This is a genomic window from Aerococcaceae bacterium zg-252, assembly GCA_016237705.1.
GTDB classification, from domain to species: Bacteria; Bacillota; Bacilli; order Lactobacillales; family Aerococcaceae; genus Globicatella; species Globicatella yangjingiae.
On sequence record CP066204.1, the window covers coordinates 745,344 to 860,686 of the forward strand.

Genomic DNA, 115,343 nt, shown 5'->3' on the forward strand with positions numbered 1-115,343 from the left:
ATTACGATAATACACCGGAAGATCCAAGTGATAATCCACCATTACCTGATATTGATGGTTATGTACCAGTAGATCCAGAAGATCCTTCAACACCGTTGAAACCAGTAGATCCAAACGATCCATCTAAAGGATATGTACCACCAAAACCAGTAGATCCTAAGAAAGATACACCAGTGCCTTACGTACCAGCAGGAACAGTAACGGTTCATTATGTGGATGAAGAAGGTAATGTGATTAAAGATCCGACTGAGGATACACCGAAATCACCAGTGGGTACAGAGTACAACACTAATGAAAATGGTGAGGAAGTTCCTAAGGAAATCACTGGTAAAGACGGTAAAGTCTATGAACTTGTAAAAGTTAAAGACGGTGATCAAGAACAAGGTAAGGTTGTTAAAGGTAATACTGATGTTACTTATATTTACAAATTGAAAGAAACACCAGAGACACCTGAAACACCTGAATTACCAGAAGTTCCAGAGACACCTGAAACACCTGAATTACCAGAAGTTCCAGAGACACCTGAGAAACCAGAAGCACCTGAAACGCCAGAAACTCCTGAAACATCAGAAACTCCTGAAAAACCAGGAACACCTGAAGCTCCAGTTTATCAAGAAGTTGGAAAATCAGCTGTTCTTCCAAATACAGGTGAATCTGACTCAGCTATGGCATGGAGTGCAGCAGCACTTTCAATCTTAGCAGGTCTAGGATTAGTAGCACCTCGTCGCAAAAAAGATGAAGAAGCTTAAAATTAATTCGTAGCAATACGATTTAATAAACTCTGAGCATATAATGGAAACAGCATTTGAGTATTCGCTCAAATGCTGTTTTTTTGGCTCTATGTCAAATGGTGTTGGTTCCCTAAAATTAAGCGACTTGATTGACAGATAGAAAGGATGATTCGTTTCTATCTGTTTTCTTATTTTTAAACAAACGATTAACCAGTAATATTTTATACAAAATTTTTGTATCAATATGCTTCGCTGATAATTCTAGCGTCATTTGATGACTAAATATTATGATTTATCGTAATTATTACAATTTTATATTTGACCTCAATGGAAACTTAAATAATATTTTAAATTCAGAAAATGTTAAATTTGTTGATATAAAAACATTGTTTGGATAAAATTTGGAAACTTAAAATGTGAATATTTAAAATTTTTAAGATAAACACTTGCAATAAAAAATTATAATTGATACAATTCCCTTGGAATCTTCCAGCAAATGGAAAATAGCCGTAAACTTTGCAAAAAGATACTTTTTACAAGGGAAGAATTATAAGAAAGAGGGGAATGCCTATGTTTTTTAAACGAAAACAACGGTTCTCAATTCGCAAGTATAAAATTGGAGTGTGCTCAGTTCTTTTAGGAACATCAATTGTTATGGGTACAAACCAAGCATCAGCTGAAGAACTAGTTTCAACAGAACCAGTGTTATCAACTGATAATCAAGTAGACGATTCATCGCTAGAAGATACAACGACTGTATCGGAAGAATCAGCAGATCTAGTGCAAGAATCAAATTCTGTTGAGGAAGGGACTAATGTCGTAGTAACACCTGTTATAGATGAAACAACTGAAAGCATTGCAACAGCATTGCACTTAGTAGTACACACAAAAGTGACAGTTGTAAATGCCACAAATCTTAATGCCGGTGAAAAAGCAGCAGTGGAAGCACTTGTTCGTGCAGATAATAACTTGGGTGAATCGTATCAAGTTATTGTCGCTAATGATGGTACTGTGAGGGTATTAGAAAATGGTGTGGAAGTAGCAAGTCTTCCTTGTGAAGAAATTATTGAAGTTGCTGTTTATACTGAAGAAGTGTCTCCAGAAGTAACTGAATTAGAAGAAGAAGCAATGCCAACAACTAATGTTGTAACGGCAGTGACACCAAATACTGTAGTGCCAACTGAAGATGTAGCGTCAACTACTGATTTAGAGGCTGTTAAAGCAGAGAAAATCAGATCAGTGAATACGTTTACATCATTAACACCAACTGTCCGTGGTGAATATGTGTCACGCTTACAACAGGCTGTTGATGTTGCTGCATTAAACATCATTGCTGAAGAGGCACGCCGTTTACAAAGACGTGCAGCTTTTCCAAATCAAGGTGAGCCGTTAACTACTGGTACGGGATTCCGTGTTGGAGAAACGCCTGCAACACCAACTGCAACTGAGGGTAGAAAAGTAACTCCTAAAGTAACAGTTGAGGGAACTAACTCAGCTCTTAACGTTGCACCAACCTTAGTTGCAAATCCATTCAAAGTAAATTTGAGTTTTGAGGGACAAGAGCTACATAAGGATGATTATTTCTATATCGAAGGACAAGATGCACCAGTCGAACTTCCAAGAAAAATAGTCATTACAAATCCTGATACTAAGGAAGAAGTTGTGATTGGTACGGTAGAGCGTGTTGGTTATGAAAGTGATTACTATCGTGCTCAAGATTCACAGGATCCTACACGTTTTGATTTGTCCGCATCTTCAGACTATATGACAAAGAAAATTAAATATAAAGTTACCTTCAATGAAAATGTAGAAGGACTTAAGGACGTAAAAGCGGAAATTAATCGTAATGCCAATATCCAAACTGTAGCTGTTTCAAAACCACATACAGCTAAATTCAAAGTTTTAGTGAATGATGATGTTGTCGTAGAGAAAGAATATACTCAAAATCCTTTTAATAATGGTGTGCAGACTAATGGTGGTACAAGTTATGCTCAAAAAGGACCTGGAGATAGCAAGCCTTATCTTCGCTTTAATACCATGCTGTATGATTTTCGACCACTTGGAGAGCCAGAAGACATCGCTTTTTCAAAAGAGGTTGAAAATGATGCGATTCTAACCTTTAATGGTGAAGTTGGTGGGCTACCAAATGGATTTGTAGCTAAAATCAAAGCTAAGGATACCAATCCAAATCCATATATTTGGGGTGATAATTTAATGCTAGGGACTCGCCTTCCAGTGTATTATGTGCCGTATGATAAGGATGGTAAACCACAAGCAAATTCAACGGATGAAAGTGTCTATGTAACTCCAAAAGACACGTATATGATCATCGAGAAGATCAGTGAGGACAAGAAAGAAGCAACGATTCGTTTCTTTGGAGATTATTCTAAACCTGGTTTTTTCATCAATGGTACTATGCATCCAGATAAAGAAGAAGCAGGGAAAACATCCAAGTTTGGTGTGAAATTGCTTAACAAGGAGTGGAGTACAGCAAATCCAGGGAATAGTGCAGACCTTCATCACAGAAAACAAATTGATGATCCTGACAATCCTGGTAAATCGATAACTGTGGATGATCCGGATAAACCAGGAGATGCACCAGGGTTCCATTTGTTGACGTTTTTTGATCATAATGGGAATCCAATAAATGCTCGTGCTAACCAAACAGGTGGGAACTATCGTTACGCAGATTCTGCTCGCTTTACAGCGTTACCAGTAACGGCAAGTAACCCTGAAATTATCAACAAAGGTACAGTTATCGTAAACTATGTTGATACAGACGGAAATAAAATTGAAGAACCAGTGACAGTTGTCGCAGATCGACCTGTTGAAACAAATGGTGTGAAAGCAATGTATGATACATTGGGTAACATTTCACCAGAAATCAAACATAACGGTGTAACCTACAAACCAGCTCCAGTTAATCCAGAAACACCTTATGCAGTGGGGACTTTAGGTGAAAAAGGGAACTTGGTTACAAGTAACAAAGAGGGTGTTATCGCTGCTAATGATCCAAAAGGTATTGCACCGTCTGGTGATTTGATGCAAGGTACCCACCATGTCACATATGTTTACAAAGCTGTAAAAGGTAATGTTGATGTTTACTTTGTAGATGAAAAAGGGAATACCCTTTCTCCAAAAGAAAATGATACGACTGATGGCAATATTGATGCTGCCTACGATACAGATGATAACCATCATAAACCAGAAATTACTGTTAATGGCAAAGTCTACGCCTTTAAAGAACTGTCTAAGACAAACATTGTTGATGGTAAGAAAATCGAAACAGATGAACTGAACCATATCGGTGGAACTACTGGAAATATAAAAGAAGGTACGACACACGTCATTAAAGTGTACGCATTGAAACCAGGTTCTGTCTTTGTAAACTATGAGGATAAGACAACAGGTCAACCAATTGCAAAAAAAGTTACCGATACTGATAATAAACCAGATGGAACAGAATATGACACTTACGACCGAAAACCTGAAAAATTAGAGGGTACAGACGGCTCAACTTACTATCTTGCACAAAGCAAGCCAAAAGACGGTTCAGCACCTGAAAGTGGCGAAGTAACGGCAGGTGTCAATAAAGAAGTAACTTATTTGTATGAAAAAGCTGGTAACGTCAAAGTCCATTACGTAAATACTCAAGGAGAAGAAATTCAAGCTCCAGTAGATGATGTTGTAAATGGCAAACCAGGTTCAGATTATGAAACAGCTGACCGTAAAGATCAAACGATCACAAAAGGTGATGTAACTTATGTCTTTAAGCAAATTCAAACAGGTCAACCAGGAAATGCATCTGAAAAAGGACAAATCAAGGCTGGTGAAACACTTCATGTAACCTATGTCTATGATGTTCCAGAAAAACCAGTTGAAAAAACAGGTTCTGTCTTTGTTAAATTCGAAGATAAAATGGGTAATCCTATCAAAGACAAAGATTTGCAACCAAATGATGAAAACTTCGTGATAGATACTGATAAAAAACCAGTTGGTGAACATTACGAAACATTTGATAACAAGCCTGAAAAGATCACCACAAAAGACGATAAAGTTTATTATCTTGCTCAAACAGAACCAAAAGAGAACTCAGCACCAGAAAAAGGTGAAGTGACTGAGAACGATCAAACTGTTACTTACGTCTATGAGCAAGCAGGTAGTGTTGTCGTTCGTTATGTAAATGAACAAGGACAACTTCTAAAAGATAAAGATGTTGAAGATGAAACCAATGTCAAACCAGGTACACAATACAATACTTCCGAACAAAAGGACCCAACGATTACAAAAGATAATGTTGAATATGTCTTTAAGGAAATTCAAACAGGTCAGCCTGGAAATGAACCTGAAAATGGGGTTGTACAAGCTGGTAAGACACTCGTTGTAACTTATGTGTATGCTGTGAAACCAGCACCAGAGGCTCCAAAAGATCCTCAACACGCAACGATCACTTACTACGATGTAACAGACAAGAAAGACCCAACTAAGATTAACGAAGACGATAAAGAGCAGTTAGGTGATGTTGATAAAACGAATGGTGTTGAGGGTGAGAACTCTCCTTACACAACAGTGAAACGACTTGAAGATTATCTCAATAAAGGATATGAGCTTGTAAATGACGGCGTACCAAGTCCAATCACATTCGATGGAAAAGCAGATACTTCTGAAGATGACCCAAGTCAAAAATTTGAAGTCACTTTAAAACATAAAACAACACCGATTACACCAGATACGCCACAACCAAAACCAGGAACACCGATTAATCCGAATAATCCAGATGGACCAAAATGGCCTGATTTAGCGAATGAACTTGAGCGTACAGCAACACGTACAATTCGCTACCGTTATGAAAATACACCTGATGATGACACGATGAAAGTCTTCCCAGATGTAGTACAAACGGTTAAATTCAGACGTACAGCAACTGTTGATCATGTGACTGGTAAAGTGACTTATTCTGATTGGAAAGCGATTGTTGATGAAGCACCAGCTGTTATCTCTGGCTCAAAAGAGGGACACACGCACTATAACCAAGCGGATGATACAAAAGTTCAAAAAGATGTATTAGCTCAAACAGCGATGATATCTAAAGATGGTGTGATTTCTGGTCTTGAAGATCAAAAAATCTTGTATGCTCCGGTTACACCAGAAGTGCCGGTACCAATCAAACAACACGCAACAATCACTTACAAAGATGTAACAGATCCAGCAAACCCAACTCAACTTGGTGATGTGGATAAGGAAAGTGGTGTCGCTGGAGATAAATCAGACTACACAACGAATCCAGAGAAAAAACAAAAGAGGGTTCAAGATTATCTTGATAAAGGCTATGAAGTAGTTGATGATAATGTTCCAACACCAATTATCTTTGACAATGAAGTAGATAATTCAGATGAGGATCCTACTCAGAAATACGAAGTAACCTTGAAACATGCGATTGAACCAGTTGATCCAGATAGTCCAAAAGATCCAAATCAACCAATCAATCCAAATAATCCAGAAGGACCAAAATGGCCAGTCATTGACAAGGCAAATGTAGAGAAAACAGCAACTCGTACAATTCGTTACCGTTATAAAGATAAGCCAGGTATAAATGAAGAAGCGGTCTTTGATGATATTGTTCAAACAGTGAAATTCAAACGCACTGCCAATGTCGATAAAGTAACTGGTGAAATCGTAGGCTACGGTGAATGGGTACCAGTTGATCCAACTGCACCAGCAGTGAAATCAAAAGATAAAGTGGGCTATACATTTGATAAAGATGCACCAGCAGAAACAGCAATGATTTCTACAGACGGTGTAATCTCAGGTATCAGCGATCAATTAGTTCTTTATGCACCAGTGACAGCACCTGAGGCAGATAAGCAATACGCAACGATTACTTACTACGATGTAACAGATCCAGAAAACCCAGTTCAAATTGAAGGTGTGGATAAGACAGAAGGCCAAGCAGGTGATACGTCTGATTATACAACTGAAACACGCATTAAGATGTATACTGATAAAGGTTGGGAATTAGTTTCTGACGGTGTACCAAAACCAATCGTGTTGGATAATAAACCAGATGCATCTCAAGAAAAACCGTCACAACAATTCATAGTAACGTTGAAACATAAAGTGACACCTGTAACGCCAGATACGCCGGATACACCGGAAAATCCGAGACCAAAACCAGGTGACCCTGTAAATCCAGAAGATCCACGTACACCGGTTTGGCCAAATGAAGTAGGTGATCTTGTTCGTGAGGCTACTCGTACAATCCGTTACCGTTATGAAGGTAAAGAAGGTAATGATGATGAGGCAGTCTTCAAAGATGATGTTCAAAAAGTTCGCTTTACTCGTACAGTGACAATGGATCATGTGACAGGTACATACACCGTTTCTCCTTGGAAAGCTGAAGTCGCAGAAGCTCCAGCTGTTGTATCACCAGAAAAAGCTGGATATTCACACTATTACAAGGCTAATCCGAATGAAAAAGATGCACCAAAAGAAACAGCAATGATTTCTGAAACAGGTGAGATTACAGGTCTTCACGATCAATTGATTGTATATGTACGAGGACAATATGTACCGTACATTCCACAAGATCCTGCAAATCCTACCGATCCAGAAGATCCACATAATCCAACAATTCCAGGAGAACCGGGAGAAGAACTTGAGAAAGTACCGTATGACGAAACACCAGAAGATCCAAAAGATGATCCACGTTTACCAGATGTACCGGGATACATTCCAGTAGATCCAATGGATCCTACAAATCCATTACCAAAAGATCCGGGAGGATATATTCCACCAACACCAACAAATCCGAAAGAAACACCAGTGCCATATCTTCCAGCAGGAACAGTTGTGGTACGCTATGAGGATACTGAGGGTAACACAATCAAGGATCAAATAACGGATACTGAGAAATCACTTGTTGGAACACCATATGATACAACTGATGATATGAATCCTAAAGGTGAATTAACAAAACCAACTGAAATCACATTCAATGGTGATAAGTATGTTCTTGTTCCGTCTAAGACACGTGGTGAAGAAACAGGTAAGGTTGTTAAAGGTGAAACAGTTGTTACTTACGTTTACCAAAAAGTAGGTAGCTGGATTCCATTAATTCCAGGTGTACCAGGTAAAGATCGTCCAGAAATTCCGTATCCATTCGATCCAGAACATCCAGATTCTCCGATCGATCCGAAGAAACCAAACGATCCAGATAAACCAAATACACCACCAGTGATTCCGTATGTACCAGGATTTGAACCGAAAGATCCAACGGATCCAAGTGGTAATACACCACTCATACCAGTTGATCCTGAAGATCCAAAACAAGGTTATGTACCACCAGTACCAAATGAACCAGGTGAAGATACATTTATTCCTTACGTTCCAGTAGGTGCAAAAGTTGGTTCAGTAATTGTCCACTATGTTAATACAAACGGTGAAACAATTGCCAAAGATCGTATTGATACACCAATTTCACCAGTGGGAACTGACTATGATACGACGGATTCTATGAACCCTGAAAATGAATCCACAAAACCAGAACGCATTGAGTTGGAAGACGGTACAGTTTATGTATTAGTTAAGACTATGGGTGCTGAAACAGGTAAAGTAGTTGAGGGTACAACAGAAGTTACTTATGTTTACCAAAAAGTAGGTAGCTGGATTCCAGAAATCCCAGGTGTACCAAGTAAAGATCGTCCGAAATTACCATATCCGTTTGATCCAGAGAATCCAGATTCTCCAGTTGATCCAACGAAACCGAACGATCCAAATCAACCGAATACACCACCGGTGATTCCGTATGTACCAGGATATATTCCAAATGATCCAGAGGGTAATCCATTGAAACCAGTGGATCCAGAAGATCCAAAACAAGGCTATGTGCCACCAGTGCCAAATAAACCAGGTGAAGACACACATATTCCTTACGTTCCGGAAAATCCAGCAACACCTGAGAAACCAGATCCGATGAAACCAGGAAATTATGTTCCGTATGTACCAAAAGATCCTGAGAATCCAAATCCGAAAGATCCAGATCCGAACTATGATTTACCAAAAGTACCATATGATGAAACACCGGAAAATCCAAAAGATAATCCACCGTTACCATATGTACCAGGTCATACACCAAAAGATCCAGACGGTAATCCATTGAAACCGAAAGATCCGAATGATCCAACGCAAGGATATATTCCACCAACGATCACGAATCCGGAAGATCCGTCTGAGGATACACCAGTACCTTATGTGCCAAACGGAAGTTATGTACCACATATTGAAGATCCAGATCCAAACAGACCAAAAGATCCAGATAAAGTACCGTATGATGAAACACCGGAAGATCCACAAGATAATCCGCCATTACCATATGTACCAGGATATACACCAAAAGATCCAGACGGCAATCCATTGAAACCGAAAGATCCGAATGATCCAACGCAAGGATATATTCCACCAACGATCACGAATCCGGAAGATCCGTCTGAGGATACACCAGTACCTTATGTGCCAAACGGAAGTTATGTACCACATATTGAAGATCCGGATCCAAACAGACCAAAAGATCCAAATAAAGTACCGTATGATGAAACACCGGAAGATCCACAAGATAATCCGCCATTACCATATGTACCAGGATATGAACCAAAAGATCCAAATGATCCAACTGGTAATACACCACTTAAACCAGTAGATCCAAATGATCCAACAAAAGGTTACATTCCACCAACAATTACTGAGCCAAATGATCCAACGAAAGATACACTAGTACCTTACAAACCGGTCGGAACAGTTATTGTTCGATACAAAGATACAGACGGTAATGAAATTGCTGAACCAGTAATTGATACACCGACATCTAATGTGGGAACACCGTATGACACAACTGACCATATCAAACCAGAAATTACACATGATGGTCACAAGTATGTTCTTGTACCAAGTAAGACTGAAGGTATGGAAAATGGTAAAGTTGTTAAAGGTGAAACAGTTGTTACTTATATTTACCAAAAAGTAGGTAACTGGATTCCAGAAATCCCAGGTGTACCAAATGAAGAACGACCAGTAGTGCCTTATCCATTCGATCCAGAGAATCCAGATTCTCCAGTTGATCCGAATAAACCAGGCGTACCGCCGATTCCATTTGTACCAGGATATATTCCAAACGATCCAGACGGTAATCCATTGAAACCAGTGGATCCGAATGATCCAACTAAAGGATATATTCCACCAGTACCAACAAATCCGGGTGAAGATTTACATATTCCTTATGTACCGACTACACCGGAAGTACCTGAACAACCGGAAAAACCAGAAGTACCGAGTGAACCAAGTAAACCGGCTACTCCTGAACAACCAGGTAAAGATGAAGTTAAAAAATCTTCTGTTCTTCCAAATACAGGTGAGACTGATTCAGTATTACCTTGGAGTGCGGCTGCATTATCAATCCTAGCAGGTTTAGGTTTGGTAGCTCGTGGACGCAAAGAAGAAGAATAACATCATTTCGTAGTAATACGAATGCTAATCACTATTAGCACATTTCGAAAACGACATTTGAGTACTCGTTGCTCAAATGTCGTTTTTTTGAATATACAAAAAGGGCTAGGTAAAAGTCATTGACTTTTTACCTAGCCTTTTGTTGTGACTTTAGTCGGTCACGCACCGTAAGGTGAGTGACAAATAAACCACCCGCTATGCGGGTGCGCAACGACGGTTATACCAAAAAACTCCAAACGCGATACAATAGTGGTGTTCAAGCCAACTGTAAAGTGAAAGGAGAAAACGCATGGCACATAGTTTATCGCACACAAAGTGGATGTGTAAATACCACATTGTGTTTACCCCAAAGTATAGACGAAAAATCATCTATAATCAATGTCGCAGTAGTTTAGGAGAAATATTTCGACGATTATGTAGTTATAAAGGAGTCGAAATTATAGAAGGACATCTGATGCCGGACCATGTACATATGTTGGTCAGTATTCCACCAAGAATAAGCGTATCGAGTTTTATGGGATATTTAAAAGGTAAGAGTGCGTTAATGATGTTTGATAAACACGCAAATTTGAAATATAAATTTGGGAATCGACATTTTTGGGCAGAAGGATATTATGTGAGTACGGTGGGATTAAATGAAGCCACGATAAAGAAATATATTCAAGAGCAAGAGAAACATGATATAGCCTTGGATAAATTGAGTGTGAAGGAATATGAAAATCCCTTTAGGGATAGTGGTAAGTAATACAAACGCCTCTTTGAGAGGCGAGTGACGGGTCAAGAGCAATAAGGCTTGAACAAAGTGAAAGCCAGCGTCTTTAGGCGCTGGCTGGCTTTTTGGGCTTATAGCCCCTGTTCAAACCACCCGTTAGACGGGTGGTTATGATTGTTAGTTACAATTGAATCTGTGTCCATTTACCTAATTTAAAGCGATGACGGAGTAACGTAAAGCGAGATAATTGGTCAGCAAGTATTCCAGTCCAAATTCCATTCAATCCAAGATTGAAGAAATTAACTAATAATAGAGTTGCAGCGGTACGGATAATGGTGACTGAGATAATTCCAGACATTAATGTATAACGGACATCGCCACCAGCACGCAAACATCCACCATAAACAAGTTGCGAAATTTGTAAAAGTACAATAATCATAATAAAGTGTGTTGCTTTGGTAGCTTCAGTAATGAGTGTAGGATTGTCAAAGTAAAGTCCCATAATTTGATGACCGAATACGAATAGGAAAATTGAAAGTAAAATGGACATCACTAAACCAATTCTTTGACAAATATGTCCAAAGTTAATGGCTTCTTCATGATCGCCTTTTCCAAGTGCACGTCCTGATAAGGCAACGGCTGCTACTTGCATACCGTCACCAAATGAAAATCCTAAACTAAGTAGATTCATTCCAGCATTATAAATCGCAAACGAGTGAGTACCGAGTTTGGCAGCTGTAATTGCAGTTGTCACAAAACCAATTCGCATTGCTAAATTTTCAATTACCATTGTTGAGCCAATTTTGAAAATAGTTTTGACGGTTTCGAAACGCATTTTAACCCGATGTTCGATGATATATGGTATTTGAATTAAACTTTGCTTTTTAAATAGCGAACGAATACTCATCAGCATTGCTACCATACTACCGATGACGGTTGCTAAAGCAGCTCCTTGTATGCCTAATGATGGAAAACCATATTTGCCACCAATCAGTAAATAGTTAAAAATAATGTTAATGATCGAAGAAGTCAAATTAGTGACAAAGGCAATTTTCGTATTACCACTACCACGTTGGGCTGCATTGATGACCATTGCAATCACATTAAAGATTAGTCCACCCATAATGATTTGGTAGTACTGGACTGATGCCAGATGTGTTTCACTGTTACTACCTGCTAGCGTCATAATTGGATGTGCAAAGTAAAGTGCAATCGTTGTGATGATGACGCAAGCAATGAGTGCGAGTATCATGGCTGTAAAAAATACTTCATTAGCACCACGTTTATCTTCTTGACCACGACGTCTAGCGACAATCGTTGAAACGGAAATTGTAATTCCAAAAAAGAGCGTTAGCCCAATTAATTTCGGTTGAGTGGTTAGACCGACGGATGCTATTGCATAACTACCAAGTGAGCCAACCATCATTGTATCAATCATTCCTGCTAATGAAATAAAAAAACTTTCAAGTACAGAAGGCCAAGCCATTTGTAATGCCGTTTTATAATAATGTTTATCTTTCATAATTACCTACATTCCTTTTTATCTACCTATATGATAATACTATACAATGCAGAAAGCTAGTGATAAGACGAAATAATTAACATAATTAAGTAAATAGTGTGAGATATAGAAAGGTCTTTATAGGTGTCTGTCTACTGAACGTCTATATGCAACAAATTTAGGTAGATAAATGGCTTGACAATATATAGTTTCTTACTTAGTATGTAGGTAGGTGCAAAAGCCTTATTCGTTAAGGCAGCACTTGTATGAGATTAGAGCCTTATTCGTTAAGGAGCTTTGAGGCACATCTACGGGTGTGCCTAATTTAATTTTTGAGGGAAAATGTATGGATATAGAAAAAATGGGAATTTACTTGGTAGATTTCAAGGAGAATGTCGGTGCTGAATTTTCAGGAAAGCACTATGCAATTGTCATTACACCACAAAAAGATAACACTTTAGTTGTTGTTCCAATTACAAGCAAAAAGAGTGGGAAACGTTATCGCTATGGTTTGACATTGGATAATAGCAAATATTTAAAGAGTCCTAAATATCCAAAGGCATTTGCATTAGTCCGAAAAATTAGAGAAATTGATCGCAAACGAATTATTGGGTCAATGCGTTATAAATTAGATAGTGAAGATTCTGAGAAATTAATAAGTAAGATAGAAGAAATTTTATTAGATAAATAATGTAGGGAAGCACTCGTTAACACAAGTCTCTTAATAAATAGTTGGTTGGGTATCTGAGACACCTAACCAACTATTTATTTTACAAAGACAGGAGTTCATAGGGAATTGGTCAAGCGAAAGTGCTAGATGATGATTCCGTCATCTAGTTACAGACACTGGATCAAATTTTATATTGTTTCTAATTAGGTATTCTGTTATAAAAATGATATGATAGTTATAAGAGATTTATGTGCAATTTTCTCAAGTATTAATAAATTAAGGGGGATATTTTAATGGGGATTTTTGATTTGTTTAAACGAAAAAAGAATGTGAAAGTAGAACATGAGAATACACAACCTACACAGGTGACAGAAGATTTCGTAGGATTGAAGTTGTCAACCAATACATTGAATGTGATTGAGCCAACAAATGAGCAAATAAATCAAGCAGCTGAAGTGGCGATTAATGCGTTTGATGAGTTTGTATTATTAGAATGGCGTTCACAAGGGGGACAATTTGCATTTATACAAGGGATTGGTTTTGGGACAAGTTATCGCTTGGAATATGCACCAATCGGTTCTCAAGCAGGTTATGCCTATGTTGTTGAAGGTGTTTCGCTAGAAGACGCACAAAGCTATTTTTTTGAATTTGCTGAACAGCATAAGGTAAATTTTGATGCAAGCTGGCAATGGCAAGCAATCGTTTAGAACTTGAAAGGAGAAAGAGATGATAAAACAATTAGATAGACCACAAAATAGTCAAACGATAAGTACCCAGCAAAAGATAATTTGGACGGTATTATCTATTGGTATTGCTATTTTATGTTGGTGGTTTGCAAATTCTCAATTATTGTTGAATTTGACAACGTATATTGCACAAGAATTAGATAGTATGAAAGAAAATGTCGTCAAGCTAACAGCTATTTCAGCTGCGAGTTCGACTGCTTTGACACTTATTCCAGGTGATGTAGCGACACCATTAGCTGAAAATTTAGCTGATATTTCAGACTACTTAATTATTGTATTTATCGGACTATGGTTTCAAAAATATTTATTCTCGTCTATGGGATTATTAGTATTGAAGTTGATTATTCCAGTAGGATTAGCAGTTAATATTTACGGTTTATGGGTGCCGCAATCAGCTCCAGTATATATTATGGTACAACGTATTAGCCGAAAAATTATTTTATTCGGTGTAGCACTTTTCTGTGTCGTGCCGACGACTATTTTTATTACCAATCAAATTGAATCAACGTATAAAAATACAATTAATCGAACGATTGATGAGGCACAAGTGATTCAGAGTGAGGTCAACAAACAAGAAGAAACAAGTCAAAATGCGACGCAACAAGAAGAGCAGAGTACCGATATTGTAGGGCAACTATCGCACGCATTGAGTGGAGTGGTGGATTTTACGACAGGTTCTATTAGCAATGTCGCAACGGCTGTTACTGATTTGCCAAATAAAATGATTAAGACATTGAATAATTTAATTGATTCATTGGCTATCTTAATTGTGGTTAACTGCATTGCTCCAATTGCTATTTTTGTAATTTTAATGTGGTTAATGAATTTGATATTTGGCATAAATATTAAACCGACTGCTCATTCGATTGGCATTATGGGCAATTACACTCGTCAACGTCTGCAACAAAATGGTGCGTATGATGAGATAGACTAAAATAAAACAGGTAAAATGTCATTCGTATCGGAATGCTCATTTTACCTGTTTTTTTAATTAAATAATGGTAGTGCTTGTTCGATAAAAGTTTTTAAGCCGATACTGTACGCTGCGATTGATAATGGTTTTCCTAGCCAGATGATAAGCGAAAAAGTTTTCCAATTCATCTGAGTGGTTCCGGCTAAATAACATAAGAAATCGTCTGGTGCAATGGGAAAGAATATCGCTAAGGCAAAATACCAAGTGAAACGACTATCCTTACTGACCCAAGCATCGTATTTTTGAATCGTTTGTTGTGAAAAAAGCTGATGCAACGTAGGGCGACCATAATATTTTGCAATAGCAAATGCAATCATTGAGCCTAAACAAATACCGATATAATTCCACCAAAAGCCATCAAAAGCCCCAAATATGACGACACCAGCCACTGTAGAAATGCCACCTGGAATAATGGGAATGACTACTTGAATAATTTGTATAAAGATAAAAAGGAGTATACCAGCAAAGCCATATTGTTGGACGGTTTGATGTAACAATTCCACCGAAGTTAGCATACCTGATTGATAGAGCCAAATAGCAAGAATACCACAGACAAGCAGTCCAAATATGGAAATAATATGAAATACGGGCATTTTTACACTTTTTGAAGTCATCTGTCAAATCTCCCTTTTTGAAAAATTAAATCGTAACAGCAGTTCCGCTGCCAATTATCATCAGCATGCCATTATTCGCACCTAATACTTCATAATCAATACGCATGCCGACAATGGCATTAGCACCGATTTGTAAGGCTCTCTGTTCAAGTTCTTGTAAGGCATCAGCTTGTGCTTGACGTAATTCTTCTTCATACGCTGTCGAGCGTCCCCCAAAGATATTTCGTAAACTCGCACTCATATCTTTCATTGCATTAATCCCTAAGACGACTTCACTGAAAACGACTCCGTTATATTCTTTAATGAGTTGACCGTCAATGTTAGGTGTTGTTGTAATAATCATTTTTAAAACCCCCGAATAATTTACTTGTTGTTATGAGTATACGGGAGTGAAGAAGTAACGTCATCATACTCAAGTTGTATTTGAGTAAATATTGAAATATAATAAATAATAATAACGTTTTATTTATGGTTAGTGATTAGGGGGGACAGAATATGTTGAATCAACAATTTTATCAATTTATGTATGAACGCATGCCACAGTTTCAATTGGATACAGACACTCAACTAGCATTTGCTGCTAAAAAGATGCAGCAAATATTAGAGTTGCTGCCTAAAAAAGTTGATAAGGCACTGGAACTAGGGTCAGGTGTCGGTTATGATGCGATAGCACTCAATCAATTAGGTGTTAAGGTGACGGCAATTGAATTTGAGCAAGGTGCGATTGATATTGCCAATACATTGCAAAAGCAGTTGGATACACAGGTTGAATTTGTGCAAGCTGATTTTTACCAGTACCAACCAGAAAAATTATTTGATTTTATTTATTATATTGACGGTTTTGGAGCATTCAGTGATTCTCAGCAACAAGAATTATTGAATCGCATTGCGTCTTGGCTTAAACCAAATGGTTATGCCTATATTGATGTTTATAATGCAGATTATTGGCGTACGACACATAATGTGACGATGCAATTCACCGATACTTTGTCACGTGTGTATCAGTACGATGAGTCCGAACATCAATTTATTGATAGTTGGTATGATGCACAGACAGATGAACGGCAAGTGCAAGTTTTAAAATGTTATACTTTAGAAGATATTAAGCAGATGATAGAGCAAGCTGGTTTAACTGTGCATTCTGTTACTCCGTCTGGAAAAATGGATTATGAAAAAATGGTATGGATAGACCAAGCGACCTTAACTGACTGTATGTATTTTCAAGTATGTGTGGTAAAATAGAGTTATCAATATATAGGTGAGTGAGAGTGTTCTGCCTTGAATCACTGGAAGAAATCACCGGCGTGCGAATGAACGCACAGAGGAGATTTCTGAAGTGGACGTCAAGGCAACTCGAACGAACCAGAAAACATAGTGTGAGTGAGAGTGTTTTGCCTTGAATCACTGGAGGAAATCACCGGCGTGCGAATGAACGCACAGAGGAGATTTCTGAAGTGGACGTCAAGGCAACTCGAACGAACCAGAATAGGAGTTAATCAATTGAAAAAATTAGAATCAAGTAAAGCACCAGCAGCCGTAGGCCCATACTCTCAAGGTATTCAAACAGGTAATTTATTTTACTTATCTGGGCAATTAGGTTTAAACCCAGAAACAGGAAAATTAGTTGAGGGTGGAGTTCAAGCACAAGCAAAACAAGCATTTGAAAATATTAAACAAGTCCTAGCGTCTGAGGGTTTAACATTGGATAATGTTGTTAAAGTATTAGTATTATTGGCTGATATTCAAGATTTTGCAGCTGTCAATGAAGTCTATGCTACTCAATTTAATGAGCCATATCCTGCTCGTAGTGCCTTTGCAGTAGCAGCTTTACCATTGGGTGGTTTAATTGAAATTGAAGTAATTGCTGAGCGTGAAGCGTAAATAGGTAATGGGATACGATAAGGATTTTTTAGAGTCTTTATCGTGTTTTTGAAATGCTGTATCGGATAAAGAGTTATTATAATTATGAATGAGTAGTCGGCTCATGGTCAATCTGATATTAATCTTGGACATATGGGTCAAGTGGGTGGCAAGCACCAAAATTAAACTTGATATTAATCTTGAACGTAAGGGTCAAGCGGGTGGCAGACACCAAAATTAAACCGACTAGAAAGCGGCTCACGTTGTTGAGTCGTTTTTATTTTGGAGGGAAATATGGTACAAACATCATTATTTAGAAATGCTAATCCAAAAGAGCGTAATCAATTGTTACAACATACACAATTACTCTATAATGCAGTCGATTATTTCAAAGATTATTTTGTGGGAAAAGAAGTTGTTTACTGTACAAAAGATTCCCATATTTCTTTACGCTTTTCAAAGACTAATTTTATGTACTTATGTGGTTTGTATTATCCAAAAGGGTAGCTAGTTGCTACTCCTTTATATTTTTATCCGCATATAAGTATAAAAACGTCTGTATATGTTTATAACTATATTAAACTATATGAATATAGTTTAAAGTGGTATAATATCATTAAGGAGGTGCTACTATGCACGTTTTCGAAAAAAATACGCAAGTTAACTTTAAAACCAATAGTGAATTACTAGAAAAAGCTGAAGCCATTATCGCAGCCCAAAATCTTGATATGACAGCTAGCTTTAATTTATTTTTAGAAAACATTGTAAAAAATAATGCATTACCTTTTGAGACTGATACCGATAAAGAGCGGGCTGAACTACTTGCAGGATTACGGTCTGAAATCGCTAAAAGTTTTAATGATTTAGAGCAAGGGCGGGTATATAACGCTAGTGAAGTGAGGGCTAACCTTGGTATCTGATAATAAAACTTATAGCCTTATTATCCCCGAAACCGTACAGGAACAATTACGGGAGATAAAAAGCTATATTGAAACTACTTACTTTTCAGAGCAGGCAGGGACTAACACCGTTAATAATATTCTTTACGGGTTAGAACGTCTTGAACTTTTTCCAGAAGCAGGATTTAATGCAGACGCAAGAGTAGGGGAAACCATTTATCCGCCTTATAATACCCGTTGCATTGTTTTAGGGAATTACCTAGCATTTTATCATATTTTAGAAGATAAAAAAGTCGTGTTTGTATCTGATATTATCCATAGCAAACAAGACTATATTAGACTGTTTAAGAAAAAATAATCGCTATCTAAAACAATTAGGGGTGTACTAGATGATAACATATGATGTTGTTATTTGGTGCGTCTTTTTGTTGTTCAATAGTCTATAAGTCTTCTGTTCGTGTGAGTGTTAGGTTAGGTAGTGTGGTGTTGAAATTGGTAAGATTTAGATAAGGAGCATACCGTCATTAATGAGAAAAAAATAAATCCTAGCATGGTTGTTTACCCTTTGAAGTGCTTTATAAGTATGAATAGAATTGAACAGCTTTATAGATAAAGGATGTAGAAATATATTCAAAGTAATGAAACTGTTAAATAATATGGTTATTGATAATAGCATCGATGTTCTGTATAATATAAGTAAAAAGAGCCGAGTTGCTGCTCGACTCTTGTGTAGAACCGTTTCAGACGGTGGCTACCGACTTGATATTAATTATAAGCCGTTTAACTCGCCAAAGTCAAGGACGGCTTATTTTTTATGCTTGTCTGTAAATATTTGATAGCACAAAGCAATCAAGTTGATAATAACACTGCTAAACAACAAGATTGTTTGTACCGTTTCAAATGCAGCCAAACTGCTACTCCTTTCTTTAAGATTTCAGTACTTACAATCATAAGCACCAACTCCTTTCGAATGGGGTAGCCACCGTCTTCACTTTTCTACATTTTTAGTATATCAAAAACATGCAGAATTTCAATGTAATCGTTTTACTTTAGGGCAATTTTTAGCCGTATTGCCATTTTAGAACTCACTTATAAACATCATAATCAAATATTCAAAATTATCTTAAAATCACATTGTTAAATAAAGCGGTTTTATGTTATACTAAATAAGGAAAAATTTTATGATAACTTAGTATCAGCGAGAGTGTTCTGCCTTGAATCATTGGAGTAAAGGTCGTAGAAGTACGTCAGTACTTCAAGAGCTATGCGAAGTGGACGTCAAGGCAACTCGAACGAACCAGAATAGGAGAGTATAGAGATGAATTTAACACGTGTCGTAGCAAGTACATTGGTCGCTTTGGTATTATCTTCAACAATAGCAAGTGCACATGAATCACATTTTGCACATCGGATTCAAACGAATTATCAGCAATATGCACAGATTGATGAGTCGGGTTTTGCATATAGTATCTTTAATGACCCAGATGTTTCGAGTGAAATTCAACCACTTAATGCTCAATCAAGCCCAGATGTTTTATTATTTACATTCGATGATACTCCACGTGGAGAAAATTCTAATGCCTTGCAAATTGCACAAACTTTACATGAAAAAGATGCGAATGCTATTTTCTTAGTTAATGGTATGTATTTGCAAACTGAGCAAAGTCGCCAAATTGTCAAACAAATTTATGATTTAGGTTTTGAGATTGGAAATCATACGTCTAATCATCCGAATTTGCGTGAGTTAACGTATGAAGAACAATATAAAGAAATTGCGACAACAAGTCAAATCGTTGAAGAAATTACAGGCGAGAAACCACGTTGGTTTAGACCACCATTTGGTAAATTTAATATGGATACAATCTTAATTTGTAATGAATTAGGTATGCAGTTGATGACTTGGTCATTTGGTTATGATTGGATGGAAGAGTACCAAGACGGAAAAGCATTAGCAGATGTATCATTAGATAATAAATATTTACGTAGTGGTGCTAATATTTTGATGCATGACTTACCTTGGACGGCTCAAGCAGTTGGCACAATGGTGGACGGCTATCGTGCAAAAGGATATCATATTGTCAATCCATATATTATTCAACGTCAAGTTAATAGTACAGCACCTTTACAACAATAATGATACTAAGCAACAGAGAAGATGACTTCTTTGTTGCTTTTCTTTATTAGACATTCCAGTTTGTTTTCTCCTTTTATTAAAAAAAAATTAAAAAACAATTGACAATCTTTCATAATTCGGCTAATATGTTCTTATCAAAAAGATAAAGCTATCGACATGGAGGAAATAATATGAAATTAAGAAAATTAAGTGCAACTTTATTAGCGAGTTTGACATTAGCGAGTGCCGTAGCAACTTCATTACCAGTCTCGGCTCAAGAATCTGTTGTTATCGGTGGGAACTTTGAGTTGACAGGTGGTGCAGCTTCTTACGGAAGTGTGATGGCAAATGCGTTAGAATTAGCAGTAGAATTACGTAATGCTAAAGGTGAAATTTTAGACGGCTTAACCTTAGCAACAGAAATTTTAGATAATAAATCAGATTTAACAGAATCAAGTTCAGTGGCAACACGTTTAGTATCTAATGATAAAATTGTAGGGATTGTTGGACCAGCGACAACTGGTGATTCACAAGCACAAATTCCTGTTATTACTGAAGCAAAAGTACCTGCAATTTTACCTGCAGCAACAGGAGATACTTTAACATTGGCTGAAGATGAGTCGGTATTAGAATATTTATTCCGTGTATGTTTTGCCGATTCTTATCAAGGAACAGCAGGTGCATCTTATGTTTATAATGCTTTAGGAGCTAAAAAGGTTGCAATTTTAACTGACCAAGCAACTGACTACTCACAAGGTTTAGTAGATGCCTTTACGAAAAAATATACTGAGTTAGGTGGCGAAATTGTTGCACAAGAAAGCTACCAATCAGGTGATACAGACTTCTCGGCAACTTTAACAACATTATTAGCACAAGAATTTGATGTATTATATGTACCAGGTTACTATACAGAAGTAGGTTTAATTATTAAACAAGCTCGTGAATTTGGTATTACTGCACCAATCGTTGGTGGTGACGGTTTATCAAGTAATACATTAGTTGAGTTAGCAGGTGCAGCTAATGCTTCTGATGTATATTATACTTCACATTTTTCACCTAAATCTGATAATGAAAATGTACAAGCATTTTTGAAAGCTTATAAAGACAAATTTGGTACTGACGCTGATACATTTGCTGCATTAGGTTTTGATGCTGCTAACTTATTGATTGATGCGATTGAACGTGCAGGTTCAACAGATCGTGAAGCAATTAAACAAGCAATTGCTGAAACAAAAGACTTTGTTGGGGTAACAGGAACATTCTCAATTGATGAGAAACATAACCCGGTTAAATCTGTAACAATGATTAAATTAAATGCTGGTGAAATTGAATCAGCAGAACTTTACTCAGCAGAGTAATTTTAAATAGTAGACACTGTCTAGGGCTAGCTCTGGGCAGTGTTTCTTTGTGCTTAGAGAGATATTTTAATAAAAGATAAAATTGTTATCACAACTGCTAGAACTTATGTTATAATTGGGGGGAGATTGATAAGAAAATGAGGGGAAATAGATGAGTGCATTAGGAAGTAAATTACGAGATGCTCGTATCGAAAAGGGATATACATTAAATACATTGCAACAAATGACAAAAATTCAAAAGAAATATTTGGTTGCGATTGAAGAGGGAAATTTAAAAGAACTACCAGGTAGCTTCTATATTCGTGCATTTGTGAAACAATACGCTGATGTGGTTGGCTTGAATGGGGATAATCTTTTAGAAGAGTATGCAAGTGAGTTAGACGCATTTTCTGATGCTGATGAAACACCGATTATTAATAATATTGAAAGCGAAGAATTGGGTAGTCGAGTAAAAGCAAGACAAGATAATTTTGAAAAAAATAATGTAGAAGTTATCTTATCCTACTTGCCACTATTCTTTTTAATTGCGATTATTTTAATGATTATTATTACATTGATTGTGGCGATTTCTCGTATGAATAATACAAGTAAACCAATTGAGCAAGTGCCGACAACTTCGATTGTATCAACGGTTGCACCGGAGGCTGCGGTAACAGAAGTAACGACACAATCTACGACTACTGAAGTGAAGGAATTAGCTGATAATCAAATCCGTGTAGGGAATAAAATTTTAACGAAAATTTCAGGTGAAGGTGAAGAAACTGTCTATGAAGTTGAAGGCGGTAATTTTGAAGGCTATACTTTTGGTGTTAATGGTTTAGGCTATGTTTGGGTTGGTATGTTAGAAGACGATCTCATGGTAGTAGACACGACTATTACAGATGGCGAGAAATTTGAGTACACAGTTCAAAATAATGTCAAAACTTTCAGAATGCGTGTCGGTTATCCAGACGGTGGTAAGTTTATCGTTAACGGAAAAGAATTAGAGTTGAACAATCCATATTTTGCTGATACGGTTGTGTTTGTTGTAAAAGAGGGTTCAAGTGATGTTGCTACTTCCGAATCAGAAGTGACAACAGAGCAAGCAGCTGAAGAAATGACGGAAGTTGAGTCAGAATCTAGTTCAGAAGAAGAATATGAGGGGCCAGCAGTATATCGTAATCGTAACACTGGAAGTGATAACTAATGAATATCGCCAATAAATTAACATTGGCACGTGTCATCATGATTCCGATTTTTATTGGCTTAATGTTATGGCAAGGTGTTCATCTGATTTCAATTGGTAATGAAGTCATTCCAGTGACGCAATTGATTGCCGGAATCATTTTTATCGTTGCAAGTGTTACCGATTATTTAGACGGTTACTTGGCACGCAAATTAAATTTGGTGACTTCATTCGGTGCTTTCTTTGACCCAATGGCTGATAAATTACTTGTAATCGCTGCTCTGTTGCTTTTTGTAGAAAAAGGTTGGGTGCCAGCGTGGGCAGTCTTTATCATTATTGCTCGTGAGTTAATGGTGACGGGTCTACGTGTTCTATTAGCACAAACAAATGGAAAAGTAATGGCAGCTGCCTTACCAGGTAAAATCAAAACGATGACTCAAATGTTAGCCATTATCTGTTTCTTGTTCCAAAATTTTGGAACAACATTACCGATAGCACAAGGATTGTTTTATATCTGTTTGTTCTTTACGATTTATTCAGGTGCAGATTACTTTTGGAATGCTAGATTTTTATTTAAAGAATTGTAATAACATAATGTGACAGTGGTTCATTTTAGCTCACTGGAGCCGGAATACCATAGTGTTTCAGTGATGAAATAGAATTGAATATACAAAGAAGGTCAGTGATGAGTGGTGAGATGTAGGCACTTGTTACTGACTTTCTTTATACAGAATAGTTAAGTATGTTTTATCAAAAAAACTGCATTTTATCATTTATTTTGATAAAATGCAATTTTTTCGATAATTTGAACCATATAAAGACAAGCTTTACTAAAATTAGTCAAAAAAGGTCAAGGTAATTCTTGACCAATTTTTACTAATGGTTTATAATAAGATTAAGCTCAGTAAAGAGCTAATTTTTAACGAAAATTTTAATTGACTATTTTTGACTAAATGAAAATATGTGAGGTGGAGTTTATGATTGAAAAAATGACCACTGCGATGCAGGAAACGCTAGGAGCAGCACAACAGATTGCGATAACGCGTCAACATCAAGAAATTGATATACCACATGTATGGCGTATTTTTGTGCAGCCAGACCATTTTGCGTATCAATTATATCAAGAACTTGGTGTAGATATGACACAGTTTTTAGCTGTTATCGAACAAGAGATTGATAAAATAAGTCAAGTGACAGGAAGTAACATTCAATATGGGCAACAAATTAGTCAACGCTTGAACCAATTATTCCAACGTGCCAATCAATTAGCAGCAGAAAAGCAAGATGAATACTTGTCAACGGAATTGGTATTAGCAGCTTTATTTGACCAGCAAAATCAGCCATTAACACAATTTTTAACTAAGCAAGGCATTACATTTTCAAAAATAATGGAACGTATTGATACTTTGAGAGGAGGAGAACGTGTGACATCACAAAATCAAGAACAAACGTATGAATCGTTAGCAAAATATGCAACGAATTTAAATGAGGCAGTGAAACAAAACAAATTAGACCCAGTTATCGGTCGTGACGAAGAAATTCGTGATGTTATCCGAATTTTATCGAGAAAAACAAAAAATAATCCTGTCTTAATCGGAGAACCAGGGGTAGGGAAAACAGCGATTATTGAAGGGTTAGCACATCGAATAGTACGTAAAGATGTACCAGAAAACTTGCGTGATAAGGAAGTCTATTCCTTAGATATGGGTTCTTTAATCGCTGGTGCGAAATATCGTGGTGAATTTGAAGAACGTTTAAAAGCAGTATTGAAAGAAGTGGTGAAGTCAGAGGGACGAATTTTACTTTTTATTGATGAAATTCACACAATTGTAGGTGCAGGTAAATCAGAGGGAGCTATGGATGCTGGTAATTTATTAAAACCGATGTTAGCACGTGGTGAATTACATTGTATTGGGGCAACGACATTAGATGAATACCGGGAAAATATTGAAAAAGATAAAGCATTAGAGCGTCGTTTCCAACGTGTATTTGTTCAAGAACCTACGGTGGAAGATACAATTAGTATTTTACGTGGATTGAAAGAACGTTTTGAAATTCATCATGGGGTGAATATTCATGATAATGCTTTAGTAGCTGCCGCAACTTTATCAAATCGCTATATTACTGACCGTTTTTTACCAGATAAAGCGATTGACTTAGTCGATGAAGCGTGTGCGACTATTCGTGTGGAAATCAATTCGATGCCGACTGAAATGGATGTGGTGACACGTCGTTTGATGCAATTGGAAATCGAAGAGGCAGCTTTGAAAAAAGAATCCGATGATGCAAGTAAAAAACGTTTAGAGGCATTGCAAGAGGAATTAGCTGATTTACGTGAGTCAGCGAATCAATTGAAAATGCGTTGGGAAATCGAAAAAGAGGCAATGAATCAGTTGCGTGATAAACGACAAGCGATTGACGACTTGCGTCGTGAGTTAGAAGACGCTGAATCGAACTATGATTTAACACGAGCAGCAGAATTGCGTCATGGTACTATTCCGACATTAGAACGTGAATTAAAACAACTCGAACAAGAGCAAGCTGAACATGCAGAAAATCGCTTGACTCAAGAGAGTGTTACTGATGAAGAAATCGCAAAAGTTGTCGGACGTTTGACGGGTATTCCAGTAACACGTTTAGTTGAGGGTGAACGTGAAAAATTATTGAAACTTGACGAAACGCTACATCAACGTGTCATCGGACAAAATGAGGCAGTTAATAAAGTAGCTGAGGCAGTTTTGCGGTCACGAGCTGGTTTACAAAATCCGAATCGTCCGATAGGTTCATTCCTATTTTTAGGTCCAACAGGTGTCGGTAAAACAGAATTGGCAAAAGCCTTAGCAGAAGTACTATTTGATGATGAACACCATATCGTCCGTATTGATATGTCTGAATATATGGAAAAACATACGGTTTCTCGTTTAGTAGGTGCTCCTCCAGGATATGTTGGTTATGAAGAGGGTGGACAATTGACAGAGGCAGTACGCCGTAGTCCATACTCGATTGTATTATTGGACGAAATCGAAAAAGCACACCCCGATGTATTCAATATTTTATTACAAGTATTAGATGACGGACGTCTAACGGATTCAAAAGGTCGTACGGTTGATTTTAAAAATACTGTATTAATTATGACAAGTAATATCGGAGCACCATTATTATTAGAGGGTATTGATGATGACGGTAATATCGCACCGGAAACGGAACAACAAGTGAAGCAACAATTACGTGCACATTTTAAACCAGAGTTTTTAAATCGTATTGATGATACGGTTCTATTTACGCCATTGTCATTGAATCATATGGGAGCTATTGTCGATAAAATGTTAGGGCAATTACGCAATCGTTTGGCACAACAAGAGATTGCATTGAATATGGAGCCGGAAGCATTGAATTGGTTAGCACAACATGGTTATGACCCAATATATGGTGCAAGACCATTGATGCGTTTAATTACTCGAGAAATTGAAACACCACTCGCTCGATTGATTATTAAAGGTGACATTATGCCACAACAAGTCGTGAATGTTTCGTTAGAAAATGGACAATTAGTGTTTAATGCGAAAGCGTTGAGTGAATAAAAATAACCCCAGCAACTAACACAAATTGCTGGGGCTTTGTGCTATTCTTTTACAACTTTTCAACAACTAATAACATCGGTGGATTGTTACGTTGATTGATAAAGCCGTATTGTAATACTTGGAATTCTTCTTGTGGCCACTGACTAAGTGCGTCAAATAATTTTTCTTTTTCGATTTTGCCTTGTGGGTGACCGGAATAGATGACAAGAATTAGTTGTCCTTGTGGTACTAATCGCTCTTGAATCGCATGGATTGCTTGTAAAGTAGATTCGAATTGTGTTGTAATCGAATGGTCGCCACCAGGCAAATAACCGAGATTGAAAATAGCCCCATGAATCGCTTGGTCGCCAACGTGGTTAGATAGGTGTGCATGGCTATCTAAAAGTAAGTGTGCATGATGAGCCAGTGGGTGTTCTTTGATTTTTTCCATAGACTGTTCAATGGCTGCTTGTTGGATATCAAATCCAAATACTTCTCCGGTAAAATCAGTGTGATTTAAAATTCTTAAGGTATCATTTCCTTTCCCCAATGTACCGTCAATGAAAAGTCCGCCTGGAAATTTTGTAACTAATTCATTAAGTAAGTGATGACTATAATGTAAGGCACGTAACATGATATGCTCCTTTTTCTGAAAGTATTAATTACTGCTTATGTAACAATTATATTACATATTTTAAGCTTTGGCGATAATTTCTCGATTTACTGTATTTCGAGTAGATAATTCGCTACAATGTAAAGTGTATAGTTAGTGACAAAAGACATTTATATATTTTTTGAACAATTTTAGGAGGAGAATAACGTGCCAATACTATCGAGAAAAGTTGCAGTTCAAATGCAAAAAAGAAGACAGAAACTAGATAGAATGAAACGAGTTTACAAAACAGTAAATGCTGGGGTCGTTTTATTTTCAGCAGCAAGCGTTTTGCAGTCGGTGACGACACCAACGACGGTTAAGGCACAAGATGCGATTACTAATACACGCCTATCTAAATCACAATTTTTAGGTTTTATTTCTGAACAAGCACGTAAAATTGCTGCATCGAATGATTTATATGCGTCGGTAATGATTGCACAAGCAGCACTAGAGTCTGGTTGGGGAAATTCAACTTTAGCACGTGCACCTCATTATAATTTATTTGGTATTAAAGGAAAGTACAATAATAATAGTGTAACATTACAAACGTTAGAGGATGACGGTTCTGGCAATTATTATAGTTCAAATGAAGAATTTAGAAGTTATGATGGCTATGCAAGTTCATTATCAGACTATGCCTCATTATTAACAGGGGATAATGACCCAACAAACTGGCGTTATAATTTTTACAAAGGGGCACGTGTGAGTCAAACTTCTAGTTATCAAGATGCGACGGCACATTTAACAGGTAAGTATGCCACAGATACACGTTATGGCTCAAAATTAAATGCTATTATTGAAGAAAATAATTTAACGGCTTATGATACATTACGCCAAAGTACAGCGATTGTGAATCCGACTGAAACGTCAACACCGGTATTGCGTACTGCTGTTAATAATACTGCAGCTACGGTTACTACTCAGCCTTCAACATCAAGCTCAACTTATACAGTTGCGTCAGGTGATACTTATTGGGCATTATCAAAACGCTTTGGTGTATCAGTAGCAGATTTGCAAGCAATGAATGCAGCATCTGGATCAAGTTTATATGTTGGTCAAACAATTAAGGTGCCAGGGCAAGCAACAAGTTCATCAAATACGACGAGTGCGACAACAACCACAACTACACCAACTGTTTCAGCAACAACTAATCGCACTGAAACAGCGAAACCAGCGACTACAACTGGGCAATACACAGTAAATGCTGGAGACACTTATTGGGCATTGTCAAAACGCTTTGGTATATCAGTAGCAGATTTGCAAGCGATGAATGCAGCATCTGGTTCGAGTTTATATGTTGGTCAAACAATTAAAGTGCCTGGTCAAACGGTTAATACGACAGTATCAAATACTGCTACAGTTTCAGCACCAACACCACCAACACCAACTCGTGTGACCAATACAACACCAATGACTTCAGCAGGTAGCTATACTGTTGTAGCAGGCGACACTTATTGGGGTATCGCTCGTCGCTACGGTGTGTCAGTGAATGAATTAATTGCAGCTAATGGTAATAATAGTAATTATTTACCAATAGGACATAAATTGGTAATCCCTGGTGCGTCTTCAGTGACTGCAACTTCAGTTGCATCGGCAGTATCAGCGAGCACATCATCAGTGACAGAAACACAACCGACGACTGTATCCGCACCGGTTTCTTCTAATACTACTGGTAATTATACTGTTGTAGCAGGTGATTCCTTATATGGAATTGCTGCTCGTCATGGTATTTCGATTACTCAGTTGATGCAAGCAAATGGTTTATCGCAATCAAGTATTATTTATCCAGGACAACAATTAGTTGTAAATGGTACGGCTGCGGTAGCAAGTACACCAGTGACAACGTCAGTTGCACCAACATCAACTCCAGTAATAGCGACACCAGCACCAGTGGTAGCACCGGCAGCAGTTGCACCAGCTCCAACAAGTGTTACACCAACTGGTGGTAGCTATACAGTTGTAGCAGGAGATACTTTATATAGTTTAGCAAACCGATTTGGTGTATCAGTTGATACATTAGTGGCGAATAATGGTGGTTCAACTAATATTCGTATCGGTCAAGTAATTAATTATTAGTTTAAGAATAGAATGAAAGTGAGACTAGACAGAACATGACTGTCTAGTCTTTTTATGTGTAAATATTGGATAAATTTTTTAAATAGCTTGACACAAAGTGAATATCATGATAAATTATAAGAGTAATTATTACACTTATTCAAAAATGACCAGTAAGCTACTATCATTTCAAAAGTAAACCATTATATTATGGCAAGTGTAATGAGCAATGTTATAGGAGAAAAGGGGCATTAACGTGGCAGTACCAAAACGAAAAACATCAAAAGCAAGAAAACGTTCAAGAAGAACACATAAAGGATTAAGCGTTCCAAATATTTCATTTGATCGTACGACAGGACAATGGAAAGTTCCACACCGTATCGCAGAAGACGGTACTTACAATGGTAGAACGGTTATTTCAGACGAAGAATAATTTTGTTGATAGATAGAATGCGAGCAAGGATAAATTGATTTGCACTATTGCAAAGGTAGTCCGAGCTTGTTAGGATAGGAGTGTTATAATGGCGATTATTTATCCACCTTTAGTAGAAGAGGGGTATCAACATTGTTTATCAATGGGAATGAATCTTTCTAAAGAAGAAGTATTTCAGCATTTGTATGAAAAAGGGATTATTAATGCCTTTGGTTATCCGACTGAAATGGCACTCTCAAATGGATTTGTTGCAGAATTTACAGAATGGGAAAATTGGTCATTTGATGAATTTTTAACATTGTATCCTGTATTTAAGCAATTTGATGATTATTTCTTTACGTTAGTGGACGGTTTTTGGCAAATAAAATCCGAATTGTTGCCGCAGTTCTTTTTAACATTGGAAGAAAAAGAACTAGACGAACAAAGTTGGATGCAGCTAGAAGCGTTTTTTGAACAACGTGAGATGATTGTTGAATAAGATATAGTTAAGCATTAAGCCGCCTTACTTAATGAACTATTAAAAAATAGTGAAGTCAGTGTGAATAATACTGAACTTCGCTATTTTTTTGCTCAAAATAAAACATCATTTGTTTGCTATTGAAGTTTGAATGCACTAAAATGAATGGAGATTGATTAGCGAATCGAGGTGAAATGTATGATGACATGGAAAGAATTGCTCGCACCTTTTTGGACATCTGAACAAGGCATTGCATTAAATAATGCTATTGAGAATGCGTATCAAACGCAAACAGTTTTTCCACACCGAGAAGATGTCTTTCGTGCGTTTGAATTAACACCTTATGATGACGTGAGAGTGGTTATTTTTGGACAAGACCCCTACCATAATGTAGGGCAAGCACATGGATTAGCATTTTCAGTGCCGAGCAATCTCTCTCTGCCACCGTCTTTGAAAAATATTTATAAAGAATTGGCAGATGATTTATCAATTGAGATGCCGACACAAGGGGATTTATCATCGTGGGCACGACAAGGTGTTTTGCTATTGAACACAACTTTAACGGTTCAAGCACATCAGCCAAATTCGCATCAGCATTTGGGGTGGCAATATTTTACTGACTATGTAATCAATGTGTTAAACCAACATGATGAGTCGCTGATTTTTGTGTTGTGGGGTAAGCCAGCTCAATCGAAAAGGACTAAAATTGATACAGCTAGGCATTTCATTATTCAAGCACCACACCCAAGTCCTTTATCAGCTTATCGTGGCTTTTTTGGTAGTCAACCATTTTCACAAATTAATAAAAGATTAGCTAAACCAATACAATGGGATTCAGTTCTTGAAATGCCCAAATAATAGTAAAGAAAGTAGGAAAATGTATGACATTTGAAGAAATTTTACCACAATTAAAACAAGGTGCTAAAATCATTCGTAAAGGATGGGGTGGTGCTGAAGAGTATGTTGAATTAGTGCCAGAAACGCAGTTGAATGGACAAACAATGACACCCTATTTTGCAATTATGGTGACAGGTGAGGGATTCAGTATGTTTCAACCGACAGTGTGTGATATTTTAGCGACTGATTGGACGATTGTAAATGATTAATGTTTCGGTCAAGCAAGAACATTTTTTACCTGAACGATTAAATGTTATTGTAACTGGTGCGAGTTCGGGTATTGGCTTAGCACAAGTACAAGCCTTTTTAAATAAGGGACATCAAGTAGTAGGGGTGGATTGTCAACCTTTTCCGGCTAGTGTCGAAGTGGATATGCAGTCATTTAACTTTATTCAAGCAGATATTAGCCAATTAGAAGATGCCCAGCTAGTGCTTGAATTTGTTAATTCAGTATGGGACAGTGTACATGTTTTGTGTAATACAGCTGGACAACTCGACCAATTCAAGCGGATTGATACGATTTCATTGGAAGATTGGGAGCATTTCTTAAATGTCAATGTGACAAGTCAATTTTTAATGTGTCAAGCGTTCATTCCTAAATTATTAGAACAATCGGCAAGTCGCATTATTAATATGGCGTCAATTGCTGGCTTAACGGCAGGTGGTGGTGGTGTTGCCTATTCAGCTGCTAAACATGCCGTAGTGGGCTTAACCAAACAATTAGCTTATGATTATGCGAGTACAGGATTGCGAGTTAATGCAATTGCTCCAGGTGCTATCCAAACAGCAATGACACAAGCTGACTTTGACAATGGTGGCGAAATGGCACAATGGGTGGCTGAACAAACGCCAATGAAACGTTGGGCACAACCAGAAGAAGTAGCAAATGTCACTTTATTTTTAGCTAGTGATGCAGCAGATTATATGCAAGGAACAGTTTTGCAGCTTGACGGTGGTTGGTTAATTCGTTAAAATGGGCATTGAGTTTAAAAAGGGACTACTCAATGATTGACCAAAATAGGCAATGATGCATGCTATAAGTTGTAGGATTTTGCGATAGATTGATGTAGAATTTCTTTTTATCGAACTCACGATAACACTTTTGCTCTTTTGAAAGGGAGCTTCCTTTGGTTATCGTTATTACTAGGCGTTGATGAACGGCCTACAAAGGAGAATGAAAAATGAATCATCAAACTTATCGTATGGAAAATCGTACTTTAGACTTAGTAAAGTCTGCCATTGTTATAGCGTTATATATGACGTTAACATTTCTTGTTGCCCCTGTTGCTTTTGGCCCTGTTCAATTTCGAATTTCAGAAATGCTGAACTATATGGGACTGTATAATCGTCGCTATATTTATGCTGTGACATTAGGTGTGTTTCTAGCTAATTTTTATCAATATGGTATAACGGATATGGTTGTCGGCAGCTTGACGACTTTGGTTTCTTTTTATATTAGTATTTGGATTGGTAACCGTTTGGTTGCATTGAATCAACGTGTTAAATTCTTTAAGTATGATGAAATGCTATTAAAATACATTGTAACAGCAGTTGTTTTTGCAGCAGGCTGTATCGTGATTGCGTTAATGCTATACTTAATTGGAGCAGAGGCTGCATTTTGGCCAACTTACCTTTCACTATTCATTAGTGAGTTATTGGTAATGTTATTAGGAATGCCGATTATGTATTTGATTAGTGAACGAATTGATTTTAATGAATAATAATGCAAGCTGGTAAGGAAATTACTCCTTACTGGCTTCTTGTTTTAGAAATAATTTAATTGCAGAAATGATTGCAAAACAGTTAGCCTTAGTATAGAATAAAATTAGAATGAGTGGTCGGCTCATGGTCAATCTGATATTAATCTTGGACACAAGGGCCAAGCGGTGGCGGACACCAGAACTAACTCCGATATTAATCTTGGACGCAAGGGCCAAGCGGTGGCAGACACCAGAATTAAACCGACTTTAGTAGGCGACTCGTGCTGCGAGTCGTCTATTTTTAATATGGGGGAAAATGATGAAGAGAGAATCTCATTACAAGCGAATTAGCAGTAACGAACAAAATAATATAAGGCGTTATTTTAATACATTGCATATAGCAGCTAAATTTTTTGAAAAATATTTTATAAATAAAGTTGTGACTTATTGTACCGTAGATAGCAAAATAGATATTTATTTCTCGTCTTCTAATTTTATGCATTTGTGTGGTATTCGGTATAAAAAAGGGAGTAGCAGTTTTTTTGAAGACTGTTTGAATCAACACATTGTATTAGATGATATTGAAATAAAAAATGATGGAACTACGATTCAAAAACTACAAATATTATCTTCTATAGCGGAATTAATTGGTGAAAATGTTTATTTAACAGGAGCTGGTAAGTTTTTATATCTTGATTTTGATTATGCCCTAAAAACAAGAAAACAAATTCTTGCCTTAACACTAAAAGATACAAAACACCGAACAGTGCCGCAATCATTATTAGATTTAAAGAAACAGAAAACATTTCCGAAAGGAAAGCCTGTGGTAGAAATATTTAGTCGAAATTTAAAAATAGAAGATGAAACAGTTGATTATCTATACAAACGGGAATGCACTTATCATAAATAGTTCTTTACTTGTAAGGATAAAAATATAATTTACGAAATATAATTCCATCTAGTTACCGGTAGTTTTTAATAATGATTTTTGATATAATAGGACGAGTTAAGTTATTATTTAATTTATCAAGTTGATGAGCATATTATTGAGAACGGAGGCATAACATGGCATTGTTTGGAAAAGAACGTATTGGAATTGATTTAGGCACTGCTAACACCTTAATTTATATTGAAAATAAAGGGATTGCCTTGCGTGAACCGTCGATAGTAGCACGAAAAAAGGGAACGAAAGAAGTTGTTGCTTTTGGTCGTGAGGCAGAACAATTAGTCGGAAGAACTTCAGAAAATTTTGAAATTATCCGACCATTGCGTGACGGAGTTATCGCTGATTTTGCTCTAACAAAATTAATGCTAGCTTATTTTATAAAAAAAGCGATTCATCGTACGGTATCGAAACCAGATGTCGTTATTTGTGTTCCAAGTAATATTTCAAAGGTGGAACGGCGAGCCGTTATTGATGCGATTAAAGATTTAGGTATTCGCAAAGCAATGATTGTCGATGAACCTTATGCAGCCGCTATCGGTGTTGGGTTAAATATTTATGAGCCACGTGGTAAAATGATTGTGGACATAGGTAGTGGCACAACTGATATTGCTGTTATCTCTTATGGTGAGATTGTTAAAGGAAAAGCGATTGTCTATGCTGGGCATAAAATGAATGAATTGATTATGGATACCGTTAGGGAAGACTATCAATTAGCGATTGGGTATCAAGTAGCAGATGAAATCAAATGTAAAATTGGTAATGCACTTTATACGACTCATGATGAGCAAGATAAGATGTTGGTAAAAGGTCGTAATATTGTTACGGGTATGCCAGATGAAACAGTGATACGAGCTCAACGGATTTCGCAAGTACTAGATGAAGTGATCTGTCCAATTATTACGGCTATTAAGCAAGTGTTTGAAGAAACTCCACCTGAATTAGCCGTTGATATTCTTGATTTTGGTATTATTTTAACAGGAGGCGGTTCATTATTGAAACGCTTGGACGAACGTCTGTACAAAGAATTGAGCATACCAGTAAATCTTGTGGATAAGCCACTTGATTCGGTTGTAAGCGGAGCTGGAAAATTATTAAAAGAAATGGAACGCCAATCTCAACAAGTGGAACGTCAAGCACGTTAATGTTCCAGTTAGAAAGAGGAATATAATGAATAATAAGAAAATGATTGGTATATTATTAGCGACCATTGCTACTGTATCATTAATTAGTTTTACGATGTTAAATGGGGCTAATAATTTATTAACCAGTGCAATCAATGATACAGCATCTTGGACAGGACGTTTTTTCTCAGAGCCAGTTAATATGGTGGTGCGTTTTGTTAATTCGGTTGATAATGTCATTAATACCTTTGAAGAAAATCAACAATTAAAATCAAAAATTGACCAAGTGTATGAACTTCAAGTGCGTGTGGCTGATTTAGAGGCAGAAAATGAGGGTATGCGTAAAGAATTAAATCTTGTGCAAACATTAAGCAAATATTCGGTTATCAATTCAACGGTTATTGCACGCAATCCGGATCAATGGATGGAAACATTAACGATTGATGTTGGTTCAAATAAAGGTGTTGAAGTCAATATGGCAGTCATGGCAGGTAACGGATTAATTGGACGTGTAGTAGAAGTCAATCCAACTAGTTCAAAAGTTTTATTATTGACATCAGAAAAATCAAATGCTGGAATGGTTTCGGCTAGTATTCAAACTCAATCAGGTTCAGCAAATGGTATTTTATCGTCCTATGATCGCAAATCTAAGCATTACATTATGACACAAGTTGATCCAGCAGCTAAAATTAAAGCTGGCGACATGGTAATTACTTCTGGTTTAGGTGGAATTATTCCAAGTACTTTATTGATTGGTGAAGTAGAATCGGTTAAAATGGACGATTATGGTTTATTCCAAATTGTTGAAATTAAACCAGCTGGAGAGATGACGGATATTCGCTTTGTAACGGTTATTTTGCGAGAAGGGCAGAGTGACGCCAATGAAAATTAACCGTGACCGTCGAGTAAAATGGTTTTTACCATTCTTACTATTTATTAGTATTATCGTGGATTCTGCACTTCCTGCTATTTTTCCAGTAGCTTTTTTAGGCAATGGGCAAACCATTGTGTCACAATTAGCTTTGTATTTTTTAACATTGTTTGCTTTTTATTTTCGAGATGAGACCATTATGTTAAATGCGTTGATTTTTGGACTATTAACGGACTCTTATAATACGACAATTTTGGGAATATATGGTGCATTATACTTAATCATTGCTTATGTCATTATTAAAGTGAAAAAATATTTCCCGAAAAATGCAGCGGTGCATATCATGTTACTGTTAGTTGCGATTACAGTTTGCCAATTTATTGTATTTGTCTTTTATCGTGAATTTGGATATACAACGGTGACATTGACTGAATTTTTAGCGACACAATTATGGCCTACTATTATCTTTAATGTTGTGTTGTCATTCTTGATGTATTTCCCGGCTAAGGGTTTATTAGGCTGGTTAGGCTATGAAAATTATATTATTCTCTAATAGATGACTGAAACTGGGCAGAAGTCCAGTTTTTTATTTGTAATAGCTAATTAAAGTATTAGTACATCAATTTAAAAAATGCTATAATAAACGTAGCTTATTGTAGGTATCAAATTTTGATACGTTTACTTATATATAATTGATACGAAGGAGAAGAGAGCAATGAATCATCATGCAAATGAACATTTTGAACGAGAATTTGGAAGGCACAGTGAAGATACGCAACAAACGGTTGACCATATTATTTCAGAACTAAAGAAAAAGCGAATTCGCATAACAGAACCAAGAAAGGCTATCATTACTTATATGGTGAATAGTCACTCGCACCCTACTGCTGAAGAAATTTATGAGGACTTACTGCCAGATAATCCAGGTATGAGTTTTGCAACGATTTATAATAATTTGGATATTTTAATTGAACATGGTTATGTACACGAAATGAAATTTTCAGGGGTGACGAGTCGCTATGACTTTTTAGGGCATCAACATTTCCATATTATGTGTGAGAAATGTGGGAAAGTAACGGATTTTCCAGCTCGAGATCTTGAACTTCTTAAAGAAGATGCGAAGACACATACAGGGTATGTAGTGCGTGCTGCGAGTGTCGAAATGTTTGGAATTTGCCCAAGTTGTCAAAAGGAAGATAAAGGAGTTTAATCGAATGATAAGTATTGTAACAGCTGCTATTCAATTGGTGCGAATATATCAGCTATTATTAGCAGTATATGCTTTAATGACATGGTTTCCACAAGCACGTCAAACGGCTGTATGGAATGTTATTGTGCGTCTGGTACGTCCGTACTTAGATATATTTGATCAAATTATTCCGTCAGTAGGTGGTATTAGTTTTAATGTATTGATTGCTTATTTTGTACTGGATTTAGTAAAAATGGGTATCATACAAGTAGCAAGCTTTTTTTAATTTAGATATGAGGTATTTGTATGAACCAAGATATATACCAGCATTATGGTAAAGAGGAAAAGAGTTTTATTGATCAAGTGTTTGGTTGGATGCAACAAGTAGAAAATCGCTATGTTCCTTATTTATCTGGTTTTTTAACACCTAGAGAGGCGATGATTACGGAACAGTTGGTTGCGACAAATGATGATTTATCGGTTTCTTTTAACGGAGGTTACGAGAATGCTGAACGTAAGCGTGCTTTGATTGTACCGTCTTATTATGAACCGTCATTTGCAGACTATAATTTGTGCTTATTAGAAGTGAAATTTCCAGTGAAATTTGCAGAAATTACTCATGGTCGCATACTGGGAACGGTATTATCAACTGGTATAGATAGACAGCGAATTGGCGATATTATGACAGACGGCACATATTGGCAATTGATTTTAGATGATACGATTAGCGAATTTATTAAAACGAATGTTACTAAAATCGGTAATGTTGGTGTCCATTTAGAAAACATTGAGATTGATTCCTTGTTAACTTCAAATGAACAATGGGAGATTACAACGATTATTTCTAGTTCAATGCGTTTAGATGCCTTATTGTCTAAAGTCTACAATATCTCGAGACAACGAGCAAAAGAGGCGGTGGCAGCAGGATATGTTAAAATGAATTTTGCTGAAATGAGTCGTGGCGATATTGAAGTGAAGTTGAATGATATAGTTTCGTTGCGAAAATATGGACGCTTTTGGGTAAAATCAGTTGACGGTGTGACCAAAAAAGATAATTATCGACTTACTGTCCATGTCTTGTCTAAATAATTAGTATTTTTTTAACATTGGCTATATGATTTTTTTTGAATTTAGTGTAGAATGAATATGATGAAATGAGAATAGTGAAAGGAAGTGTGAAAGTGGCTTTAACACCATCAGAGATTTTACATAAAGAATTTAGCTCAAAATTTAGAGGCTATGATCCAGATGAGGTAAATGACTTTCTAGATACTATCGTAGCAGAATTTGAAAAATTAACCCTTTCAAATAAGGAATTAACGAGTCAAATGTCCGCTATGCAAGATAAATTAAATTATTTCCAACAATTACAAGATTCATTGAATAATTCAATTGTTATTGCTCAAGAAGCAGCAGACCGTTTAAAACAAAATGCACGCAAAGAAGCTGAATTAATTTTATTCGAGGCAGAGCGTGAAGCAGACCGTTTAATTATGGAAGCGACACATCGTTCTGAATCAATTATTAGTGAAACTGAACAATTACAATCTTACGGAAAAGAATTTCGTGAAAAATTAACGAATATGGTTGAAGCACAATTGGCGTTAATCAATAATACAGAATATCAACCATTATTTGAAGCAGCACCTGTTTTAAATTCACTGAATACAGTTAAGGCAACAGGTTCGATTAATGAGCGAGTGGATGTGTTAGAACAAGAATTGGCTGAAGAGTTTCAATCAACACCGGTTCTTGAAGAAATGACATTTCCAACTGTTGAGAGTCAACCAGCACAAGAAGAAATGTTTTTCCCAACAGTGGATAGTTTCGATGATTTTGGCACTCCTGATGATTTGGAAGTAGATGAGTCATTTGATATCGAAGCCTTAATGGCGAAAAATGAAGGGCCAACTATTCCAAAAAGTGTTGTTGGAAGAACGATTCGCATTGATTTACCAGAATAATTAAAAAGTATAGGACAACAATTTTATTATATATTTAAGCGAGTCAAGAAATGGTGTGAGCTTGGCAATCCCTGTAATAAAATTTATCCCCTATAAATCTTGTTTTAGTGAACAATTAGTTTAGTAGCTAAAACCGCTTGAATAGCGTTAACATGCAAGAGATAATGAGTAAAGTATTTTACTGATTAAATTTGGGTGGTACCACGTTAAGAACGTCCCTTTGTTGAGGGGCGTTTTTCTATTGGTTTTGACTAATAAATAATAAAGAATGGAGATTACAATGAAATTAAAAGAAACATTAAATCTAGGCAAAACAAATTTCGCAATGCGTGCGAATTTACCGTTAAAAGAAGTTGAATTACAAGCAGAATGGGAACAAGCAGAAATCTATAAAAAAATTCAAGAAAAAAATGCTAATCGTCCGGCATATATTTTACATGATGGCCCGCCCTATGCGAATGGTAAGCTACATATGGGACATGCGTTAAATAAAATCTCAAAAGATTTTATCGTACGTTATAAATCAATGTCTGGTTTCCGTGCTCCGTATATTCCAGGTTGGGATACACATGGGCTACCTATCGAGGCAGCATTGACAAATTCTGAAGGTATTGACCGCAAGAAATTTTCGGTAGCTGATTTTAGACGTTTATGTGAAGAATATGCTTTGAAACAAGTCGATGAACAACGTAAAGACTTCAAACGTTTAGGAGTAACGGGTGATTGGGATAATCCTTATTTAACTTTACAACCAAAATATGAAGCAGAACAATTACGTATTTTTGGGAAAATGGCTGAAAAAGGCTATATTTATAAGGGCTTAAAACCAATTTATTGGTCACCGTCAAGTGAATCTTCTTTAGCTGAGGCTGAAATTGAATATAAAGATGTGACTTCACCGTCAATTTATGTGGCATTTAAAGTGTTGGAGCATCAAGGGGTTGTACCTGAAAATGCTGAATTTGTTATTTGGACGACGACACCATGGACATTACCAGCTAACTTAGGGATTTCAGTATCACCAGATGCTACTTATGTGGCTGTTCAAGTCGAAGAGCGTCTATTCATTGTAGCGAAAGAATTGTTAGAAACAGTCGCTAAAGCAGTGGCTTGGTCAGAATATGAAATTGTAGCCGAATATCAAGGGGCACAATTTGATCGATTAACGGCTCAACATCCATTTTATGACCGTGCTTCACTTGTAATGGTAGGTGACCATGTTACATTAGATGCCGGAACTGGTTTAGTGCATACAGCACCTGGACACGGGGAAGACGACTATCAAGTAGGATTACGTTATAATTTAGATATTTTATCACCACTCGATAATCGTGGTCATTTTACAGCAGAAGCACCTGGTTTTGAGGGAATCTTCTACATTAAGGCAAATCAATTAGTGATTGATACATTAATTGAAAAAAATCGTTTATTGGCTCAAGGTGAGTTACTGCATAGCTATCCACATGACTGGCGTACGAAAAAACCGGTTATTTATCGTGCAACACCACAATGGTTTGCGTCTATTGATAAATTCCGTCAACAATTATTAACATCGGTTGAGCAAGATGTGACATGGCATCATCCGTCAGGGCAAGTGCGTATTTATAATATGTTGCGTGACCGTGGTGATTGGGTAATTTCACGTCAACGTGTTTGGGGTGTGCCATTACCAATTTTCTATGCAGAAAATGGCGAAGAAATTTTAGATAGTGCGGTCATCGAGCATGTAGCTCAATTGGTTGAAGAGCATGGTTCGAATATTTGGTTTGAACGTGACGCCAAAGAGTTGTTGCCAGCAGGCTTTACACACCCAGGTAGTCCAAATGGTGAGTTTACTAAAGAAATGGACATTATGGACGTTTGGTTTGATTCTGGTACAAGTTATGCGAGCGTCTTAAAACGTGAGGGGCAACAATTCCCAGCAGACTTATACTTAGAAGGGTCTGACCAATATCGTGGTTGGTTTAACTCAAGTTTTACAACTTCTGTTGCAGCGAATAATCAGCCACCATACAAAGCAGTGTTATCACAAGGGTTTGTTATGGACGGTAAAGGTCAAAAAATGAGTAAGTCACTCGGTAATGTTATTGTGCCAGAAGAAGTGATGAAAGAGCTTGGGGCAGATATTATTCGTTTATGGGTAGCTAGCGTGGACTACGAAAATGATGTTCGTATTTCAAATGATATTTTAAAACAAGTATCCGAAACTTATCGTAAAATCCGTAATACAATTCGTTTCATGTTATCTAATATCGGGGACTTTAATCCTGAAACGGATAAAGTGGATACATTAAGACCAGTTGACCAATATTTAATGGCTAAATTTGATGTGTTAGTGAATGATGTGTTAACAGCTTACGATGAATTCCAATATTCAACGATTTATAAAAAAGTAATCAATTTTATTACAGTTGATTTGTCAGCATTTTACTTAGATTTTGCTAAAGATGTGTTATATATCGAATCAACGAATGCTTATCCACGTCGTGCAATGCAAACAGTGATTTATCATGTATTACGTAATTTAATTCCATTGTTAACACCAATTTTACTTCATACAATGGAAGAAGCGTGGAAAGAGTTGCCAGGTGCAGAGGGATTTGTGCAGTTGCAAGATATGCCAGAAAAACGTGATGTAACGGCTGCTAAAGCATTAATTGAACAATGGACACCATTCTTTGAAGTACAATCTGCAGTAAATAAAGCATTGGAAGTTGCTAAAAATGATGAAGTATCGCCAATTAAGAAATCATTTGAGGCAGCAGTTACTGTCTTTGCTCCAGAAGAAGTATTGGAACAAGTATCGGTATTGAGCGATGATTTAGCACAATTATTGATTGTGTCACAATTAAGTTTACAACCATTATCTCAAGCTGATGATTCAGTAGAAGATTATGATGGATTTAAAGTCTTAGTGCAACCAGCACAAGGTCATGTCTGTGAACGTTGTCGTGCTGTTCGCCCAGAAGTTGGAACAGTTGACGGTGCACCAGAATTATGTCATCGTTGCCATGCCATTGTAAAAGAGCACTTCTCAGAGTATTTTGAATAACATAGTGTGACAACGAGCGTTCTGAAATGAACCACTGGAGAAAGTCGCTGGAGTGTGTGAAACACACAGAGGCGACTTTTGTAGTGGACGTCATTTCAGCGAGTTGGAGCCATATTAACATAGTGTGACAACGAGCGTTTTAATTGAATAACATACTATAACAGCAGTTGGAAGTTTTGAATGAAAACATTTGGGACTTTCAACTGCTTTATTTGTTTTTTTGTATATTTTTGTTACAAGATCTTTTATAATAGTACTAGAATGAGAATTACGATATTTGAGTGATTATATAACTGAATGTTTTAGGAGACGAATTAGTATGTTTAAAAAATTAGGTATAATTAGTATAGGTATCTATATCATTATTTTATTCTTTTTGAGAACGTACCATATTATAAACAATCATCAAACAGTCTTGTTAACGGTTATATGTTTAATGATATTAATTTTTTTAAGACAGTTATTCTCAAAAAAGAAAATATAAAGGAGAATCAAATAGATGACAAGACCTATTTTATATTTTAGTGATACGTGCCCGGATACAGCACCTTTTGTAACAGTGTTACAGGAGTTAGGAGTAACGTATGATGAAGTGAATATTACATCTTCTATTCCAAATTTAAAGCGTTTTTTAAGTCTTCGAGATACACGAGAAGAATTTGATGCAAAGAAAGCCTTAAATCAAGTAGGAATTCCAGTGTTGGTGACGGAAGAAGCACAATTAATTTTTGATGAAAACACGCTGCGTGAACGTTATGATGAAGTATAGTGTGCGTATTGGAGTTTTGACTTTTTAGTTTACCCAAGCTAGCCTAAAAAGGAGTAATGATAAAATGAATAAAGAACAATTAATGGAATGTGCAAGAAAAGTAATGGCTCACTCATATAGTCCGTATTCAAAATTTCCTGTTGGTTGTGCGATGTTGATGAAAGACGGAGAAGTCATTGAAGGTGTCAATGTCGAGAATGTTTCGTTTGGTGCGACCAATTGTGCTGAACGTACAGCGATTTTTACGGCTGTTACAAAGGGCTATGCACCAAAGTCCATTGCTGCGATTGCAGTTAGTGGTGATACAGAAGCATTTTTACCGCCTTGCAGTATTTGTCGTCAAGTATTAGTTGAATTTTGTGATGCTGAGACACCCGTTTATTTAACACGTCACGACGGTGCTATTTTAGAAACATCTGTCAAAGAATTAGTCCCTTATGCGTTTGAAACACTTGATATGTAAACAGCATTAACATTGTTAAACAATACGAAATTTGATATAGTAAATAAAAAGAGTATAGAGGTGGAGAAGTATGTCACAAACATTATTACACGCATGTTATCGTGTACACAATTTAGAAGCGTCTTTAAAGTTTTACACTGAAATTTTTGATTTTACGATTAGTCGTGAACGTAAGTTTCCAGAACATAAATTTGATTTAGTGTATTTAGTTGTACCAGGTTCAGATTTTGAGTTGGAATTAACGTATAATTACGATGCAGACCCATATGTAATTGGTAATGGATTTAGTCATTTGGCTTTAGGTGTTGATGATTTAGAAGCGATTCATGCTAAATGTAAAGAGTCTGGCTATGAAACAACTGATATGAAAGGTTTACCAGGCAATCCACCGTCTTATTTCTTCGTAACTGACCCAGACGGTTATCGTTTAGAAGTAATGCGTAATAAAAAATAGTACGACTACGGACGAATTGAATTAGACGGGCACACGCCCGTCTTTTTATGCTAGCACCACTTATTTCATTTTTTGAGCAGAAAGTTTGACGATAATGAGTAATACGCACCCAATAATCACTGTAGCTCCATTGAGTGTCACACCTAGAACATAGATATTACTATAAAAATTCGGTACTAATAAAAAGATGACACCAAATAAGGAAAAGAAACTACTGATAATAGAATAGATTCCAGCTAGTTCGGTAGGTGGATAGGAAGCGTAAATCATTTTTTCAAAAATATTGCCTGAAATTCCAATAATAATGAAAGCTAACATGTAAAAGAATAATTTAGCCCAAATATTATCAACAATAAATATTAAAGTTAAAAGTGCCCCAGATATAATATAGTCAATGCAGAAGAATTTTGTTGGATTTATTTTAATAGTTGGTGCAATCAGTGCTCCTAATAAATCAGCTAAACGTCTTGCAGCGTAAACTAAGCCTATATGTGCTAAGTCTACCTTAATTTGTAATAAATACAATGGGGTTAAGGTTAATAATAAATCTGTTGCACCACTCAAAAATGATTCGACCAATACGATAAAGCATGTTAATTTATTGGATAGAAATACATTAAATGATGAGAAAAATTGTTTGTTTTCTTCTACGGTATTCTCATGATGTTTCGTATTAATTAAATGTAATTTATTAATAAAGTAAATTCCTAAAAAGATGACAAGGATTCCTGCAATCATGAGATGAGAATAAGAGATAACGAGCAGTAATAATGAGCCAATAAAATTACTCATAATATCCAATGAATTTGTCGTAAAATACTGAACATCTACCGATTTTTCGATTAAGTCCGCTTCATAATTTAAAGATTGTGGGACAATACCAGAACTCATAGCATTGGATAGCGTATTGATAATATAAAATAATGTGTTCAATATGAAAAGGTAATGAATAGGGGCTTTAAAATAAAATACAAATACAACTAAAGTGATAATGACAATCTGTATTATTTGCAATAGTATTAGAGATTGTTTTTTGTTATGGATTCTATTTAGATAAGAGCCAAATGTAAAAGAAAAAATTAAAGGCAATCGGCTCAATAAGGTGAGTGTAGCTAATTCACTTGCACTGATGTGATAAATTTGTACGATAGCATATGAAAATGCGATAAGATAAAAGCTATCACCAATATTTAAAGTGCTTCTTCCAATAATCATATTGATAAAATTATTTGGAAACTTCTGCTTCAATTGGTTAATCATGGTTACTCACCCCTAAGTTGTTTAGTAATTATTATTATTTTACTATATTCAAATTGGAGTAACAACAATTGGTGTGATACAACTTCATAAAAAAATCCGTATCACATATAAACAGATGATACGGATTCTATTATTTTAAACTCGATTTTGATGATATAACCAGTAACCAATAAAACAGATGCATAAGCAAAAACATTGGAATAGTAGCACGTACATTGGAGCAGTTGTCAGACTACCAATTAAAATGGATAAACTACCGAGAATTGCGAATATCGGTGAAATTAGACCAGTAAAGCGTTGCGTAATCGTTTGGCGGCGATATAATTGAATCACTTTGAAATAGAGTACAGCAAAGGCTAAATTATTAAATACAATCGCTATTTCGCTCACATCACGACCGTATAACAAGTCAAATTTTTGAACGATGTAATGAATTGCTAACCACCCTAAAGCTACGATAAGAATCAATAATGTAGAGGCTGTTGATACTTGATATTTTGGATGAACAGTTGCTAGTCGCTTAGAATTTAACCATTTACGTTGTGCAAAGGCTTGAGGTAAACGAATCAATGCTAAAAGCATACCATTGACAACACCTAGTACGGAAATAATGATAATCAATAAAATAAAGTTACCAATTTTTGAACCGAAAAGCATTCGTAACGCATAATGAATGGCATCATCACCGACACTCATAATAAAGCTAGCACCTAATATTTTATTTAAGCCAAAAAAGAATAGTAAGTAGGTCAATAAAATAAATAAGGGACCCATAATGAGTGCTTTCGCTAAGTTGCGTTTAGGGTCACGTATTTCAGGGGCAATTGAAATTACCGCCGTCCAACCGTCATAAGAAAAGGCGAGTGGTACGAGTGCTGCTAGCCAACCAAAGCCGACATTTTTAGGTTGAATGACCGTTATACCAGTGGGTATTTCAGGTAAGTCCTTGTTCCAAAAAATCCCGATAATTGCAATAATCAGTAAAGGAATCACCTTAATAATAGTAGATAATGATTGGTAATAGCCACCGAAACGACGTGAGTAATAGTTTAGTGCGATAAATAAGATAATATAAATAGCTGCTAAAATGATTTGCATTTCGAGCGTAGACGTTATTCCCATGTACATCCATGTGTAAATAGCAGCGACCCATGCGACTACGACGATAACAGTCGGTAAATATACAAAGGCTTGGAAAAATCCAATGGCAGCTGCAATTCCAGGAGAAATAAATTCTTCATAATAGCTAGAAATCCCACCGCTAGATGTTGTACGTTGAGCTAATTCTGACAGGGATAAACTTCCAAAAATAATGCAACTAGCACCAAGTGCTAAAGCTAGCATTCCTAATCCGACATTCCCGCCAGCATATACTAAGACATTATCTGCTCTAAAATAAATGCCGGAGCCAATTACGATACCGACAATCATTGTAATCGCAGTGATTAAACCATAGGTTTTGTTTTCTTGTTTCATTTCATTCCTCATTTGTTTGATAAATTAATGGCAAATTGAGCAATGGAACCCGAATTTTTGCCATTCCTAATTATAGCATGATAGATGCATTAGTAAAGATAAGATTGGTAAAATTTCAACTACTAGGAAAAAGAGAACGCTTAGTATATAATAGAAAGCGAGAATAATAGAAAATATCGGTGTTAGGGGAAGTTTAGGCGAAGTAGTCACGCAATGACTGCTCGTGTGATAAGTCAGTGTGCTAGTGAATTTGACTGATTTTTTAGCTCTTAACGAACAAAGAAAGCAGGATGCAAATAATGAAAGAATTACCAATTGGGATTATTGACTCTGGTTTTGGGGGACTAACGGTAGTCAAACAAAGTTTGAAGCAATTACCCAATGAATCGATTATTTATTTAGGAGATAGTGCACGTTGTCCGTATGGACCACGTCCTTTGTCGCAAGTAAAAGAGTTTATTTGGCAAATGACTCATTTTTTATTGGAAAAAGGCATAAAAATGCTGGTAATTGCGTGCAACACAGGGACAGCAGCTGCTTTAGAAGAAATTAGGTCAAGTTTGTCAATTCCGGTTATCGGTGTGATACACCCTGGTAGTCGTGCAGCAATAAAGGAAACACAAAATCAACGCATCGGTGTCATTGGTACACAAGGGACGATTAATAGTCGTTTATATGAACAAGTTATTTTAGAAAAAGCAAATCATTTAGCTGTTACCAGTGTAGCAGCACCTGAATTTGTTTCGATTGTGGAAGAAAATCGCATGGATGATGCGAAAACACCAGCTATTGTTCAAGCTCAATTACAGTCATTAATTGATGAGCAAGTAGACACGCTAGTTCTTGGCTGTACGCATTATCCGATTATTCGTGATGTGATACAAGAGGCAATGGGAGAATCAGTGAGTTTGATAGACTCAGGTGTTGAAACGATTAATGAAGTGAGTACCTTGCTCGATTACTTTAATTTGAGTCGCAGTGCCCAAGAAGCAATTGAAAGTCCAGCCACAATGGAAATTTTTACGACTGGTGAAGCAGAACACTTTGAAACGGTTGCTAAAGCGTGGCTAAAAAATGAAGAGTTGGAAGTTAAAACATGTCGAATTGAGGGGGATCACATTGTCGAAAATATTAATCGCAACTCATAATCCAGGGAAAGTAAAAGAGTTTCAAACTTTATTTACACCACTAGGGATTGAAGTAGAATCATTGTTGGATTTTCCTGATTTAGAAGAGGTTGAAGAAACAGGGTCAACATTTGAAGAAAATGCACGTCTAAAAGCAGAGACGATTGCACAAATTACTAAAGGAATTGTACTAGCCGATGACTCAGGGCTATGTGTAGATGCCTTAAACGGAGCACCGGGAATTTATAGTGCACGTTATGCAGGGCAACCAACGGATAATTTGAAAAATAATCAAAAACTTTTAGCCGCCTTAGACGGTGAAACGAATCGTCAAGCACATTTTATTTGTTGCTTAGTGTTGGCTCACCCTAATATGGAGTCGCTAGTAGTTGAGGGGCGAGTAGACGGCGAAATCGCAACAGCAATGCAAGGTGAAAAAGGGTTTGGTTATGATCCAGTCTTTTATATTTCGTCTGAGCAAAAAACATTTGCACAAATGCCGGAACGTAAAAGTGAAATTGGACATCGTGCGTTAGCGTTGAAAGCATTACTTGAGAAAATGCCGAATTGGATAGAGGAGTTGAATAAAAAATGAAATGGTTAGTAATCAGTGACAATCATGGAAATTGGGCACAATTAAATCAACTAATTGAGCAATATCGCTCACAAGTGGATATTATTGTTCATTGTGGCGATTCAGAGTTTCCGGCTGATGATCCAATTTGGGAGCAAGTCGATGTCGTTGTATCTGGAAATATGGATTTTGATCCACAGTATTTTGCAGTTCGTACAAAAGATACAGAAGTAGGTAAAATTTTGGTAGTCCATGGACATCGTCATGGCGTCAATACGAATAATCAAGAATTATTAGAAATGGCACTGGGAACGAATGCGAAATTTGTTTTTCATGGGCACACACATCGCCTTTATGCAGAGCAAAAAGAAGGTGTTATTTTCGTTAATCCGGGTAGCTTGAATCATTCGCGTGGGCCAATTCCGTATAAAACGTATGCAGTCATTGACATTGATGAGCAAAAAATTATCGTTAAGTTCTATACTGATACGCATGAATGTTTAGTGGATTTGACACAAGAATTTTTACGGTAAGTACAATATGATAAATAAAATTATTGAAAAAACGATTGTTAATTCGTTGTCTGAATTGATGATACCGGCTGATAATGTGGCACATGTGTTAACTAGCAATACCTTGAGTCATGGATTGTTAATTCTATCGACAGTTAATTATTCACTTATTCCAGTTTTATCGCCACAGTCGAAGTTAATGGGTTTAATTAATACATCATTGATTATTCAAGCGATTACAACGATTGATGCGATTGAAGTGGATAAATTAGATGAAATTAAAATTGAGTCGGTCATGATAGAACCACCGATTATCTTGGACGAACAAGTTAGTTTTGAAAAGATTTTACATCATTTGGTCGATTATAACTTTTTATGTGTCGTAGATGACCAACAAAATTTTAAAGGGATTATTACACGTCGTGCAGTGTTAAAACGTTTGAACAAATTTGTTCATCATTTATCGAGTTCTGACGCAATCGGACAGTTGATGATTCAAATGGCACAAAGTGAAAATCAGGAAGATAATTGAGTATCTTCAAACTTTCTTCAAATTCTTTTCTCATTGTGTCCATGTATTGTGTTGTTTGAGTGTGGTATACTATGAGTAAAGTTAGACTGGGGAATGATATGTTCAATCTCTGCTAGATTTAAAAACTGGAAATAAGTGGGGGAGCGAGATGATGAATAGACAATTGAAACGTAGTGGGAAAATAGTTGAAATAATAAAAAAAGTTTCATTATTAGTCGCTATGTTATTGTGTGTTTTTTCAAATTTGAGCATGACAGTTTCGGCTCAAGAAGAAGTGTCCGATGGTGGCACAATTTCGGGAACTTTTTCGGATTATATTCCTTATAAGAAATTCAATAATTATCAGTACATTGGTTTTGGGACAGGATTTGAAAATCAATACACTATTTTAGAATATTCACCTGACCAAAATGGTGTGTTTCAAATTGTAATGTTAGTAAATGGAGTCGCTAAAGCTTATGTGTATCAACAACGTAGCAATGGGCTTTATGAATTAGCTTGTGTTGATAGTTATGGAGATGTCGAAGATTTGCGTTATTCGACTCAAGTTGCGGGCAATGGAGAATCGTTAATTCTACCAAATAATTTGTCAATTGGGTATCAATACTATTCCGGTTATAATAATGAATATGTAAGAACGATTCGCGATATTTTACCGACTTATGAAAAGAATAATAAATCGTATCAAGAAGTCGTGATGATTGAAGAAACAGGCTATGCTGACGGCTCACACATGAATTATTATTTAGCACCAACATACGGTATTATTTGTATTGAACGTGTCGATGCGGATGGTAATTTGGTAGCTGAATCGTCACTGTCAGAAGTTTACAATACTGTTTATGAATAAGATAGATTGCCCTAGTCCACTAAGAACGGTGGGCTAGGGTTTTAATGATTTTACTTGCATCTTTTGATAAAAATCGTTATTATATAGTAGCTATGTCGCCGTAGTGTAATGGATATCACACAAGATTCCGGTTCTTGTGATGGGGGTTCGATTCCCTCCGGCGATGTTTTTTATATTCTTTGTAGTGAGGTGACAGAATGAAACGAGGACGATATCAACTATTAGTGTATTTAGCGATGCTGGCAGCACAAGGGGTAGTGATTAGTTTATTAGAACGTTTTATTCCGTCGCCTTTTGCTTTTGCACCAGGTGCCAAATTAGGCTTAGCGAATTTAGTGACGATTATTGCTATTTTTACTTTGCCAAAAAAATATAGTTTGCAAGTAGTAGCATTAAGATTAGTGCTAGCGACTTTATTAGGTGGCACTTTATCTACTTTCTTATATAGTGTAGCAGGTGGGCTATTAAGTTACCTTGTGATGATTTTATTACAGTATCTTGGGCCTAAGCGAGTGAGTATTGTTGGGATTTCGGTTATGGGTGGAATGGCACACAATTTAGGGCAGTTATCTATGGCTGCTTTGCTAGCAAAATCATGGGCAGTGCTAAATTATTTACCCGTTTTATCAGTAAGTGGAATTTTAGCCGGTTTTGCTGTTGGATTTGTAGGTAATCTCTTATTACATAAAATATCGGTATTACGTGTGTATCACGATGAATTAATTAAATCACGAGCACAAGAATCGTGGTTGTCACTAATGTAACGCCAAAACATCAACAGCTTTTGAGTAGCTGTTGGTGTTTTTGTGTTTTATGCTTACACTATTACTATCACTAACAAGTTTGTATATCTTCTCACAAATGGTATAAAGATAAAATTTTAAATAATCATTGATTTAACACTATTTTCAAAAAATAAATACGTTTGCAATCATTTGAAAAGCCGCATTTGTTATTGCACGCACAAATGGGCTGTGTTATACTTCAAGTTGGTATTATTTTTATTTATGAAAAAGGAAGTGGAAAAATGACAAAGGAAATCGTAATTGTCGGTGCTGGTTATGCTGGTATTGCAGCTGCACGTCAATTAGGTAAAACTTTTAAAAAAGATGAGTCAGTTAATATCACATTGATTGATAAACACTCATATCATACTTATATGACAGAATTGCATGAGGTAGCAGGTGGTCGTGTTGAACCGGAAGCTATCAAATATGATTTACGCCGTATTTTCAAAAAATATAAAAAAGTTGATTTAGTAACGGACAAAGTAACATCAATTAATTATGATTCAAAAGAAGTGATTGCTGAACATCATACTTATAAGTATGATTACTTATTGTTAGCAATGGGTGGTGAAGCGAATACTTTTGGTATTGAAGGCGTAAAAGAAAATGGTTTTACGTTATGGTCAATGGAAGCAGCTGAACGTGTACGTGCACATATCATTAATACATGCTATTTAGCATCTCGTGAACATGATGAAGCAAAACGTCGTGCAATGCTTTCTTTCTTAGTATGTGGTGCTGGGTTTACCGGTGTTGAAATGGTTGGAGAATTGGTGGAATGGGTTCCACGTTTAGCGCATGAGTATAAATTAAATGAAGATGAATTTTCAATTCATTTAGTTGAAGCTGCTCCAAAAATTTTAGCAATGGTTACTGAAAAAGAACAAACCAAAGCAATGAAATACATGGAAAAAGTTGGTATTCAAATTAGCTTAGGTGACGGTATCGTAAAAGTTGCTAAAGACCATATTGAATTAGCGTCAGGAAAAACAATTCCAACTTATACAACAATCTGGACAGCAGGGGTACAAGCTAATACTGAAACAGCTGAATTTGGTATCGAAAAAGCACGTGCTGGACGTTTAGTTGCGAATGAGTACATGGAAGCAAAAGGGCGTGAAAATGTTTATATTGCTGGGGACTTAGTTTATTATGAAGAACCAGATAAAAACAATGCACCTGCTCCACAAATTGTACAAGCTGCTGAACAAACAGGGCACACAGCTGCTCAAAATATTATCGCAGCGATTAAAGGTTCTGAAAAACATGCTTTTAAAGGTAAGTATGATGGATTCATGGTATCAATCGGTTCACGTTATGGTGTAGCTTTATTGTTTGACAAATATCATTTATCAGGATTTTTCGCAATGTTAATGAAACATATCGTTAACTTGAAATACTTCTTCGATATTCGCAGTTTATTCTATATGGTAGCTTATACACAACACGAGTTCTTTGATATTAAAGATAAACGTAATATTTTTGGTGGTTTCTTAGCTACTAAAGGTAATAACCTATGGACATTGCCATTACGTATTTTCTACGGTGCAATGTGGTTATCTGAAGGATTGAAGAAAACATTTGGTTGGTTTGGTGGTTCAACATGGTTTAAAGATTCAGTAGTCTTTCCATTTGAATGGTTACAGGCTGCCGATGTGACATCAGCAGCTTCTGGTGCAGAAGAAACAGTATCAGCAGCTTCTGGAGCAGCAGATGCCGTAGCTGGAGCAGCACATAGTGTATTCAGTTTGAATTATGTGTATGGCGAAGAACCAATGTTAGTATTGGATAAAATGCCAAATTGGTTTGGTTCAATTATGAAATTTATGATGCCAAATGTAGAAGTAGCATTATTTATGCAACGCTTTATGTCAATTGTAGAAATTTTAATTGGATTAGCATTAATTGCTGGTGTCTTCACTTGGTTAGTAAGTGCAGCAACTGTAGCATTAGTTGTAATGTTCAGTTTATCTGGTATGTTTGTATGGGTAAACGTTTGGTTTGTGCCTGTTGCAATTGCCTTGATGAATGGTTCAGGTCGTGTATTTGGTTTAGATTATTGGATTATGCCATGGCTAGGTAAATTATTTGACCACTGGCTGTATGGTAAGCCAAAGCACATATATAGTGATAATATTAAATAATTATGTTAAAGTTGAGAAGTTGAGAGAAATCTCGCTTTTCAACTTTTTTTAGAAATGGAGATTGTATCGTGGTTCATGAAATTTGGCAACCTTATCCGACTTTAGCGATTCAATTAAAGCGTGTTAAACAGAAAATGCTGACATCTGTGAAAGTACCGATGAAAGAAATCGAACAAAAAATTCATGCATATATCAATGCACCTGGAAAATATTTACGTTCCGGATTGACCCTTATGGTAGCAAATGAATTAAATCAAGAACTAGATGAACGTTTTATTAACGCAGGGGCTAGTTTAGAGTTGCTGCACTTAGCTACCTTGATTCACGATGATGTAATTGATAATGCTGATGTTCGTCGGGGCATTGATGCGATGCATCATCAATATAATAATCGCATTGCTATTTACGCCGGTGATTATTTATTATCTTTATCAGGACGATTGATGTCACAATCAAAATTAGATTTAAAGCGAAATATGTTTGAGGATAAATTGATTGAACATATTTTGATTGGGGAGTTACGGCAGTTAATGAATCAATACCGTAAAACAATGACATTAATGGACTATTTGCGTCAAATAAAAGGGAAAACAGCTATACTATTTGGTATGGCAACTTTAACTGGAGGTTTGAGTGCTGACTTAACGAGAAGGCAGTTGAAACGATTGTTTTATGCTGGGCAAATGATTGGCATGGCTTTTCAGTTGAATGATGACTTAATTGACTATCGTAAAAAAGTAGAAGAAAGTGGCAAACCGTTTTTACAAGATATTCAAAACGGTATCTATACGGCACCGTATTTACTATTGCAACAAGAATATTCGCAACCTTTACCGGAAGATTCGAATGAATTATTGCAGTTAATGGAGCAATATAAAATTTTTGAGCAAGTACAAATGATGATTAATCACTATTTAGAAAAAAGTTATCGATATTTTGAAGAAGTAGGTGTCGATACGACAATTCTGAAAACGCTGCTTTTATTGTTGCAAAATTAGATAGTTTTATTATATAATTAAGTTAATGCATGATTACATTTGTTTTTTTATGAAATGTTAAGTGCAAAAGTAAAGGAAAGAAGGATTTTTATTCATGGAACTAAAAAATTTAGTTAACAAAGGGACATTATTATTAGGTTCAATGTTTGTTTTAGCAGCTTGTGGTGCTAACAATGCAGCTTCTGATAAAAAAGAAGAAGCTAGAATGGAAGAAACTACAGCGATGATGAAAGAAACTACAGAAGCTAAAATGGAAGAAACCACAGCGATGATGGAAGAAACTACAGAAGCTAAAATGGATGAAACAACTGCTATGATGGACGAAACAACTGCCATGATGAGCGAAATGGAAGCATTAAAAGACGGCGAATATAAATTAGAGTCTAATGCTGACGAACGTGGTTGGGCTCATTCATTTACAATTGTTGTAAAAGACGGTAAAATTACTGAGTCTAAATATGATATGGTTGACAAAGACGGTAAATTAAAATCAGAAAACGAAGAATACAACAAAATGATGGAAGAAAAATCAGGTGCATCATTTGCTAAAGCTGTTGAAGCATATAACAAAGGTTTAGTTGAAAAACAAAACGTTGCTGATGTTGAATCAGTTTCAGGTGCTACAAGCACATACGATTCATTTGCTGAATATGCTAAATTATTATTAGAAGCAGCAGCAAAAGGTAATACTGAAACAATTAAAGTTGAAGTAAAATAATCTAGTTTAACATTAATAAAAAGTGTTGGTGGAAATGCCAACACTTTTTTTGTTACTCAATTGTATGATTAATGATTTCTTCAATGCTCCGACCTGAATAGAAAATGCGTAAAATGGAAACAATGGTTGTTTCTTCTTCAATAAGATAAAAAATGATGTAATTATCAACTATTGCTTTGTGTACTCCCATTGAAGACCATGGCTCCCATTCGACAAGGGGATTTCTTGTTGACATAGTGTTGAGTGAACGAATAGCCTTTCGGATACGAAATAATAGTTTATCTGCTGCTATATGTGCATGTAAACTGAATCGAATATATTCATATATCGGTTAAATCTTGTACATCTTCAGGAGAATAAATAATATTAAAGAGCATACTCATATTCCATATTCCTTAGAAAAAAAGTCCTCCACTTCATCAGCACTATAAGTTTTGCCACTTGCTAAAGAATCGATAGCTTTTTGTAGTTCAATATTTAGCTCTTCTTGAGATAATTTTGAAATAGATGTTGGTTTACGTTCTGGTAAACGTAATTCAAAAGGCATACCGTTGTGAAGAATTATTTGGTGATAGAGCATTTGAATTGCACTGGACGGTGAAATACCTAGTTGTCGTAAGATAGTTTCAGCATTTTGTTTTAGATTAGAATCAATTCGAGCATAAACTGCATTTGTATTTGCCATAAAGTTCCTCACCTTTTATATAGAGATTAATAGTTTTTCGCACGCAATAGCAAGCGAATTGGTGGATGTCGAGAATTTTTAAACTACAATATATGTATTTATATAATTCAGATTCCTATCTCAAAACGCACAATGTTTTCAGTTGCAATTCAGTGACAGCAGCACCGAATTTTAGTAAAATGAGAACAATGATTTAAAAATGGAAGTGAGTTCGAAAGAATGAATAAAACAATGAAAAGATTATTAATAAGTACGAGTGTACTGGCACTTGTTACGACTTCTACTATTATGCCAGTGTTTGCCGAAGATGTAACGTCTGGGGCATCTGTGAAATTAAGTGATACTCCTTTAAAAGTGGTGAAAGACCCATTAGTTCGTTCAGAATCGCTATTGCATACGGCTATCCAAATTCAAATTTATCATGAAAATCAAGAAGCCGTCATGGATAAGGCGATTGATTATATTAAACGCATGGAAAAATTAATGACGACTAACTTAGAGGGTTCAGATGTTTATCGTATTAATCAAGCAGCTGGAAAAGAAGCTGTTAAAGTAGCACCTGAAACATTTGAAGTCATTAAAAAAGCACTTGAAATGTCGGAATTAAGCGGTGGTAAATTTGATATAACAATCGGTGCTGTATCAAATTTATGGCGTATCGGTTCAGAAGATGCACGTGTACCTGAGCAAAGTGAAATTGATGCGGGTTTGAAGAAAATTGATTATAAAAAAGTGACGCTCGATGAGAAAAATCAAACGGTGAAATTAGAAGAAGAGGGCATGACCATTGAACTAGGTGGTATTTCTAAAGGTTATATCGGCAGTGGCATTGTGAAATATTTTGCTGAAGCAGGAATTACAACAGCGATTGTCAATTTAGGTGGAAATGTGGTTGTAATGGGAACGTCACCGGCAAATGATGAGGGCTGGAATGTTGGGGTTCAAGACCCTGATGAAGTACGAGGAGCTGTAGTGGGGTCAAGACGGATTAAAGATTATGCGATTATAACTTCAGGTATTTATGAGCGTTTTCTTGAAAAAGACGGTGTGAAATATCATCATATTTTAGACCCGAAAACAGGGTATCCATTGGAAAACGATATTTCAGGTGTGACCGTCTTTGCACCAACATCAGTTGACGGTGATGCTTTATCAACGACACTCTTTTTATTTGGAATTAAAGAGGGGATAGAGTTCGTCGAAAAATTAGACGGTGTTGAAGCGGTGTTTATTGATAAAAATCACGGGGTTCATATTACATCTGGATTGAAAGATAGTTTTGTAATGAAAAATAAGGAGTATCACCTTGTCAATGAGTAAGAAAATCGCAATTTTTTTAGATTTTGTTGAACTGAGAACTAAAATAGCTAGTGTGATTCCGATGACTGCTGGGATTCTATGGAGTATTTATCGTTATGGGCAGTTTAATTTGCTGACGACCGTCATTTTCGTGTTGGCAGTCATCAGCTTTGATATGTGTACGACGGCAATCAATAATACAATGGATTATATTAAAGCTAAAAATGAACACTATAAGGAAAATGAAAATGTAATAGGTGTTCATCAATTGACTTTGAAAAAAATGATTTATGTAGTATTAGGTTTATTGCTATTTGCGATTGTATTATCATTAGTTCTTGTTGCCTTAACCGATATTGTGTTATTGGCTATGGGAATGATATGTTTTGCGATTGGTATTTTATATACTTTTGGGCCTGTACCAATTTCGAGAACACCGTATGGTGAAGTATTTTCCGGTGTGACAATGGGTTTTGGTATTTACTTTATCGCTGTATTTATTCAAGCACCACAAGCATTATTAGCGACAGAGTGGTTATCCCAAACAGTTCAAGTGACATGGCATTGGCAGACAACATTGGAAATTTTATTGATGTCCTTACCATTTATTTGTTTAATCGCCAATATTATGTTAGCTAATAACACTTGTGATTTGGAAACAGATATTACGAATGAACGTCATACGTTAGTTTACTATATTGGAAAACAAAGAGCAGTTACTCTGTATCGTGTGTTGAGTTTATTGCCATGGGTCTTTTGGGGACTTTATATTGTATTCAATTTAGTACCGATTTGGGCAGTGCTTGGTTTTGTTGGAATGTATCCACATTATTTAAGTGTTCAACGTTTTTCAAAAAAACAGGTCAAGCGTGAAACGTTTGTAGAAGCGATAAAGAGTTTTAAACTATTTTCAAGCATCTACTTACTAGTATTAGTTTTGTCAATTGTTGTCACTTGGTTTTCATAGGGGCTACTGTCATGAAAAAATGGATAGCATGGTCATCTCTTTGGTTGCTGACAGTTATGGTGATTTTTATCTTTTCAAATCAACCAGGTGAGCTTTCTTCTCAATCAAGTGGTTGGGTAATGAAACAAATCGTAGGCATACTGCAATTCTTTTTCCCTACGCTTGAGGGCAGTGCACAATTGGAAAGTAATATTCGTGTGCTAGCACATGCTAGTATTTATACGGTGCTAGGTGCAATCAGTGTAATGGTTGTATATAGCTTTTGTCAGTGGCGAGAAAAGGCTTTGTCAGTTATGACATTGGGTAGTATAAGCTGGGGAATGACGTTAATGATTTCGTTAGCAGATGAATATAATCAATTATCGGTTGCTGGTCGTGACGGTAGTTGGGGTGATGTCATCGTAGATATGTTAGGTACAACATTAGCAGTGCTGGTTGTTTGTAAAATCGTCATCAAACGAAAGACACCTTACTGAGTGAAATTGTCAGTAAGGTGTCTTTGTGATGTATGCTTACGCTTTATCAACTGATGTTGGTTGTTTGCGTGTAATGATTGGTTTAATGATGAATACCGTAATAGCAACCACAATTCCTAAAATTGTCGCATCACGAAAATTATATTGTGCACTGGTTAATTGACTACCTAAATAAAAGGCAACATGACCTAAAATAAAGCCCCAAAAAAGTGTTGCGATATATTTCATTACAAATCCCTTCTTTCAAGAATATTGTACCATAATTTAAAAAGAAGAGATAGCAGGGCTAACAAAAAAGATAGGTATTTATTAAGGCTGTAGTGTATAATATAAAAAAAGAGAAAGGGTGATGACGTTGTTATTGAATGTTCATACGGCTTATTCGTTATTAAAAAGTACGTTAACTATTGATGCTTATGTTCAACGTGCAAAAGAATATGGATATCGAGCTATTGGGATTGCTGATATTAATGTGCTGCATGGTGCTGTGGAATTTTATCAAAAATGCCAACAACAGAATGTACAACCACTCTTAGGAATGACATTACAAGTCAACGGCTTTATCCGACAAGATAAACAGTATTCACTCTTATTGTTTGCCAAAAATTATTCAGGTTTCCAGCAACTAATGTATTTGTCGAGCGAACTAACAAAGGAACAGCGTAGTGATGCAACCTTGTGGGATTATATCGAGCAGGAACCAAATGATTTAGTGGTGATTTCTGCTGGCAAAGAATCGGAATTGGAACAGGCTCTCTTTCATTCCCAGTATGATATTGCCGAGCAAATTCTTAAACGCTGGCAGCAATATTTTGGAACAGAGAATGTTTATTTAGGTGTCCAAGCATTTCCATATCAGCCAAAAGAAATTGAACTTATCCAACAATTTGCCTTAAAGCACCAAGTGCCATTGGTTATGAATCAACTTGTGAATACACTGGAACGTCATGATGCGTTTACGTTGAAAGTATTGGGTGCGATTGAACGAAATGATACATTAGAATTATCGCTTAGACAAATGGAGGGGACAACTTATCTCTATCCTTATCAAGAACTCGTGTCGATGTATGAATTAACTAATATTCCAAATTTGATTGCGAATACAGATAATTTAATTCAATCCTTGCAATTTGAATTGCCACTTTCTCAGGCATTTTTACCTAAATTTCATGTACCAAATGGTTTGAGTTCAGTAGAATATCTATTCCAGTTGGTCAATCAATCGATGGTTGAAAAAGGTCTGGTAGATAAAGACGAGTATCAGCAACGATTGAAATACGAGTTAGATATTATTAATCAAATGGGATTCAATGATTACTTTTTAATTGTCTGGGAAATGATGCGTTTTTGTCACGAAACAGGTATTCGTACTGGCCCAGGGCGAGGGTCGGCAGCCGGCTCTTTGGTGAGTTATTTACTAGATATTACTTTAGTAGACCCGATACAGTATCAGCTATTATTTGAACGTTTTTTAAATCCGGAACGCTATTCAATGCCCGATATTGATGTGGATATACCCGATAATAAGCGTGAGTTAGTCTTAAAACATATGGAGCAATATTATTCGCATGAACAAGTGGCACAAATTGGTACTTTTGGAACATTTGGTGCTAAGCAAGCATTGCGAGATACTTTACGTGTGTTGAATTATTCGACTGATGAAATGAGCCAATGGTCTAAGGCAGTGCCACGTGAGTTGAACATTAATTTAAAACGTGCTTATGAAATGTCACAGACTTTACGTACGATTGTGAATCGTAATGAACGTAATAGTCATGTATTTCAAATTGCACAAACGATTGAGGGTTTACCAAGACATATGTCGACACATGCTGCTGGTATTGTGATTCATGATAAGCCTTTGACATCAGTTATCCCAGTCATCGAACGAGAGAATCAATTATTGTTAACGCAATATACTATGTACGATGTTGAAAAAGTCGGCTTATTAAAACTAGATATTTTAGGTTTACGCAATTTATCTATTTTAGATGACATTTTGAATAATATTAAGAAATTAACAGGCGAAACACTAGATATTTATCAAATACCGATGAATGACCAAGAAACGCTTGGACTATTTCGTTCTGGAGATACATCAGGTGTGTTTCAATTTGAGTCAGAAGGGATCCGCAATGTATTAAGGAAATTACAGCCGTCGAACTTCGAAGAAATTGTTGCAGTCAATGCTTTGTATCGACCAGGTCCAATGAAACAGATTGATGAATTTATTAAGCGTAAAAATAAACAGGTGACCGTTGCTTATTTGCACCCCTTATTAGAACCGATTTTAAAACATACCTATGGTATTATTGTCTATCAAGAACAGGTTATGCAAATTTGTCAGCAATTAGCTGGTTACACTTTGGGACAGGCAGATTTATTGCGTCGTGCTATGGCGAAAAAGCAAGCTGATGTGATGAAACAGGAGCGTGACCATTTTATTCAGGGGGCATTTGTAAATGGTATCGAAGTAGAGATTGCGAGTAAGGTATATGATTACATTGATGCCTTTGCGAGTTATGGATTTAATCGTTCTCATGCAGTTGTTTATTCAACATTGGCGTATCAATTAGCCTACTTAAAAGTTCATTATCCACTCGCTTTTTATCAAGCTATTTTAAATCAAGGACAGTCAAACACGACATCGCATGCGAGCTATGTCGAAGAGGCACGTCGACGGCTAGGTAAAGTAGTTGGCGTCAATATTAATCGTAGTCAAGCTACCTTATCGGTTGATGATGCATTTTTGCGGCTTGGATTGGATAGTGTGAAAGGGATACGGAAAGAGTTTATCGCACACGTATTAAATGACAGGCAATTATTAGGAGAGTATCAAACTTTTATTAATTTTCTCGGACGCTTACCGAAAAAATTTCTCAAGCAAGACCTTATCGAATCTTTAATCAAAGTAGGAGCTTTTGATGATATGGGGTATAATCGTGCGACTTTGAGTTATAATTTACCGAAATTTATCAAGAGCATTGAATTTAGTGGGTTGAATGTTAATTTATTTGAAGAAGTAGAGCCAAAGGTGGAATGGCAAAAAGAATGGAATGTACATCAAATGGCGATTCATGAGCAAGAAGTACTGGGATTTTCTTTATTACCACACCCACTTGAGCAGTACGGAGAACAACTAAAACAAATGGATTCATTAGCTGACATTGCGATGATGCGAGTGAAACAACGGATAAAAACGATTATTTACATTGATTCTATTCGCTTTGTACAAACGAAAAAAGATGAAACAATGGCATTTGTGACAGCTGATACAAGTCAATCGAAAGTAACATTAGTCGTGTTTCCAAATGTGTTAATTAAAAGCCAACGTTGGTTACAACCACATCAAATCGTTCAAATTGACGGGGTAATCGACCGTAATCAGCGGGGAGAGTTACAAGTCATTGTCAATCATTTTTCAGATGTGAATCAGCAAAGTTCAAATTCAGCAGCAAAGGCGAACTTTACAAAATGTTTTATTAAGTTGACGGCACAAGTTAATCCAAAACTTGCTTTGCAATTTATTGAAGAATTAGCGAGCCAATCACCAGGCCCTTGTCATGTAATTTTAGTCAATGACCAAAAAGAAACGTGGCAATTGAGTAATCAATATCAGTTGGGTTATGGGTATCAAACCCAGCATGCGTTAAAAGATTATTTCGGTGAAAAAAATGTTGTCTATCGTTGAGATAAAAAGAAAGCATTTACTTACATTTTTTTCAAAAAAAAGGGGCTATTTTAAGACAAAAGCATGACTTATAAATTAAAAAATGTTACAATACCCATGAAGAGTCGATGTGTGATTCGAGACAACTAAAATTTGAGGTGAATAAAGACATGAAGCGTATTGCGGTATTAACCAGTGGTGGAGATGCACCTGGAATGAACGCAGCGATTCGTGCCGTAGTGGAGCAAGGTGCACACCATGGTATAGAAGTCGTAGGTGTAAATTACGGATTCAAAGGATTAGTAGAAGGTGATTTTCGTGTTTTATCAGTAGCAGATTGCCAAGATAAGATTCGTCGTGGTGGAACTTTCTTATATTCTGCACGTTTCCCTGAATTCAAAGAAAAAGAAGTGCAACTTAAAGCCATTGAACAAATGAAGCAGCATGGCATTGAAGCATTAGTTGCTATCGGTGGTGACGGTACATTTACTGGAGCACTACAATTGCAAAAACATGGGTATCCAGTTGTAGGAATTCCTGGAACGATTGATAATGATATTCCAGGAACAGAGTATACTATTGGATTTGATACAGCAGTGAATGTTGCCTTAGAAGAAATTGATAAAATTTCAGATACAGCGTCTTCACATAATCGTACATTCGTTGTCGAAGTAATGGGACGTCACGCTGGGGATATCGCAGTATGGGCAGGAGTAGCAGCTGGTGCTGATGCGATTGTGATTCCTGAGTCAGGCTTTGATATGAAAGACGTGGTACGTCGTGTTCATGCAGGACGTGCACATGGAAAAGATCATTCAATGATTATCTTAGCTGAGGGTGTAATGGATGTTGAAACATTTGTCAAACAATTCCGTGAAACAGAGCCGGAAATGGATATTCGTGGTGTAGCACTTGCCCATGTTCAACGTGGTGGTAATCCAACCGCTCGTGACCGTGTGTTCGCAACCTTAATGGGTGCACGTGCAGTCGATTGCTTATTGAATAATGAAGTTGGAATCTTTATGGGTGTTCGTGGTGAGCAATTAGCAACATTTGACATTATCGAAACATTAGAACAAAAATCTCATGCTGTACGTCAAGATTTATATGAATTAAATCAAGATATTACAGACAAACCAATGTAGTCACTGATTATAATTTACGTTAAAAAAGAAAGGAAAATGCGTTAATGAAAAAAACAAAAATTATTTGTACATTAGGACCAGCAACAAATACAAAAGAGAAAATGGTGGAGTTAATCAATGCGGGAATGAACGTAGCACGTTTCAACTTCTCACATGGTAGCCACGAAGAACACCGTGAACGTTTTAATAACTTAAAAGCTGCTCGTGAAGAAACAGGTCGTTTAAATACAGCGATTTTATTAGATACAAAAGGACCTGAAATTCGTACAAATGACATGGAAAATAACTATGTTGAATTAGTACGTGGTAATACTGTTCGTATCTCAATGACAGAAGTATTAGGTAATGCAGACAAATTCTCTGTTACATACTCTGAATTAATTAACGATGTTGTGCCTGGAAATCACATTTTATTAGATGACGGTTTAGTTGATTTATTAGTAACTGAAATTGATAAAGCAAATGGTGAAATCGTAACAGAAATTCAAAATACTGGTGTATTAAAATCTAAAAAAGGTGTTAACGTACCAAATGTATCAGTAAACTTACCAGGTATCACTGCAAAAGATGAAGCAGATATTCGTTTTGGTGTACAAGAAGGAATCGATTTCATCGCAGCATCATTTGTTCGTCGTGCAAGTGACGTTATGGAAATCCGTGCGATTTTAGAACAAGAAGGCGATCCAAAAGTTAAAATCATCTCTAAAATCGAAAACCAAGAAGGTGTCGATAATATCGACGAAATTTTAGCAGTATCTGACGGTATCATGGTTGCTCGTGGTGACTTAGGGGTTGAAATTCCAACTCATGAAGTGCCAATCGTACAAAAATATATTATTAAAAAATGTAACGAAGCAGGTAAACCAGTTGTAACAGCAACTCAAATGTTAGACTCTATGCAACGCAACCCACGTCCAACTCGTGCAGAAGCAGGGGACGTTGCTAACGCTATCTTCGACGGTACAGATGCTGTAATGTTATCAGGTGAAACAGCAGCCGGAGATTTCCCAATTGAAGCTGTTAAAACAATGGCAGCTATCTGTGTTCGTACAGAAGCAGCTTTAGTAGGTCAAGACGCATTTGCTTTAAAACGTTATGACCAAGGTGATATGACAGAAGCAATTGGTCAAGCAGTTGGTCATACAGCTCGTAACTTAGGTATTGAAACAATCGTTGCAGCGACTTCATCAGGTCATACTGCTTTAATGATTTCTAAGTACCGTCCAAACGCATCAATCGTGGCTGCAACATTTGATGCTGCAACAGCACGTCGTTTATCTGTATCTTGGGGTGTTGAAGCATTTGTTATCAATCGTCCTGGTTCAACTGACCACATGATTGATTTAGCAACTGATTTAGTTCAAGAAAAAGGTTATGTTACAGAAGGTGATTTAATTATCATCACTGCAGGTGTACCTGTTGGTGAAGCTGGAACAACTAACTTAATGAAAATTCAAGTGATTGGTACACAATTAGCTAAAGGTGAAGGTGTCGGACAAGATCACTTTATCGGTAAAGCAATCATCGCTGAAGATGCTGCAACTGCGAATGAGGCAGCTACTATCGGTTCTGTATTAGTTACTCGCTTAACAGATAAAGATTTTGCTCCAGCATTAGAAAAAGTAGGCGCAATCGTAACTGAAGAGGGTGGCATTACATCTCACGCAGCAGTTATCGGCTTAGAGCGTGGTATTCCAGTAATCGTTTCAGCAAAAGGTGCATTATCAGCAATTGAAAATGGTGAATTAATTACTGTTGATGCTCGTCGTGGTTTAGTATACCGTGGTGCAACAATTAGCATTTAATTTGTAAGAATTTACATTAATTTAAATAACAGAAATAGTTGATTAAGTTCAATTATTTCTGTTTTTTGTTTTAGAATTGTTGTAGAAGTAGGGATGATATGATGATTTGTGTAGCAGATAGAATTTATCGTTGAATTGAACGCTGATATTATTAATTGATTGTTATAAAATATTTGCGCTTTCTATTTATAACTGTTATAATAATGTGTGTGCATTTTTTATACATGGTAAAAGGATAAATTTATCTTCATGATATTTAATTCAAACATGTATAAAAAGGATAGGAGGTAATAAATATGGAAACAATTAACCAACTTAATGAGATTCGTGACCAATTCACAGAACTGATTAATCAAAAACGAACGAAAGCAGCGTATGAGTTGATAAAGAATCTGAATGAAGTGGATATTGCCCATTTAATCGATGAATTAGATCCGACAATAGGTGTAATTTTATATCGGTTATTACCAAAAGCGATTGCAACGCTGGTATTTGCAAATTTTGATACGGAACAACAAACAGCGATTATTAATGCCTCAACAGATCAAGAAATTGAACATATTTTAAATGAACTATACTTTGATGATATGGTTGATTTAATTGAAGAGATGCCGTCAAATGTTGTTAATGATATTTTGAAACATACTTCTGCAGCTGAACGCCAATTAATCAATCAGTTTTTAATGTATCCAGATTCTTCGGCTGGCTCTATGATGACGATTGAATATGTTTCATTGAAAAAAGAATTTACGGTCAGAGAAGCACTTGATAAAATTAAGCGAGAAGGTATTGATAAAGAAACGATTTATACACTTTATGTTACCGATGAAAAGCGTGTGCTAGAGGGTATCTTGAGTTTGAGAGAATTAATTGTTGCAGATTTAGACACGAAAATCAAATCGTTAATGAGTGAAGATGTAATTTATGCCCATACATTAGATGACCGAGAAGATGTTGCGAAACAATTTTCTAAATATGATTTAACGGCATTACCGATTGTCGACAATGAAAAACGGATTGTTGGGATTATTACGGTCGATGACGTACTCGATGTTTTAGAAGAAGAAACAACGGAAGATTTTCAAATTATGGCTGCTACTACCCCGAATGAGAAACCATACATGAGTACAAGTGTGCTTGAACTGGCAAAAGACCGGATTTTTTGGTTATTAATTTTGATGATTTCAGCGACAGTTACGCAAAAAATTATTAATAATTATGAATCAATATTAAGTAGTACTGCCTTTTTATCTGGTTTTATCCCAATGTTAATGGATACTGGTGGGAACTCAGGTTCGCAAAGTTCTACTTTAATCATTCGAAGTTTAGCGATTAATGATGTTACGACAGGTGATTGGTTGAGCGTGTTGTGGAAAGAGTTTCGTGTTGCTTTGTTATGTGGTGTGGTCTTAGCATTCGTCAATTATTTTAAAATTATTTACATTGACCGAATTCCTGCTAATATTGCGTTAACGGTTAGTATTACATTAATATTTTCTGTTATGAGTGCGAAAATAGCAGGTGGAGCGTTACCACTGTTAGCACATAAATTAAAACTAGACCCTGCGATTATGGCGTCACCCTTAATCACGACGATTGCTGATGCGATTAGTTTAGTTGTTTATTTTATGCTAGCACGCACAATTATTGGATTTTAATGATGAGTGAGAAAAGAAGTCTTTATGGTGCACGGCACTGTAAGGACTTTTTTGGTGGGGGAAGTCAAAGTACTCATGCTTATATAATATGAAAAAATTGTGAAACTAGCAGCTGAAAACAAAATAATACACGATGCTGAAATTGAAAGAAAATACAATAAATGTTACCATTAATATAAGAATTTAGGTTATCCAAAGATTGTAGCTAAAAATAAAGTTTTGACTGATATCTATGATTTGGGGGTATTTGTTTATGAAGAAATCGAGTGAAAATAAGCAAATGTATTTAGTTCAAGATGACACTGATAATATGGATCTCGCAAAACTTTGCCGTAAAGGTATTTATACAGTAAAAATGATGCAAGATTGGGGTTTTACACAATCCGAGATTGATTATTATTTTGGAACAGAAGTGAATGAACAAACGGAGAATTTCACACAAGTTTAAGTATGTAACTTTAAGAGTTAGGTGCTTTTGGACGTTCAACTGGGTAATTATAACGCATTAGCATGGCTTTAAACTGAAAATGGTATATGCTACGATTTTAGATGATAAAGAATTTTTACATTTTGTTATAGGATTGATTTTAAAGGGTGAGAAATAAAAGATATGGATTTAAAGTTTATGAAAGCAATTACCGAATATCACGAAGTAGAAAAGATATATCTAAAAAAATTTGGAGAGCATTCACTTGACTATGTCCATTTGTTTGACCCGGTGAATATTCATAATTATCCCGAAGAAGTGTTAAGAGCAACTGATAAATTGGAAGAAGCTATTTCAAAAGGAGTTCCGTTTGATAATACAAAACCTGAAGTTGATGTTATATATTAAATCATTAGGAAGAAATAGAGGAAACTACAGTTAATTTGAAGTACTGAAAAAGGAGTTGAAGAAGTGTGAAAATTGAAAGAATAACTCAAGCTCCATTTGAAACTATCATTAGTTTAGACAAAAAGGAAGGGGTACGAGATTCGATTGGGAATTTTTTTACTGTAGATGGTGTCACATTACATCAAATTAAAGGTACTTCAACTGAATTTTGGACAGAGTTTCTTATTGAGAAGACAGACAAACTTGAAGTAGGTCAAGAAATTAAATTTATGAAAATTACCTAAGTTTACTCCAAAGTGGAAGGTGCTTTTTGTGTACGCAAAATTAGGAGGTTCCCTGTATCTCGCTTAGCCCATGCGTTAATGGGCTACTTAGTTTGTCCTGCCACATGACGTTAAACTGGGTTAAAATATAACGCACTAGCGTGGCTTTAAACTGAAAATGGAATAAATGCCCCACTTACTTAAGCTCACGAAGACGCAGATGTTCGTTTCCTTGGGCTTATTTGACGTGTGGAAAGATTGTTTGAAGTCGAAAAAGAAAAGCAATTCAAGAAGCATTAGCTAAAGAAAAAGATGACGCAAAGTTAAGCGAAGAAGACTATGAAAAAGTCAATTTGAAGATCAGCGTACGCAGTTTGAAAAAGAACGGGCTTAATTTATGCAAAAACAGAGTGTGATTGAACTGGAAAAGAATTTGATGACGAAAAAACTGCCGAAGAGATGTTGAACTTGAGTAAGATGTTTATATTTTTTTGATTTATGATTAGATTCTTTGTTTTTCACAATTTTTTCTAGGCTAATATTCATTTTATTACCAAGTTAAATTCTATTAAAAAACACTTCCCAAAGTAAGTTCCATATTGTCTATCCACTTTGGAACTTACTTTAGGAATTTACTTATTCTTCAACATTCTTATTTAACATAAAAAGTTTGTATGATATAGTAATATTGTGGAATATATCAATGTTTTGATTGAACCATTTACATTGATTGGGGCGAAGCGATAGAAAAAAAGATTCAGTTTTCGTGTCGATACTTTTATTAGTACTAGAGGGGAATAAAAATGAAGAATAATGTTTTATTTAAACTATTAAGGAAGTATCCGATTCAGTTGGTAGGGATTATTTCATTAAGAATTTGTTGTGCGGGGTTACAGGTCTATGCATCACTACTACTTGCTAAAGTCTTGAATCATTTAGTCGATAGACAATTCATTCCATTTTTCAGTGCTGTAGCATGGAATTTATGTGCTTGGTTATTATTGCATGTATTTTATTTGATTTCAGCTGTTTGTGAAGAAAAATATATAGGAGATATTAATAATGATTTGAGAATGATTGTGTCAGATATTATTAGTGAGAAAGCCTATCAACAGCAAGAAGAAAATCAAAAAACATATTTTGCTTGGATGACACAAGATATAGAGTTAGTTAATACAAAGGGGATAGAAATAGTATTTGATTTTGTTACTTTTTCAAGTGCTCTATTTTTCACGGTTTTATCATTAATTAAGTTTCACTATATTATTTTGGTAGTAGCATTTATTCTATGGATATTGATGAATTTATATGCAAAAGTATTTAAAAAGAAAAGTGTTGAAATTGGTAAAAAATTTTCGGATGCCAATGCATTATTTACGAATCAAGTTCTCGATAAATTAGCAGGTTTGAATATTTATTTTAATATGAATTTGATGAGTCAATTTAAGGGGGATATTTGGAAAGCATCTGATTCATTGAAAAAGAGTAAAATTTATTATAGAACTTCAAGTGTTGCGATACAAAGAGTGAATAGCGCTATTAGTTCTTTCAGTCAAAATATGATTTTGCTTCTAACGGGATATTTAATCTTTCAGGGACAAGTTGAAGTTGGAGCGTTTTTGGCAGTAGGAAATATAGCAGGGATATTTTTCACTTGTATTTCACAAATCAATGATTCTATTTTGAAGATTTATTCTACTCAAGAAATTGTTGGAAAATTTGATGTATCGATAAAAGTGAAGCGTCCTAATACAAATAGTTTTGTTTTTAATAATAGAATTAAACTTGAAAATGTGAGTTATGCATTGAATGATAAATTAATCATTGAAGATTTTTCAATCGTAATTAATAAAAATGAAAAAGTTGCGATTATTGGAGATAGTGGGCGAGGTAAATCCACATTGTTGAATTTGATAAGTGCAAGGAATGCATGTTCTGCTGGAAAAATAAGCATTGACCAAATGGAATATAGTTATCTCGATCAATATGAATTAAAAAATAATATTACGTACATTGACCAAAACGCTTATCTATTCAATATGAGTGTTAGGGATAATATCACAATGGGGCGAGATTACTCAGATGATAAGATTATTGAAATGATGAAACAGCTACAACTGAATCATGTATTAGAGAAAATAGATTATAATTTAGATTTTCTAATAGAAGAAAATGGTAAAAATTTTTCAGGTGGTGAAAAGCAACGTTTGAATTTAGCTCGACAATTGATAGATCCTAAATCTATTATACTATTAGACGAAGTTACTTCAGCGTTAGATGCTACAACTAGGGAGAAAATTGAAAACTATATTTTATCTTTAAAAGAACATACAATTATTATGGTTACTCATCATTTATCTGATTCAACTAAAGAAAATTTAGATAAAGTGATTCGATTATAATAAGTGTCAAAGAGTGCATCAAGTAGAAGATTTAGCTGCTCTCTCCGGTGATTTAATTGACCGGAGGGAGCAGCTTCCTTGAATTACTGTTGGAAATGTAGATTTTTAAAGATGTTTAGTTGCTTTAGATTGCGATTGTTTAGTTTTAATTTGGCAATTACTTCAGCTTGATTGATATATTCTTTGGACTCTTCTACACTCCCTAATTTAATAGAAGCGTTCGCAAGTACTAACAGAATATCTTCTAAGTACATCAATGTATGGTTTGATATGGTTATTTCAAGTGTCTCAAGTCCAAATTGATAAGATTCTTCGTAACAATTGAGTTGATAGTAGATCCGAGATAATCCATATAATATTTTGTGTTGTATGTTCCAGGCGACAATAGGTAGTCTTGAAAATGAATATGCTTTTAAAAGAAATTCTTTGGTTTGATTAATATCTTTCAGTTCTTCATAAATATTTGCAATTAATAAGTAAAGATTTATTTTTAATTCAATATTAAATTTGTTATTGTTTGTACTAATTAAAGTAATTAAATGATTGGCTTTTTCGATTACAGAGTCAGTTTCTCCATAACAAGCCGTTTGAATAACTAATTTAATCCATTCAATGAAATGAGCTTGATTAGATGAAAGAGATGATATATCTAAAGTGGAGAGATATTTTTCTAAATGAACGTAATCTCTTTTCTCTAATAAAGAATCAATATAATCCGTATTAAGTGTTATAGTTTTGTAATCTTCATCTAGTAAAGTTGCCAATGAAGTATTCAATCGTTCACATATTTGTTGTAATAAATCAATATCCGGGCTGATTAATCCTTTTTCGATTTTTGAAATAACACTCTGGCTTGTTATACCCTTAGCTAAGTCGTTTTGTGTCATATTAAGTTGAAGTCGTAAATCTTTGATTTTTTTATTGTATGTTATCATGGGAATTCACTTCCTAATTTTAGTTTCCTACTCATATTGTAGCTAAAAAATTTCCTAATGCAAAATATTTGTATATTAATAAAAAATTTTTTAAAACTATTAAATTATAATATGAATATATATTGTTTTATGACTTGAAACAAGTTAGAATATAGAAAAGGGTGAAAATAATGAAGAAAAAGATATTTTTTATATTAATATTATTATCCATGGTAGTCGGTTCAAAAATACGTCAAACAGATAATTCAGATGGAACTTTACCACCATCGACATTTGAGAGAATATAAACATTTTTTATCAAAATTTATACTAGACATAGATAAAATCTCGTAGCTATGTAGTGATAGGAACTACATAGCTTTTTTCTATTTTGGTGTGCTAGTCTGTATAATTTAAGTTGCTGGACAACCGGTTGCCCTCTAATGCTTTTTCTAATGGTTTGAGTCATAATATTTATGCTTATGCACCATGAAAAAATTGTGAAACCCATGCGTAAAACAACATAAATGACTATCTATTATCACAAAAATTTGTTAATATAAATCTGTATGTAAAAAGCTAGTCTACACAAGGATATTATCCTAAATAATATAAACGAGCACTAGCAAGAAGGAAGTGAATAACGCATGTCTACATTAGATGAAATGAAACAACGACAACAAAAAATACGTAATTTTTCGATTATTGCACATATTGATCACGGTAAGTCTACTTTAGCAGACCGTATTTTACAACAAACAGAAACGGTATCAGAACGTGAGATGCAAGACCAATTATTGGATTCCATGGACTTGGAACGTGAACGTGGTATCACCATTAAATTAAATGCAGTTGAATTAGCTTATAAAGCCAATGACGGTGAAGAATATATCTTCCATTTAATTGATACACCGGGGCACGTCGATTTTACATATGAAGTGTCACGTTCATTAGCTGCTTGTGAGGGAGCATTACTTGTCGTCGATGCAGCACAAGGGATTGAGGCACAAACTTTAGCAAATGTGTACTTAGCACTTGATAATGATTTAGAAATTTTACCGGTCATCAATAAAATTGATTTACCGGCAGCAGACCCAGAGCGTGTTCAAGGTGAGATTGAAGATGTGATTGGAATTGATGCTAGTGAAGCAGTTTTTGCGTCAGCTAAATCAGGTATCGGAATTGCTGAAATTTTAGAGCAGATTGTTGAAAAAGTACCAGCACCAACAGGGGATTTAGAAGCCCCACTTCAAGCATTAATCTTTGACTCTGCTTACGATAGTTATCGTGGTGTTGTATTAAATATCCGTATTGTGAACGGAACAGTTAAACCAGGTGATAAAATTCGTTTGATGAGTAATGGTAAAGACTTTGAAGTCGTAGAAGTCGGTGTCTTTTCTCCTAAACCAATTAAACGTGATTATTTAATGGTAGGTGACGTTGGTTATATTACAGCAAGTATTAAGACGATTCAAGATACACGTGTTGGGGATACGATAACGTCTGCGAATAATCCAGCTAGTGAACCTTTAGACGGTTATCGTAAAATGAATCCAATGGTATACGCTGGTCTATATCCAGTAGAGTCAAATGAATACAATGATTTACGTGATGCCTTAGAAAAATTACAACTAAATGATGCTGCCTTACAATTTGAAGCTGAAACATCACAAGCCTTAGGTTTTGGTTTCCGTACAGGATTTTTAGGCTTGCTCCATATGGACGTGATTCAAGAGCGTTTAGAGCGTGAGTTTGATATTGATTTGATTACAACGGCTCCGTCGGTAATTTATCGTGTAATTAAGACGAATGGGGAAGAAGTAATTGTGGACAATCCGTCTGCCATGCCACTAGCAACGGAAGTGGACCAGATTTTAGAGCCATATGTTAAGGCGAGCATTATGGTACCGAATGAATATGTTGGGGCTGTAATGGATATCGGACAACGCAAACGTGGTAATTTTATCACTATGGATTATTTAGATGACTATCGTGTTAATGTCGTCTATGAATTGCCAATGGCAGAAATTATCTATGATTTCTTTGATAAGTTAAAATCGAATACAAAAGGATACGCTTCATTAGATTATGAGATTATCGGATATAAAGCGTCTAACTTAGTAAAACTCGATATTTTATTAAATGGTGACTTGATTGATGCCTTTAGTATGATTGTCCATAAGGATTTTGCGTATAATCGTGGACGTGAGTTGGTTGAAAAACTACGTGGTATTATTCCACGCCAATTATTTGAGGTTCCGATTCAAGCAGCAGTCGGACAGAAGATTTTAGCTCGTACTAATATTAAAGCGTTGCGTAAAGATGTTACAGCGAAATTATATGGTGGGGACGTTTCTCGTCGTAAGAAATTATTAGAGAAGCAAAAAGAAGGGAAAAAACGGATGAAACAAGTTGGGTCTGTTGAAGTACCACAAGAAGCCTTTATGGCAATTTTACAAATGGATGAAGAGTAAAAGGGGTATTTTATCTACATAAAAATAGAAATACGCTGTGCTTTATTAAGTTAAAGTACAGCGATTTTCTTATATGGCGGCTCTACCACGAATAACTTTTGTGTGCAATCTAATTTGATAGCACTTACTTTTTTCTGAAAATTAGTATATAATTATTTTACAACAAAGTAAGAGCATGGGAGTATTGACTTGAATCACTGGAGCAAAAAGTGCTGGAGAGCGTCAGCATTCCAAGCACTTTGTGAAGTGGATGTCAAGTCAACCCAAGCGAACCAGAATAGGAGTGGTTGAAATGCGTCGATTAAAATTAGGTGTGGTGGGCTTAGGTCAGCGTGGTTTTAGTTTGCTAAAATATGAATTATTGGATATGGCTGAATATGAAATAGTAGCCGTATGTGATGATTATGAAGATAGAATTGAAGCTGCACAACAATTATGTAATGAAAAAGGACATTTTCCAACAGGCTTTTCGAATCCGTATGATTTGATGCACCCAGAAATTATAGATTGTGTCTTCATCGCTACTCCATGGTTAACTCATATCGAACTATCGATAGAAGCCTTAAAACGTCATATTCCAGTTGCAATGGAGGTAGGGGGAGCTTATGACATTCATGAACTGTGGAAATTAGTGGAAGTTCAACAAGAAACGCAGACACCATTTATGTTTATGGAAAATTGTTGTTATGGTCGTTTGGAATTACTTGCTTTAAATATGGTGGAGCAAGGTGTGCTTGGTGAATTGGTGCATTTAAGTGGTGGTTATTTACATGATTTGCGTGATGAAATTTCAGAAGGTTATCATCGTCGACACTATCGTATTGATGAGTATCAAAAGCGCAATGCAGAAAATTATCCAACGCATGAAATTGGTCCAATTGCTAAAATATTAGGGATTAATCGTGGCAATCGTTTTGTCACCATTTCTTCTCAAGCGTCAAAATCGGTGGGCCTACATGATTATATTGTAAGACATGGTACAGACGAAAAAATTAAAGATGCACGCTCATTATCGTTTAATCAAGCAGATGTCGTGGTAACTACATTGAAATGTGCGAATGGCGAATTAGTCACGATAAAATTAGATACCACATTACCACGATATTATTCGAGAGGTTTATATGTTCAAGGAACAAAAGGGTTAATCAATGAGGAAAATCAGTCAGTCTTTCTCGAAGAAGATACAACGTTACGTGACCATTTCACTTGGAAAGAACAGTTTAATAATTTAGAGCGATATTATGAGCGTTATGAGCACCCAATTTGGAAAAACTATTTGACGCAAGGGGTTCGTAAGGGGCATGACGGTATGGATTATTTAGTATTTAAGGCATTTGCTGATGCATTGATTAATGATGAACCGATGCCGATTGATGTGTATGATGCGGCAACATGGATGGCGATTACAACTTTATCCGAACAGTCAATCAGTTTAGGGGGACAAGTATTGCCATTTCCTGATTTCACATTAGGTAAATGGACGAAACGTTAAAGATAAATAAAAAGACATAAAGTTTAGGAATGATATTGCCTAAACTTTATGTCTTTTTTAATTGTAGAATTTTTTATTTTTATTAGTTGGATTAAAGAAGGTAAATCCTTGTCCAATCACTTGTTGCACATCTGAAATTGTAACGAATGCGAGTGGGTCAATTTCAGAGATAATCCGTTGAATTTGGACAACTTGGTGGCGACTGACAATGACATAAAGTACATCTTTTTCACGATGTGTGTAGTAGCCATAACCTTTTAAAATCGTCAAACCACGACCTAATTTGTTAATAATTTCAGTTGCTACTTCTTCTTGTTTTTCAGAAATAATCATTAAAGATTTACGGCGATTAAACCCTTCGGTAAATAGGTCAATCATGTAGCTAGAAATGAATTTCATAATTAAGGTTACAATGGCATTTTCTAGTCCAATAATACTTGTACCGGAGAAAACAATAATCAAATTAATTAAAAAGACACTGATTGAGAAGTTGATGCCGAAATATTTTTTTAACATCACTGCGATTAAATCTGTTCCGGCAGTCGTTCCATTTCCACGAACGACTATTCCGAGTGAACTTCCGATGACAACTCCTGCTGCAATAGCAGTAACTAAAATATTGCTGGAAACGAAAGCTGGTGGATGAATAATATTTAAAAACCAACTCATCATTACAAGAGCATAAACTGTAAAGATTAAAGTGCGTTTTTCAATAAATTTCCAACCGATTATCATTAAAACAGCATTTACAATTAAGTTGGTCGTCCCAGTCGGAATACTAAAGACATAGAAAATTAGAATTGCAATCCCAGCAACCCCACCATTTCCAAAACGATTAGGAATAATAAAACTATTGACCCCTACTGCGTAAAGCAAGCAGCCAATGGTAATAAGACAGAGTGAAAATATAATTGCGGGTGTTTCCATGTTTAAATATTGGTTAATCTTTTTCATGATACGCTCCATTTATAAAATAATTATATATTTGATATTATACTCGTAAACAGAGAAAGAGTAAACGGTCGATTATTGATTGAAATGATAAAATAATTCGTTAATTAATTGATAGAAAAACAAAAAAAGTACTTAAAAAGAGTGAACAAAACGCTTTCTACATGTTATAATGCTAATAGATGAATTTTTTAGAAAAGAGGAAACAATACAATGTCAATCACAATGGCTGTTAATGCAGGAAGTTCAAGTCTTAAATTTCAATTATTTGAAATGCCACAAGAAACGGTAATTGCTAAAGGATTGGTAGAGCGTATCGGTTTAAACGATTCAATTTTCCAATTAGAATTTGGTAATGACCAAGAAGTGAAATTAGTAGAAGATATTCCAACACATGACCGTGCTGTCGAAATTTTATTCCACCATTTAGAAGAATACAAAGTAGTAGAGCACTTTGATGAGATTACAGGTGTGGGACATCGTGTGGTTGCTGGTGGAGAAATTTACAAAGAATCAGCGTTAGTTACAGATGAAGTAATTGCGAAAGTTGATGAGTTAGGTGAATTCGCACCATTACATAACCCAGCTGAAGCGGCTGTTATGCGTGCATTCAAAGAACGTTTACCAAAAGCTACAATGGCAGCAATTTTTGATACATCATTCCATACAACATTACCAGCAGTAAACTATTTATATAGCTTACCGTATGAGTACTATGAAGATTTCAAAGCTCGTAAATATGGTGCACATGGAACAAGTCATAGCTATGTAAGCCGTCGTGCTGCTGAAATCCTTGGTCGTGATTACAACTCAATGAAAATCATTACTTGCCACTTAGGTAATGGTGCGTCAATTACTGCAGTTGAAAATGGTAAATCAGTGGATACATCAATGGGATTCACGCCATTAGCTGGGGTAACAATGGGTACACGTACAGGTGACATTGATGTATCATTAATTCCATTTTTAATGAATAAATTAGGCTTAACAGATGTGAATGAAATGATTAATATTTTAAACAAACAATCTGGTTTAGCTGGTATTTCAGGTGTATCAAGCGATATGCGTGATATTATTGCTGCTCGTGATGCTGGTAATGAACGTGCTAAACTAGCGTATGAAATCTTCATTAGCCGTATTCAAAAATACATCGGTCAATACATTGCTGTGATGAACGGTGTTGATGCAATTGTCTTTACAGCTGGTATCGGTGAAAACTCAAGTATTGTGCGTGCAGACGTTATCAATGGTATCTCTGCTTTCGGTGCAACAATTGATGCAGAATTAAACAATACACGTAAAGAAGCAATTATCTCTACTGAAGGTTCTCGTTATGTAGTCTTAAATGTACCAACAAACGAAGAAGTAGAAATCGCACGTGAAGTAGAACGATTAAAATAATAGAATCGTGTGAGTGAGGGTGTTGTTCTGGCTGGAATCACTGGAAGAAGTCTCTGGAGTGCGAGTAACGCACAGAAGGGACTTCTGAAGTGGACGTCAAGCCAACTCGTGCGAACCGGAATACTGGTGTGGCAGTGAGTGTGTGCAGCGAGCCCCTTACGCACTAAAGTTTAAATCAAATTTTTAAGTCATTGAACCTATTGGTTTAATGGCTTTTTTGCTATCCACTCATAAATAGTTGTGGTGGATTATGATATGAGCAAATAATTTGATTATTTTTGACTATCAATGTGATAATAGTGTCAATAATAACAAATTGTGAATTGAAAATATCATAACGTAGCATGATTTAACTAATAAAGGGAGATTAACAATGCAGATATCAATATTAAATTTAGCACCACTAAGACAGGGAGAATCTTTTCGTGATGCAATGAATAGTTTAGTACGTTTAGCACAAGTAGCAGAAAAATTAGGATATGAACGTTATTGGATTGCTGAACATCATAATACATCAACAGTGGCAAGCTCTGCGACACAATTGTTGATTCAGCATACGCTAGCCAATACGCAAACGATTCGTGTCGGTTCAGGTGGTGTCATGCTGCCGAATCATAGTCCGTATTTAGTAGCAGAACAATATGGGACGATTGAAACTTTGTATCCGAATCGTTTAGATTTGGGATTGGGACGTGCACCAGGTACAGACTTGGAAACGGCACGTGCGATTCGACGTACTAATAATTTACATACTAATTTTCCAGACGAAATTGCTGAATTACAAGGCTATTTTGACGATACGAATCCGGTGCATGCGTATCCTGCTGCTGGATTATCGATTCCATTTTATATTTTAGGATCAAGTTTGGAGAGTGCTAGGCTAGCGGCTCGTTTAGGATTGCCATATTCATTTGCAGCTCATTTTGCACCAGCAATGATGGAAGAAGCAGTTGCTTTGTATCGTAAATTGTTCAAGCCGTCCGATAAATTAAGTGAGCCTTATGTTATATTGGGGGCAAATGCAGTGGTAGCTGATACGGACGAAGAGGCAGAGCGTCTTGCTACGACACAAACTCAATCTTTTCTAGGATTAATTACAGGCGAAAGTAAAGGATTGCAGCCACCTTTAGAAAATAATGATGCCGTATGGCGTGACTATGTAAAAGTTAATGTTGTACCACATTTTGGGCCGATGGCATTTAAACGAGATGATTTAATTAATCGTGAACGGTCAGTGATTGAAAATATGACGAAAATATCGTTTGTTGGTAGTCCAGAATCTGTTTCTAGACAAATTGATGCACTAAAAGAGCGTGTGCATTTTGATGAATTGATGATTAATAGTTATATTTATGATGAAAAGGCACAACATTATTCATATCAATTATTAGCTGAGATAGTGAAAAATAAATAAAGTATTTGGCTGCCTAGTGGTGTAATTATCACTAGGAGGTATTTTTATGTGGAAACGAATCATAGTGTGTAGTTTAGTAAGTTTAGTTATCGCAGCCCCAATGGTACAGGCAGTTCCAGTGGTAGAACCGTATATTTTAACGACTACCATAAATATGCAACCAGTGGAGAAACATGATTGTTTAATTTTATTACAAAATCAAGTGAGTGAAGTGGAAAAAGAAGAAATTATTCCACAAGCTACGCAATTAAAAGAGCGTTTAACAGAATTAGAAGCCAATTATCAAGCGTTAAATCAACAAATTCATGAGATTCAGTCCGAGGGTGATGAGTCGATTGATGCGACAACAAATGAAATTGAAAAAGTCATTGAGCAATTATATCAACAATATCTCACGTCTGATGAACAATTTAATCAATTAGATGAAACGCAACAGCTAGCATTGATTGAGCAAGACGAGGTATATGTTGAGTGGCAAAAGTATTTGAAACAATTGACAGACAAACAAAATGAATTGATTGCCAACAGAGAGCAAATTGAAACGGAGTATCAACAAATTGTTTATCAATTGGAAGAAGAAACAACTCAAAGTGAACAAGTTCATGCTAATAGTGAGCAACTCAATCAATGTTTAATGTATCCTTATTCTGTACCACAGTTTGCAATGGAGTCCTTATTTTTAAATGCAGAAGAACCGTCTTTAAATGCCTATTTAGCACAGTTAGATTTATATTTACAAAAATTAGTACCTTATGCCTATCGCAAATTAGAGTTTGAACGGATTCATCAGGCGTTTCAACGGCGCTTATCGGCTGACGAATTGGAGCAGGCTTTATATGGCAAACAGCATATTGTTATTGACCCATTGGTATTACAACAGTACAGTTATGCTAAAGAATTGAGTTCCTTTGATGTTGATATTGTGGCGAATTTAGCACAACGAAGCTATTTGAATGATAAAGACAGTGTCAAATATTTGGAAAGCTATCATGAATTATTAAACTTAAAGGAAATGCAGTTTCAATATTTTTATGCGATAAATGAAGCGGTTTGGGAGCAAGTGAAGCAGCAATTGGTGGATTACTTAAATGCAGGACATCATACAAGTGAGGAAGCTATCAGTGCAGTCAAACAACTTCATCAGCGTTACCAAATAAAATTGGGACTTTATGATGAGAATCAAGGAGTATGGGTGGTATCTAATCCAGCTGAGTCAGGGTATATTGAAGAATTTTTTGGGAAAGAGCTAACAGAAGTTGAACCAGTAATTGAAGAAACCACACAGGAAGAAATAACAACTAGTCAAGCAGTCGATACAACGACGTCTGGAGATAAGTTAGTATATTTGAAAGAAAAATTAGCACAACAAACTAAACAACCAAACAGTAAAAGTTTACCGAAACCAAGTGGTAAAGTAGGGAATAAAAAAGAGAATGCGAGTATTAATCTACCGTCAAAAAATGTAAAATTGCCAACAACAGGCGAACAACAACAAGCAATGAGTTTTGCCTTAATTATTTTAGTCATTGGGGCAGTTTTGCTATTAATTAATCGGATAAAAAAACGTAAAGTTAAAGAAGATATTGAAAAAATTGAGCTTGATTGATTTGAATCACTAAATGAATATGATACAATGACCTTATTCTAATGAATGGCGATGTAAATAATGTGCTAATTTGAGTGCGTAAATTACCGTCATTTCAGAAAAATAGAAAGGGGTAGGATTATGTCAGAAATTAATGAATATATCGAACAAGCATCTATTTTTACAGAAGTATCACCAGAAGAAGCAGGTGCTTTATTACAAGCAAAAGAGGGTGGCATTTTATTTATTGGTCGTGAAACTTGTCCATATTGCCGTCGCTTTGTTGCGAAACTTAGTGAAGTAGCAAAGGCATATCAATTAAAGGTTCACTATCTACATTCACAAAGTCCAAAATATGATGCGAATGCTATTCAAGCTCTGCGTGACCAATATGGTGTCAAAACAGTACCAGGATTTTTATATGCTGGAATTGACGGTGTGCAAGTGAAATGTGATAGTTCGATGTCACCGGAAGAGATTTTAGCGTTCGCAACTGGAAAGTAATATGCGACGCATCAGTGTATTATTGATTGTTTGTAGTGTTTGTACTGGATGTCAGATGATGAATCATCGTTCTAGTTTATCGAATGAGATTTCTGAACATACCACACAAACAATGGCAGAAACGACAGTGATGCAGGAATTGGAACGTTATACTGCATTGGAAATACGTGAGTGGTCTACTGGATTATCTGAAAAGCAAAAAATGTTAAAAGATATTTTATCTAAAATTAAGACAATTGATTCGGTAGAGTATATTTTTGAAGTGGAAACACTGAGTGCAGAACGTTACCAAGTAATACGGGTTTTTGAAAATTATCGTGACGGTCTTGTAATGATGAAGCAATATCGCTACGATGCAGCGACCCAAAAAATAAATGAAATTGAAATAGAGAAAGAGGTTAAATAATAAATGTCATTACCAAATTGCCCACAATGTGCAGCTGAATATACTTATGAAGATGGAAATTTATTAATTTGTCCAATGTGTGCCCATGAATGGACACAAGCAGATATGGATGCTGCAGCAGAAGCTGCTATTATTCGTGATAGTAATGGAAATCCTTTATCAGAGGGAGATTCTGTTACAATTATTAAAGATTTAAAATTATCTGCTACAAGTACTATTAAACAAGGAACAAAAGCTAAAAATATTCATCTAATTTTAGATCCGGTTGACGGACATGATATTGAAGCGAAATTAGACGGTTTTGGTAAAGTGTACTTAAAATCATCAGTGGTGAAGAAATAAGATATTATGAAGTTAAGGGCTGGGCAAAAAGTCAGAAATTTTAACAAATCGAAAGATAAGAATGTTATTAAATTAGCATTATTAATTCCATGTCTTAACATTTTTGTATTTTCTTCCCAGTTCTGTTTTTTTATAGTCTGAAATTCACATCTCAATCTATTGCACAAGCCACGGGATTGTGATAAGATACAAGAAAATAAAATAAGTCTTCAGGGCAGGGTGTAATTCCCGACCGGTGGTAAAGTCCACGAACTGATTCGCAAGATGAGGTTGAACTGGTGTAATTCCAGTACCGACAGTAAAGTCTGGATGGGAGAAGATAGATACGATAAATAGATGTTATTTAACATGTCGTGTATTGGCTGAAGATTTTTTGTTCACCATACAGGGCTTTTTTAATTTTTATGAATCGTATATCTATACTCAATCGCTTTAATAAGGCTTGAATGAAATGGAGTATAAGAGAATGAAAAGAAGAACTTTATCGACAACGGTGTTATTGGCAATTTTGGGTGCATGGGCAATTGTATTGCGTCTATTTGATTTTCCAATTTTGCCGGCAGCCCCTTTTTTAAAAGTCGATTTTAGTGACTTAATGGTATTAGTTGGCTTATTAGTTAATGGGCCGATAGGAGCTATTACAGTAGCACTGATTCGTGATGTTGCCAATTATATTATGAAAGGTGGCGAAAGTGGGCTACCGATTGGTGTCATCATGAGTTTTACAGCGAGTATGGCGATGTTTTTACCAAGTCATTTCTTGTTAAAATACGCAACTAATATGAAACCGATGATGCGTAAAATTTGGATGAGTCTGATTTTGATATTAGGACTTGTTATTTCAATGGCATTGTTAAATTATTACGTTACATTACCGATTTATATTACGGTTATGAATTTCCCAATTGATAATATTGCGGCATATTTATTAAGTATTATCATACCATTTAATGTCATTAAAGGAATTTTGTTAGCAGCAGGTCAATTTATTGTCGTTGAAAAACTATGGCCAATTATGCAACAACATCATATTGATTTTCCGGCTTATCAAGTGACTAATCAGGCGAATCGTCCGACCATTTAATAGCTTTTGTAGGACACCCATAGATAGCACGCTCACTTTCTGCTTGTTGAGAAGGTGTGCTTTTTTCAATGACAAAGGCGACACCGTCATCTGAGCAATCAAACACATCTGGAAAGTTTAAGTAACATTTCCCACATGCAATACATTTTTCTGGTAAAATTTGTAATTTTTTCATAAAAAACTCCTTATTCATTGATAAAAATAGGGGAAAAGCGACGAAAAACGTTTATTTTTTGTTAAAATACTATTACATTTCAGTATCAAGTAGGTGTAATATGCAACTAAATGTGGTATAGTAGAGGTATCGTAGTGTTATTTGATTAAAAGAAAAATTGCATATTACTTATGTTTACAATTCATTGTAACATAATTAGGAGGAATTGTAATGACAATGGACAATGAAAAATTTGGTCAAGAAGAAGTGTCAGAACGTCGTGAAAGAGGCAATGCACCTTGGAATGCGAAATTTGGTTCTGATGAAAATTTAAAGCAAAGACAATATTCTCGTTCTTCACGAAATCAACCAAATAAAGAAGCATCTAGCTTATCAAAAGTATTATTGGGTGTCCTAATTGTAACAGTGATAACACCTTTTGTTTTATATTGGTTTGTTAAGTCGCAGACACAATCAACACCGACAACCCCACAAACAGCATCTAGTATTGTGTTATCTCGTTCGACAGAAACAACAACTGTTACATCAGCAGATTCTACAACAAGTGGTTCGTTTGTTCAAAGTAATGGTAATGATAATGTCAATCCGGTTGATGTGAACGCATCGTCGGCAACGACAACTGTTCAGCCAGTTGTTGAAACTGAGGCCCCTGCACCTGTGACAGAAGCACCAGCAGCATCACGTTCACATACTGTTGCTGCAGGAGAAACTTGGTATGGTATTGCACGTACTTATGGTATTGATGTGAATGCATTAGCTGCAGCTAATGGAACAACAATCGATTCGCCGCTTTATCCTGGAAATGTTTTAGTTATTCCATAAATAGAATAGAAATAATATTGATACCGTAATTAATGAGTTTGATTACGGTATTTTTTCATGGAATGTTCAAAGTTTCTTCAAATAAAAATAATGCAATCATAGTGTAATTTTGTTATAATGTTGTCACGAAGTTGAAATAAAGGTAGGGATAAGGATGAGAGAAAAATCCGGTAAGCACATAAAAATTTCAGGTCTAGATGGATTGAGAGGAATTGCAATTATATTAGTTCTTCTATATCATTTTTTCCCTAATGCTGTTAAAGGTGGATATATTGGTGTACCACTTTTTTTCATTTTATCTGGGTATTTAATGGCACGACTTTCAAAGCAACGATGGGAAGTAGGTAAATTTAATGTTAGGCAATTTTATTCCGCTAGATTTTGGCGAATTTATCCGTCATTATTAGTCGTTGTCGGTTTAGTTTCGTATGTGTCATTTTTCATCATGCCACGATTGCTGAATGGTATGACAAGTGAATTGTTAAGTATATTTGGTTCTTACAATAACCAATGGCAAATTAGTCAAAATTCCAATTATTTTGACCGCATTTCAAATGCGTCGCCATTTACTCATATGTGGTCACTAGCAATTGAAGTACAATTTTATGTTTTGTGGCCAATTTTATTTATCGGTTATAAGAAAATAAAGCCTTATATGAGTTCTGCTCACTGGTTCTTTTTATTTTTAACAGTTTGTTCGATGAATTTAATGACGATTCAATACTTAATGGGAACGGATATATCAGTATTATATTATAGTACTTTAACACGTTTTTCAGGTGTCTTATTGGGAGTATGGATTGGATTACAATCACCACGTGTTTGGCAAAATATTGCGAACAGACTGAACAGTGGAACAGTGTATGGATTATTTATTGTGAGTTGGGTAATTGTCCTATTCTTTAGTTTCGTCGCTGAGGGTCAATCACCATGGCTGTATCTTACAAATTTTTCGTTGATGACCTTTTTACTTGGTGTACTTTTAATTTTATCAACCTTATCTAATTATCCATTTGGAAAATGGTTAGATTTTCCAATCTTCCGTTGGTTTGGAACACGAAGTTATGAGTTATATTTATGGCATTATTCTTTAATCTTTATGGTTAAATCGTTAAAATTCTCTTGGAATACGACCACAATCATCATTACAGTTTTGCTGACTTTCTTACTATCTGAATTACTTCATTTTTTTGTTTTCAAAAAAATGGGTAGCATGGCAAATATTCGCAATGAAGTCCGAATGAAATCTGGTTTGGCGGGTGCTATCATCGGACTGGCTATTGTGAGTAGTTTAGGGATTGTATTAGCATTTGTTGGGGATATTAATACCGTGGATTCTAAAGATAATTTAAAAGAGACACTTGAAGCGAATGCTGCTTTATTACAAAATCAATCGGTTGTGGAACAAACGACAACGGTAATGGAAGTTGAAACGGTATCGACTGTTGAAGGAGAAACAACCAGTGTTACGGAATCGACCACCACGGTATTAGATGTGTCACAATTACCGATGACATTAGTTGGTGATTCGGTTATGTTGGGTGCAAGTCAATCAATTAAGGAATTATTGCCTAATAGCTATATTAATGCTGTTGAGTCACGTCAAGCCTATGCAATGGCTGGAGAATTACAACAAATGATTTATAATGGACAAGTAGCCGATACAGTTGTGATTGCACTTGGTACGAATGGCTATTTTGCAAAAGAATACGGACAAGAATTAATTGATATTTTAGGTTCCAATCGTACGATTTTTTGGGTGAATGTTTATGGTGAATTTTTACAATGGGAAACAGATACCAATGCGGTTATTAATCAACTAGTGGCTGAAAATGAAAATGTACATCTGATTGATTGGGAATTAGCAGTAAGTCAACATCCGGAATGGCTGATTTCGGATGGAATTCATCCAAATGTTGAGGGAATGGACGCTTACGCCCAAGTATTATTTAATACAATTCAATCAGTGCTTGAGTAAATAATATTTATCGTCTGATTTTAGATTGAGGATTTATCAATCTTAATCAGGCGTTTTTTGTAGAGGGATTGAATTATTTTAATAGAATTATTAAAAAATAATAAAAAATGTTGACACTTTATCATGCTGATGTTATGATAAGGCTATCAAATTTGGAAAGGAGCCACCTAGTATGTTTTCAATCATTTCAACAAAATCAAATCGCTGGCAAGCTTGGCATAGATAGGTTGTAGACTTGGAGAACATACTCCACGGATACAGCCCAGTTTATACTGTCGTTGTATCTATGTGGCGAGTTTCATCAGTTTACCACGTAGATGTACTGCAAAAGACATACTACGTGGTTTTTGTATTACTCAGCAATGGGTCCATGTAGTATGGATGTATGGCTGAGTTTTTTTGCTTAGAAAAATTAAGAAAAGAGGAATATAAAATGAAAAAAGTATCAAAATTAATGGCATTATTCGTAATGGTAGTTGCATTGATGACACAAAGTATTGGACAAGTTGTTGTAAAAGCGCAAGAAACATTAAAAGTGGCGATTGTGCAATTAGTTAGTCATCCGTCATTAGATGAAATTGTAGAAGGTGTGAAAAATGGATTAGCAGATGCAGGTTATAAAGAGGGCGATAATTTAGAAGTTGAGTTTCACAACGCTGAAGGTGATATGAATTTACTTGGCTCAATTGCTGAAACAGTAGTTAATAATAAGCCAGACTTAATTTTCGCAGTGACAACTCCAGTCGCACAATTCTTTGCGGATGCTACAAAGGATATTCCAATTATTTTAACAGGAATCACTGACCCAGTTGGAGCAGGCTTAGTGGAATCACTAGAAAAACCAGGTGGTAATATTACAGGTGTGAGTGATGCAGTAACATTTGAACAACAATTCGATTTATTAAAAGAAATTAAACCAGATGTTAAAACATTAGGTATGTTATATACGACAAATGAAGATAGCTCTTTAGCTGAGTTAAAAGAAGCAGAAGAAGTTGCTAAAAAATATGGGATTGAATCAAAAATAGAAGGTATCGATGCAACCTTAGATATGCAATTAGTGGCAGAAAACTTAGCTGGAAAAGTAGATGCAATTTTTGTTGGGTCTGATAATACGATTGCGAGTGCTTTTGAAACATTATTAGATGCGACTGATGCAGCAGGTATTCCAATTTTCACAACGATTGATGTATTTGTTAAACAAGGTGCTTTATCAGCTGTTGCGATTAAACAAGGTGATATTGGTGTTCAAGCAGCTGCAATGGGTGTTGAAGTATTAAATGGTAAAAAGCCTGCTGAAATGCCTATTCAATTCGTTGAAAAGTTACAGTCAGTTGTTAACTTAAAAACTGCAGAACATTTAAATATTGAACTATCTGATGCATTAAAAGAAAAATTAACAGATTTAAGTGGGGAATAATCGATGATGATCTATCTCAATGCGATGTCCCAAGGTGTCCTTTGGGGTATCATGGGGATTGGGCTTTATATTACGTTTAGAATTTTACGATTTGCTGATTTAACCAGTGAGGCGTCCTTTACAATGGGCGTCTCAGTGGCAGTTAGTTTATTGACTCAAGGTGTTAGTCCTTTATTGGCGACTGTTGCGGCAGTTTTTGGTGGTATGCTTTCAGGTTATGTTACCGGCATATTGATGACTGTCTTTGATATTCCATCTTTATTAGCAGGGATTATTACATTGACTGGATTTTACTCTATTAATTTGCGAATTATGGGTAAACCCAATGTGAGTTTGCGTAAATTTCCGACAATTTATGATGAGGGCATTTCCACAGTGTTTAATACGACATTAGGTCAACGGACTGTGATTGGTCTATTGATTGTCATTATTGTAGTCGTTATATTGTCAGTGTTTTTCCGTACGGATTTAGGGCAAGCAATGATTGCGACTGGTGACAATGAAATTATGGCGAAGTCACTCGGTATCAAAACGGCAAGCATGAAACGCTTTGCACTCGTATTAGCCAATGGGATTATTGGTTTAGCAGGTGCATTAGTAGCTCAAGATAATAGTTTTGGTGATATTTCAATGGGAAATGGTACAGTGGTGGTGGCACTGTCATCAATTGTTATTGGTGAAGTGTTATTCAAACAATTAACAATGCAACTACGTTTATTAGCCATTGTGTTAGGTTCAGTGATTTATCGAGTTATCTTAGTGTTTGTTTTACAATTAGGATTTAATGCAAATGATTTTCGTTTAATCTCGGCAATGGTGCTTGCGATTTTCTTAGCATTTCCGGCGATGTCTGATAAAATGAAAAATATACTTCCAATGAAAGGTGGCGAATAAAATGGCTCAACCGTCAATTGAATTAAAAAATGTGACGAAACAATTTAAACGCCAAACAGGTGAGAAAGTAGTCGGATTAAATCATATCAATTTAGCGATTCAACCGGGCGAAGTCATTGGTGTCATTGGAACGAATGGGGCGGGAAAATCAACATTGATGAACTGTTTGACAGGGTATTTACCGATTGATAGTGGTGAAATTTTGTTAGGTGGCACATCAATAAAAAAATTAAAAACAAAAGAAATTGCGAAACGTATTGGACGAGTCTTTCAAGACCCACGAATGGGAACAGCACCTCGAATGACAGTGTTTGAAAATTTAATGTTAGCTCAAAAAAGGGGGCAGTCACGAGGGTTTAACTTCTCGTTAAATCGTGAAAATTATCAAGCGATGATGCAAAAACTCGCTCCTTTTAAATTAGATTTAGAAAATCGTTTAGATGTTCCAATGGAGAATTTATCCGGAGGGCAACGACAAGCAATTGCATTAATTATGGCGACATTGCAGCAACCGCAATTATTATTATTAGATGAGCATACAGCTGCACTCGATCCAAGAACTGCCAAACAAGTAATGGCGATGACTCAATATATGATTGAAACTTATCAATTAACGACTTTGATGATTACACATCACTTGCAAGATGCGATTACTTATTGTGACCGTGTGGTTGTGATGCATAAAGGAACGATTCATATGGTGTATCAAAAAGAAGAACTCAAGCAGTTGACACCGGTTGATTTATATCGCACACTTGAAAATCTTGTTATTGAAGAAATGGATAGTGAAGTTGAATAAGTCCTTATAGTAGAAAAATAGCTAGGCACAAGTCTAAATATTGCTAACAAAGAAAATGCTGATTCTCTTTGTTGATAATATAGAACTTGTGCCTAGTTTATTATAGAAATTTGATTAATTTTGGGTTAACGGTTCATTTTCTATTTTAGTTTTAGCTTTATGCTCTTTGAACGCATAGTAAATAAATATTATTGAAAGGATAATGGAAATTCTAATTAAAGGTACAATAACTTCTAAAGGGACTAGCGGCATTGCATCATGAGTTAACCCCTCTACGGAAGGAAAATAGGCATCGTGAGGAGTATATTGCCAATAGACAATTATATCTCTGAACCGAAATCCAAGTAGAGCTGCAATTGCCATTAATATAAATGAAGTGCTGGTAAAAATAGCTGCGATAATTTTCATAAGAAATCCCTCCAAACTTTTTAAAATATGATTACGCTTTCGTTAATTATACTGTATTACATTGGTGATTAAAAGTCAAATGTAAATCATAGTTATGTATAATTTAAATATTCGGGAAATATTTGAATAATATTTTTTGTACTTATTTTCTGAATTGTATTTCAACAAAATATTGACGTAATCGTTTACTTTTGAAACAGGTATTACTATCATCACAACAGTATGTTATACTATTAAAGTGCGAAAATTAATTTAACATTAAGAAGTGGAGTGACGAAGTTGGAAGTACAAAATCGTGGTTTAATAGGGAGTATTACCCACAGTATTCATAAGAAAGCAGATTTGAATGATTGTAGCCCTATGCGATATATTGTCAGAGCTATGTTGGCTTGCTTGTTCTTAACAATGGGTGTATCAATCGCCTCATTTATTGCTGAAAAGTCGAATCATATGGTTGACGGACTGGGCAAATTCACATATGCCTTTATGTTTAGTTGGTCATTGATTATGATTATCTATATGAATGCTGAGTTAGGAACATCGAATATGATGTATATGACAATGGCGATTCATCGCAAAATCTTACCAGCACCTAAGGCAATTCGTATTTTAATTACTTGTATTTTATTTAATGCAGTAGGAGCAGTGATTGCAAGTTTCTTTATCGCTAAAACAGCTGCTTATACGAATTTACCAGCGAATCACTTTTTATTTGAGGCAGTTACAGCAAAATTAGCGAAAACACCTGTACAACAATTTTGCGAAGGTATTTTTGCGAATGTAATTGTTAATACGGCAGTATTTTGTAGTATTCGTATGAAAGATGATGCAGGAAAAGTGTTCTCAATGATTTTCATTATCTTCATCTTTGCATTTTTAGGCTTTGAGCACGTTATTGCGAACTTTTCAACTTTTGCATTAGCATTTTTTGCCAATGGTGGTCCAGTAGAAGGAATGACTTTCTTCTCTGTTATTTCAAACTTCTTTTTTGCGACATTAGGTAATTATGTCGGTGGTGGACTTGTCATTGGATTATTATACAGTTGGTTAAATAATAAATCTGAATTATACTTTGATTAATGCATTGAATTGACGAATGGGGTGACTCATTCGTTTTTTTAATGAGAGAAATTTAATGATACTCTTATATACCCAATATATGAAAATAACAGATTTAAAATGAAAAAAATTAAGAAGTATATAAATAAAAGTTGATAAATCAATGATTTTTTGTAATCATTACTGAAAAAACAATCTATTTTTGTGAGCATTATACTTGAGTTACATTTGTAAACGTGATATGATTGTCACATTAAGATTGAATTATTAATCTTATATTAAAAAATAGGAGAGATGCTCATGTTTAAAAAAATAGCAAAGAGTTTTTTAGCAGCTAGTGCGGTTCTATCTGTAGCAGTTGGAACAGTCACAGCAGGTGCTCAATCGGTTGAAATTGATCCGTCGGTTGAACAAAAATTAAAAATAATGACAATTGGTGAATTAGCAACCTTGGATTCAGCCGTTTATAACGATACACCAAGTTCTGATATGATTGGACAAGTATTTGAAGGTTTATACCGTGTTTCTTCAGGGACAGAAGTTGAATTAGGGCAAGCTGAAAGTGTTGATATTTCAGAAGACGGTTTAGTCTATACTTTTAAATTACGTGAGGGACTAAAATGGAGTAATGGTGAACCCGTTACGGCAGAAGATTTTGTTTATTCTTATCAACGTTTAGTTGACCCAAATGGTTCAAGCTCTTCTAAATCAGTTGAAATTTTCAAAAATGCAGCTGCAATTCGTAATGGTGAAAAAGAATTATCAGAATTAGGTGTTAAAGCCCTAGATGATTTAACTGTTGAAATTACATTGGAGTATCCAGCTCCATATTTACCAAAATTGTTAACTGGTAGTCGTTTCATGCCAGTATCAAAAGCATTTGTTGAAGAAAAAGGCGAAGCATATGGTACTTCTGCTGATAATATTGTGACAAATGGACCATTCACACTTTCAAATTGGTCTGGTACTGAATTAGAGTGGAATTTAACGAAAAATGAACAATATTGGGACGCTGAAAATGTGTATTTAAACGAAGTATTAGTTTCTGTTGTGAAAGAAACAGGGACAGCTGCTGACTTATATGATGCAGGGGAATTAGATTATGCGATTCTTTCTGACCAATTTGTGTCACAATATCAAGAATCAGAAGACTTTAATACAATTCCACGTGCGACTTTAGGTTATATTATGTTTAACGATACGCGTGAAACAACAAGTAATGCTGCATTACGTCGTGCGATTTCTCAAGCATTCGATAAAGAATTATATGCAACTTCAGTAATTCAAGACGGTTCAAAAGCAGCGAATGGTTTCGTTCCAACTGGATTTGATGTGAATGAAGAAGGTGTAGATTACCGTGAGGCAGCGGGACAAATCTTACCTTACAATGTTGAAAAAGCACAAGCTGATTGGGAACAAGCGAAAAAAGAATTAGGTGTGGAAGAATTATCACTTGAATTATTAGTTTCAGATGTGGATTTATCTGGTCGTACAGCTGAGTATTTACAAGCTCAAATTCAAGAAAACTTACCAGGTTTAACTTTAACAATTCGTAGTGTGCCATTGCAAAACCGTTTAGAATTCCAACGTAATCGTGAATATGATTTCTATTATGGTACATGGGCACCGGACTACCAAGATGCAATGAACTTTATTGAGCAATTGCAAACTGGTGGTGGTATTAACTTTGCTGAATATTCAAATGAAAAAGTTGACCAATTAATTAGTCAAGCACGTAATGAATTTGCTAATGACCCAGCAAAACGTCGTGAAGCATTAATCGCTGCTGAAAAAATCATGGTAGAAGAAGATGCGGTTGTATCTGCTTTATATCAAGTTTCAACATCATTCTTATTAAGTCCTGATGTGAAAAACTTTGAGATTCTGCCATTCGGACGTACAATTAATCTACGTACGACATATCGTACAGGACAATAATATAAATAAGTGAGAGTTGTGTAAGAGAACGTCGTTACAGCTCTGTATTTAATCTAGCACTAGTAGGTAAAACTGCTAGTGTTTTTTGCACACTAAAATAGAAAACTAGAATTTGGGATGTAATAAAAAAATTGGTAGATGTGAGCAAATTGTTCGCATGAATATATGGCTTATGATATGATTTTGTTATCAAGTATTTTGAAAGGAAGATATACATGGCAAAAGTATTAACGGACGCACAATTTGAACAAGAAACAGCACAAGGTTTAACAGTTGTTGATTTTTGGGCACCATGGTGTGGACCTTGTCGTATGCAATCACCAGTTGTTGATGAATTAAGTGAAGAGTTAGACGGACAAGTTGAGTTTTATAAAATGAACGTAGACGAAGAACAAAAAGTTGCTCAACAATTTGGCATTATGTCAATTCCTACTTTATTAGTTAAAAAAGACGGTGAAGTAGTTGAGAAATTGATTGGTTTCCACGATAAAAAACGATTAAGCGATATTTTAGCACGTCATATGTAAGAACTGTTAGGCACCTCATTTGTAGGTGCTTTTTCTGTATTTACTCTGTAAAAATTGAAATATTTTAGCACAAAATCATACTTTAGTATGAGAATATTTACTGAAAACGATTGAAAAAAGGTGTATACTAATAGTAGTGAAAGACAGCGAATTTGAATGTCTTGTTAAACACTACTAAAAAATAAAGGAGAGAGTAAATATGAAAGATGTTACAAATTCTTCTCGTACTGAACGGATGAAAGAAACTGCCGAAAAAATTCGTAACATACGAATTAAGCGTCTAGAAAAATGGAAATTTAAAGCAAACTATTTGTATGTATTATTGATTGTATTAGCTGCAATTTATTATTATGTTACTTTGCCAGCCATTCATTATGCGGCGATTGAATTTTGGGTATTTTTGACACTTATATTGTGTGGAATTGCATTCATTGAAGCGATAAAAGACGGTAGTACGTGGTTGTCTTCAACAAGGGAAACTAAATCATTTTCGCTAAAAAAAGTGGGAGGTAAATACAAATTATTACTTGGTTTAATACCACTCGTAGCACTGGTATGGGGTGTGAGTAGTTTAATCTTTTCACCATTTTTCATGGCGAAATCATATAGTGAAATGTTGACGATTGAAAAAGCTGACTTTGAGCAAGAATTTCCAGAAATTGACGTTAATCAAATTCCATTGGTAGATTTAGATACAGCTGTACGATTGGGGAATCGACGTCTAGGTGCTTTGACAGATTTAGTATCGCAATTTGTTCCGAGTGATGAGTATATTCAAATTAATATCAAAAATAAACCTTATCGTGTGACACCATTACAATATGCTGGTTTCTTTAAGTGGCTAAATAATTTTAATGAAGGGATACCACATTATTTAAAAGTTGATAATGTGAGTGGTGAAGTAACGGTTGAAACGCCAAGTTCGCCAATACGTTATAGTTACTCTGATAAATTCAATCGATATATTATTCGTCATTTACGTTTTAACTATCCGTTTGCTTTATTTGGAAAACCCAATTTTGAAGTCGATGATGACGGAGTTCCATATTATATTGCGACAACGTATAGTCGTAACTTCTTCTTATTCGAGCCTGAAGTGAGTGGCTTGATTACAGTGAATGCGATGACTGGGGAAACAACTCGTTATGCATTAAATGAAATTCCATCATGGGTTGATCGGGTGTACAGTTCTGAGTTACTGTTGCATCAATTACAAATGAATGGTAAGTACAAAAATGGTTTCTGGAATACGGTCTTTTCAAATGAAGGAGTCACTCAACCAACGGACGGTTATACTTATTTACCAATGAATGATGATTTGTATATTTATACAGGGATTACATCAATTGTATCCGACGAATCAAATATTGGGTTTGTCTTAATTAATATGCGAACTAAGGAAGCTAAAATGTATCCATTAACGGCGGCAGAAGAATTTTCTGCAATGAGTTCGGCAGAAGGTAGTGTTCAAGAAAAAGGATATAAAGCAACATTCCCATTGTTAATTAATTTAAGTGGAAAACCGATGTATATTTTATCATTGAAAGATTCATCTGGTTTAATTAAAGCTTATGCGTTAGTTGATGTTCAAAACTATCAACGGGTTTATGTTGAAAGTAGTGTTGAAAAATTATTATTAAGTTACGCAAGCGAAAATCCAGTGAACATTGATAATTTAGAAACAGAAGATATTTTAACGGATATAAAAGGAACTATCAGTCAAATTCAAGCAGTGGTAAAAGACGGCAATACAGTTTATTACTTTATGCTTGACGGAAAAGTATATCAAGCACCGATTCAATTAAATGAACAATTGCCATTCCTTGAAGCTGGGCAAGCAGTAGAGTTGGGTGTCAATGAACAAGGTGCAGTGAAAACAATTGATTGGTAAAACTTACTATACTAATAGGCCTTAGTTTTAATTATAAATTGAAATAAATATATAGAAGCATTTATGCGATAATACGAGAAAAGGAGGTGCAACATGATTTTTTGGCTACTTTGTGGTGTTGCGATATTAACGATTTCACTTTTTTCGATTATTCGATACAAGTGGATAAATTTAATAATAGCTACAACCTTGTTTGCGATTTATTTTAATGTCTTTTCAATGCCGTCATTAGCGTTTTTCATTTTTATGATTGGTATTATCTTACTGGTCATTGAATTATATATTCCAAATTTTGGAGCTGCTGGACTGATAGGGGCTATCTCAACCATAGCGGCATTACATCTATTGCTCAATGATGTGACAGTATTGCTGACGACAATTATTTATTGTGTATTGGTCATGATACTTGTTTTATTGATAGGCTTTAAATTGGGCTTTACAATGTCATTAAGCCCCCAATTTATTTTGACAACGTCACTCAATCATCAATCGAGTGCTAAGCCACAAAAGGATTATCAAGACTTACTTGGTCAAGTAGGTGTGGTGATTGAAGACTTAAGACCAGTTGGTAAAATTCTTTTAAATGATTCCGAAGAAATCATCGAAGCATTGAGTCAAATCGGTATGATGAAAAGTGGAACACATGTTGTAGTGAATAAAGTAGTAGGTTCTAAAATTTATGTTAAACAATTTGAAAGGGTAGGTGAATAAATATGAACGAATCAATTATTACTGTTGCGATTATTGTCTTACTGGTACTATTTTTAATCGGAATATTCTTTAGATTTGTACCAGTGGGTTTATGGATTACGGCATACTTTTCCGGTGTTAAAGTTGGAATTGGTGATTTAGTTGGTATGCGATTACGTCGTGTTATTCCAGCAATGATTGTGAATCCATTGATAAAAGCGACAAAAGCAGGATTGGTGTTAGAAACGAATCAATTAGAGGCACATTATTTAGCAGGTGGTAATGTCAACTTAGTAGTTGATGCCTTAATCGCTGCTCAGCGTGCCAATATTGATTTGGAATTTGAACAAGCAGCAGCCATTGATTTAGCTGGACGTAATGTGTTTGAGGCTGTTCAAGTATCGGTTAATCCGAAAGTAATTGAAACACCAGTTATTGCTGGGGTTGCGATGGACGGAATTGAAGTAAAAGCGAAAGCGAAAGTAACCGTACGTGCTAATATTGAACGTTTAGTCGGTGGTGCTGGTGAAGAAACGATTATCGCTCGTGTCGGTGAGGGGATTGTTACAACCGTTGGTAGTGCACCAAAACATTCAGTTGTATTGGAAAATCCTGATTCGATTTCTCAAACGATTTTAAGAAAAGGATTGGATTCTGGTACTGCCTTTGAAATTCTATCGATTGATATTGCGGACGTTGATGTCGGCCGTAACATCGGTGCGAAGTTACAAGCAGATCAAGCGGTTGCTGATAAGAAAATCGCACAAGCTAAAGCTGAAGAACGTCGTGCATTTGCCGTTGCTCAAGAGCAAGAAATGTTAGCAGAAGTTCAACGTATGCGCGCTAAAGTAGTTGAGGCAGAATCTGAAGTACCTTTAGCAATTGCAGAGGCATTTAGAAAAGGGAATTTAGGGGTAATGGATTATTATCAATTACAAAATATTCAATCAGATACAGCGATGCGTGAATCCATTGCGAATCCTAAAGAATCAACACCAACTGAGTAAATTCGTATATTGTAGTTGATGAAAGAGGGTGAAGATGATGAAGCCGATTTCTGTTGTTATATTTATTATTTGGATAATTTCCGGAGTGATTGAGCAAGTGCGTAAAGCTTCTAAGAAAGATGATGATGCTTTGGAAGTTGATTATGATGAGATAGAAAGCTTGAATAATCAAAGTGTATTTTTAGGGAAGATGAGTTCAGAACTTCCTTTAGAAGATATGGAAGAATCGGATTTATCACCTAGAGAAGAATCATCAATGACGGAAGCACAGTCATTTTCACAAGATGATATGGATGATGATACATTAAATGACTATTATGATGCACAAGAATTAGCATCGATAGAGTATTATAATACTTTAGAATTTAATGATTCAGATTTTGATAATGATTTAGAAGATACTCTTGAAGTAAAGGGCAGAGAAAGTAAAAACTTACGTTGCTCTCGCTACTCCTTAAATGCGAAAAATATTCGTGACGCAATTACAGTCAATGAAATATTATCCAAACCGAAAAGTATAGGTTTGATGAAATCTAAAAGAAGTAAGCAATAATCAAAAAGGCTGAGTAACATTTGTTACTCAGCCTTTTTGTGTACATTATGCTTGATTCATTTCATGTAACATACGTAAATCTTGAACTGTTGATTGAATTTCATCGAAGTTTTCAGCTATATTCAAAGCATGGTCTCCGATACGTTCAAAGTCAATAAGAATTTTTGAATATTGAATACTATTTTCAATAGTACATGATTTTTCTTTTAGACGTAACATTTGAGCTTTGCTGAAACGGTCATGTGCATCATCAATCTCATTTTCTAATTCATCAACTTTTACTAATAAATCTTTAAATCCAGCAAAATCTTGAATGTGTAAAGTTTCTAAGATTTGTTGTGTATATTGATTCATTTCCTTGATTTCTGCTAACGCTTCTTTTGAGAAAGAATTGTTTGAATCATGAATTGCTTGAGCATGTTCTGCAATGTTGATTGAATGATCTCCGATACGCTCAAGGTCAGATGCAACTTTTAAGAATAAACCAATCGCTTGTGTTCCACTAGCTGGCATTTCAAACGATAGGGTCATCGTTGTAAAACGAATAATTTCTTTGTTTAAAAAGTCAATGTAGTTTTCATTTTGCTCGATTTCCGCTAGCTTATCTTCATCAAATTTTTTCAATAAATCAAAAGTGTTACCAACATTTTGTTGTACGACTTCCAACATATTTTGGATTTCTCTAAATAATTGTGTGTTGGCAATTGCACTTGAACCTAGACGATATTCGTTGTTGAAAATATTGAAATCTAAATGTTTAAGCTCTAAGCCATTGCTTTTTTCTGGTAGAACAGGTAAGACAAAATATGCTAGTTTTGCCATGTAATGTCCGAATGGTATTAAAATAATTGTTGTTACTAAATTGAATACTGTATGTGTATTGGCAATTTGAGCAGGAACATTATCTGGTGTTAATGCCATCATCCATTGTTCAAATGGTGTTGTTAAAGTTATGATAACAAAGATGATTGTTCCGATAATATTAAAAGCCAAATGAATAATTGTTGTTCTTTTAGCATTTCGTTCAACCCCAATGGCAGCTAAAATCGCAGTGATACAGGTTCCAATATTTTGTCCGAATAATACGAAGATAGCAGAGGGTAATGTTACCACACCACCAGCAGCTAACGCTTGTAAAATACCAATTGAAGCAGAAGAACTTTGAATGATAGCTGTAAAGATAGTACCAACTAAAATACCAATAAGCGGATTTTGAAATTTGGTAATCAAATTTACAAATTCAGGCATTGTTCTAAGAGGCTCCATTGCACTTGACATCATTGACATTCCCATAAAGAGAATCCCTAATCCTGCAAGAATACTTCCGTAAGCATCGAGTTTTTGACTCTTAAAGAAAGCAATCATTGACACACCAGCAAATGCTAGTAATGGGGCAAAACGTGAAATATCTAAGGCGATTAATTGCCCTGTAATTGTTGTACCGATATTGGCACCCATAATTAACCAAACAGCATTTTCTAATTGTAAGAGACCTGCATTAACAAAACCAACTACCATTACTGTCATCGCTGAAGATGATTGAATAAGGGCAGTGATTAATGCACCGACTCCGATACCGACAAAACGATTTGTCGTCAGTTTTTCTAAGATCGATTTCAATCGGTTTCCTGCAGCAATTTCTAAACCATTTGACATCATGGTCATTCCGTAAAGAAATAATGACAGTCCACCTAATAGACTAATGATATTATTAAAATCCATCGATTTCTCCTTTTTTTATGGTTAGTTTACTAACCTATGATAGGACAATGAAATACTTCACTCTCCATTTGTCATTATAGCCTATCTAAAAATGTTTTTGTATAACTTTTTCTCGGATTTTGAAATATTTTTTTAATAAGTAAAATTACGAATTACATTATAAGATTTTGATGAACAATAAATGAATAAAATTAAGATTGAATGACAAAAAACAAGAATATGAATATACATTAGATAGAATACTTGCTATAATGTGACATGGCAGTATAGTCGAGGAGTGAAAGTATGACTAATTATGAATTATTATTAATGGATTGGATACGTCAGCATTTGCAATCGGAGTTCGTGCAAACAGTCTTAGTGTTTTTTACACGCATTGGCGACTTTGGTATTGTATGGATTGCATTGACCGTCTTACTGATTTTATTTCAACGAACAAGACGTCTAGGGGTGACATTGTGCATTACTTTAGCATTGATGTTGATTATTAATAATGGTTTGTTAAAAAATATGATTGAACGAGCAAGACCTTGTCAAATACAAGAACAGGTGAAACTCTTAATTGAGTGTCCAAAGTCTTTTTCGTTTCCATCAGGACATGCGTCATCAAGTTTCGCTGTATTTGGAGTTTTTTTATTTACTCCTAACATAAAATCATATTGGAAATGGGTGGTATTTATTTTAGCGAGTGTCATCGCATTTAGTCGGATTTATTTATTTGTCCATTTTCCAAGTGATATCTTGGTAGGTAGTATAGTCGGCATGTTGTTAGCATGGATAACGATTCACTGGATTATGCCAAAGGTGAAAGTGTGAGTATTCGATGACACTATTTGAGCGAACTTTGAAAATGGTATCGGCGACTGTCATTGCGATTGTTGTGGCGACATTGCTTAATTTATCCAATGTGTATGCTGCTGGTATCATTGCGATTTTAAGTTTATTGGATACACGGACAGATACAATAAAAATTGCACAGTCACGTTTAACGGCAACGGTTCTTTCAATTATACTGGCATGGGTTATTTTTTCAGTATTCGGATTTTCCATTCTTTCGTTTACTGTCTTTTTAACCATTTTCATTCCTATCAGTTATCGGCTAGGAATTCAAGCTGGGATTGCTCCTTGTTCGGTCTTAGTGACGCATTTTATTGCAGCGAACAGTGTCGCTTTACCGATGATGACCAATGCCTTATTGCTGATGTTTATCGGCACTTCATCTGCCTTATTATTGAACACTTGGATGTCTTCACAAACTAATCAATTACTGCAATTAAAAAGCGAAATAGATGAAGAGATTAAGTTGGTGCTGTGTTTAATGGCTGAAACATTAAGTAAAGGTAGCCATGATATCAATGGTATTCAACAACATATTCGTAAGCTAAAACAAGCGATTAATGTTGCACATCGTTTGGCTCTAAGAGAATATGATAATGCTGTCTTTCAAAAAGATGATTATTTATTGGAATATTTGTACATGCGTGAAAACCAAGTGTCGAATTTGGTTAACATGCTAGAGATTATGCGTAATATTCCTTTAGCAGTGCAACAAAGTCAGCAATTAGCTACACTTTTATATGAAACGGTCAATCAATTCGATGAACATAATACAGGGATTGAATTATTAGAGGGGATTGCGACATTGTTTCGCTATGTTCGCCAGTCCACTTTACCACAATCACGTATTGAATTTGAAGCGAGAGCTTTACTGTATACATTTCTAATGGAATTTAATCGCATGATTGAAATTAAACATGATTTTTATTTAATACGAAAAAACAAATAAAAGAAAAGAGGAGATAAAATGAAACGATTGATTCAATCGATAATGCTAGTGATTTCGCTGCTCGTTATTACGGGTTGTGGGCAATCAGCTAGTCAAACACAATCTAACCAACCACCATTATTGGTAGGAATGGAAGCAGGGTATCCACCATACAATTGGACTCAACCAAATGATGCCAATGGAGCTGTACCAATTCAAGACTCGAGTGAATTTGCGAATGGGTATGATGTTCAAATTGCTAAAAAAATTGGTGAAGCTTTAGGGCGTGAAGTTGTAGTGGTCAAAACGGAATGGGAAGGTTTATTGCCTGCCATTCAGTCCGAAAAAATTGATTTAATTATTGCTGGTATGTCACCGACTGCTGAACGAAAAGAAGTGATTGATTTTTCAGATTCATATTACGATGTTCAATTTGCGTTAGTGATGATGAAAAATTCACCTTATGCTACGGCAACTGGTATAGAGGATTTAAAAGGAGCGACCGTAACAGGTCAGTTAGCTACATTACATTATGATTTACTCACTCAAATTCCGAATGCGAATGTGGAACAAGCGATGAAAAGTTTTGCTGCGATGCGTGTAGCATTACAATCAGGTAAGATTGATGCCTATATTTCTGAGATTCCAGAAGCTATTTCGGCAACTAATGCTTTACCAGAATTAACATATATTGTACCAAATCCTGGATTTGAAGCTCCTGAAGAAAATGCTCAAATTGGTATCGGTGTGAAAAAAGGTCGTACTGATTTATTGGGACAAGTCAATACAGCTTTAGCAAAAATTTCTAAGGACGAACGTTCTGAAATAATGAATGCTGCTATTTTGAATCAGCCGTCAGAAAATGGCGAAGCAGCGTCTGGATTTATTCAAAATGCATTTAATATTTTTAAACAAAATTGGCCAGCCTATTTACGTGGTACAGGTTATACTTTATTAATCTCATTAACTGGTACGATTATCGGTCTATTAATTGGATTAATGGTCGGTGTTATTCGTACGATTCCAGAATCGAAATCATTGTCTCAAAAATGGGTACTAAAAGTTGTTAATTTCTTACTTAATGCTTATATTACAATTTTCCGAGGCACACCGATGATTGTACAATCAATGGTTGTCTACTACGGTACAAGTATTTTATGGAATTGGCAATTAACGCCATTGAGTGCGGCATTCTTTATTGTATCAATTAATACTGGTGCTTATATTTCAGAAGTCGTACGTGGTGGGATTCTTTCGGTTGATAAAGGGCAGTTTGAAGCTGCACGAGCAATTGGCATGAGCCACTGGCAAACAATGCGTGAAATTGTGATGCCACAAGTATTTCGTAATATTTTACCGTCAGTAGGGAATGAGTTTGTCATCAATGTCAAAGATACTTCAGTATTAAATGTTATTTCGGTAAATGAGTTGTACTTTACTTCAAGTACGATTGCAGGAAATAGTTTCCGCTACTTTGAAACATTCTTAATTACGGCTGTGATTTACTTTATCTTGACGGTGACAATTACGTGGATTTTACGTCGTCTTGAGAAACATTTAGACGGTTCTAGTGATTTTGTCTTAGTTGGTGGTAATCAAGATCAAGTGCATGCATTGAAAGGAGTTGAATAGTATGACACCTATTTTACAAGTCAATCATTTAAGTAAAGCATTTGGTGAGCGTGAAGTGCTAAAAGATATTCATTTTGCTGTCGAAAAAGGTGAAGTAGTGACGATAATCGGCTCATCTGGTTCAGGAAAATCAACTTTATTACGGTGTTTAAATCTTTTAGAGGAGCCGAGTGGTGGCGAAATTCTGTATAAAGATGAAAATGTCTTAGCACCTAAATATGATGTGAATAAATATCGTACGCATTTTGGTATGGTGTTTCAATCATTTAATTTGTTTAACAATTTAAATGTTTTAGATAACTGTGTAGTGGGACCATTAAAAGTCTTAAAAGAAGATAGAGCAACGATTGAAGCTCGTGCAAAGCAATTTTTAAGTCAAGTGGGTATGGACGCTTATATTAATGCGAAGCCAAATCAATTATCGGGTGGACAAAAGCAACGTGTGGCGATTGCACGTGCCTTGACGATGCAACCAGATGTATTATTATTTGACGAACCAACATCGGCACTTGACCCAGAAATGGTTGGTGAAGTATTAAAAGCGATGAAAGAATTGGCTCATACTGGTTTGACCATGATTATTGTGACCCATGAAATGGAATTTGCACGTGAAGTCAGCGACCGTGTTGTCTTTATGGATCAAGGTGTGATTGCAGAAGAAGGGAAACCAGAAGAACTCTTTACGAATCCAAAAGAAGAACGAACACGTCAGTTTTTAGAACGTTATTTAAATTCATAATCGAAAGCAAGTCAGACAGTGATGTCTGGCTTTTTTTCAAAGTGGACGACAAGGCAACCAAGCTAAAAAGTGCAAATCATGATATAATATATTGGCATGAATGAATAATTAAGAGGTGATACAATGTTTCAAGATAAAGTTGTCGTGATTACTGGAGCGGCAAAAGGTATTGGGCGTCAAACTGCCATTCAATTTAAAGAGGCAGGTGCTAAAGTTTGTATATTTGATGTGTTGGATAATGATTATTTCATCGGAGATTTAGCGAACCAAAAAGACATCGACCGCTTTGTAGCAAAAGTTATTGCAGAATTTGGATATGTAGATTATATTGTTCACAATGCGTTGCCTGTAATGGTTGGCTTGGAAAATGGGAGCTATGACCAGTTTATGAATGCTTTACAAGTTGGGGTAGCAGCACCATTTTATTTAACGCAGCAATTACTACCTTATATGAGGAAAGATGCAGCAATCGTCAATATTTCTTCGTCACGCTACGCACAAAGTCAAGCTAATACAGAAAGTTATGCAGCTGCAAAGGGTGGTATTTCAGCTTTAACGCACGCCATGGCAGTGTCTTTAGCTGGTAAAGTGCGTGTCAATGCGATTGCTCCTGGGTGGATTAATACGACAGAAGAAGAGTTTGCAGGAGAAGATACTGAGCAAATACCAGTTAAACGTATAGGAACTCCAACGGATATTGCTAATTTAATCTTGTTTTTATGCTCTAAACAAAGTTCTTTCATCAATGGTGAAATTATTACAGCTGACGGAGGAATGAATAAGCAGATGATTTATCATGGCGAATTTGGTTGGGAGTATCAGTTGAATTAAAAAAGTAACCACATCAATCGTATCACTTACATTGATGTGGTTAAATGTGTTTTATTCTGTTTTATCAGTTGAATTTCCTTTTATCCATTGGTCTAATGCTGCTAAGTGCGTTGCTAAACCAGAGGCAGCAGAAAAATCTTCCCAAGCTGTTTCAATTGAGTGTTGTAGTTTCATCCAACGATTTTTATGATAATCTAAATAGTTTTGACGACCAATTTGGATTAATTCATTACTTAATGTTTCGTAAACGGATTTATAATCACTTGACGATTCATTATTTAAGTTTTGTAATTGCTTTACATAAGATAGAACATCTTTTGAAATATCATTGAGTGTAGTCGTGCCTGTTTGATTAAATAAGTCGAAACAATAATCAAAAAATTGAGATAATTCATCATTCGTATGCTTTTCAGTCCATTGTTTCAAAGTCTTATCAATCAGTTGACTGGTATCAGAAGTTGTTTCAGTAGTGGCAACATGATTATCTTGTATTTGCCAATTCATTATATCATGTTGGAAGATACTAATTAAATTACTTTTAACAATGATTGGTTCAACATCATGATACATCATTTGACCAACCACAGCATCTTCTGGAATATAACGTTTAATAATCGGTTTTAAGGCTTGATATTGTGGCGACTGTAACGCTGCTTGAGTAAGGCCAGGGCTATCAAATAAATAGACAGTGACTAATCGTTCAGCATGGTCTTTGATTGCAGATAAACCAGCGTACAAAGCAAGATTCCCACCTTTAGAGTGTCCAGTAATGACAACAGGTAATGTGGTACTTTCTAGTGTGCGCTTGATATATTTGGCTGCATCAATTTGAGCAGGAATTGTTTCTTGATAAGCTAGTTTGAAATCTTCTTTCCAACCAATTAAAGTATCATCGGTTCCACGATAGGCAACCATTAATTGATTGGTCGGTAAAATCAATGTGCAAGCACAAAATTGTTTTTCAGTATCTTCATTAAAATTATGCTGAAAATTAGCCAATCCAATTTGCTGATAGCGGCTTGATTGAGCTACTTGCATTAATAAATTATATCTATTTTTTGTGGCCATCATCGCGTTATCAACTTGATGTAATTTGGCATTCAAATCATAACTCTCTGCTAACTCTACTAAGTTATAGGGATTTTGAATGTCATAGGTCTCTGTTAAGTAATCATCAAAAGGTAAATAAATTAATTCATTCAATAATAAATAATCAATTTCGTTAATCGGTTCAATCTCGAAAGATTGCTTGCCGTATTCTTTTAAATAAGTAAATAAGTTTGGCATGTTATAATCCCTCGCTTTCTATTTAGTCGGCTATATTTTAGCTTAATAAAGGAATAAGTACAAGTAGATTGAATGTAGCGTATTCTGCCGTTGGGTTTGCATGGCTGGTTTCTAATTTGCGAATTTCAATAATCTTTCTTTTTTGCTTGCACTTCATTACAATTTCATGTACAATGATAAACGGTGTTAAACCAATTCACACGAATTTTGATGCTGGATAGGTGCTTTGGATAAAGTTTGTCTGGCAGTTGACAAGTTCGGAGGAAAATAAAAACCAAATTGGAGGAATTTAATCATGGCAGTTATTTCTATGAAACAATTGTTAGAAGCTGGTGTACACTTCGGACACCAAACACGTCGCTGGAACCCTAAAATGAAACGTTACATCTTTACTGAGCGTAATGGTATCTACATCATTGACTTACAAAAAACAGTTAAATTAGTTGATGAAGCATACAACTACATGCGTGAAGCAAGTGCTGACGGTAAAGTTGTTTTATTCGTAGGTACTAAAAAACAAGCGCAACAAGCGGTTGAAGAAGCGGCTCTTAAATCAGGTCAATACTTCATTAATCACCGTTGGTTAGGTGGATTATTAACTAACTGGGATACAATTCAAGGTCGTATCCGTCGCTTAAAAGCGATTGAAAAAATGGCTGAAGATGGAACATTTGATGTATTACCTAAAAAAGAAGTTTTAGAAATTATGAAAGAACAAGATCGTTTAGAGAAATTCTTAGGTGGTATTAAAGAAATGCCAAGAATTCCTGATGTTATCTTTATCGTTGACCCACGTAAAGAACGTATCGCTGTTCAAGAAGCTCATAAATTAAATATTCCAATCGTAGCGATGGTAGATACAAACTGTGATCCAGATGAAATCGATGTAGTTATCCCGTCTAACGATGATGCGATTCGTGCAATCAAATTAATTGCAAATGCTATGGCTGATGCAGTTATCGAATCAAATCAAGGGGTAGTAGCAGTAGACGAATCTGAAGAAAGTTTAGATACAGAATTCTTCGATAACTTATTTGAAACAAAAGAAGAAGAATCTGCTGAATAATTTCGCTAAAGCATAAACAAACATCTTAATACAGGAAGATTACCATAGGCTTCATTGGCTGGGACCTGTGTTAAGATGTTTTTAATTAAATAAATTAAGAAAACAATTTAAAAGGAGATAATAATACAATGGCAATTACAGCTCAACAAGTAAAAGAATTACGTGATATGACTGGTGTTGGTATGATGGATGCTAAAAAAGCATTAGTAGCAACTGAAGGTGATATGGAAAAAGCAGTTGACTTTTTACGTGAAAAAGGATTAGCTTCAGCAGGTAAAAAAGCAGACCGTATTGCAGCTGAAGGTATGACGGCTACTCACGTTGACGGTAACACTGCTGCGTTAATCGAAGTTAATGCTGAAACTGACTTCGTTACTCGTAATGACCAATTCAAAACTTTAGTAGCAACTGTTGCTAAAGCAATCGCAGAAGGTAAACCAGCTGATTTAGATGCTGCATTAGCATTAACAGTAGACGGACAAACAGTTAATGAGTTAATCATCAACGCAATCAACACAATCGGTGAAAAAATCTCATTACGTCGTTTTGAATTATTTACAAAAACTGATGCTGATTCATTCGGTACTTATATCCATACTGACGGTTCAATCGGTGTGTTAACATTAGTTGAAGGTACGACTGATGAAACAGTAGCGAAAGACGTTGCAATGCACGCAGCTGCGATGAATCCTAAATATGTAAGTCGTGATGAAGTATCTGAAGAAGATTACGCTCATGAAGAAAAAATTCAAACTGAAATCGCATTAAACGAAGGTAAACCAGCTAATATCGTTGAAAAAATGATTAAAGGTCGTATGAACAAATACTTAGCTGAAATCAGCTTAACTGAACAAGCATTTGTTAAAAACCCAGACCAAACAGTTGGTGAATATGCAGCTTCTAAAGGTGGTAAAGTTGTTAAATTCACTCGCTTCTTAGTTGGTGAAGGTATGGAAAAACGTCAAGAAAACTTTGCTGAAGAAGTAGCAGCACAAATGAATAACAACTAATTTTCTAGTTAGTTACATATAAGTGGGTCATGTATTCATGTACCCACTTCCTTTATGCCAATTTTTACACATAGTGTGAGCCTTTTAAGTAGTGTGATAGTATTTTTAAATGATTTCTTTTATAATAAAAAAGATAGTAAAATGCTCGATATATCAAAGATAGGAGGAATTATGATGACAGAACCTAAATATCGTCGTATTGTATTAAAATTATCTGGTGAGGCAATCGCAGGAGAAAAAGGATTTGGAATTAATCCCGAAGTTATTAAAGAAATGGTAACGGAAATTAAGCAAGTGTACGATTTAGGCGTTGAAATTGCAATTGTTGTTGGTGGTGGTAATATTTGGCGTGGTAATATCGGTAGTGAAATGGGTATGGACCGTGCACAAGCAGATTACATGGGAATGTTAGCTACTGTTATGAATGCCTTAGCATTGCAAGATGTATTAGAAAATAATGGTGTGCCAACACGTGTTCAAACATCTGTTGAAATGCGTCAAATTGCAGAACCATATATTCGTCGTCGTGCGATGCGTCATTTGGAAAAACATCGTGTGGTTATTTTTGCTGGTGGTACAGGGAATCCTTACTTTACTACGGATACGACAGCAGCATTGCGTGCAGCTGAGATTGAGGCTGATGTTATTTTAATGGCTAAGAACAATGTTGACGGTGTCTATAATGCAGATCCACGTGTTGATGTGAATGCAACAAAATTTGATAATTTAACGCATATGGACGTTATCGCTAAAGGATTGAAAGTAATGGATTCAACAGCAAGTTCATTGAGTATGGACAATGATATTCCATTAGTTGTTTTCAATTTAAATGAGCCAGGTAATATTCGTCGTGTAGTATTGGGCGAAAATATCGGTACAACCGTTTATGGTAAATAATTAGGGGATACCATGACTAATTCTGTTGAGGCAATCATTCAAGCGATTCAAATGGACGAACAAAATCAGTATTATACTGAAAAAGGGGATATTCCATTATTTTCAATGCCAGAGTCTGCTCAAATATTGATTATTGGACAAGCACCGGGTATTAAAGCAATGGAACGACGTCGCTTTTGGGACGATTTAAGTGGGCAGCGTCTGCGTAAGTGGTTAGGGGTCTCAGATGAAATCTTTTACGAATCCCAACAATTTGCGATATTGCCATTAGATTTTTATTATCCAGGCAAGGGGAAAAGTGGTGATTTGCCACCACGAAAAGGATTTGCAGAAAAATGGCATCCAAAATTATTGCCGTTGTGCCCCGATATTAAACTCACTTTATTAGTGGGGAGTTATGCTCAAAACTTTTATTTGGAAGAAGAAGCTAAGCCGAACTTGACCGAAACAGTGCGACATTATGAAGACTACTTACCAAAGTACTTTCCATTGGTTCATCCGTCACCACGCAATGCGATTTGGCAGAAAAAGAATCCATGGTTTGATGCGGAAGTAGTGCCGGTGTTACAAGCATTAGTCGCTGAAATAATAAAAACTGAGTAACGCTGAAGTTGCTCAGTTTTTTGTTATTTCAGAAGTTATTTTAAATGTCGAATTACGATAAGTGGGAGTGGAATGATACTGAGTGTACTAATAGCTAGCCAAATCAGTAGTAGTTGTTCTTGGTGCGTGATATTTAATATAGTACCGATGACTACTAGGATAAAAAAGTAATATTTTAGGTAATGGATACTTGACGCTTTTGATAGTTGTAGTAATTGCATAATTTGTTCCTTGAAACAATGTAAATAGAAACTCAGTAGAAAAAGCAATATAATAAATAGATAAAATAAGAGTGAAATAAACATAGTGTTCTCCTTATGTGATACAAAAAATAGCATACTAAAAAAGCTGGCATAAAGCCAGCTAATAAGTTATCCGATAGTGCCGTCTAAATATACACATATAATGAACCCGCATGTAACTGCAGGTGGGTTTCAAGAAGCTAGATACTGACTTCCAAGTGAAAAGGCCTGTCATCACCAATCTCCAACAGAATCCCTATGTTATAAAAAAATGTTCGGTTCGCACGATGTGTAAACAACGCACACACCAGATAACTCATCTATGAATAGATTATAGCACATAAAAGTAAAAAAATAAAGTGGTTACAAAAAATATCTAATAGCATTTTTAGGATTGATTGAGCTTATAAAATATATTGGCTAATGTTTCTTCGTATTTTCCAGTAGGGTCAGGGATAAAATATTGACTACCCACTAATTTGTCAGGTAGGTATTGTTGTTTCACCCAATGACCAGGATATTGGTGTGGATATTTATAGTTGACGCCACGACCAAGTTTGGCTGCACCACTGTAATGACTGTCACGTAAGTGTTGAGGTATGGGGCCGATTTTACCAGAACGAATATCGGATAAGGCACGATCCAAGGCTGCATAAGTTGTATTCGATTTAGGGCTTAATGCGAGTTCAACCGTTGCGAAGGCTAGTGGAATACGTGCTTCAGGCAGTCCTAATTTTTCTGCTGCTTCAACGGCAGCGACTGTGCGTTCGGTTGCAGCAGGATTGCCTAATCCAATATCTTCATAAGCGATAACGAGTAGACGGCGACATGCGATAAGCAGTTCACCTGCTTCTAATAGCAAGGCTAAATAATAGAGTGCTGCATTGACATCACTTCCACGAATAGATTTTTGCAAAGCGGAAATCGTATCATAATGGGCATCACCGTCTTTATCATGGGCAAAACGTTTACGCTGCAAGCATTCTTCGGCAATAGCTTGCGTAATCACAATATTGCCATTTTCATTTGGTGGAGTAGATAACACTGCCAGTTCAAGTGCATTGAGTGCACTGCGAATATCGCCATGTGTGACATGAGAAAAATGGTGTATCACATCATCTGTCAGTTCAACAGAATAGTTACCTAGACCACGTTCTTCATCTGCTAGGGCGGTTTGAATTCCTATTTCGATTTCTTCACTTGTTAATGGATAGACTTCAAAAATTTGGACACGACTGCGAATCGCAGGATTAATAGCAATATAAGGATTTTCTGTTGTCGCACCGATTAATATAATACGACCATTTTCCAAATGCGGTAGTAAAAAGTCTTGTTTTACCTTATTGAGTCGATGAATCTCATCAAGTAATAAGATAACGGTACCGGACATTTTAGCTTCTTCTACAACAATTTCTAAATCTTTCTTGCCGTCAGTCGCTGCATTTAAAATACGAAAGGCATGCTTGGTACTACCAGCTATAGCACTGGCAATACTTGTTTTTCCAGTGCCTGGTGGGCCGTATAAAATCATTGACGTCAATCGCTTGGCTGTTACCATACGATGAATAATTTTTCCGTCTCCGACTAAATGTTGTTGGCCAATTACTTGTTCAATTTTTTTAGGTCGCATACGATAGGCGAGTGGTTGAACCATTTTCATTCCCCAATTCCTGTTAGATTTATATAATGATATGAAATTATTTTGTTTTCAATGCTAAGTCCTATTGTATGTCATTTGCTACGCTAAAGCAAAAAAATTGTGAGAGCCGGTAATCTATAGTATACTGGTAGGGCAATTTTCTGGAATTCATACACAATTATTTAGAAGTGTAGTATAATGTTTTCAGTAATGATGTTATTGTATCAAAAGGTTAGGGGGCAGTTTTTTGATTTATTTGGATTATGCAGCAACCACTCCAGTCGATAAACGTGTAAGTGAGCGAATACACCAAGTATTGACGACAGAATTTGCCAATCCGTCAAGTGTGTATCAAGCTGGTAAACATCAAAAACATCAGTTAAATCAAGCACGCAATCAGTTAAAGCAGCTACTTAATGCAGTTGATTATGATGTTTATTTTACGAGTGGTGCGACCGAGTCGAATAATTGGGCAATCATATCGCAAGCGATGCAAGCACGAGCCTTGAATTTAGGAAACCATATTGTCGCAACGGCAGTAGAACATCCGTCGGTTAATTCAGTATTAGCTTATTTAGAAACCCAAGGGTTTGAAGTAACGTATTTAACACCAGCTGATGAACGATTTACGGCAGAACAATTTATTCAAGCGAGTAGAGAACAGACAATTGGCTGGGTTGCAATGTGGGTGAATAATGAATTAGGAACTCTTCTACCGATTGAAGCGATTGGGGCAGCTGCTCGTGAGCATGTGCATTGGTTTCATGTCGATGCAGTGCAAGCATTGGGGTATTCGGTGGCTAATTTAGCGAATGTTTCACTCACTTCCATGAGTGGTTCTGGGCATAAATTTTATGCACCTAAAGGAATTGGTTTTTTATTATACAGACCATGGAATCCGGATTTAAGACTACGTCCATTATTGCATGGTGGTGGACAAGAGTCTGGCTTACGTTCTGGTACTGAAAATGTGCCGTATATTTTAGGCATGGTTCATGCGTTAGAATTGACGAAAGAAAATGATTTACAACATAGTAAAATGTTGGAGTCTTATTTATTGGAGCAATTGAACGCATTGAATATATCGTATCGACGCAATGGTAAAGATACTGTCCCGTATATTATGAGTTTATATTTTCCAGATTTATTGGCGAGCCAATTATTGATTCATCTTGATTTAGCTGGCATTGCTGTTTCAGCCGGAAGTGCTTGTTCAGCTGGAAGTTTAGAAGTGAGTCATGTATTAAGAGCGTATTATCCTAATGATAATGCAAGACATCATCAAACGATTCGTATTTCGTTTGGACGTGATACAACGCAAGCAGAAATTGATTATTTAGTAGAAAAAATAAATGAGTTACAAGAAAGGAAACAAACATTATGGCATTCACAACAGAAGCAACTTTAAAAGGATTTAATCGTACATTTAGCGTCAGCCCAGAATGTAGACCTTATACACTACGTGATAATGGATTTACCGAAACAAAAGGTGGCAACTTCCAATATAAACGTAAATTAGATACTGAACATCGAAATGGATTAATTTTAAAAGTAACGGTTAAAAAAGATTTGAAAACTTTAAAAATTTCAACGGTTACCAATAATGAATTATCAGCAGTAGATGTAACAAAACTAGAAAATAATGCAATGATTTTAGAAAAAATCAATTTTATTTTTGACGGATTTGTAGACCGAAATGTCATGATTGAAAAATAAAACATAGTGTGAGCGAGAGTGTTTTGGCTTGAATCACTGGAAGAAGTCCCTGGAGTGCGAGAAACGCATGAAAGAAGTTTTTGAAGTGGACGTCATTTCAGCTCGTTGGAACCAGAATAGAACATAGTGTGACAACGAGCGATCTGAAATGAACCACTGGAGAAAACGACTGGCGTGCGAGAAACGTACGAAAGAAGTTTTTGAAGTGGAGTCATTTCAGCTCGTTGGAACCAGAATAGGAGGTCATAAGTTGGTAGAAACAAAAAAACCACGTGTGGTAGTCGGAATGAGTGGTGGTGTGGATTCATCAGTAGCTGCACTATTATTGAAAGAACAGGGCTATGATGTCATTGGACTGTTCATGAAAAATTGGGACGACACCGATGATGCAGGTTTTTGTACAGCAGAAGAAGATTATGCAGATGTGGTAAAAGTATGTGAACAAATCGGAATTCCTTATTATTCAGTGAATTTTGAAAAAGAATATTGGGATCGTGTATTTGAATATTTTTTACGAGAGTATCGTTTAGGACGCACACCGAATCCAGATGTGATGTGTAATAAAGAAATTAAGTTTAAGGCATTTTTAGATTATGCAATGGATTTAGGGGCTGATTATGTCGCAATGGGGCATTATGCACGTGCGCAGCGTGATGAAAATGGCACAGTGCATTTATTGCGTGGAAAAGACGAACGTAAAGACCAAACATATTTCTTAAGTCAATTGTCACAAGAACAATTAAGTCGTGCGTTATTCCCATTAGGTGATATGGAAAAACCAGAAGTGCGTAAAATTGCAGAAGAAGCAGGTTTAGCAACGGCGAAGAAGAAAGATTCTACCGGTGTTTGTTTTATCGGAGAACGTGATTTTAATGAGTTCTTATCGAATTATTTACCGAATAAACCAGGTAAAATGATAACACTGGACGGTAAAGTAATGGGCGAGCACATGGGATTAATGTACTATACAATTGGTCAGCGTCAAGGCTTAGGTATCGGTGGAACGGCTGGCACAACAAATGACCCTTGGTTTGTAATTGGAAAAGATATGACCACGCAAACTTTATATGTAGGACAAGGCTATCATCATCCAAACTTATATTCAGAATATTTAGAGGCAAGTGATATTCATTTTACGCAAAGTAATTGGTCTGAAAAAGAGTTTGAATGTACAGCGAAATTCCGTTATCGTCAACAAGATACCAAAGTAAAAGTCACACTTGATGAAACAGGTACGAAAGCTACTGTTGTATTCGCAGAGCCGGTGAGAGCCATTACACCAGGGCAAGCAGTCGTCTTTTATCGTGATGAAGAATGTCTAGGTGGCGGTATCATTGATGCTGCTTATATGAATGGTGAGAAAAGACAATATGTGTAGTTAAGGGGAAATGATTATACTTATTATCTTATAAATCGAATAAGAGAGATAAAGCACTGGCATTTTGCTGGTGTTTTTATAACTAATTATAAATTTTTATTAAAAACATTGATTTTTTTTTTTTTTTTTGTAATATCTTAAATATGCAAAATATTGTATATTGGAGGAATTTTATGAAAGAACAATCATGGGGAAAAATTATTGCGGCTACATTACTCGGAATTGTGGGATTATTTTCTACGCAAATTATTCTAGGTTTTCCGCTTTTACCATTATTCGAGTATAATCAAAATTTAGGTGTTCTTGTTTTTGTGCCGTTAGTTAATATTTCTGTTATATTAATAGCATATCTGATTATCCGATATTTTCTAAAAGATAGTCCGTCTGCTTATGGGCTAAAAAGAGTCAGTTTTAACTGGAAATGGGTTGTATTGGTCACTTTGCTACCACTTATTGTAACAGCTATCATTGCAATTTTACTTGGAGGTAAATTAGGAGCTATTGGCACGAACTTTCCATTTGCTGAAACTTTCGTCGGTGGAATTATTTATACTGGTTTTCTTGGTTCCGTAACGGAAGAAGTGATATTTCATGCTTTAATATATTCACTTTTTCGTCAAAAGCTATCAGTTTGGTGGGCTGCTTTGGTAACTGCGATAATCTTTGCGTTGGTACACTTACCAAACGACAATGCAAACTGGACAATTACCACCTTCTCTCAGTTTTTCTTTAGTGCAGTAGCCATAGCCATTCTCTTTGCATACATTACTGAAAGTTCTGATTCTATCTGGAATGCCGCTTGGGGACATGTGGTATGGAATATTATGGTATACTTCATTAATATCAGTCCCAAATGGCAGGATAATTTTCTAGTTAATATTATTATTTCAAAAGATGTTCCTTTAATCAGTGGAGGAGAGGGAGGTCTTACAGGTTCTATTATCACACCACTTGTTTGTCTTTTAGGTTCAGCGGCTATCGCATGGAGATTAAAGAAACAACGGATATGAAAACTCATTGAGTATATTTTTACCGTTAACGATTAGGATTGAAAATAATCGTTAACGGTATTTTTGCTTTAGAGTAGACATTCGTTGATTAATTGCCATAAACGGTAAAATTCATCTGCAATGACTTCAATTGGTATATGAGAATAGCTGAGAAACAAGGTTTGATAATGTTGTTCACTAGGTTCAAGCGTATAGTTTGCGAGTAAGGTTAGGTTGATTTGAGCAACTTTTGTTTTAGCCATTAATGCATGGTAGTCAAATGCTTGACTAGGGCGATATAAAATATGTAATCCTGCTTCGTACCCAGTAATTATGGCTTGTGTATCCACTTGATAAATGGCATTCATTAAAGTATCACGTTTCTTTTTGTAAAATATGCGTGAACGATTTAGGTGTTTTTCTAAATGGTGTTCCAAAATAAAGGTGGTTAATGCTTTTTCCGTAATAATATTTAGCGTGGGGGATAGTGTGGGTTTTATCTCGTTAAATGACTGCATGAGTTGTTCCGGCAGAGCAGCAAAACTGACACGATAGCCAGATGCTAATGTACGTGATAGGCTGCCCATATAGATGACACGATGTTTTGTATCGAGTTGCGTCAGTGAAGGAATAGGAATGCCTGCGTATTTGTACTCGCTATCATAGTCATCTTCAATAATCCAACGATTCGGCTTAGCGTATGCCCAATGTAAAAGCTGTTGCCGTCTTTCAAGGGGCATAATATGCCCGGTGGGAAATTGATGATTAGGCGTTACAATAATAAGTTCAATGTCATCATTTTGTGGGGACATTAATCCGTCATCATCTAAAGGCAAAGGAACAATGTTCAGTTTCTTTGCTGATAATAAGGGCAAATATTGATGATACCCTGGATTTTCGATACCGACGACTTGAATATCGGGCATTAATTGTAAGAGAATGCCTAATAAATATTTTGAACTTGGTCCTAAAATAAGCTGATTTGCCTGTGTCGGAACACCACGAGATAAGGTTAAGTAACCTTGTAAAGCATTACGAAGTGTATCATCACCTTGAATCGAACTTGGTTTGATAAAGGATTGCCAATCATGTTCAAGTAGATGTTGATATATTTTTTTTAATAATTTATGTGGGAATAAGGTGGCGTCAACTTGACTGCTAGACCAATCAATCGTGTCCGTTGTATTGATTTCAGTGGTATGTGTTGGCAACAAAGGAGGGAATTTTGGCACCATTTGATAGTCAATGCTCGCTACAAAGTATCCTTTACGCTCTTTCGAGTAGATATAACCTTCTGTCAGTAATTGTTCATAAGCACTCATCACAGTATTAATGCTTATTTTATTTTCAGCAGCTAATTGCCGTTTGCTCGGCAGTGGTGCATGATGTGGGAGTGTTCCGTCGATAATCCATTGCTTTAATTGAAGATAAACTTGTATATAAAGTGGTTGCTGACTATTTTTTATTATTGGGATAATCATATTTTCCT

General features: G+C 35.7%; 106 protein-coding genes, 1 tRNA gene, 1 other RNA gene, 1 pseudogene and 1 riboswitch (1 of these 110 only partly in view). Of the genes and pseudogenes, 90 read left to right on the forward strand and 19 right to left on the reverse strand.

Features of this window, described 5'->3' with window-relative positions; all coding sequences use genetic code 11:
• The 3 genes from JDW14_03690 to tnpA form a co-directional block, all read left to right on the forward strand.
• Positions 1-749: the 3' portion of a MucBP domain-containing protein gene (locus JDW14_03690; GenBank protein ID QQD66215.1), read on the forward strand. The gene continues 8,677 nt to the left of window position 1, outside the view; the window shows 749 of its 9,426 coding nt (coding positions 8,678-9,426); its start codon lies beyond the left edge, outside the window; it ends in the stop codon at positions 747-749.
• Positions 750-1,301: 552 nt separating this feature from the next.
• Positions 1,302-10,229: a MucBP domain-containing protein gene (locus JDW14_03695; protein QQD66216.1), complete on the forward strand. Its 8,928-nt coding sequence runs from the start codon at positions 1,302-1,304 to the stop codon at positions 10,227-10,229.
• 289 nt (positions 10,230-10,518) lie between these two features.
• Positions 10,519-10,974 carry an IS200/IS605 family transposase gene (tnpA, locus tag JDW14_03700; GenBank protein QQD66217.1) on the forward strand — a complete coding sequence of 152 codons (456 nt, stop codon included), beginning with the start codon at positions 10,519-10,521 and terminating at the stop codon, positions 10,972-10,974.
• A 148-nt stretch (positions 10,975-11,122) separates the two neighbouring features.
• On the opposite strand, the gene JDW14_03705 is transcribed toward tnpA, so the two are convergent.
• Positions 11,123-12,463, reverse strand: a complete 1,341-nt coding sequence (locus JDW14_03705) for an MATE family efflux transporter (protein ID QQD66218.1) — start codon at positions 12,461-12,463, stop codon at positions 11,123-11,125.
• A gap of 325 nt (positions 12,464-12,788) precedes the next feature.
• On the opposite strand from JDW14_03705, the gene JDW14_03710 reads away from it, so the two are divergent.
• From JDW14_03710 to JDW14_03720, 3 genes are all read left to right on the forward strand, one after another.
• On the forward strand, positions 12,789-13,133 hold the full coding sequence (locus JDW14_03710; protein ID QQD66219.1) for a type II toxin-antitoxin system PemK/MazF family toxin: 345 nt from the start codon (positions 12,789-12,791) through the stop codon (positions 13,131-13,133).
• 272 nt (positions 13,134-13,405) lie between these two features.
• A complete protein-coding gene (locus JDW14_03715; GenBank protein QQD66220.1) occupies positions 13,406-13,819 on the forward strand; it encodes a hypothetical protein in 414 nt (137 codons plus the stop codon).
• Positions 13,820-13,838: 19 nt separating this feature from the next.
• Positions 13,839-14,792 carry a hypothetical protein gene (locus JDW14_03720; GenBank protein QQD66221.1) on the forward strand — a complete coding sequence of 318 codons (954 nt, stop codon included), beginning with the start codon at positions 13,839-13,841 and terminating at the stop codon, positions 14,790-14,792.
• A 53-nt stretch (positions 14,793-14,845) separates the two neighbouring features.
• Here the strand turns inward: JDW14_03720 and JDW14_03725 are convergent, their stop codons facing one another.
• Together JDW14_03725 and JDW14_03730 are read right to left on the reverse strand one after the other, a co-directional pair.
• On the reverse strand, positions 14,846-15,424 hold the full coding sequence (locus JDW14_03725) for a TVP38/TMEM64 family protein (GenBank protein ID QQD66489.1): 579 nt from the start codon (positions 15,422-15,424) through the stop codon (positions 14,846-14,848).
• 46 nt (positions 15,425-15,470) lie between these two features.
• Positions 15,471-15,788, reverse strand: coding sequence for a heavy metal-binding domain-containing protein (locus tag JDW14_03730; protein QQD66222.1), 318 nt, complete (start codon positions 15,786-15,788; stop codon positions 15,471-15,473).
• A gap of 152 nt (positions 15,789-15,940) precedes the next feature.
• On the opposite strand from JDW14_03730, the gene JDW14_03735 reads away from it, so the two are divergent.
• From JDW14_03735 to JDW14_03755, 5 genes are all read left to right on the forward strand, one after another.
• Positions 15,941-16,687, forward strand: a complete 747-nt coding sequence (locus JDW14_03735) for a class I SAM-dependent methyltransferase (GenBank protein QQD66223.1) — start codon at positions 15,941-15,943, stop codon at positions 16,685-16,687.
• A gap of 186 nt (positions 16,688-16,873) precedes the next feature.
• A complete protein-coding gene (locus tag JDW14_03740) occupies positions 16,874-17,326 on the forward strand; it encodes a RidA family protein (protein QQD66490.1) in 453 nt (150 codons plus the stop codon).
• A 273-nt stretch (positions 17,327-17,599) separates the two neighbouring features.
• Complete coding sequence (locus JDW14_03745) at positions 17,600-17,812, forward strand: hypothetical protein (protein QQD66224.1); 213 nt, start codon at positions 17,600-17,602, stop codon at positions 17,810-17,812.
• A 125-nt stretch (positions 17,813-17,937) separates the two neighbouring features.
• Complete coding sequence (locus tag JDW14_03750; protein ID QQD66225.1) at positions 17,938-18,225, forward strand: type II toxin-antitoxin system RelB/DinJ family antitoxin; 288 nt, start codon at positions 17,938-17,940, stop codon at positions 18,223-18,225.
• Positions 18,215-18,562: a type II toxin-antitoxin system RelE/ParE family toxin gene (locus JDW14_03755; protein ID QQD66226.1), complete on the forward strand. Its 348-nt coding sequence runs from the start codon at positions 18,215-18,217 to the stop codon at positions 18,560-18,562. The genes JDW14_03750 and JDW14_03755 overlap by 11 nt, the downstream gene beginning before the upstream one ends.
• 447 nt (positions 18,563-19,009) lie before the next feature.
• Here the strand turns inward: JDW14_03755 and JDW14_03760 are convergent, their stop codons facing one another.
• Entirely contained in the window at positions 19,010-19,114 is a 105-nt protein-coding gene (locus JDW14_03760; protein QQD66227.1) for a hypothetical protein, read from the reverse strand.
• A gap of 408 nt (positions 19,115-19,522) precedes the next feature.
• On the opposite strand from JDW14_03760, the gene JDW14_03765 reads away from it, so the two are divergent.
• The 5 genes from JDW14_03765 to clpB all read left to right on the forward strand — a co-directional run bounded on the left by JDW14_03765 (position 19,523) and on the right by clpB (position 26,421).
• The gene (locus JDW14_03765) at positions 19,523-20,338 is read left to right on the forward strand and encodes a polysaccharide deacetylase family protein (protein QQD66228.1); all 816 of its coding nucleotides are present in this window, start codon (positions 19,523-19,525) and stop codon (positions 20,336-20,338) included.
• Between the two features lie 170 nt (positions 20,339-20,508).
• On the forward strand, positions 20,509-21,675 hold the full coding sequence (locus tag JDW14_03770; protein QQD66229.1) for an ABC transporter substrate-binding protein: 1,167 nt from the start codon (positions 20,509-20,511) through the stop codon (positions 21,673-21,675).
• A gap of 151 nt (positions 21,676-21,826) precedes the next feature.
• On the forward strand, positions 21,827-22,861 hold the full coding sequence (locus tag JDW14_03775) for a helix-turn-helix domain-containing protein (GenBank protein ID QQD66230.1): 1,035 nt from the start codon (positions 21,827-21,829) through the stop codon (positions 22,859-22,861).
• Positions 22,861-23,427, forward strand: coding sequence for a CDP-diacylglycerol--glycerol-3-phosphate 3-phosphatidyltransferase (pgsA, locus tag JDW14_03780; protein ID QQD66231.1), 567 nt, complete (start codon positions 22,861-22,863; stop codon positions 23,425-23,427). The genes JDW14_03775 and pgsA overlap by 1 nt, the downstream gene beginning before the upstream one ends.
• Positions 23,428-23,817: 390 nt before the next feature.
• Positions 23,818-26,421, forward strand: coding sequence for an ATP-dependent chaperone ClpB (clpB, locus tag JDW14_03785; protein ID QQD66232.1), 2,604 nt, complete (start codon positions 23,818-23,820; stop codon positions 26,419-26,421).
• 49 nt (positions 26,422-26,470) lie between these two features.
• Here clpB and JDW14_03790 read toward each other — a convergent pair whose 3' ends face one another.
• Complete coding sequence (locus JDW14_03790) at positions 26,471-27,034, reverse strand: class I SAM-dependent methyltransferase (protein ID QQD66233.1); 564 nt, start codon at positions 27,032-27,034, stop codon at positions 26,471-26,473.
• 186 nt (positions 27,035-27,220) lie between these two features.
• Here JDW14_03790 and JDW14_03795 point away from each other — a divergent pair, with 186 nt between their 5' ends.
• The 19 genes from JDW14_03795 (at position 27,221) to JDW14_03885 (ending at position 43,426) form a co-directional block, all read left to right on the forward strand.
• Positions 27,221-29,131: a LysM peptidoglycan-binding domain-containing protein gene (locus JDW14_03795; GenBank protein ID QQD66234.1), complete on the forward strand. Its 1,911-nt coding sequence runs from the start codon at positions 27,221-27,223 to the stop codon at positions 29,129-29,131.
• Positions 29,132-29,366: 235 nt separating this feature from the next.
• The gene (gene rpmF, locus JDW14_03800; GenBank protein QQD66235.1) at positions 29,367-29,543 is read left to right on the forward strand and encodes a 50S ribosomal protein L32; all 177 of its coding nucleotides are present in this window, start codon (positions 29,367-29,369) and stop codon (positions 29,541-29,543) included.
• Between the two features lie 88 nt (positions 29,544-29,631).
• Positions 29,632-30,021, forward strand: a complete 390-nt coding sequence (locus tag JDW14_03805) for a hypothetical protein (GenBank protein QQD66236.1) — start codon at positions 29,632-29,634, stop codon at positions 30,019-30,021.
• Positions 30,022-30,201: 180 nt separating this feature from the next.
• Positions 30,202-30,858: a uracil-DNA glycosylase gene (locus tag JDW14_03810; GenBank protein ID QQD66491.1), complete on the forward strand. Its 657-nt coding sequence runs from the start codon at positions 30,202-30,204 to the stop codon at positions 30,856-30,858.
• A 23-nt stretch (positions 30,859-30,881) separates the two neighbouring features.
• Positions 30,882-31,106: a DUF2829 domain-containing protein gene (locus JDW14_03815; GenBank protein QQD66237.1), complete on the forward strand. Its 225-nt coding sequence runs from the start codon at positions 30,882-30,884 to the stop codon at positions 31,104-31,106.
• Complete coding sequence (locus JDW14_03820; GenBank protein ID QQD66238.1) at positions 31,099-31,869, forward strand: 3-oxoacyl-ACP reductase; 771 nt, start codon at positions 31,099-31,101, stop codon at positions 31,867-31,869. The genes JDW14_03815 and JDW14_03820 overlap by 8 nt, the downstream gene beginning before the upstream one ends.
• 209 nt (positions 31,870-32,078) lie before the next feature.
• Entirely contained in the window at positions 32,079-32,618 is a 540-nt protein-coding gene (locus tag JDW14_03825; GenBank protein ID QQD66239.1) for a QueT transporter family protein, read from the forward strand.
• Positions 32,619-32,916: 298 nt separating this feature from the next.
• On the forward strand, positions 32,917-33,507 hold the full coding sequence (locus tag JDW14_03830) for a hypothetical protein (protein ID QQD66240.1): 591 nt from the start codon (positions 32,917-32,919) through the stop codon (positions 33,505-33,507).
• A 155-nt stretch (positions 33,508-33,662) separates the two neighbouring features.
• Positions 33,663-34,685, forward strand: coding sequence for a rod shape-determining protein (locus JDW14_03835; GenBank protein ID QQD66241.1), 1,023 nt, complete (start codon positions 33,663-33,665; stop codon positions 34,683-34,685).
• A gap of 22 nt (positions 34,686-34,707) precedes the next feature.
• A complete protein-coding gene (gene mreC / locus JDW14_03840) occupies positions 34,708-35,556 on the forward strand; it encodes a rod shape-determining protein MreC (GenBank protein QQD66492.1) in 849 nt (282 codons plus the stop codon).
• Positions 35,546-36,088, forward strand: a complete 543-nt coding sequence (gene mreD, locus JDW14_03845; protein QQD66242.1) for a rod shape-determining protein MreD — start codon at positions 35,546-35,548, stop codon at positions 36,086-36,088. The genes mreC and mreD overlap by 11 nt, the downstream gene beginning before the upstream one ends.
• A gap of 162 nt (positions 36,089-36,250) precedes the next feature.
• On the forward strand, positions 36,251-36,745 hold the full coding sequence (locus JDW14_03850; protein ID QQD66243.1) for a transcriptional repressor: 495 nt from the start codon (positions 36,251-36,253) through the stop codon (positions 36,743-36,745).
• A 4-nt stretch (positions 36,746-36,749) separates the two neighbouring features.
• Positions 36,750-37,010: a YggT family protein gene (locus tag JDW14_03855; protein QQD66244.1), complete on the forward strand. Its 261-nt coding sequence runs from the start codon at positions 36,750-36,752 to the stop codon at positions 37,008-37,010.
• 20 nt (positions 37,011-37,030) lie between these two features.
• Positions 37,031-37,813 (forward strand): RNA-binding protein, encoded by a 783-nt coding sequence (locus tag JDW14_03860; protein QQD66245.1) that lies wholly within the window; start codon positions 37,031-37,033, stop codon positions 37,811-37,813.
• A 92-nt stretch (positions 37,814-37,905) separates the two neighbouring features.
• Positions 37,906-38,688: a DivIVA domain-containing protein gene (locus JDW14_03865; GenBank protein QQD66246.1), complete on the forward strand. Its 783-nt coding sequence runs from the start codon at positions 37,906-37,908 to the stop codon at positions 38,686-38,688.
• A 280-nt stretch (positions 38,689-38,968) separates the two neighbouring features.
• Positions 38,969-41,740 carry an isoleucine--tRNA ligase gene (gene ileS, locus JDW14_03870; GenBank protein QQD66247.1) on the forward strand — a complete coding sequence of 924 codons (2,772 nt, stop codon included), beginning with the start codon at positions 38,969-38,971 and terminating at the stop codon, positions 41,738-41,740.
• 499 nt (positions 41,741-42,239) lie between these two features.
• The gene (locus JDW14_03875) at positions 42,240-42,509 is read left to right on the forward strand and encodes a glutaredoxin (GenBank protein ID QQD66248.1); all 270 of its coding nucleotides are present in this window, start codon (positions 42,240-42,242) and stop codon (positions 42,507-42,509) included.
• 64 nt (positions 42,510-42,573) lie between these two features.
• A complete protein-coding gene (locus tag JDW14_03880) occupies positions 42,574-42,972 on the forward strand; it encodes a cytidine deaminase (GenBank protein QQD66249.1) in 399 nt (132 codons plus the stop codon).
• Positions 42,973-43,042: 70 nt separating this feature from the next.
• The gene (locus JDW14_03885) at positions 43,043-43,426 is read left to right on the forward strand and encodes a VOC family protein (GenBank protein QQD66250.1); all 384 of its coding nucleotides are present in this window, start codon (positions 43,043-43,045) and stop codon (positions 43,424-43,426) included.
• Between the two features lie 60 nt (positions 43,427-43,486).
• Here the strand turns inward: JDW14_03885 and JDW14_03890 are convergent, their stop codons facing one another.
• Together JDW14_03890 and JDW14_03895 are read right to left on the reverse strand one after the other, a co-directional pair.
• The gene (locus JDW14_03890) at positions 43,487-43,744 is read right to left on the reverse strand and encodes a hypothetical protein (protein ID QQD66493.1); all 258 of its coding nucleotides are present in this window, start codon (positions 43,742-43,744) and stop codon (positions 43,487-43,489) included.
• A 1,077-nt stretch (positions 43,745-44,821) separates the two neighbouring features.
• Positions 44,822-46,162: an APC family permease gene (locus JDW14_03895; protein ID QQD66251.1), complete on the reverse strand. Its 1,341-nt coding sequence runs from the start codon at positions 46,160-46,162 to the stop codon at positions 44,822-44,824.
• A 299-nt stretch (positions 46,163-46,461) separates the two neighbouring features.
• Between JDW14_03895 and racE the strand changes: the two genes are divergently transcribed.
• The 10 genes from racE to JDW14_03945 all read left to right on the forward strand — a co-directional run bounded on the left by racE (position 46,462) and on the right by JDW14_03945 (position 54,405).
• On the forward strand, positions 46,462-47,310 hold the full coding sequence (gene racE, locus JDW14_03900; GenBank protein QQD66252.1) for a glutamate racemase: 849 nt from the start codon (positions 46,462-46,464) through the stop codon (positions 47,308-47,310).
• Positions 47,237-47,884 (forward strand): XTP/dITP diphosphatase, encoded by a 648-nt coding sequence (locus tag JDW14_03905; GenBank protein ID QQD66253.1) that lies wholly within the window; start codon positions 47,237-47,239, stop codon positions 47,882-47,884. Before racE ends, JDW14_03905 begins: the two co-directional genes overlap by 74 nt.
• Positions 47,881-48,396 carry a metallophosphoesterase gene (locus tag JDW14_03910; protein QQD66254.1) on the forward strand — a complete coding sequence of 172 codons (516 nt, stop codon included), beginning with the start codon at positions 47,881-47,883 and terminating at the stop codon, positions 48,394-48,396. Before JDW14_03905 ends, JDW14_03910 begins: the two co-directional genes overlap by 4 nt.
• A 7-nt stretch (positions 48,397-48,403) precedes the next feature.
• Positions 48,404-48,907, forward strand: a complete 504-nt coding sequence (locus JDW14_03915; GenBank protein ID QQD66255.1) for a CBS domain-containing protein — start codon at positions 48,404-48,406, stop codon at positions 48,905-48,907.
• A gap of 148 nt (positions 48,908-49,055) precedes the next feature.
• Positions 49,056-49,757, forward strand: a complete 702-nt coding sequence (locus JDW14_03920; GenBank protein QQD66256.1) for a hypothetical protein — start codon at positions 49,056-49,058, stop codon at positions 49,755-49,757.
• Between the two features lie 94 nt (positions 49,758-49,851).
• Positions 49,852-49,923: transfer RNA gene (locus JDW14_03925), tRNA-Arg, on the forward strand.
• Between the two features lie 31 nt (positions 49,924-49,954).
• Positions 49,955-50,521 carry a Gx transporter family protein gene (locus JDW14_03930; protein QQD66257.1) on the forward strand — a complete coding sequence of 189 codons (567 nt, stop codon included), beginning with the start codon at positions 49,955-49,957 and terminating at the stop codon, positions 50,519-50,521.
• Between the two features lie 263 nt (positions 50,522-50,784).
• Entirely contained in the window at positions 50,785-52,689 is a 1,905-nt protein-coding gene (locus JDW14_03935; GenBank protein QQD66258.1) for an FAD-dependent oxidoreductase, read from the forward strand.
• Positions 52,690-52,757: 68 nt separating this feature from the next.
• Positions 52,758-53,687: a polyprenyl synthetase family protein gene (locus JDW14_03940; GenBank protein ID QQD66259.1), complete on the forward strand. Its 930-nt coding sequence runs from the start codon at positions 52,758-52,760 to the stop codon at positions 53,685-53,687.
• Between the two features lie 94 nt (positions 53,688-53,781).
• Positions 53,782-54,405 carry an FMN-binding protein gene (locus JDW14_03945; GenBank protein QQD66260.1) on the forward strand — a complete coding sequence of 208 codons (624 nt, stop codon included), beginning with the start codon at positions 53,782-53,784 and terminating at the stop codon, positions 54,403-54,405.
• Between the two features lie 52 nt (positions 54,406-54,457).
• On the opposite strand, the pseudogene JDW14_03950 reads toward JDW14_03945, so the two are convergent.
• Positions 54,458-54,788, reverse strand: a pseudogene (locus tag JDW14_03950) (type II toxin-antitoxin system RelE/ParE family toxin).
• On the reverse strand, positions 54,785-55,090 hold the full coding sequence (locus JDW14_03955) for a type II toxin-antitoxin system RelB/DinJ family antitoxin (protein ID QQD66261.1): 306 nt from the start codon (positions 55,088-55,090) through the stop codon (positions 54,785-54,787). Before JDW14_03955 ends, JDW14_03950 begins: the two are co-directional and overlap by 4 nt.
• 231 nt (positions 55,091-55,321) lie before the next feature.
• Here JDW14_03955 and JDW14_03960 point away from each other — a divergent pair, with 231 nt between their 5' ends.
• Genes JDW14_03960 through JDW14_03970 form a run of 3 tightly spaced genes read left to right on the forward strand, consistent with a single transcriptional unit; the run spans position 55,322 to position 57,832 of the window.
• Complete coding sequence (locus JDW14_03960) at positions 55,322-56,410, forward strand: FAD:protein FMN transferase (GenBank protein ID QQD66494.1); 1,089 nt, start codon at positions 55,322-55,324, stop codon at positions 56,408-56,410.
• Positions 56,403-57,356, forward strand: coding sequence for a 1,4-dihydroxy-2-naphthoate polyprenyltransferase (locus tag JDW14_03965; protein QQD66262.1), 954 nt, complete (start codon positions 56,403-56,405; stop codon positions 57,354-57,356). Before JDW14_03960 ends, JDW14_03965 begins: the two co-directional genes overlap by 8 nt.
• An 11-nt stretch (positions 57,357-57,367) precedes the next feature.
• On the forward strand, positions 57,368-57,832 hold the full coding sequence (locus tag JDW14_03970; protein QQD66263.1) for a VanZ family protein: 465 nt from the start codon (positions 57,368-57,370) through the stop codon (positions 57,830-57,832).
• Positions 57,833-57,868: 36 nt separating this feature from the next.
• Here the strand turns inward: JDW14_03970 and JDW14_03975 are convergent, their stop codons facing one another.
• A complete protein-coding gene (locus tag JDW14_03975; protein ID QQD66264.1) occupies positions 57,869-58,060 on the reverse strand; it encodes a YjzD family protein in 192 nt (63 codons plus the stop codon).
• 121 nt (positions 58,061-58,181) lie between these two features.
• On the opposite strand from JDW14_03975, the gene JDW14_03980 reads away from it, so the two are divergent.
• The 8 genes from JDW14_03980 to JDW14_04015 all read left to right on the forward strand — a co-directional run bounded on the left by JDW14_03980 (position 58,182) and on the right by JDW14_04015 (position 69,610).
• Positions 58,182-61,523: a DNA polymerase III subunit alpha gene (locus tag JDW14_03980; GenBank protein QQD66265.1), complete on the forward strand. Its 3,342-nt coding sequence runs from the start codon at positions 58,182-58,184 to the stop codon at positions 61,521-61,523.
• Positions 61,524-61,672: 149 nt separating this feature from the next.
• Positions 61,673-62,647: a 6-phosphofructokinase gene (gene pfkA / locus JDW14_03985; GenBank protein ID QQD66266.1), complete on the forward strand. Its 975-nt coding sequence runs from the start codon at positions 61,673-61,675 to the stop codon at positions 62,645-62,647.
• Positions 62,648-62,691: 44 nt separating this feature from the next.
• A complete protein-coding gene (gene pyk, locus JDW14_03990; protein ID QQD66267.1) occupies positions 62,692-64,452 on the forward strand; it encodes a pyruvate kinase in 1,761 nt (586 codons plus the stop codon).
• Positions 64,453-64,748: 296 nt separating this feature from the next.
• Positions 64,749-66,110, forward strand: a complete 1,362-nt coding sequence (gene mgtE / locus JDW14_03995; GenBank protein ID QQD66268.1) for a magnesium transporter — start codon at positions 64,749-64,751, stop codon at positions 66,108-66,110.
• Positions 66,111-66,363: 253 nt separating this feature from the next.
• Entirely contained in the window at positions 66,364-66,558 is a 195-nt protein-coding gene (locus JDW14_04000; protein QQD66269.1) for a hypothetical protein, read from the forward strand.
• A gap of 177 nt (positions 66,559-66,735) precedes the next feature.
• On the forward strand, positions 66,736-66,945 hold the full coding sequence (locus JDW14_04005) for a hypothetical protein (protein ID QQD66270.1): 210 nt from the start codon (positions 66,736-66,738) through the stop codon (positions 66,943-66,945).
• A 65-nt stretch (positions 66,946-67,010) separates the two neighbouring features.
• Positions 67,011-67,229, forward strand: coding sequence for a hypothetical protein (locus JDW14_04010; protein ID QQD66271.1), 219 nt, complete (start codon positions 67,011-67,013; stop codon positions 67,227-67,229).
• Between the two features lie 782 nt (positions 67,230-68,011).
• Positions 68,012-69,610: an ABC transporter ATP-binding protein gene (locus JDW14_04015; GenBank protein QQD66272.1), complete on the forward strand. Its 1,599-nt coding sequence runs from the start codon at positions 68,012-68,014 to the stop codon at positions 69,608-69,610.
• 83 nt (positions 69,611-69,693) lie between these two features.
• On the opposite strand, the gene JDW14_04020 is transcribed toward JDW14_04015, so the two are convergent.
• Complete coding sequence (locus JDW14_04020) at positions 69,694-70,545, reverse strand: helix-turn-helix transcriptional regulator (protein QQD66273.1); 852 nt, start codon at positions 70,543-70,545, stop codon at positions 69,694-69,696.
• 626 nt (positions 70,546-71,171) lie between these two features.
• On the opposite strand from JDW14_04020, the gene lepA reads away from it, so the two are divergent.
• Both lepA and JDW14_04030 read left to right on the forward strand, forming a co-directional pair.
• Complete coding sequence (gene lepA / locus JDW14_04025) at positions 71,172-72,998, forward strand: elongation factor 4 (protein QQD66274.1); 1,827 nt, start codon at positions 71,172-71,174, stop codon at positions 72,996-72,998.
• Positions 72,999-73,290: 292 nt separating this feature from the next.
• Positions 73,291-74,490: a Gfo/Idh/MocA family oxidoreductase gene (locus JDW14_04030; protein ID QQD66275.1), complete on the forward strand. Its 1,200-nt coding sequence runs from the start codon at positions 73,291-73,293 to the stop codon at positions 74,488-74,490.
• Positions 74,491-74,547: 57 nt separating this feature from the next.
• On the opposite strand, the gene JDW14_04035 is transcribed toward JDW14_04030, so the two are convergent.
• On the reverse strand, positions 74,548-75,444 hold the full coding sequence (locus JDW14_04035) for a YitT family protein (protein ID QQD66276.1): 897 nt from the start codon (positions 75,442-75,444) through the stop codon (positions 74,548-74,550).
• Positions 75,445-75,654: 210 nt separating this feature from the next.
• Here JDW14_04035 and JDW14_04040 point away from each other — a divergent pair, with 210 nt between their 5' ends.
• From JDW14_04040 to JDW14_04070, 7 genes are all read left to right on the forward strand, one after another.
• A complete protein-coding gene (locus tag JDW14_04040) occupies positions 75,655-76,842 on the forward strand; it encodes an acetate kinase (protein ID QQD66277.1) in 1,188 nt (395 codons plus the stop codon).
• A 373-nt stretch (positions 76,843-77,215) separates the two neighbouring features.
• Positions 77,216-78,256, forward strand: coding sequence for an LLM class flavin-dependent oxidoreductase (locus tag JDW14_04045; GenBank protein ID QQD66278.1), 1,041 nt, complete (start codon positions 77,216-77,218; stop codon positions 78,254-78,256).
• 46 nt (positions 78,257-78,302) lie between these two features.
• Positions 78,303-79,862 carry an LPXTG cell wall anchor domain-containing protein gene (locus JDW14_04050; protein ID QQD66279.1) on the forward strand — a complete coding sequence of 520 codons (1,560 nt, stop codon included), beginning with the start codon at positions 78,303-78,305 and terminating at the stop codon, positions 79,860-79,862.
• Between the two features lie 120 nt (positions 79,863-79,982).
• Entirely contained in the window at positions 79,983-80,345 is a 363-nt protein-coding gene (gene traF, locus JDW14_04055; protein QQD66280.1) for a conjugal transfer protein TraF, read from the forward strand.
• Position 80,346: 1 nt separating this feature from the next.
• Complete coding sequence (locus tag JDW14_04060) at positions 80,347-80,751, forward strand: hypothetical protein (protein ID QQD66281.1); 405 nt, start codon at positions 80,347-80,349, stop codon at positions 80,749-80,751.
• A 3-nt stretch (positions 80,752-80,754) separates the two neighbouring features.
• On the forward strand, positions 80,755-81,093 hold the full coding sequence (locus JDW14_04065; protein QQD66282.1) for an alkylphosphonate utilization protein: 339 nt from the start codon (positions 80,755-80,757) through the stop codon (positions 81,091-81,093).
• 201 nt (positions 81,094-81,294) lie between these two features.
• Positions 81,295-81,418, forward strand: a riboswitch (FMN riboswitch).
• Positions 81,419-81,559: 141 nt separating this feature from the next.
• On the forward strand, positions 81,560-82,177 hold the full coding sequence (locus JDW14_04070; protein ID QQD66283.1) for an ECF transporter S component: 618 nt from the start codon (positions 81,560-81,562) through the stop codon (positions 82,175-82,177).
• On the opposite strand, the gene JDW14_04075 is transcribed toward JDW14_04070, so the two are convergent.
• The gene (locus JDW14_04075; GenBank protein QQD66284.1) at positions 82,149-82,352 is read right to left on the reverse strand and encodes a ferredoxin; all 204 of its coding nucleotides are present in this window, start codon (positions 82,350-82,352) and stop codon (positions 82,149-82,151) included. The two genes, JDW14_04070 and JDW14_04075, sit on opposite strands and share 29 nt — an antisense overlap.
• A gap of 210 nt (positions 82,353-82,562) precedes the next feature.
• Between JDW14_04075 and JDW14_04080 the strand changes: the two genes are divergently transcribed.
• From JDW14_04080 to JDW14_04100, 5 genes are all read left to right on the forward strand, one after another.
• The gene (locus tag JDW14_04080; GenBank protein ID QQD66285.1) at positions 82,563-83,174 is read left to right on the forward strand and encodes a LysM peptidoglycan-binding domain-containing protein; all 612 of its coding nucleotides are present in this window, start codon (positions 82,563-82,565) and stop codon (positions 83,172-83,174) included.
• Positions 83,175-83,328: 154 nt separating this feature from the next.
• Positions 83,329-85,152 (forward strand): acyltransferase, encoded by a 1,824-nt coding sequence (locus tag JDW14_04085; protein ID QQD66286.1) that lies wholly within the window; start codon positions 83,329-83,331, stop codon positions 85,150-85,152.
• A gap of 433 nt (positions 85,153-85,585) precedes the next feature.
• Positions 85,586-86,572, forward strand: a complete 987-nt coding sequence (locus JDW14_04090) for an ABC transporter substrate-binding protein (GenBank protein QQD66287.1) — start codon at positions 85,586-85,588, stop codon at positions 86,570-86,572.
• A 3-nt stretch (positions 86,573-86,575) separates the two neighbouring features.
• On the forward strand, positions 86,576-87,466 hold the full coding sequence (locus JDW14_04095) for an ABC transporter permease (GenBank protein ID QQD66288.1): 891 nt from the start codon (positions 86,576-86,578) through the stop codon (positions 87,464-87,466).
• Position 87,467: 1 nt separating this feature from the next.
• Positions 87,468-88,265, forward strand: coding sequence for an ATP-binding cassette domain-containing protein (locus tag JDW14_04100; GenBank protein ID QQD66289.1), 798 nt, complete (start codon positions 87,468-87,470; stop codon positions 88,263-88,265).
• A gap of 114 nt (positions 88,266-88,379) precedes the next feature.
• Here the strand turns inward: JDW14_04100 and JDW14_04105 are convergent, their stop codons facing one another.
• Positions 88,380-88,673 (reverse strand): hypothetical protein, encoded by a 294-nt coding sequence (locus JDW14_04105; protein QQD66290.1) that lies wholly within the window; start codon positions 88,671-88,673, stop codon positions 88,380-88,382.
• A gap of 279 nt (positions 88,674-88,952) precedes the next feature.
• Here JDW14_04105 and JDW14_04110 point away from each other — a divergent pair, with 279 nt between their 5' ends.
• From JDW14_04110 to JDW14_04140, 7 genes are all read left to right on the forward strand, one after another.
• Positions 88,953-89,753 carry a formate/nitrite transporter family protein gene (locus JDW14_04110; protein QQD66291.1) on the forward strand — a complete coding sequence of 267 codons (801 nt, stop codon included), beginning with the start codon at positions 88,953-88,955 and terminating at the stop codon, positions 89,751-89,753.
• Between the two features lie 279 nt (positions 89,754-90,032).
• On the forward strand, positions 90,033-91,670 hold the full coding sequence (locus tag JDW14_04115) for a peptide ABC transporter substrate-binding protein (protein ID QQD66292.1): 1,638 nt from the start codon (positions 90,033-90,035) through the stop codon (positions 91,668-91,670).
• A gap of 215 nt (positions 91,671-91,885) precedes the next feature.
• Entirely contained in the window at positions 91,886-92,197 is a 312-nt protein-coding gene (gene trxA / locus JDW14_04120) for a thioredoxin (GenBank protein QQD66293.1), read from the forward strand.
• Between the two features lie 235 nt (positions 92,198-92,432).
• Positions 92,433-94,088: a hypothetical protein gene (locus JDW14_04125; GenBank protein ID QQD66495.1), complete on the forward strand. Its 1,656-nt coding sequence runs from the start codon at positions 92,433-92,435 to the stop codon at positions 94,086-94,088.
• A 93-nt stretch (positions 94,089-94,181) separates the two neighbouring features.
• Complete coding sequence (locus tag JDW14_04130) at positions 94,182-94,799, forward strand: hypothetical protein (GenBank protein QQD66294.1); 618 nt, start codon at positions 94,182-94,184, stop codon at positions 94,797-94,799.
• Positions 94,800-94,801: 2 nt separating this feature from the next.
• Positions 94,802-95,785 (forward strand): flotillin-like protein FloA, encoded by a 984-nt coding sequence (gene floA, locus JDW14_04135; protein QQD66295.1) that lies wholly within the window; start codon positions 94,802-94,804, stop codon positions 95,783-95,785.
• 34 nt (positions 95,786-95,819) lie between these two features.
• Positions 95,820-96,338 carry a hypothetical protein gene (locus JDW14_04140; GenBank protein QQD66296.1) on the forward strand — a complete coding sequence of 173 codons (519 nt, stop codon included), beginning with the start codon at positions 95,820-95,822 and terminating at the stop codon, positions 96,336-96,338.
• A gap of 45 nt (positions 96,339-96,383) precedes the next feature.
• Here the strand turns inward: JDW14_04140 and JDW14_04145 are convergent, their stop codons facing one another.
• The gene (locus JDW14_04145; GenBank protein QQD66297.1) at positions 96,384-98,060 is read right to left on the reverse strand and encodes a Na/Pi cotransporter family protein; all 1,677 of its coding nucleotides are present in this window, start codon (positions 98,058-98,060) and stop codon (positions 96,384-96,386) included.
• A gap of 285 nt (positions 98,061-98,345) precedes the next feature.
• Here JDW14_04145 and JDW14_04150 point away from each other — a divergent pair, with 285 nt between their 5' ends.
• The 5 genes from JDW14_04150 (at position 98,346) to JDW14_04170 (ending at position 103,027) form a co-directional block, all read left to right on the forward strand.
• Positions 98,346-98,876, forward strand: a complete 531-nt coding sequence (locus JDW14_04150) for a phosphatase PAP2 family protein (protein ID QQD66298.1) — start codon at positions 98,346-98,348, stop codon at positions 98,874-98,876.
• A 7-nt stretch (positions 98,877-98,883) separates the two neighbouring features.
• Entirely contained in the window at positions 98,884-99,846 is a 963-nt protein-coding gene (locus tag JDW14_04155) for an aromatic acid exporter family protein (protein QQD66299.1), read from the forward strand.
• Positions 99,847-99,864: 18 nt separating this feature from the next.
• On the forward strand, positions 99,865-101,457 hold the full coding sequence (locus tag JDW14_04160) for an ABC transporter substrate-binding protein/permease (protein ID QQD66300.1): 1,593 nt from the start codon (positions 99,865-99,867) through the stop codon (positions 101,455-101,457).
• 1 nt (position 101,458) lies between these two features.
• Positions 101,459-102,196, forward strand: coding sequence for an amino acid ABC transporter ATP-binding protein (locus JDW14_04165; GenBank protein QQD66301.1), 738 nt, complete (start codon positions 101,459-101,461; stop codon positions 102,194-102,196).
• Positions 102,197-102,319: 123 nt separating this feature from the next.
• Positions 102,320-103,027, forward strand: a complete 708-nt coding sequence (locus tag JDW14_04170) for an SDR family oxidoreductase (protein ID QQD66302.1) — start codon at positions 102,320-102,322, stop codon at positions 103,025-103,027.
• 51 nt (positions 103,028-103,078) lie between these two features.
• On the opposite strand, the gene JDW14_04175 is transcribed toward JDW14_04170, so the two are convergent.
• Complete coding sequence (locus JDW14_04175) at positions 103,079-104,314, reverse strand: DUF2974 domain-containing protein (GenBank protein ID QQD66303.1); 1,236 nt, start codon at positions 104,312-104,314, stop codon at positions 103,079-103,081.
• A 295-nt stretch (positions 104,315-104,609) separates the two neighbouring features.
• Between JDW14_04175 and rpsB the strand changes: the two genes are divergently transcribed.
• The 4 genes from rpsB (at position 104,610) to JDW14_04195 (ending at position 107,890) form a co-directional block, all read left to right on the forward strand.
• Positions 104,610-105,380, forward strand: a complete 771-nt coding sequence (gene rpsB, locus JDW14_04180; protein ID QQD66304.1) for a 30S ribosomal protein S2 — start codon at positions 104,610-104,612, stop codon at positions 105,378-105,380.
• Between the two features lie 128 nt (positions 105,381-105,508).
• Positions 105,509-106,390, forward strand: coding sequence for an elongation factor Ts (locus JDW14_04185; GenBank protein QQD66305.1), 882 nt, complete (start codon positions 105,509-105,511; stop codon positions 106,388-106,390).
• 174 nt (positions 106,391-106,564) lie between these two features.
• Entirely contained in the window at positions 106,565-107,287 is a 723-nt protein-coding gene (locus JDW14_04190; GenBank protein ID QQD66306.1) for a UMP kinase, read from the forward strand.
• A gap of 12 nt (positions 107,288-107,299) precedes the next feature.
• The gene (locus JDW14_04195; GenBank protein ID QQD66307.1) at positions 107,300-107,890 is read left to right on the forward strand and encodes a uracil-DNA glycosylase family protein; all 591 of its coding nucleotides are present in this window, start codon (positions 107,300-107,302) and stop codon (positions 107,888-107,890) included.
• A gap of 368 nt (positions 107,891-108,258) precedes the next feature.
• Here JDW14_04195 and ssrS read toward each other — a convergent pair.
• Both ssrS and JDW14_04205 read right to left on the reverse strand, forming a co-directional pair.
• A non-coding RNA gene (gene ssrS / locus JDW14_04200) (6S RNA) lies at positions 108,259-108,449 on the reverse strand.
• Between the two features lie 71 nt (positions 108,450-108,520).
• Positions 108,521-109,786, reverse strand: a complete 1,266-nt coding sequence (locus tag JDW14_04205) for a replication-associated recombination protein A (protein ID QQD66496.1) — start codon at positions 109,784-109,786, stop codon at positions 108,521-108,523.
• A 232-nt stretch (positions 109,787-110,018) separates the two neighbouring features.
• Here JDW14_04205 and JDW14_04210 point away from each other — a divergent pair, with 232 nt between their 5' ends.
• The 4 genes from JDW14_04210 (at position 110,019) to JDW14_04225 (ending at position 113,875) form a co-directional block, all read left to right on the forward strand.
• Positions 110,019-111,179 (forward strand): cysteine desulfurase, encoded by a 1,161-nt coding sequence (locus JDW14_04210; protein ID QQD66308.1) that lies wholly within the window; start codon positions 110,019-110,021, stop codon positions 111,177-111,179.
• Positions 111,152-111,487, forward strand: a complete 336-nt coding sequence (locus tag JDW14_04215; GenBank protein ID QQD66309.1) for a cysteine desulfurase — start codon at positions 111,152-111,154, stop codon at positions 111,485-111,487. The genes JDW14_04210 and JDW14_04215 overlap by 28 nt, the downstream gene beginning before the upstream one ends.
• Positions 111,488-111,635: 148 nt before the next feature.
• Positions 111,636-112,865, forward strand: coding sequence for a tRNA 2-thiouridine(34) synthase MnmA (mnmA, locus tag JDW14_04220; protein QQD66310.1), 1,230 nt, complete (start codon positions 111,636-111,638; stop codon positions 112,863-112,865).
• A gap of 173 nt (positions 112,866-113,038) precedes the next feature.
• Positions 113,039-113,875 carry a CPBP family intramembrane metalloprotease gene (locus JDW14_04225; GenBank protein QQD66311.1) on the forward strand — a complete coding sequence of 279 codons (837 nt, stop codon included), beginning with the start codon at positions 113,039-113,041 and terminating at the stop codon, positions 113,873-113,875.
• Between the two features lie 68 nt (positions 113,876-113,943).
• Here the strand turns inward: JDW14_04225 and JDW14_04230 are convergent, their stop codons facing one another.
• Entirely contained in the window at positions 113,944-115,335 is a 1,392-nt protein-coding gene (locus tag JDW14_04230; protein ID QQD66312.1) for a PLP-dependent aminotransferase family protein, read from the reverse strand.
• Positions 115,336-115,343: the final 8 nt, after the last annotated feature.

Coding starts and splice junctions, on each gene's coding strand:
- JDW14_03695 (QQD66216.1), top strand. CDS start 1,302: ATGTTTTTTAAACGAAAACAACGGTTCTCAATTCGCAAGTATAAAATT.
- tnpA (QQD66217.1), top strand. CDS start 10,519: ATGGCACATAGTTTATCGCACACAAAGTGGATGTGTAAATACCACATT.
- JDW14_03705 (QQD66218.1), bottom strand. CDS start 12,463: ATGAAAGATAAACATTATTATAAAACGGCATTACAAATGGCTTGGCCT.
- JDW14_03710 (QQD66219.1), top strand. CDS start 12,789: ATGGATATAGAAAAAATGGGAATTTACTTGGTAGATTTCAAGGAGAAT.
- JDW14_03715 (QQD66220.1), top strand. CDS start 13,406: ATGGGGATTTTTGATTTGTTTAAACGAAAAAAGAATGTGAAAGTAGAA.
- JDW14_03720 (QQD66221.1), top strand. CDS start 13,839: ATGATAAAACAATTAGATAGACCACAAAATAGTCAAACGATAAGTACC.
- JDW14_03725 (QQD66489.1), bottom strand. CDS start 15,424: ATGCCCGTATTTCATATTATTTCCATATTTGGACTGCTTGTCTGTGGT.
- JDW14_03730 (QQD66222.1), bottom strand. CDS start 15,788: ATGATTATTACAACAACACCTAACATTGACGGTCAACTCATTAAAGAA.
- JDW14_03735 (QQD66223.1), top strand. CDS start 15,941: ATGTTGAATCAACAATTTTATCAATTTATGTATGAACGCATGCCACAG.
- JDW14_03740 (QQD66490.1), top strand. CDS start 16,874: ATGAACGCACAGAGGAGATTTCTGAAGTGGACGTCAAGGCAACTCGAA.
- JDW14_03745 (QQD66224.1), top strand. CDS start 17,600: ATGGTACAAACATCATTATTTAGAAATGCTAATCCAAAAGAGCGTAAT.
- JDW14_03750 (QQD66225.1), top strand. CDS start 17,938: ATGCACGTTTTCGAAAAAAATACGCAAGTTAACTTTAAAACCAATAGT.
- JDW14_03765 (QQD66228.1), top strand. CDS start 19,523: ATGAATTTAACACGTGTCGTAGCAAGTACATTGGTCGCTTTGGTATTA.
- JDW14_03770 (QQD66229.1), top strand. CDS start 20,509: ATGAAATTAAGAAAATTAAGTGCAACTTTATTAGCGAGTTTGACATTA.
- JDW14_03775 (QQD66230.1), top strand. CDS start 21,827: ATGAGTGCATTAGGAAGTAAATTACGAGATGCTCGTATCGAAAAGGGA.
- pgsA (QQD66231.1), top strand. CDS start 22,861: ATGAATATCGCCAATAAATTAACATTGGCACGTGTCATCATGATTCCG.
- clpB (QQD66232.1), top strand. CDS start 23,818: ATGATTGAAAAAATGACCACTGCGATGCAGGAAACGCTAGGAGCAGCA.
- JDW14_03790 (QQD66233.1), bottom strand. CDS start 27,034: ATGTTACGTGCCTTACATTATAGTCATCACTTACTTAATGAATTAGTT.
- JDW14_03805 (QQD66236.1), top strand. CDS start 29,632: ATGGCGATTATTTATCCACCTTTAGTAGAAGAGGGGTATCAACATTGT.
- JDW14_03810 (QQD66491.1), top strand. CDS start 30,202: ATGACATGGAAAGAATTGCTCGCACCTTTTTGGACATCTGAACAAGGC.
- JDW14_03815 (QQD66237.1), top strand. CDS start 30,882: ATGACATTTGAAGAAATTTTACCACAATTAAAACAAGGTGCTAAAATC.
- JDW14_03820 (QQD66238.1), top strand. CDS start 31,099: ATGATTAATGTTTCGGTCAAGCAAGAACATTTTTTACCTGAACGATTA.
- JDW14_03825 (QQD66239.1), top strand. CDS start 32,079: ATGAATCATCAAACTTATCGTATGGAAAATCGTACTTTAGACTTAGTA.
- JDW14_03830 (QQD66240.1), top strand. CDS start 32,917: ATGAAGAGAGAATCTCATTACAAGCGAATTAGCAGTAACGAACAAAAT.
- JDW14_03835 (QQD66241.1), top strand. CDS start 33,663: ATGGCATTGTTTGGAAAAGAACGTATTGGAATTGATTTAGGCACTGCT.
- mreD (QQD66242.1), top strand. CDS start 35,546: ATGAAAATTAACCGTGACCGTCGAGTAAAATGGTTTTTACCATTCTTA.
- JDW14_03850 (QQD66243.1), top strand. CDS start 36,251: ATGAATCATCATGCAAATGAACATTTTGAACGAGAATTTGGAAGGCAC.
- JDW14_03855 (QQD66244.1), top strand. CDS start 36,750: ATGATAAGTATTGTAACAGCTGCTATTCAATTGGTGCGAATATATCAG.
- JDW14_03860 (QQD66245.1), top strand. CDS start 37,031: ATGAACCAAGATATATACCAGCATTATGGTAAAGAGGAAAAGAGTTTT.
- ileS (QQD66247.1), top strand. CDS start 38,969: ATGAAATTAAAAGAAACATTAAATCTAGGCAAAACAAATTTCGCAATG.
- JDW14_03875 (QQD66248.1), top strand. CDS start 42,240: ATGACAAGACCTATTTTATATTTTAGTGATACGTGCCCGGATACAGCA.
- JDW14_03880 (QQD66249.1), top strand. CDS start 42,574: ATGAATAAAGAACAATTAATGGAATGTGCAAGAAAAGTAATGGCTCAC.
- JDW14_03885 (QQD66250.1), top strand. CDS start 43,043: ATGTCACAAACATTATTACACGCATGTTATCGTGTACACAATTTAGAA.
- JDW14_03890 (QQD66493.1), bottom strand. CDS start 43,744: ATGTTAGCTTTCATTATTATTGGAATTTCAGGCAATATTTTTGAAAAA.
- JDW14_03895 (QQD66251.1), bottom strand. CDS start 46,162: ATGAAACAAGAAAACAAAACCTATGGTTTAATCACTGCGATTACAATG.
- racE (QQD66252.1), top strand. CDS start 46,462: ATGAAAGAATTACCAATTGGGATTATTGACTCTGGTTTTGGGGGACTA.
- JDW14_03905 (QQD66253.1), top strand. CDS start 47,237: ATGAAGAGTTGGAAGTTAAAACATGTCGAATTGAGGGGGATCACATTG.
- JDW14_03910 (QQD66254.1), top strand. CDS start 47,881: ATGAAATGGTTAGTAATCAGTGACAATCATGGAAATTGGGCACAATTA.
- JDW14_03915 (QQD66255.1), top strand. CDS start 48,404: ATGATAAATAAAATTATTGAAAAAACGATTGTTAATTCGTTGTCTGAA.
- JDW14_03920 (QQD66256.1), top strand. CDS start 49,056: ATGATGAATAGACAATTGAAACGTAGTGGGAAAATAGTTGAAATAATA.
- JDW14_03930 (QQD66257.1), top strand. CDS start 49,955: ATGAAACGAGGACGATATCAACTATTAGTGTATTTAGCGATGCTGGCA.
- JDW14_03935 (QQD66258.1), top strand. CDS start 50,785: ATGACAAAGGAAATCGTAATTGTCGGTGCTGGTTATGCTGGTATTGCA.
- JDW14_03945 (QQD66260.1), top strand. CDS start 53,782: ATGGAACTAAAAAATTTAGTTAACAAAGGGACATTATTATTAGGTTCA.
- JDW14_03955 (QQD66261.1), bottom strand. CDS start 55,090: ATGGCAAATACAAATGCAGTTTATGCTCGAATTGATTCTAATCTAAAA.
- JDW14_03960 (QQD66494.1), top strand. CDS start 55,322: ATGAAAAGATTATTAATAAGTACGAGTGTACTGGCACTTGTTACGACT.
- JDW14_03965 (QQD66262.1), top strand. CDS start 56,403: ATGAGTAAGAAAATCGCAATTTTTTTAGATTTTGTTGAACTGAGAACT.
- JDW14_03970 (QQD66263.1), top strand. CDS start 57,368: ATGAAAAAATGGATAGCATGGTCATCTCTTTGGTTGCTGACAGTTATG.
- JDW14_03975 (QQD66264.1), bottom strand. CDS start 58,060: ATGAAATATATCGCAACACTTTTTTGGGGCTTTATTTTAGGTCATGTT.
- JDW14_03980 (QQD66265.1), top strand. CDS start 58,182: ATGACGTTGTTATTGAATGTTCATACGGCTTATTCGTTATTAAAAAGT.
- pfkA (QQD66266.1), top strand. CDS start 61,673: ATGAAGCGTATTGCGGTATTAACCAGTGGTGGAGATGCACCTGGAATG.
- pyk (QQD66267.1), top strand. CDS start 62,692: ATGAAAAAAACAAAAATTATTTGTACATTAGGACCAGCAACAAATACA.
- mgtE (QQD66268.1), top strand. CDS start 64,749: ATGGAAACAATTAACCAACTTAATGAGATTCGTGACCAATTCACAGAA.
- JDW14_04000 (QQD66269.1), top strand. CDS start 66,364: ATGAAGAAATCGAGTGAAAATAAGCAAATGTATTTAGTTCAAGATGAC.
- JDW14_04005 (QQD66270.1), top strand. CDS start 66,736: ATGAAAGCAATTACCGAATATCACGAAGTAGAAAAGATATATCTAAAA.
- JDW14_04015 (QQD66272.1), top strand. CDS start 68,012: ATGAAGAATAATGTTTTATTTAAACTATTAAGGAAGTATCCGATTCAG.
- JDW14_04020 (QQD66273.1), bottom strand. CDS start 70,545: ATGATAACATACAATAAAAAAATCAAAGATTTACGACTTCAACTTAAT.
- lepA (QQD66274.1), top strand. CDS start 71,172: ATGTCTACATTAGATGAAATGAAACAACGACAACAAAAAATACGTAAT.
- JDW14_04030 (QQD66275.1), top strand. CDS start 73,291: ATGCGTCGATTAAAATTAGGTGTGGTGGGCTTAGGTCAGCGTGGTTTT.
- JDW14_04035 (QQD66276.1), bottom strand. CDS start 75,444: ATGAAAAAGATTAACCAATATTTAAACATGGAAACACCCGCAATTATA.
- JDW14_04040 (QQD66277.1), top strand. CDS start 75,655: ATGTCAATCACAATGGCTGTTAATGCAGGAAGTTCAAGTCTTAAATTT.
- JDW14_04045 (QQD66278.1), top strand. CDS start 77,216: ATGCAGATATCAATATTAAATTTAGCACCACTAAGACAGGGAGAATCT.
- JDW14_04050 (QQD66279.1), top strand. CDS start 78,303: ATGTGGAAACGAATCATAGTGTGTAGTTTAGTAAGTTTAGTTATCGCA.
- traF (QQD66280.1), top strand. CDS start 79,983: ATGTCAGAAATTAATGAATATATCGAACAAGCATCTATTTTTACAGAA.
- JDW14_04060 (QQD66281.1), top strand. CDS start 80,347: ATGCGACGCATCAGTGTATTATTGATTGTTTGTAGTGTTTGTACTGGA.
- JDW14_04065 (QQD66282.1), top strand. CDS start 80,755: ATGTCATTACCAAATTGCCCACAATGTGCAGCTGAATATACTTATGAA.
- JDW14_04070 (QQD66283.1), top strand. CDS start 81,560: ATGAAAAGAAGAACTTTATCGACAACGGTGTTATTGGCAATTTTGGGT.
- JDW14_04075 (QQD66284.1), bottom strand. CDS start 82,352: ATGAAAAAATTACAAATTTTACCAGAAAAATGTATTGCATGTGGGAAA.
- JDW14_04080 (QQD66285.1), top strand. CDS start 82,563: ATGACAATGGACAATGAAAAATTTGGTCAAGAAGAAGTGTCAGAACGT.
- JDW14_04085 (QQD66286.1), top strand. CDS start 83,329: ATGAGAGAAAAATCCGGTAAGCACATAAAAATTTCAGGTCTAGATGGA.
- JDW14_04090 (QQD66287.1), top strand. CDS start 85,586: ATGAAAAAAGTATCAAAATTAATGGCATTATTCGTAATGGTAGTTGCA.
- JDW14_04095 (QQD66288.1), top strand. CDS start 86,576: ATGATGATCTATCTCAATGCGATGTCCCAAGGTGTCCTTTGGGGTATC.
- JDW14_04100 (QQD66289.1), top strand. CDS start 87,468: ATGGCTCAACCGTCAATTGAATTAAAAAATGTGACGAAACAATTTAAA.
- JDW14_04105 (QQD66290.1), bottom strand. CDS start 88,673: ATGAAAATTATCGCAGCTATTTTTACCAGCACTTCATTTATATTAATG.
- JDW14_04115 (QQD66292.1), top strand. CDS start 90,033: ATGTTTAAAAAAATAGCAAAGAGTTTTTTAGCAGCTAGTGCGGTTCTA.
- trxA (QQD66293.1), top strand. CDS start 91,886: ATGGCAAAAGTATTAACGGACGCACAATTTGAACAAGAAACAGCACAA.
- JDW14_04125 (QQD66495.1), top strand. CDS start 92,433: ATGAAAGAAACTGCCGAAAAAATTCGTAACATACGAATTAAGCGTCTA.
- JDW14_04130 (QQD66294.1), top strand. CDS start 94,182: ATGATTTTTTGGCTACTTTGTGGTGTTGCGATATTAACGATTTCACTT.
- floA (QQD66295.1), top strand. CDS start 94,802: ATGAACGAATCAATTATTACTGTTGCGATTATTGTCTTACTGGTACTA.
- JDW14_04140 (QQD66296.1), top strand. CDS start 95,820: ATGATGAAGCCGATTTCTGTTGTTATATTTATTATTTGGATAATTTCC.
- JDW14_04145 (QQD66297.1), bottom strand. CDS start 98,060: ATGGATTTTAATAATATCATTAGTCTATTAGGTGGACTGTCATTATTT.
- JDW14_04150 (QQD66298.1), top strand. CDS start 98,346: ATGACTAATTATGAATTATTATTAATGGATTGGATACGTCAGCATTTG.
- JDW14_04155 (QQD66299.1), top strand. CDS start 98,884: ATGACACTATTTGAGCGAACTTTGAAAATGGTATCGGCGACTGTCATT.
- JDW14_04160 (QQD66300.1), top strand. CDS start 99,865: ATGAAACGATTGATTCAATCGATAATGCTAGTGATTTCGCTGCTCGTT.
- JDW14_04165 (QQD66301.1), top strand. CDS start 101,459: ATGACACCTATTTTACAAGTCAATCATTTAAGTAAAGCATTTGGTGAG.
- JDW14_04170 (QQD66302.1), top strand. CDS start 102,320: ATGTTTCAAGATAAAGTTGTCGTGATTACTGGAGCGGCAAAAGGTATT.
- JDW14_04175 (QQD66303.1), bottom strand. CDS start 104,314: ATGCCAAACTTATTTACTTATTTAAAAGAATACGGCAAGCAATCTTTC.
- rpsB (QQD66304.1), top strand. CDS start 104,610: ATGGCAGTTATTTCTATGAAACAATTGTTAGAAGCTGGTGTACACTTC.
- JDW14_04185 (QQD66305.1), top strand. CDS start 105,509: ATGGCAATTACAGCTCAACAAGTAAAAGAATTACGTGATATGACTGGT.
- JDW14_04190 (QQD66306.1), top strand. CDS start 106,565: ATGACAGAACCTAAATATCGTCGTATTGTATTAAAATTATCTGGTGAG.
- JDW14_04195 (QQD66307.1), top strand. CDS start 107,300: ATGACTAATTCTGTTGAGGCAATCATTCAAGCGATTCAAATGGACGAA.
- JDW14_04205 (QQD66496.1), bottom strand. CDS start 109,786: ATGGTTCAACCACTCGCCTATCGTATGCGACCTAAAAAAATTGAACAA.
- JDW14_04215 (QQD66309.1), top strand. CDS start 111,152: ATGGCATTCACAACAGAAGCAACTTTAAAAGGATTTAATCGTACATTT.
- mnmA (QQD66310.1), top strand. CDS start 111,636: ATGAACCACTGGAGAAAACGACTGGCGTGCGAGAAACGTACGAAAGAA.
- JDW14_04225 (QQD66311.1), top strand. CDS start 113,039: ATGAAAGAACAATCATGGGGAAAAATTATTGCGGCTACATTACTCGGA.
- JDW14_04230 (QQD66312.1), bottom strand. CDS start 115,335: ATGATTATCCCAATAATAAAAAATAGTCAGCAACCACTTTATATACAA.